Raw genomic sequence first — 115343 nt, 5'->3', positions numbered from 1 at the left:
TATGTGAAATATGCCTTCCAGTTCTCTCGATAAAAGCGTTATATAAGTCTTTACTTGTAATCTTTAACGTACTTTCAATACAACATTCCCTCGTAAGAAATTCTTTGATCGCTTCAGAATCTGAAATAGGTGCTTCTTCCTCAGATAATACCGGAGCTATCATTGAATCGAATAAATTTTTCATATGAACTGAAGCTTGATTTAAAAATTCTCTACGAAATCTTTCAAATTCTTGCTGGTTCATGGTTATAATCCTCCCTCAAATTTGAAATGATGGTGATGATAGTTATAATATATCATCACCATCATTTATTGTCAATTGTTAAACTTTAACTTTTAAATAAAAAGGGTAGCCTTAGACCTAAAGGGAACACTTTAGTCTTTGACCTCCCATACTTTTTTATTTGCTTATTAAGTTAACCTGCCATTATATGTTCAATAACAATTATTTCAAATATTAAAAAATTTTCATAACACATTAAAGGAGTTTTATGCTTGCTCATATATGAAGTCGAGCCCCTAAACTCTCTAAATGTGTATTTTGCAAATAAATAATATTTTTGGGTTGCAAAATACAGTCCCACTCAATCATTTCTTTTGCATCTAGTAATGTTATACCGTCTGGTAGCTCTTTGTTGGGGTCTGCTGATTCTATGTTGAAGTCCGCCTCTACCCAATCCTCGCCGTATTTCTTACCATCATTGTTTACTCCTAAGACTACTTCCTTATCCGTTGCTGTTTTAAATTTATCTACGTTTATTTTGCCATACTCTGCTGTACTTAAATATCCATGGAGGTCATTTTTAGCTAGGTGGGTACTTACCATTAGTAATATTCCTTCTGCCTTACTGATTGGCTCATCCCAACGAGATTCCTCTCCACTGAATAAACCTAACTTTTTAGCTACTACCATTGTCTTATATATTTCTTCTTGCATCCCTTTATCTGGGTTCTGCAACATTGTTGCTAAGGTGTATGACTGCCACCTATCCTTGGCTATTACCTCTTTTGAATCTTTATCTTTATACTTAAAGCCTAGTCTGAACGCTACATCTCCACCGTTCTTTGTATCTTTAAACGCTTTATCTCTATCATTTACTTTACTTAATTCATCTAGAAAGTGCTTGTTTACTACCATTAGATTGCCTCGGCACGTGAAATGCTCCCTGTGTAAGATGACTTGTCTAGGCTCTTGTTCGCTACGCTTAAAAAGCTATACTCATCCACCTCTTGTGCAAACTTACTGTATGTTATTTTTCCACCTACTGCATCCTCAAAAGTTTCATCTGGTCTTATTTCCTTGACGCCCTCTTCTGTTTTATATACTAGGGTATAAAATTCTTCCCTGCTTAATGACTGAGTAGCGTTAAATGAACTTGGGTTTTTAGCATCTGGCAACAGGTTATAGTAAGCATTAATTGTGCCTAGTACCCCATGCAATTCGTTATCACCAATATCTGCATACGCCTCACCTGCTAGTTTTGTTAACTTAGTTTTAATTCCTTCTGACTTAAAATATTTAGTTACGAATACTTTATTTCTTAATGCGTCCTCTAGTGTTGTATTTCCGTTTCTATCACCTGTTTCGTCAACATATAAACAGCCTGACTTTCCATTAACCCCATTTTCAGTTACTATATTAATGTTGAATAATTCATCTAGCCCCTGCCTAAATCCTTCATTAAACGTCTTTAATTGGTCTAATTTAATCCAGTCTATTTTCTTTTCTTGTTCCCCTTGTATCTTAACTTCATATGAAGGACTAGCCAGCTCAATCGTGATTGATTGACCTGCATCTATCATACTCATCATTTCCTTACTATCCATTACCGCACAGCCCGCTAGTTGGGATACTAGTACGATAGCGATTATCCCTGAAATCAACATCTTATGTACTATCTTTATTTTTCCTGACACATTTAATACCTCCTTTACTTAATTATTAAGCATGCTTTATGTAATTGCAAGGAATGAATTGTTAAATTTTGTTATTTATTTCTTCATACCTAAAGTTTAAAAAACCATTCCAAACAAACCTCACAAGATAATCTCAAAAGTATTACGCCTTTATTAAAATCTTAAACAAATAAAAAAACCTGGATAACTAGTATCCAGGTTTTTCTTATAATTTATAGTTAAGCAAACCGTAAGCTGGGTTATCGGACAATGAAAGTCCTAACCCTTACTTCCTTGTGCCCCAAACCCTAGGATAGATTTTAAAAGCTTATGTATCACTTCTGCTATAGTTATGATTTAGTGAATAAAACGTATATTTATGCAAGAGGTATATTATGAAAGACTTACGTAGAGTTATGGGTGAGTTTATGTCTTACCTAAGATTTGAAAGAAATTCCAGTATCGAGACTATTACAGCTTATAGAAGAGATATTAGCCAACTCATCGAATTTTTACAAAATGATGAAATACCTTTAAGAGCTGATGCTGTTTCGCAAAATGTTATAAGAGGTTTTCTTAATTATCTTGATAATAAGTACAACCTCGAGCCTGCCACAGTTGCAAGAAAAATTAATTGTTTTAGAAGCTTCTTTAATTTTTGCGTAGATCAAGATTATATTATGATGTCTCCTATGAGAAAAATTACTCCACCTAAGATTCCAAAAAGAATGCCTATATACCTTAAAAAAGGAGAATTAAATAAACTTTTATCAGCACCCGACCAGTTTAAAAACGAAGAACATTGGCTACGTGATAAAACAATGCTCTATCTATTTGCTTTTACAGGTATTCGCAGATCAGAGTTAATTGGTCTTCAATGGTCGGATATTGATTTTAAAAATAAGACATTAAAAGTATTTGGTAAAGGGCAAAAAGAAAGATTTCTTCCTTTAAAGGAAGACCTAATTGAAATTCTTTGGGACTATCTGCAAACTAGGCTGCCACTTGAGAACCAATATATCATAATTAATGGAACTGGAAATCAAATGGACAAATCAACACTTAGATTAATTTTTAAGAAATGGGTAGAACGTGCAAGTCTAAATGCTGAGCTAATTACTCCTCATAAACTCAGACATACTTTCGCTACAAGGTTACTTGAAGAGGGTGTAGACATTGTAACTATTCAGGAATTAATGGGACATGATGATACCGAGAGTACTTTAATTTATGCCCATACCAATCAAGATAGAAAAAAAGAAGCTGTAGATAAATTGTAATAAAAAATACTTTAGAGGGTAGTTTTTAACTGCCCTTTTATTTTTAATTAACAAATATATTTCGCATACTAAATCATGACTAAATAAGTTATATAATCACAAATATAAATAAATACCTTAACTTATATTTTGAGATTTTGACTTATAATACATACCCCTCTGACAAACTGAGGTAATAACATGATATTAATATTTAAAACAAGAATCTAGTCTCTTAGAAACCCTGCTTCTAACTATAATAATATTGTAAATCTTTTGATATTTAACCTCTTATTATTGTTTTTATTGTTAACCTACTATTTTCTTTTAATAATTTCTTTCAACTGCTCTATACTTAAATATTCCGACCCTTTTTTCTTATGTAACATTGCATGACAATTGGGACATACAGGAATTAAATCATTTTTATAATCTACTTTATATTCAGCATTAATTTCAGATAACGGCGTGACATGATGAACATGTATAAAACCTTCAGCAAAATCACCATACACTTTCCCAAAACTAAAACCACACACTATGCAATCGCTTCCATGATATTCAATGCACTTTTTTCTAGCTATACTACTTCTTTCATATCTACTAACTTTAACACTCACCCCTACACCTTCATATAAACCTTCTTCATTTGGAATTTCATCAGGAAAGGTTATATCTGTTAAATCTTTATGAAAATATTTTTCTATGTAACTTAGAATATCATCTTTCAATTTTATCGGTCCTTGAGGTGCAGCCTTTAACCCATTTTCTTTGAGTTTATTTAGCGTTAAATTTCCCCCTGCAGTTCTTTCTATTAACCTAATTCTACTATAAAGTCGTTTTTTCCATTTATAATATTCATCTTCATTAATCCAAAACTCTTTATCATCTGTAATATCTTTAAATTGAATATCTATTTTCTCCACAATGCACTTAAACTCAATTTTACTTAGAGGTCTAGTAGAGTATATGTAGATAATATCCCCTACTTCATAGTTTGCAGTTTGCCTCCAATCAACATATCCCATCTTTTCAAATGCATCTGAATGCCTATAAATTGAACCATTAGCCGAAATTAACCAATTCATTATATTCCTCCCCTATTATTAATTTTATTAAATACTCTAATCTTAACCACAGCAAGGGGACTAGTATAATAACTTGCCTTATTTAAATTTGACCTGGTCAAGCAGAATTGTAACACCTAAAGCTTCATTTAATGTTTCTATTGCTAGGTCAGTAGTCAAGTAATTTGTAGTTTTAGTAGCAGCAATACTACGATCATACAAATCAAGAATTAAACAATTATACCTTAAACTACCATTAAAAAGGTGTGTATAGGTGAAATCGGTACAGCATTTAATATTTTTCTTTTCTGCTGTAAAATCTTGCTTTAGTAGGTTTTCAAAAACTTTATGTGCTTTGCCTTTAATAGATAAGCGTTTTGGAATCATACAATAACCCAATTTACCGTCGTATCTATTATATGTTGTTTTAATAAGCCCTTTCAAGGAAGTCCTTTTAATTTCTTGTTTTAGGGAACTTTTTTTTAGATCATTATAGTAAGCGTTTGGATATATTTTAAAACGATTTAATAACCATCTAACCCCAAATTAATCTATATTTTTATCAATAAATATATAAATTAATTTTCTATTCCCTTGGCAAAAAATGCTGCTGCCTTATTTTAAAAGCTTCCTTTCCTCTATCTCTTCGACTATCTCTTAACAACTTTTACAATTCATATATCTATTTAAAATTACAAAAGCTACTAAAAATTATATGTTTACCTTAAAATAAGAACTTAAATTCTATCTTTAGCTACACATACACCATTTTTTACAATATAACACTCTACATAATGATCTCCTTCAAAACTGCTTTCTTCTATTAATCTATCAAATTGTTCTTCTTTAATTTTAAATATTTCACCTCGGATACAGTTATTTTCTATAGCTTTCTTTCCATTGTTTTTTACTTTCCAGTATACTTGAAACGGATAGGGAACTTTATTGATATCTAAATAAAATTCTAGTATTCGATTCAATGGAATTTTTTTGCCTTCATTTCTTAATGTCGATAATTTTATAATTTGTTTTATTTGTATATCTCCATTTTCTATTTCATAGTCTGCAACTTTACAATCTAGTTTAACTAAATACCTATCTTCAATTGGCATTATATTTTCAATAAATTCTTCCGTATCATCATACTCAGTTAAAGATATATTTAAAGATTTCATCAAGCTAACTGTTTCTGATAAAGAACATAATCTTTTTTCATTTTCTTCATCATAAGCCCAAAATTCATGTTTGAAAAATTCGTTCCAAGCTTCAATAGCCTCTTTAAAGGTACAATTGTTATCAAATAAAATATCTAACTTACTCAATCTATCCTTAAGTCTATTAGCTAAGTTATTCATCTTATCCCTGTCTGATTCCTTTAACAGTAAACTTTGTTCAAAATCTGTTGGATTATAAACTTCAATGTCATTCTCCAATCTATTTTTAATTTCTTTAATTGTGTAATAAAACATTTCATCAATTCTATCATAATCTAGAATCTTCTCATCACATAGTACTGATTGAATGAGTCCCCCTGGCATTTTCCAATCGCTTCTTGATTTACAAAACATCTTAGATAGTCTTACTGCTTGTCTTAATTTTTCGCCATGAATTTTTATTTCATCTTTAAACCAATTATTAATTGCCCTGGGATTTCTTGAATTCCATTTTTCTGCACCTGCATGTTCATAATTATAACTACCATCATCATTTTTGATTCTTTTGTATATTGCAAAGTCTATATGGTAATTATCTGAATATACTATTCTAACGCAATTTGTTAGTGCCTCTGGTGGAGTCTTGAAGTTATTACATTTTCTATCTACTATTACATTTTTAACACATCTATGACCTAAACCATTTAAATTAGTATCGTCAAATACTATTGCTACATCAATATCATAATCATTTTTTTCATTTTGTGTTACTGTAGACATAGCAACACTACCTTGCTCTAAAGTTTCAGCAACTTTATAGTTTGTATTATTTTTTGTGTTATATTCATCAAGACCATCCTTAAGCCTTTGTATATTTAATTTTTTCTTTTCTCTAAGGTTGTTTGTTTCTTCTTTTGGAAGAACAACTTCATTATAATAAAACTTTTTAAAATCTGATGATAAATCATACATAATTCCTATATTCTCCCTGTTTTTTATTAATTTTCCTTTATCTTTTTCTGTAACTATTATCCCAAAATTATATTTAGGTGTATTCCCAAATTTAAAATGATAACTCATTATTAATGGCAACCTGTTTCTGTTTAGACTTATTTTTCTACCTAATTCAATTGATAAACAACTTGGAATTGCCCCTACTAAGTGAACGATCTCTAAGTTTGGATATACTGTCTTTAAATTCTCTATATTATCTATTATTGATTTTACATAATCCTCCAATTGTTTTCTAAGCTCAATTACATTATCTTTTGGATTTTGTAATCCTATATTTAAGGTATCTTTTCCTCTGAACTGCACTAAATCTTCATCAGTTATATTTTTAGTTATAGATACTGCTACTACAATTTCTTTTGATTGTTTATTAGTATTTTGTGTAGTTATATTTAAATCTGGATAACTTATTTTTTTCTGATACCACTTCTTTAACCCCAATGAAGAATATTTACCTTTGTTACGGTTATATTCAAGATACTCATCGATTTCAGTAGCAGATAAATATGTACCTGCTAAAATAGTAAAAGGTATTGAAAACATTCCAGTAAAAGCTTTTTTGAAATCACCGCTTTGATTTATAAAATTTTTAGCTTTTTCTTCAATTTCTTCAACTATATATTTACACGAACTTTGAGTTATGTTATTTGCATCATTAAACATTCTTACTACATCTATTTGATGTTCTTTTAGCTTAAAATCAGATATATTCAGATCTTTAACAGTCTTTCTATCACTTATTAATCTTCTATCTTTGCTAAGGATATTAAGCACAAAGAATCTATCTTTAATATTTTTATTGTAATATATTCCTAATAAAATTAATATAAACCCACAGATTAAAGATATAAGGTTTACTTCACTTGAACTTACTGTATTCGTATTAGTTAAAAATTTTTCTCCGAAGTCAAATATTCTATCAGTTAAACTTGGAAATGAAGATGTAATTAATCCCAATCCAGTTCCAACCAACATTCCCCCTGTTGTTTGTTCTTTATTAACATTCTTAATTTTAAGAACTAAAAATGCCAATAATACACATAAAACTATGGTAATTATCACAACTGCGTAATAATTCATTAATACCTCCTGTATATTTAAAGATAAGATAAAAAGTAGCTTTTTTATTAACTTATACTGTTTTCTATTCTAGTCTCGATTTGAGACTACCTTTATGCTTTGCAACTAAATTATCTTTTATGATTAAATATCCTTACCTTTCCACTTCAAAGCAACCCTTTACAATATACTCTAATTTTCTTTTTCTTCACTCAACAATTTCATTTCCATATCTTCTAAAGCCCTAGTATAATCTTTCTCCGCCTTAGAAATATCATCTATATGTAATTTTTTATATTTTTTATATTCTTCTTTAGCCTTTAGTTCAGCTGTCTTTGCACTAATTTTTCCTGCATGGGTAAGAATCTCATATTTAGATAATTTCAAGAATCCATCCAATGTTTCAATCCAGTCGGACATATACATCGGAATTCTTCTCCGTGCCTGCATTTCCGCAAACTCAAGATAAGCAGAAACAACACTATTTAATGCAGATAATTCCTCTTTATTACAATAATTTTTTGCTACCATTGCATCAGCCTGCTTAGGTCTTTCTCCCTGAAAACTCAACATACCCATATATGGCTTTTCGGCATCTACGGAGTAAAAAATCTTTTCAGCTGCAGTTTGTCCATGTGCCGCCCAATGCATTTTATTCTGTACAGTCTTAAAAAACAGCATTGATGTTTCAGCTCTCGGATCATAGTCGACGCTTGTTGAGTAAATATCAAGCACTTTTCTCCAAAAAACCTTCTCAGATGAACGTATATCACGAATGCGTTCTAATAATTCATCAAAATAAATTCCGCCTCCATTGTTTTTTAAAAGATCATCATTCATAGCAAAGCCTTTTTTCATGTACTCTTTTAAGATATTGATTGCCCAAATTCTAAATTGAGTTCCTCGTAATGATTTCACACGATAACCTACAGAAATAATTACATCTAAGTTATAGTAGTCTACATTATATGTTTTTCCATCAGCAGCAGTTGTTGCATAATTTGCAACAACTGAATTTCTCACCAACTCTCCTTCATTAAATACGTTCTTGATATGACGAGAAATTGTAGATTTATCACGTTGAAAAAGTTCTGCCATTTGGTCAATGGAAAGCCAAACAGTATCTTTATCAAAAGTAGTTTCTATTTTAGTCAAACCATCCTCGGTTTGGTACATTAGAATTTCAGAATTCATATGCACACTCCTTGCCTATTTTCTTTTATTATACATGCTTCTATAAAATCTCTCTATGAAAATACTAAAATGTAAAAAAGACCGAGATTTGGATTATTGAATATACCAAAACTCAGCCTATTTTTTAACATTAAATTTTTCTATATACTATTAAAGTTACTTTCTAGAAAAAGATATAATTACTAAATCATTATACAGAGCTGATTATCCCTTATAAGTTCCTACATATTTTTGCACTGAATATCCTTAAAACTAATATTTCTAAGATACAGTCGTTAATGTTATTTTTTAAATGTATTGTCTTATATTCCAGAAAATAAATTTAAATCTAGTTGTTCATAATTATTTGAACTATCTTTAATATCCAAAATATATAAGTACTCCCTTGCCCTTGTATATGCAGTTAACTTTAATATTCTTAGTTTATCTTCAGATTTATTATGATGTAATGGAGGCGGAATTAACCATCCCTTTTCTTTATTTAGTAGAAGAACTTTTGCTCCTAGAGAAGCCTTTTGGACGTTCTGGAGGGGCTGGAGGCAATCCGATTCCATTTTCTTTTAGTAAATTTTCAATTTGTTCAATTTCATTTTACAATTAAGCTTTGAAAAATATTTGATAGATTTATAAACATTCCTTGTTAAAATTATCTAGTATATTATTATTGAAAAAAGATTATAATATACTTAATCATAACTATAGTAACAGAAGTAGAACATAACCTTCTTTACTAGGACATAATCACTTTAAACGTATTTATTAGCACTAAAAAAGGATCATAAATATTGTATAAATATTCATAATCCTTGCATAAAGGTAAGTGAGCAAACCGTAAGCCGGGTTCTGTCGTGGATGATCATCTATCTGGGATGCAAGTTACCAAGCACCTCGTGCGACCTACCCGGGAACAGAGCGGGCTACTCCATGCGTTCCCCTATTAGGTCTTGCTCCAAGTGGGGTTTACCTAGCCAGCTAGTCACCTAGCTGCTGGTGCGCTCTTACCGCACCGTTCCACCCTTACCTTCAAAAGAAGGCGGTTTATTTCTGTGGCACTATCCTTGAGGTCACCCTCACTGGCCGTTAGCCAGCACCCTGCCCTATGGAGCCCGGACTTTCCTCAAACACAGCCTTGCGGCTTATGCCTGCGATCATCTAGTTTACTCAATTTATTATTTAGTATTCTTGTCAGGTACAAAGTATATCATACTAAATCTTAGATAACAACTGGGTTATTTTTCTATACATCTAAAACAAGGATGCGCCGACAATTTTCACAATAGTGTACGGTGTCTTGACTATTAACTTCTCTTAAATGCAATATGGATATCCCTATTCTACATCCTGAGCAGGCGCCATTATTTATTTTTGCAATTCCTCGATTATCATAGTCCTTTTGAATTTGTCTATATTTTTCTAATAGCTCTGGGCCAATTTCCCTGCTTAATTTTTCTATTTCTTCTTCTAATTCTACTTTTCTTAAATTAAATTTTTCTTTATTTTCTCTAAATTGTTCTAGATTTTCTTGGTAATCTTTAATTAATGTCTTTAATTGCTTTCCATCTTTACGCATTCCTTTTTTTTCATTTTCTAGATTTTCCATGTAATTTAAAATTTCTTCTTCTACCTCTTTTATTTCTTGTTTATTTGTTTCAACATTTTCCTGCATTACTTCTAACTCACGGGCTTCATTACAGCTGCCGTCATAAAGTTTGTTTTCTTTAATATTTTTATTATTTAATAAATCCTGGAGATTTTTTTCTTTATTTTGGATGACTCCTTCTTTTTCTCTTAGTTCATCTTTGTTATGTTCGTAATTTTCTTTAAGGGGAGCAATTTTATTTTTCATTTCTGTTAAAACATTTACTAAATCTTCTTGTTTTAATTCTTTTTTTACCCGCGTTAGTTCTTGTTCTTTTTGTTGTAAATCCCACAGCATTTTTGTTTTCATTTTATTTCCCCCTTTAATTCTATACAATAAAAGGATAGGAGCATATAACTATACCCCTATCCTTAAATAAACTTAAATGGCTCTGTATTAATTTTTGATTCAATAATTTCAAGTTCTGAAAAACTATTTTGCAGATATGCTGCTACTTTTTTCACTACTGGTACTTCGGTTGCAAAATGCCCAGCATCAATTAAACATATTCCTAAATTTTCTGCATCTTGGGCTTCATGAAATTTAAGGTCTCCTGTTAAGAAGACATCTGCACCTATATTAATGGCATCGTTTATTAAGCTTGCCGCACTACCTCCACATAAAGATACCTTTTTAATTTTAGTATCTAAATTTCCTACATATCTTAAACTATCAATGTTTAAAGCAGCCTTGACTTGTTTGATAAATTCTAAAAGGCTAGTTTCTTGCGGTAATATTCCTACTCTACCTAAGCCTACATTTTGGTCAAATGTATTTACTTGGCTACTTTTATCTAAGACTTTTACATCTGTCAGTTCTAAGAGATCAGCTAAGATATCATTAACTCCCCCTGGGCATGAATCTAAATTAGTATGTGCACAGTATAAGTTAATTTCAGATTTAATTAACTTTGTAATTAATTTCCCTTGCGGATTGTCGAGAGTAATATTAGCTAAAGGATTAAACATCGGATTATGATGGGCTATGATTAAATCAATGCCTTTTTCTATTGCTTCATTTACGACATGGAGAGTCACATCTAATGTGACCAAAATTTTTTGCACATTAGAGTCTATGCTACCTAACATAAGTCCTACATTATCCCATTTTTCTGCATATTCTTTTGGTGCTAATTGTTCAAATTGTTTAATTACATCTTTAACTCTGCTGGCCATCCTAACACCCTCTTTACATTTTGCCATTTATTTTTTATATTATCTGCTCTCTCTTTAGCCTTTATATTAGTACTATTTGCTAATTGACTTAATATTCCCTTCTCACTTTCAAGCAAGCTATCTAATGATGGTATTAATAAAGGATGCTTTGTTTCGACTAATTTTGGTCCTAAAAAGTATAAAATATCATCATCTATTTCCATTTTACCTTGTTCTAAAGACATTATTTCATAATAAAATCCTTCTTCTTCTACTAATTGTTCTTCCACTATCTTCCAGCCATTTTCTGATGCCCATCTGCGTAGTGCTTCTGCACCCACATGAGGCTGTAAAATCATATGTTTTAAGCTTTTAACTACTTCTGGTTTTTCTTCTAAAATTGTTCTCATTGTGGATCCGCCCATACCTGCAATGATTACTGTATCTACTTCACCGGGGCTTAAGACGCTTAGTCCATCACCTAATCTTGCTGTAACCTTATCTTCTACAAGGTATGCTTTTACTTGCTCCTGCGCAAATTTTAAAGGTCCTTCATTTAAGTCAGCAGCAATTACCTTAGGTGAGATATTCTCTTTGGCTATATAACAAGCGATTAAGGCATGGTCTGTCCCGATGTCTGCCACCGTATTTCCCTTAGGAATTAACTTTACTATTTCCTCTAAACGTTTAGATAATTTAATCATTATTAGCCACCTCAGCTCTATCATTTACTAATATTATAACCCAATATTAGTAGCGACTCAAACTATAACTAAACAAAAGAGAATATCTAAAGCAGATAAAATATTAAGGACATAATTTTGTTCTTGAACCAAAAAAGCCAGTACGTTGCCAAAGGCAAAATACTGACTTTCTTAGAGTAAAGTTATAAAATTGTATCTTTGAGAGGCGATATATATGAGCTATGACGTTTGCAGCCAGACTATCATAGTGTAAAACGCCGTAGACCCTATGGCTTTGTATCCCCGTGTTTAACCGGGTTTTCCCTTGGCATTATTCATTTTATTGCTTGTGCTTTACTTCTCCGGAACCCGAAGCATATCACCCTGATGGATTAGAGCGAACCTGCTTTTGTTGTTCAGCCGTTCCAACTCAGTCAAGGTGCATCCCAGTGTGTGTGCAATGAGCCAGAAGCTATCACCCTTTTGCACGGTATAGGTCGTGTACTTCAAGTTTTTCGGTACATCCGCCGTCACGCCCTGCATGGTATCGCTAGAGATCACCAGTTCTACTAAACGTCCCATCACTGCCGAGACCTCGGCACGTGTGGCTGTACCTTGCGGGTCGAAAAGATTTCCGTGCTTTCCACTGATTACGCCTGCCATCTGTATCTGCTTAACGGCATCCTTGGCGTAGACACTGATTTTAGTGCTGTCCGCAAAGGTGTTTTCCCCATAGACTTTCGGCATTGTGAAACCAATGACTTTAGCATAGTTCTGTATAATAACTGCCATCTGCTCACGGGTAATAGACTGATCCGGGGCAAATGTTCCATTGCCGGTGCCGTTTATGATGCTGTTTTTTCTCGCCCATTCAATGTAGCCCATGTAGTAAGCATCGCTTTTCACATCGGTGAAATTACTCTTTTTGTAGCCACTCACATCGGCATTTGCTAGTCGTCCTAGCACCGTGACAAACATTCCTCTTGTCATGGCAGTATTCGGACTGAAAATGGTAGCGGAAGTGCCGCTGAACAATCCACGGCTTACCACAAACTCAATATCATCCTTTGCCCAGTGGTTTGCAATGTCCGTGAATACGGTGTCGGCCTGTTTATAGCCGATGCCGTAGGTGGAAAAATGATCGGTGCTGAAACGCAGGACTTTTTCCACACTATCATAGACTGAGTTTACGAGCCAGTGTACCTTGCCATTTTCGTCCACATAAACAGCCTGCACATTCCTGGCCTTTTCGTTTGCGCCTAGGGTGTACGGGATAGTTACCGATACGCTGCCTGCACCAAAGTTCTGTACCTGTTTGTCGTTGCCGTAGTTCACCTTAAGGTCGAATACCGGGCGGCTACCAATGGCTCTTTTTGCTTCCCCGGTTAGCTTACCACTGTCTACGCGGTTAGCAGTGATATTCATATCAGACTTTGCTTGACTGTTGATTTCCCGAACGGTCGCCAAATCCATGCCGACTCTGATGTTAGGATTATCCACCACCACAATGGTGTTGACGATTTTCTTTGCGATGATGGTATCTTGCACGTTCTTTGGCAGATTGACCGTTACACTAGAGCCGGCCTTGATGCCGGTGTCTACACGGAGAACCACCGTGATGCCATTTCGCTCAGTTCCATTTTTCTTGGCGTCCGCCAGTGCCTTATCAAAAGCATCTGTCACGGTTTTGTCAGTGATGCTCACCATTACATTACCCTTGCTGTCCACTGTGCCTGGAACCTTAATTTCCCCCTGTATAGGAGAATTAGGTTTATCTGGTGTAGGTAGTGTAACGATGACAGAACTACTGTTGTCATTCGAGGAGCTTCCGCCGCTGCTTCCGGAGCCGCCACCGTTTGAGTTTGTCTTCACACTTAATCCCGTACTTGACACCGAACTTTCCGTGTCGCTTGTTTCAGCCACTCGCTGGTAGAACGTATACGTTGTGCTTTCAGTCAGACTGCTAAACACATTGTCTGTTTGCCACGTCGTACCGTCTTTTGAGAACTCGTAAGATGCATTTGCTGTAAGCGTTACGTTGTTATGTGTCTTTGAAACTAGCGTAGGAGCTTCTGGGGCAGACGGAGCTACTTTTTTTAACACTTTCGCTGTTGCCGTACTTGTGATTGTGCCTGTTTCTACGCTTGAGCTGATCTCTAGTGTTATCGTCTTTCCTAGGTCTGATTCTGTTACTGTATAGCTTGGTTCTGTGCCGACTTGTGCTCCAGCTACTTTCCATACATAGCTTAGAGTACCTGTGTTGTTACCCCCAACAAGTGAACCGTTCAGTACTTCGCCAATTCTTGGTGATTCATTGCTTATTATTGCTGTGCCTGTTAGAGCGCCTGCCGGAGCGAGGCTGGTCGTCACACTTAATCCTGTGCTTGACGCAGATTTTTCCGTGTCGCTTGTTTCAGCCACTCGCTGGTAGAACGTATACGTTGTGCTTTCAGTCAGACTGCTAAACACATTGTCTGTTTGCCACGTCGTACCGTCTTTTGAGAACTCGTAAGATGCATTTGCTGTAAGCGTTACGTTGTTATGTGTCTTTGAAACTAGCGTAGGAGCTTCTGGGGCAGACGGAGCTACTTTTTTTAACACTTCCGCTGTTGCCGTACTTGTGATTGTGCCGGTTTCTACGCTTGAGCTGATCTCTAGGGTTATTGGCTTTCCTAGGTCTGATTCTGTTACTGTATAGCTTGGTTCTGTGCCAACAATCGTTCCAGCTGCTTTCCATACATAGCTTAGCGTACCGGTGTTGTTGTTACCAACAAGTGAACCGTTCAGTACTTCGCCAATTCTTGGTGATTCATTGCTTATTATTGCTGTACCAGCGAGATCCAAACCATGCTGAGCAACCACAAGTCCTGTACCAGTGACGTATATCCAATATGTTGTTTGTGTCGTCTTGTTTTTTTCTTCAAATAAATCAATACCATTATTTTTTACAGTAAAATAATCAGATCCCTCTTCACGCTCAAATCGAATAATATTATAATTGAAAATATTACCGTAAATTGTAGCACTCTTTATAATGAGCGTATTACCATCGGAAATGTATAATGAATTATTACCTCCTTTTTTATAAATACCGTTTCCAACTAGCTCCAAAGTACTTCCACTACAAGAATTTGCTATTTGGATTGCTTCGGGTTGTCCTCCACCTGAGAGGGTCTTTTCATTAGCATCCAAAATATAGTTACTATTTGAAGTATAAATTATTATAATCCCAGTGATGTTTTTTAGTAGCTTAATTTTAATTGTACCATTATTATCTGTCACCTCAGCAATCCCTGAACCTTTATCGTCAAATAATTTTTGTATTTTGCTTGCATTAGCATCTGTAATTTTAATTTCCTCAATGTTTACGTTCTCTTCTGCTAACATTACAGCTTTGCTTCCCTCTACTTCAACTGCAAGTTGCCCTACCGTCACAGTAATCTGTGGCAGTTCAGCACTAACTGTGTAGCCCTCAATTATTGGTGAAAATACATAAATACCCTCAGTTTCCTTGTCATATTCCGGAGAAGTCCATATCACCGGAATGTCGATTTCGATTTCCTCCGATGCGCTGCTATCAGTTATTGAAGCTGTCCGCACCACGGCTGTCAGTGTTTCTGGCAGCTCTAAATCCTCTATGGATGTGCCAAGGGATACCACTTTTTCTGTTTCCTCTAGCGGTGCAAAGCTGATAATTTCTCCACCCCCGCCAATGGTCGTATGTGTTTCTTCCGCCATTGCCGAAACCGGCACCATGGTAAGTACCATGCACAGCGCAAGAAACATACTTAGTATTTTTTTCATAGGGTCTGTTCCTCCTTAAATAAAGTTGGTTTTCCTTGTTCCAGAAGTGTCTGTAATCTTTTGATTTCTTCTTTGGTGGCAAAACGAATATCGTTTTTCTCACAGAAGGGGCATTCCTTTACCTCTCCTGCCCGGTAGAATAAAAGGCCACAGTCTTCGCATGTGTAAATCATGCTATCCCCTCATTTCCGCATGAATATTGCAATTTTCTTCAAATGCCAAGCAACTGCCGTTTCTTGGCGTCAAATTCCTGCTGGGAAATGATGCCGTCTTCCATGAGCGCCTTGTATTTTTTGATTTCCTCGATGGCATCAGCAGGGGGTGCTATAGTTTTATTTACCTGCTGTGCCGTACTAGATCCGCTGGACTGCTCTGGTGCACCCGGAAAGGCAACTGCCTTGAATGCAGCCACTAGCTTTTCAAGTTCCTCAATGCTTCTCTGATAAGAACGGAGGTAGTCGTTCACATCCGGGTGAGTATTATCAAATCGGGGTCCATCCATATCACATTTGATCACCGCCCAATAAGGATGGTCGAAATGTAACTCCACGTTGAACATACGAAAAGGCTCTGGTACATTAAAAGATTGTACTGGTGCCGACCCGTTTGCCTTGCCGTCATCTAGCTTGTCAAGTGCTCGGACCATTTGCCTATTCATCACAAACTGGCTGATTTGCGGAGCAATAGCCATGGCACAACCTGATACGGTGCTGGCATAACGTTGTATGCCAGCCGCCGAACCCTCAAACAGGAGCGCATTATCTTCTTTGATGGTAAATGATTTCAGTTGTTTGCCTTGTCACTCTCTACATCAATTTTGCCGTAACAAGTGTCACAGATGTATTCGCCCTCGATTTTCGATGGCAAAAACCATGAAATCTTACCGCCGCAGATGGGGCAAGGGGGTTTTTTAGAAAATAAGCCCATAATCAGTTCCTCCATTTATTTTAATCATCTCGTTCCACCGCCCGAACCGCCACCTATGGAGCCGCTGCCCCCGCCAAGGGAAGCAAATCCGCCCCCTCCTCCGCTTCGCTTTTCCTGTTCGTGCTGCTCTTCGGCTTTCTTCATATTGCTATAAAGCAAATAGTGATAGGAATAAGCAGTTGCCATGCTTTGGCTGTAATCGGACAATTCAGATAAGAGTGACGGATATAGCTCTTTCATTTGCTCCGCTACCTGATCGGCGATGCCAAACAGCATAGCATAAGACAGTAATTCCCGCCAAATCGGTATTTCCTTAACGCCCCGCTCGGCAACCAATGAAAAATCCATCAGATATCGCTTAAGGCCCATTAGCTGGCCTAGCTCCTGCTCACCGGATGGCGTCAAGTCGGTTAATTTGGCAGGAATATTCCAACGTTTCAGACATTGCTTTTGATTCAAATAGGATCTACCTGCACTATCATGCTTTTGAATATAGGCACGAAGTAGCGTATCCTTTTGATTCGCAAAGCGTTCCAGCTCCTTTGCCTGCAAAGTGCGATCTGAACCAGCTGCACCCTCTAATACCGTATAAAGGTACTCATCATACTCATTCATTTTGTCATGCTGGCTGCTCATGATCCGCAAGCTGACTGTTTCTCGTGTCTTGCCCATATATCCTACTTCCTGCGTTTCCACAGGGGATAGACAGCCCAGCTGGATTAGCCGAAGCATCCCTGTGGCAAGGATAGCACCATCCTCGCACATATCAAACATTCTCCCCAATGCATACGTAGCGCTCAGTATGCCATCGTTAGGAAGATCCCTATAATACCCGAACTTCTCTGCGAACCTTTGCCGTTTTTTCTCTGCGCTTTTCTTTTTTATCCTGCGAATCCAAATAATCAGCCCGATGGGAAGTCCGATAGAAAACAGTACCACAGTAAGTGCTGTAAATGTAGATACTTCTTCACCATTTGAGCCGATTTCATCGTAATCGCTACCCAAAAGGGCTTTTTCCCGCACTTCTTCAAAGCTCCCCGTCTCCTGCCGTGAGGGGGACAGGATTCCCTTATCCATGGCAAGCAGCACCGTTACATGGTTTTCCGTGGAGAGTGGGGTATCTGTACGAGCAACAATGCTTCCATTTTCAAACACTACCTCACCCGCGAAACCAAAACCCCATATAGAGGCAATGTCATCGGTAATAGGAGTTCCATCCGCAAGCTCAATTTTTACCGTCACATCAGTAGGGGTGGTATTCATTCCGTCATTGATGAATCGAAAATTTACACCGTCCCTGTCGCTGTAACCGCCTACCACATTATCTAACTTATATTCAATGGTATAGTGGTTTTGCCCATATCTGCTGATACCGAAGCTGATTTCATAACCGCTGTCTGTATTATGAATGCCGCATTTTCTTCCCTTTTGTTCAAAGCTCCAGTCAATGTTCCAATCCGACAAGGTATCATATTTGCCGTTTTGGTCGGAGACCGTAAGCTCACTGATGGTCAGATAATCTGGCGCATTCATGGGAATATAGATTTCTGTTCCTTCATCAAAGCGCCCTGACCAGCTCTGCCTAATGCGCATGGATCCATCCTCGTTAATGACAGCCTGAATATCCATGGTATTTACCTTATTTGCGGCATAAACGGGGAGAGAGAGGGAAAATAATAGGACAAGGGTTAAAATTAGATAGCTTACGCTTTTTCTCATAGAACACCTCATTTCATGCTAGGCATATCCGCCTTACCAGCCTGTTCCACAAGATACTCTCTTTGCTGAAAGCCCAACATTCCAGCAATCATGGAGATCGGGAACATTCGGATTTCACGGTTGAGCTTGGTCACGCTGTCGTTGTAAATCAGGCGACTGGTGCGCACCATGTTTTCAAAAGTTTCCACTGCGTCCATGGTTTTGATATACGTTTGGTTTGCCTTTAATTCAGGGTATTGCTCCGTTACCATGGCAATCCTGCCTAGGGCTTCGGATATCACTCCTTCCTGGCGTAACACATCATCTGGTGTAGATTTTGCCGTAATCACACTTCTTCTTGATTTGATTGTTTCAATCAGTGTTTCGCTTTCGTGCTTTGCGTAGGCCTTTGTCAAATCCAAAAGAGCTGTCAGTGCATCAAAACGACTTGACAGCTGCACCCCGATTTGACTCATGGAATTGCTGATATTTTCATCAAGCACGACCAGTTTGCGCTGTGTGGAAATTGTCCATAGAACAATGACCGCAACAATTACGGTGATTGCGATGAAAGTTGGCAGCATAATGTTTTCCCTCCTCTTTCTGTTTTTAGAAAACAAGGAGCCTTTCAGGCCCCCTGCCTGTGTTGATCCTGGGAAATCAAAGACATCCATTGGAATTTATTTGAAGTTAAATTACTCTACGCCCATGGCATCGAGTAGTGCTCCTAATTTTGCATCATAATCATTCAACAACTCTGCCACTGTATCCAGCTTTGCGCCATCATTTTCTGCACTTGCCTCATATAATGTTTGTTGATATAACGCAAGGGCCTTTACACATGCATTGAGCGCCGCCACCTCGTCATCATAATGGTTGGTTTCCCATGTTGTGTTTTGCACATCTTGAAGCATCCCAGCGGAATCTTCTGCCAATTTCCCGTATGCGTCCAGGAGTGCGCTTTCTTCTTTTTGACCACTTTTCACTTCTTCCAATAATGTGGCAAGTTCCTGCTGTCCGGTATAATTTTCAATAACGCGATCAAAAAACCCCTCAAGCTTTGCGTAATCCTCAACCGAAGCCCCTTGCTGATTCGCTGGTGATGTTTCTCCATCAGCCTCACCACCGCAGGCTACAAGGCTTAGGGTCATAACAAGTGCCATCATAAGTACCAATATTTTTTTCATTTCAAATCCTCCCTTTTCTTTTGCTTTGCTGTGCTGAAAGCATTCCATTGCATTAAATCTATCAAAATTTCCACGAAAAAACCGTCTGCTGCATGAAATATGATTTTTTCGACATGAATCATGGTTTTAGATATTAAAAAAGTTTTACGCCGATTTGATAATGTCTACTGTACTAGCCCCGTATAAGCCACGCCGGGCTGGATGACCGCCTTACTTACCGCATCATCCCAATAAATATTGAACTGCGATGCCGTGCCAGATATTTTCTGTGCAAACTCGCGCAGCTGAAGGTAGTTAGTATCGCCGGCAATCAACCGGGCATCTGAAAATGTAAAGACTTTGCCATTTAGCTTGAACTTCGTGTCGCTCTTTCGGATATTCGTTGTATTTTGGAGCTTAGTTTCGCTAATTACACTACTGTACGGCTTGCCGGGCTCAATTACGGCATACTGTCCATCCCAGCCCACATCAAACTGTGCAGCAGTTCCATTAAGCAGTGCTGCAATTGCACGCAGCTGCAAGTAATTAGTACCATTTATGGTGTACGCCGCCGTGACGGATACAGAATGGCTGTTCATCATAAAACTCGTCTTGCTTGGTGTGGCAGTTACAATACTCATGGACGGTGTCCCTGGTTTTACAACAGGAACTGGAGGGGTTACAGCCTTAGCCGGAACTTTATCCTTGCTCAAGACATTAAATGTAAACTCGGCATGAGAAGGAGCGTCCATTTTTGTATATTCCCACAATATAATAGGGGTTCCTACCTCAGCCTTTTGCCCGGAAACATTGAGTATCATGTTAGTGTTCGTGGACGGACGCAGGCTGAAATTATCGTGGTCTCCATAGTCTTTCTTTTCGGAGTAGCTGTTCCAAAGATAAGGGGTTTTTACTGCCTTTACCCGTACTCCATTTTTTATGGGGTCAGCTATTCCCAAATACCTTCCATCCCCCATCCTCAAGGTTATTTGCTTGTTCCCCATGTTTTGCACATAAAATTCATAAGTTCCCGGGATGCAGCTCATGACGTCAATTTCTGCACCACCATTTTTGTGTATGTTTATATTGCGTTTAAAGATCGTGTTTCTATGCCCGTCCCATGCGCTGGGTCTCACATCAAGCTGGTACCAGCCATCTGCGGGCGTTTTTGGAGCTCCGGGATCCACCCAGGATGTATCTGCATGAATAAACCGGAACTCCCCATGATTAGGAGCATCAGGAGAGCGGAAACTCGGACAAAGCCAACGATCTATATGTGTCCATAAAATAATAGGGGTTCCATCTGCGCTTTTCTGCCCAGATGCGTTCATAAAAATATCTTTATTCATCCGTGGGCGGAGGCTCCAAATATCCTTGTCGTTTTCGCTGTAAATGTCCCAACGAAACATAGGATCTTTGGATATACCCGCGTTTGGGTCACCCGCCACCGTCTTTACTCGTACTCCGTCTTTTATGGTACCTTCTATTCCTAAATACCTTCCATCCTGCGTTTCCAAGCCATATGCACCAGTTCCCCAGTAATGTACACGGAACTTTGTGTTTCCTTCTGGAGTGTTGGTTTTGTCGCGCAGTTCCGCTTTGCCATTCGCATCTAAATTAAGATAGTTGCCCATACACCGAAGATAGTACCAGCCTTCTTTGAGTTTAGCATTGTAGTTATTAGCTGCCATGGCCGTTGCCGGCAGTAGTGTCAGCATCATACACAGGGTGAGTAAGATACTCATAAATCGCTTTTTCATCATATTTTTGCTCCTTCTCAAGTTTTATTTCATATCTTCACCATACCATAAACTTCCTTTAAAAATCGTCTGCTGCATGAAACATGATTTTTTTGACATGAATCATAGTTTCGGAATTCAATTTTTATGGTAAAATTATCATAAAATTAGGATAATAGAGAAGTGGAGGAATATTTATGCTACAGGTTGCGGTTTGTGATGACAATATTGATGAGCTATCCAATATGGTACAGCTCATCAACTTATATAGAGCATCAAAAAACTTTAGCTGTGAATACGCCGTCTTTCCAAACGGATTTGAGTTGGTTTCGGCCTTAGAAAAAGGAAAACGGTTTGATATATACTGTCTGGATATTATTATGCCGGGCTTTATGGGTATTGATGTCGCAAAGGAAATCCGTGGTTTTGACAAAACCGCACCAATTTTATTCTTTACATCATCGCCCGAATTTGCTTTGGAGAGCTATTCAGTGAAAGCGATTAACTATGTACTAAAGCCAATCTCAAAAGAAAAACTGTTCTTCACCTTTGACGAAATGCTAGAGCAGATAAAAACACAAAAAGATGAGGATGCGATTATCGTAAAAAGTAATGAGGGCATTCAAAAAATACTAATCTCCAATTTGACTTTTGCTGAGGTTATCGGGAGAAATGTACTGTATCACCTGCGCTCCGGCAAGGTAATCGAATGTACAGAGTCTTTTTCCTCTGTCTGCGATAATCTTCTGAAATATGGCTGTTTTATCAAACCCCACCGCTCCTATCTTGTGAATATGCAGTATGTGGATACCATCAAAAATCATCAGGTGACCTTACAGACCCTTTCCTCTATCCCTGTTGCTCAGGGCAAGGCGCGAGAGATAAAGCAGCAATATCTGCATTATCAAATGGAGGAGGAATAAGCGGGTGGTAGAAACAGCTATTGAATTCTCTCGTTACTTTATTGCCCTGTTATTCGGTGTGGCGGTTGCGGTCAATTTCACAGGAATGGTACGTACACGGAAAAATTATCTGGCTCTTGGGTGCCTTACCATCATTTTATTTATTTTACAATTCGTCTGCCTGCAGCTTTGGGGCATGGGCATGACACTAAAAATATATCCGCTGCTTTCTCATTTGCCGGTTGCTGTTTTTATCGCCCTTTACTTAAAGCGGTCATGGCTTATTTCACTAACCAGTATGTTTGTCTCCTTCCTGTGCTGCCAGCCACCCCGTTGGATTGGTACTGTTGTAGGTGAAACTTTTAACAATGCTTCTATGAACCATATCGGTTATATTGTGACTGCATTTCTGATGTACTATTTTCTAGAAAAATATGCGGTTAACTCTATTCAGCATCTATTGGAACGCTCTGTTAAATCCTGCCTACTGTTTGGTGCCATGCCAGCCTTTTACTATCTATTCGACTATGCCGGCACTGTTTACACAGATTTTATGTATAGTGGGGCACGCACGGCTGTACAATTTATGCCCTTCGTGACATCGGCATTCTATTTGGTGTTTGTTCTCCTTTACTATGCCGAAACGCAAAAACAGGCTAGCATCCAAAGAGAACGGGATATGCTGGATACGCAGTTTAGGCAGGCGCAGACAGAGTTTGCTTCTCTGCGGCAGCTGCAGCAGAATGCTGCGGCCTATCGGCACGATATGCGCCACCATTTCGCTCTTTTGCAGGGGCTGGCAGCCAAGGGACACATAGAGGAACTCAAAGAGTATCTGCAGACTGCCCAGTCCGATATGGATGCCATAACGCCCATACGCTTTTGCGAAAATGAAACCGTCAATCTGATTTTGTCCGCATTTGCCACCAAAGCAAAACAATCAGGAATCCTGTTGACGGTAGAAGCAAGACTGCCTGACTCGCTTCCGTTTAGCGACACCGAGCTTTGCTCACTATTGTCAAATGCTTTGGAAAACGCCATACATGCCTGTGACAATATAGTAGACAGCAATGAACGCTATATCAAGCTGCGTGTGTATTCCAAAAATAATAAGCTGTGCATTGACATCCGCAACAGTTATCAGGTAGAACCGATATTCCATCATGGCTTGCCTGTATCTAAAGAACAGGGACACGGTTTTGGCACAAAAAGCATGGCACATATCGTGGAAAAACATGGAGGTGTATTCCAGTTTTCGGTCAAGGATGGCTGGTTTATATTTCAGGCAACTACATAATCTATTAATTAACCTTATTTTCCGCTATTTATATCAGTTCACATGAGTAGTTTAAGGGAACACCAAAAGATGTGCAAAAAAGGTAATCTGCAGACAGTAAAAACGCACTGTCTGCCGATATATGCCCACCATTAGCCACATTTCAAATGTTTCCCTATGGTAGTGTGCCTATACTTTAATTATGTAACTACTACGCTACTTTTTTATTTCATAATCTTCAGTAATGAAATTCCCCACATTAGATTTTCGCCAGTTTCTTTTTCTCTTATTTTAATAAAACTAAAAAATCCACTTAAAAACTTTTCCCATACCTTAGCATTTTGAACCTTTACCTCTTTAGACTGTTTTCTTATTTTAATACTATCATCTACTATTTCTTGTAATTCTTGTAAGACGTTTGCGAGTCTTCTTTGAATGTTATTATTATCAGACATAATCTCTCCTCCTATATTTCTTAAAGTACTATATCCTATTCAAGAGTAGGGTAGTCTGATACCAAAATTTTAGTTAAGTGCATTTATATACAAAAAAACCTATTGCAAATGCAATAGGTTTCTGTTTGGTGGGCGATGACAGGATCGAACTGCCGACCCCCTGCTTGTAAGGCAGGTGCTCTCCCAGCTGAGCTAATCGCCCAAAATGGTGACCCGTAGGGGATTCGAACCCCTGAGTGCTAGCGTGAAAGGCTAGTGAGTTCAGCCACTTCTCCAACGGGCCAATATGAAAATTTCAAATGGTGGGCCCACCTGGGTTCGAACCAGGGACCATCCGGTTATGAGCCGGATGCTCTACCACTGAGCTATAGGCCCTAAGTCGCAGTGGTTACCGCGACAAGATTCATTATACGTATTTCTAGTTAATAAGTCAACTATATTTTAAAATTATTTTAATCTAAATAATCTTTTAATTTACGGCTTCTACTAGGATGTCTTAGTTTTCTTAAAGCCTTGGCTTCAATTTGTCTAATTCTTTCTCTCGTAACCCCAAATTCTTGACCAACTTCCTCTAATGTCCTTGAACGTCCGTCATCTAAACCAAAACGTAGTCTTAATACCTTTTCTTCTCTTGGAGTTAAAGAATCTAATACACCTTCTAATTGTTCTCTTAAAAGAATGTATGATGCTGCTTCAGCTGGTGCTGGTGCGTCTTCATCTTCAATAAAATCACCAAGATGACTATCTTCTTCTTCACCAATTGGAGTCTCTAAAGAAACTGGTTCTTGAGCAATTTTCAGTATTTCTCTAACTCTTTCCACAGGTATTTCCATTTCTACTGAAATCTCTTCAGGAGTTGGTTCTCTACCAAGTTCTTGCAAAAGATGACGAGATATACGAATAAGTTTATTAATCGTTTCTACCATATGAACAGGTATCCGAATAGTACGTGCTTGGTCAGCGATAGCTCTAGTTATAGCTTGCCTGATCCACCAAGTTGCATAAGTACTAAACTTAAAACCTTTACGATAATCAAACTTTTCTACAGCTTTTATGAGGCCAAGATTACCTTCTTGAATTAAATCTAAAAACAACATACCGCGCCCTACATATCTTTTAGCTATACTAACAACTAGCCTTAAGTTTGCTTCACATAATTCCCTTTTAGCTGCTTCGTCTCCTTCTTCCATTAAAAGAGCAAGCTTTACTTCTTTTTCTGCGGTCAATAAAGGTACTCTACCAATTTCCTTTAAGTACATTCTTACTGGATCATCAATGCCAATACCTTCAGGGACAGATAAATCTAATTCGACCTCTTCTTCGTCTTCGTCATCTTCTTTATCTGTCGAGTCTTTATCTTCTTGTGCTTCTTCCTTACCTACTACTTCTATACCCATAGTCGAAAATTGTTCATAGATATCATCTATTTGGTCAGGATTTAATTCTACTCCTTGTAAAGCATCCATGATTTCCTTGTAAGTAAGACTTCCATTTTTTTTACCTTTTACAATAAGTTCTTTTACCGTTTCTACTTTCATTTCTTTGTTCATCTTTTTTATCACCCTCCTAGGGTATCAATAACTTTTTTCTCTTGCAAAATTGTATCTATATCAAAAAGAAGCTTGTTTAACTCATCTACATTTCCGTTTTTTTCAGCTTCTTGTAACTTAGTTTTTTTAGCATTATATTCTGTCTCTAAAAAAAGTAATCTTAAATTCTTTAGATAATCAAAAAATGCCTTTTTTATATTACTAGCTTTATTTTCTTGCATCATAATGTAGGCAAATAAATTACTATATTTATTTTCAGAGAAATTACTGCTGCTCACTTCGCCTGTTTCTAGATATAATTTGTAAATTTCTTGATAAAATTCTTGTAAGGTAGATGTAAAAAGTTTAGCTCCACCTACATTTTCGATTTCAGTAAACAACTTATTATTTTCAATAATTAATTTTAAGGTTAAGATTTCCACCTTATTAAAATGGTCATAGTTTATAGTCTTATTATCTCTCTGATTATCTTTAGTATCCCGAAAATTATAAGCTTTCTTTACTTCTTGATTAATTTTTTTTAATTCACTAATAATTGTTTCAGAAGGTAATCCTAATTTTTTACTAATTAAATCAATTGCTCCTTGCCGCAAAACAAAACTTTTCATTTTGAGCAAGTCTTCTGCTAGATCTTCAATAACTTTTAATTTTCCTTGGATCGCAATAATTTCATTATTTTCCATGGAATGGGTTAGTTTATATTCTATTAAACTTTGTCCATCTTTAATTAATAGTTCTAAACCATCTTTGCCTTCTTTTTGTAAATATTCATCCGGATCTAATCCCTTAGGTAAATTAATTACGCTCACATTGCATCCTAAATCAGATAAAACATCTAAACCTCTTAAACTAGCTTTAGAACCTGCAGCATCTGCATCGTAACAAATACCAAGATTATAGCTATAACGCATTAAAAGGTTTGCTTGATATTTGGTAAATGCTGTACCTAATGAAGCAACAGCATTTTTTACCCCATGCTGATAACAGGCTATAACATCCATATATCCCTCAACAATTAATGCCATATCCTTATCTCTAATATTATTTTTAGCTAGATTTATGCCATATAAATGATAACTTTTGTTAAATAGAGGTGTATCAGGTGAATTAAGATACTTAGGTTCACCTTGACCTAATATCCTAGCCCCAAAAGCCACTACCCCTCCCCTACTATCCCAAATAGGAAAAATCAATCTTCCTCTAAAGCGATCATAATACCCATTACCACTTTTACGCGGTGAGATTAATCCTAAATCTAAAAGTTCCTGAGGTTTAATGTCTTTTTTCATCATAAATTTCAAAAGACTATCCCATGAATCTATGGCATAACCAATTTTAAATTTATTAATTGTTTCAAGATTTATACCTCTTTTTTGTAAATATTCTCTGGCTAATTTTCCTTGCTTTGAATCAACCAATATTTTATGATAAAATCTAGAAGTAAGGTCATTGATTTTAAAAAGTCGTTCTCGCTTAGTTATTTTGTTCTTTTCACTAGCACTTATTTCTGTTTCAGGGATAGCGACTCCTGTTTTTTCTCCTAGTCTTTTTATGCTTTCTGGAAAGCTAATATTATCCATTTTCATTAAAAAGCTATACACATTTCCTCCGACACCACATCCAAAACAATGAAAGATTTGTTTCTCCGCTGAAACCGTGAAAGAAGGAGTTTTCTCATGATGAAATGGACATAATCCTTTAAAGTTCCTGCCTTCCTTTTTTAAAGGTATAAATTCTTTAATTACCTCTACAATATCAGCGCGGGCAGTAATTTCATCGATTATCTCCTGTGGTATATAACCTTTCATAAAAATCACCTTCATCCTACTATGTAACAAAATTCGCCATATTTTGCATTATTCCTGCTACTGATTTAAAGAAAACTTAAATAATGATATTTTTTTAACAACGAAGGATTTTTACTTTTTTATTTTTTATCCAAAAGTCCTGATAAAGCCATTCTAAACCTTTCCCGATCTACTTCAGTGAATGCCTTTGGACCTTTTGTCTTTCCTCCAGCTCTTCTGATTTTACTTGAAATATGCCTGTTTAATAATAAATTGTCAATATTTTCATTTGTATATGGTTTACCTGTATGATGCAGCACTTTACATTTCTTAGCTAAAGCAATAGAAGCTAACCCGTAATCCTGGGTAATGACAATATCATTTTCTTTAATTTTATTAATAATAGCCATATCAGCAGCTTGAGGAACATTATCAACAATAATACTTTCAACATTTTCAAGTGCCTTAGAATAATGACTAATACTACACACGATAACAACCTTTACCTTATACTTTTGTCCAAGATCAATAATAATGTCTTTTACAGGACAAGCATCAGCATCTACATAAATATTCATTTTTCCTCATTTCTCTACTAAAATTTAATTCTACGGATAACTATTATTCTCTATTACTTTAATATTTCCTGCTATAAAAAAATCTTCTTGGCAAAAGGTAAATTTTTGTATATAATGGATAAATATATTATATGCTAAAATTTACAAATTAAAACGTGTTTTTTTCCTTTTTCATACTATTTAGGCAAGTTTTTATTAAAATTACTCTAAAATATATTAATTTCACAAAAAAGAACGAGGTATCACTAACTCTTTAAATATAGTGACACAATAATTATCACTCATACCTGAGATATAATCAGCAACTCCTCTTTCGATTCCTTCTGTTTTTGCAATTGTTTGATAAAATAATGGTAACCTTTCTGGATTCTTTTTATAGTATTTAAATAAATGCTCTATAACATACATCGCACTTTCTCTTTCTTTAGAACAAACTTCTCCATTATAAATATGTTCGAACATAAATGTCCTAAGATCAATTAATGCTTTCTTAATTTTTGGACTGAGATTTATCTTCGGCTCTTTGCTATTTTCCAATTCATGAAATCCGTGCTTAATCGCATCTGTTACTAATGTGGTTATTCTTGCACTATGGCTTTCCCCTAAAATTTCTAATGGTTCTTTAGGTAAATCGCACTTTCGTAATATTCCACCTCTAATGCTATCATCAATATCATGTTGCACATAAGCAACCTTATCACTAAGTCTAACTACTTGTCCTTCAAGGGTCTCGGCTCTATTTATATCTTTATCAAATCCTCGATGATTTAACACACCATCAAGTACTTCTTTACTTAAATTAAGACCTCTTCCTTCACTTCTTTGCTCGACTTCAGTTAAAACTCTGACGCTATTTTCATTATGCCTAAATCCATCTGTCATAAGTTCATTTAATACTTCCTCCCCTGAGTGTGCAAATGGGGTATGTCCTACATCATGAGCTAGCGCTATTGCTTCAATTAAATCTTCATTTAGTCGCAATCCTTTTCCAATAGTTTTAGCAATTTGATTTACTTCTAAAGTATGAGTAAGTCTAGTGCGAAAGTGATCATTACCAGGAGAAATGTATACTTGCGTTTTATGTTTTAACCTGCGAAATGCTTTAGAATGAATTACCCTATCTCTATCTCTCATAAAACAAGTTCTAATGGGATCTTCAGGTTCAAAGATAGCCCTACCTTTAGATTTAATTGCTAATTTAGCAAATGAAGACAAATTTTCCTTTTCCCGTTGTTCTATATATTCTCTAATTTCCAAGGCTACACCTTCCTAAAATATTGAAGTCTCAAGTTTCTAATTCTCTTTATTATTTAAAAGTCCTGCTTTCTAGCTAGTCGCATTTCTAATTAAATATTTAAAACACAATGTTCTTGTAGTAGCTACTGTTTGCTCTGCTCATTCTTTAGCTAAATTCTCTTTAATGTCCCCAGAAGGTTTAAAATATTGTGGAGAAAGCTTAAAGGAATTCCTAACAGCTATTGGAAAGGCTAATGGTTCATTCTTTACTGTTCAGGGAGTTGATGTTCATATTGGTATCAGGCCTCCTATCGCAGGCTCTGTAGATGCCTTTATTGTAGTAGTAGAGCCAGGTCAAAGAAGTATTCAAACGGCGCACTCAATCGTCCCGCTTGCTAAAGATTTAGGGGTAACTAAAATTTTTGCTATTGCAAATAAAGTTCGTCCTAGTGCTGAAGGATTTTTTCAAAAAAATATAGACCTACCAATTTTAGCCGTGATACCTTTTACAGAAACCATTATCCAAGCTGACTTAAACGGAGAAACCGTGTGGGAAAATAATCCTGAACTTTTAAAACTAGGCAAACAAATATATCAAAACTTATGTAAAGAGCTCGGCTGTTAACAGCTGAGCTCTTTGTCTTGTTAGATTTTTTTATAATATTGTTCTTTGTGTATTTACTGTTGATAGGGCTACAACTGTCAAAATAGAAGGCTCATTTCTTTATCTATATTCTTTCAGCAATTTTTAGCCATGTTTCTTTGGTTAAATAACTTTCTTCTACTTGCTTTTCTAACTCCAAAAAGCGTTGGTAAGGCATACTAAATGAAAGGATATCTTTTTCTATAAATTTTCTTGCTGAAGGATCAGTTAGCCCGATAAAACACTTTTGCTCCTTCTCCTCAGATTGCGCTAGAGCATATAATACAGACTGATGACAGGCAGCGCCAAAGTCTATTTTGACGTTGTCTTGACTTGGTTTATCATAATTGGCAAACCACATCAGGGCAGAAAGTTGATCTGCATTGGCTAAGAAGATAATGATTTCTGGTTTTTCATCTCTGCGAAATACAGCAACGGGTTGGGTTTTAAGCTTAATAGCATCGGCAATCTTACTTTTCATACTAACACTCCTTAACGAATTGTATATTATCCTTATTATATGATTGCTCAAATAAATGCTCACCATATACAAAGAAATATATATAATTTATTTAACCCTATTGCTTAATTAAAGAAAATCTTTTATAATTATGCCTAGATACCCGATGTATAGATATTCTATGTATTATGGGAGGAGGTAAAACCAATGCAAATAAATAAGGAAATGCTAAAAGGCAGTACAGTAGTTTTAGTACTAAGCATGCTTAACCGTGAACCTATGTATGGTTATCAGATGATTAAAGAAATTGAAAAGGAATCCAATAGTATCTTTAGTTTTAAAGAAGGAACTCTTTATCCTATTCTCCACTCATTAGAGTCAAAAGATATGGTTGAATCCTACTGGTGCGGTGAAGAAGGCAGTAGACAAAGGAAATATTACCGTCTAACTACTAAAGGCAAATCTGAATTAAAAGAAAAACAACAAGAGTGGGTTACATTCCGTTCAACAGTTGATAAAATTTTAACGAGGGAGGTTTTTTCATGGATTTAAATCACAATAAAAATATCCAAGAATATATTCGTGAAATATGCTCACAAGTTAAGTTTCGTGATGTTCATCAAGATATAAAGCTAGAATTAGAAGATCATATCAGGGAAATTTCAGAACAATATCTAACACAAGGTTCTTCTGAAAAAGAAGCTATCAGGAAGGCCATTGCTCAAATGGGTGATGCTGACATTATCGGAAAACAACTGAATCAAGTTCATAGGAGAAAACCTGAATGGAGCATTTTATTATTTTCCTTTATCTTTATCAATATAGGATTATTAGCAATGTATTTTATCCAAAGACAAAGTTTACTTACATATGATATTCATATATTTCAAAATAGTTTGCTCTTTTCATTTATAAGTTTAATTACTTTTATATGTTTGTACTTTTTTGATTATAGAAAACTTGAAAAATATTCTAAACACATTTATCTAGGAGCTCTTTTAATTCTTGCCATTACAATTTTATATGGAATTCAATTAAATGGCAGTAGGAGTTGGTTAATTCTTGGTCCTTTTAGCATTAACTTTGTATCAGTTAGCCCCTTATTGTTTATAGTAGCCCTAGCAGGTATCTTTAATAAATGGGACTGGAATAATAAGCGTAAAATGTTGCAAGGTTTTATATTATCCGCATTACCACTAATTTTAATTTTAGCATCTCCTTCAATTTCAACGGGAGCTATATATGCCATAGCCTGTATGGTTGTCATGATTGTTTCAGGTGCAGATTTAAAAAAAATTATCTTAATATCAGGTGTATCAATGGTAATACTAATGCTCTCTATTATCACCAAACCTTATCAACTAACTAGACTACTTACATTTTTAAACCCTGAAGCTGATCCACTTGGAGGAGGTTATTTAAAGATTCAGTTAAGTAAAATAATTTCTGATTCAGGGATTTTTGGAAAAGGTTTTACATTTAATCCCCAATTAATACCTAATATCCATACAGATTTTGTTTTTGCCTTTATTACATATACATTTGGTTGGATAGCAAGTATTTTGCTTATTGCTTTTATTGTTATATTTCTAATACGTATTGCACGTATAGCCAGACAAGTAAAAATTAATTATGCCAAGTTATTAATAAGTGGTTTTGTTTCTATTCTCGCTGTTCAGTTTTTATGGAATGTATCTATGAATTTAGGGCTAGTACCGCTAAGTGCCATGGGGTTACCTTTTGTAAGTTATAGCGGTTCACAGCTTGTCATTAATGCAGCAACAATTGGTATTATCTCAAGCATTTATATGCGAAAAAATATTTCTAATGACTATAATGGACTAAAATCCGAATAACAAAGGAAGGGGATTATCTCTTAAACCACTAAAAGATAATCCCTTTCCTTTTTTTATTTTTGTTGAGGCTTTTTATGGCTTTAATACAGTTTGCCTCACCATACCCGATAATATTATTTTAACCCTTACTTCTTGACTATTCTGACTTGCTGAACAAAATATAAATAGTGTGGATTAATTTATAGCTATGTTAGACATGCATATTTATTTAAAGTTTTTCATTAGAGCTGTAAAGGCAACGGTTACGCCCTCTTTTTTTAGCACAATATAGAGCTTCATCAACCTGTTTTAAAACTTGCTCTGGTGATATTAACTCAGTCGGGTAAACGGTAACGATACCGAGGCTGGCCGTAACGCATTTAGCAATGTCGGATGCACAATGTGGAATAGCGAGCTCCTCAACTGCTTTTCGGATTCTTTCCCCCAAAGCTTTAGCTCCGTCTTCATCTGTCTCGGGCAATATAATAATAAACTCTTCCCCTCCATATCGCGCAACAATATCAGGTGCTCGGCTTATAATAGTTTTTAACGTAGTTGCAATCATTCGTAAACACTGATCCCCAGCTAAATGGCCATAGCTGTCATTGAATTTCTTAAAATAATCAATATCTAGCATGATTAGCGATAATGTAGATCCAGAGCGCCTTAACCTGAAAAATTCTGTTTTAAGAGTCTCATCAAAATATCTCCGGTTAGCTAATCCGGTCATACTGTCAGTAATCGAATTGAGTTGAGCTATATTTTTCTCTATTTCAAGTTGTTGAACCAGCTTTTGTATTTTTCGCTCGGCTAACTTGCGTTCTGTAATGTCACGAATAATAAATACCATTTTATCCGGGAGTCCATTTGCACTATAAACAAACCCACTATTCACCTCAATATCAAAGATACTTTGATCCTGACGCACTCCATGATATTCATTTGCTTTTAGATTGCCTCCTTGATACATTTGTTGGAGGTTAGATTTTGCTCTTTCAACATCCTCAGGTATAATGAAGTCGAGGAGCTGCATACCTATAAAATTATTAAAATCCGATTTGTATCCGAACATTTTCTTGGCTGCAGAAGAAATCATTAAGATGTTCCCCTCTAAATCCGTGATCGTGATATCATCCGGGGAGGCGTTGAGGATAGAACGATATTTCTCTTCGCTTTCTATAAGTGCCTCCTCAAATTGCTTTCTCTCGGTTATATCGCGAATCGCACTGATAATATGGGGTACAGAATGAATCATAATAATTCTGGCTGAGATCATTCCGGAAAATTGGCTATTATCTTTTCGTTGGAAAATAAATTCCCTATTTTCGCAAGTTACTTTATCATTCAGCTCTGTTATGAAAAGTTGTCGATCTGCAGGATTATGCCAAAAACTAATCGTTCGGATATAATCCCCAATGACCTCGGCTCTAGAATAACCGCTCAATACCGAAAATCCATCATTGACCTCAACAATGAAACCATCATTTAATCGCGTTATTAATTGGGCATCTGGGTTTGTGTTAAAAATCAATTGTAATTTTTCCTTTTCTAATTGATTATCACTATTTAGCCTCTGATTTACCATGATGATCAAGCCAAATGTCCATAAATTACTAATGATGATAGAAAGAATAGCTCCGATTATAAGAATTTCCTCTTGATCAGTATATGAGTGAATAGTAGGCAACATACTTACCCGAAAAGTACGAACTGTATAAAAACATCCATAAACAAAAAAAACAGCGGCGGTAAAATTCGCTGAACTAGAAATTAGCCTGTTTTTTTTGCAGAAAAGCTGGTAGGATATCATAAATGAAATAATAGCTATAGTAGCAGTTACGACAAATGTACGTGCGGAAATATCATTATTTATATACATGTAATAGTAATAAGATAGATTAAGGACAACAAAAATTGAAATTGGTATCCATTTGGTTACTTTTTTATTAAAAAACTGTTTAATTCCTATGTACAAAAAGATATGACCTAAAATTAGAAGTGGGTTTGCGATCCTTGCAAACATCTCAAGGGACTTTACGGTTACCATGGGCATAAAAATAAAACCTAGTGCCATTAAACTAGACCCCAGTAACCAATAGCCAATCCCACGGTAGGGTCTATTCACTCTATATTGAACAAAAAGAGCAATAACCTGAGTGCCCAATATTAAACTAAGAACAATAAAAAGGGTTAAAATATGGAATTTTATAACATTCCCTCCTTTCATATTCTATTTAATGTTTTTTACAGTTTCAATTATTATACAATATGTTTTGATAGTATGTCATTATTTACCGATTAGTACTTAACAATATATTTATTTACTAAATAATATATTTATATATTCAATATATTATAAAAAAAGGATACTGCCACTTAATATATTAAGTGGCAGTATCCTTTTTAGTATCTTTTTTGTAATTTTTAATGAATCCCACAAAGTCTTGATATATAAGAATTTACGTGTTTACCCTATACTATTTGATCTTACTTAGATTGATTGTTATTATTAACTGCTGCCTGAGCTGCAGCTAATCTTGCTATTGGAACTCTAAATGGTGAGCAGCTTACAAAATCTAAGCCTATAACATGAGAAAACTCAATTGAACTTGGTTCTCCTGCATGCTCTCCACAAATACCTATTGGTAGGTTTGGTTTAACTTCTCTAGCATTTTTCACTGCATACTTCAATAATTTCCCAACACCCTTTTGATCTAAAACAATAAATGGATTATGCTCTATAATTTTATAATCTAAGTATTCCTGCATGAATTTGCCTTCAGAATCATCTCTACTAAATCCTAAAACTGTTTGGGTAAGATCATTTGTCCCAAAGGTGAAAAACTCGGCATATTCTGCAATTTCATCTGCAGTTAAGCAAGCTCTTGGTAATTCAATCATCGTACCTACGTGATAGTCAAAATCTACGCCTGTTTCTTCTCTAACCGCTACTGCTACTTCATCTATTTCTGCTTTTAATAATCTTAATTCATCTGGTCCAATAATTAATGGAACCTCTACTTCTGGGATAATATTATATCCTTCTTTTTCAAGCTGAGCTGTTGCTTGGAATATTGCCCTAGCTTGCATACGATAAATTTCTGGGTAAGTAATTCCAAGGCGGCACCCTCTATGACCTAACATTGGATTATTTTCGCTTAAAGCTTTTACCTTTTTTAATAATTCTTCTTTTTCTTCAAGCAATTCAGCATCTCCATCGCTACATTTAAGCTTCGTAATATCAACTAATAAGCTTTCTGCATTAGGTAAGAATTCATGTAATGGAGGATCTAATAAACGCACAGTTACTGGTAATCCTTCCATAGCTTTTAAGATTCCATAAAAATCTTCTTGTTGGAAAGATAATAATTTTCTTAAAGATTTTTCTCTTTCTTCTATTGTTTCTGATAAGATCATTTCTTGTACGATTGGTAATCTTGCTTGATCCATAAACATATGCTCTGTACGGCAAAGTCCTATTCCTTGGGCTCCAAATTCTCTTGCTTTCTTAGCTTCTTCTGGACTATCAGCATTTGCTCTTACGCTTAATGTTTTTATTTCGTCAGCCCAGGTTAATATTCTTTGAAAACTTGGACTTAACTCAGGATCAATCATTGGTACTTGGCCTAAAATAATATTACCAGTAGTACCATCAATACTAATAATATCACCTTTTTTAAACTGATGCTTCCCTACAACCAATTTTTCATTTACCACATCAATCTCTAGAGCTTCACAGCCACATACACATGGCTTGCCAATACCACGAGCAACAACTGCAGCATGGCTAGTCATTCCACCACGACTTGTTAAAATACCACGGCTATAAACTACGCCATGAATATCATCTGGAGTGGTTTCTAGTCTAACTAAAATTGTATCTTTGCCTTCTTTTCCTAAATTTTCAGCATCATCTGCATTAAAGACAATTCTACCACTGCCTGCACCAGGAGAAGCTGGTAGCCCTTTAGCAATAACAATTAATTCAGCATTAGGATCTATGCTTCTGTGTAGTAATTGATCTAGCTGAGTTGGTTCTATCCTTAATAAAGCTTCTTCTTTAGTAATTAATTTTTCATCAACCATCTCTGCAGCTATTCTAATTGCAGCAGCAGTTGTCCTTTTTCCTGTACGTGTTTGTAACATATATAATTTTTCATTTTCAATTGTAAATTCGATATCTTGCATATCACGATAATGATTTTCTAAAAGATTAGCTATTTTTACAAATTGATCATATACAACTGGAGAATCTTCTTGTAAGTTAGTAATTGGATTTGGAGTTCTAATTCCTGCTACTACGTCCTCGCCTTGAGCATTCATTAAATACTCACCATATAATTTATTTTCTCCATTAGCTGGATTACGAGTAAAGGCTACCCCTGTTCCACTTTTTGCTCCCATATTACCAAATACCATAGACTGTACATTTACTGCTGTACCTAAAGCATCTGAAATATTGTTAATTTTTCTATAATAATCTGCTCTTGGATTATACCAAGAATCAAATACTGCTTGCACCGCCATAATTAATTGTTCTGTAGGATTTTGTGGAAATTCTTTTCCTGCAGATCTTTTTACTAAAACTTTATATTCCTTGATAATGTTTTGTAAATCTTCTGCACTTAGCTCATTATCATTTTTTACACCTGCTGTATCTTTTTGCTTTGCTAAAATAGTTTCAAATTCATAATGTTCTACTTCCATAACTACATCACTAAACATTTGAATAAAACGACGATAGCAATCATAAGCAAAACGTGGGTCGTTGACGCTTTTTGCAAGACCTTCAACTGTTTCATCATTTAAACCTAAGTTTAGGATAGTATCCATCATTCCTGGCATGGAAGCTACCGCTCCAGAACGAACTGAAACTAGTAAAGGATTGCTATTATCCCCAAATTTTTTCCCTGTAGCTTCTTCTACTGTTTCTAATTTATCCCATAAATCAGCTTCTAATGATTCAGGTAGTTTTTTCCCTAGCTCAAAATAATCTATACAAGCCTCTGTAGTAATCGTAAGTCCTGGAGGTACTGGAAGTCCAATATTAGTCATTTCAGCTAAATTAGCACCTTTACCACCCAGTAAATTTCTCATATCCTTAGAACCTTCTGCAAAAAGATAAACATATTTCTTATTTTTCAAATTGATCACCTCTATACATTATTTTCAATATTTTACTAGCAGTTTCTTCGATAGCTCTATTAGAAACATCTAGAACTGGACACCCTAACTTTTTCATTAGTTCTTCTGCATAATCTAGTTCATTTAAAATTCTTTCAATACTTGCATAATCAGCGCTTGACATTAAACCCATGGTTTTTAATCTTTCTGTCCTAATCTCATTTAACATATTAGGTCTGATTTTAAGGCCGATTATTTTGCCATGTGGTAATTTAAATAATTCTTCAGGAGGGCTTACCTCTGGTACTAACGGAATATTCGTAGCTTTAATGCGTTTATGAGCTAAATACATACATAATGGTGTTTTAGACGTTCTAGACACTCCTATTAAGACTATATCAGCATGCATTATTCCTCTAGGATCTTTACCATCATCATATTTTACGGCGAATTCTATAGCCTCTATTTTACGAAAATAATCATCATCCATTTTATGTACAAGTCCTGGCTCACCATGTGGCTGATGTCCTGTAACCTCTGAAATAACCTTCATCATAGGTCCTAACACATCTACTGTAGCAATATTTCTTTTTGCTGATTCTTGTTCTAATAGTTTTTTCAAACTTTCCACAACAAGTGTATAAGCAATAATGGTATTTGGAAAACGACTTACTTCTTCAATAATTTCTAATAAATGATCTTCCGTGGTCACATATGGAATACGTCTAAATTCCGTTGTTCCGCATTTAAATTGACTTACTGCTGCTCTAGCCACAAATTCAGCAGTTTCACCTAAAGAATCAGAAATTACATATACAATCGTATTATTAATAATCATTCTCCTCCTCGCTACCAAACTTTCCTAAACCAAAGTCTACAAAAGCTTTTGTAATATTAGTTTTTGAAAGGCGACCTACTACCTTATACTTTATAATCTTATCTTGCGTTATTTCTTTAACAACTGGCAGAGCATCTACTTCATGGCTGCAAATTTTCCTCCCAGCATGCCAAAGACCTTCTTCCATAGTGGTAGTAATAACATTAGGCATTCTAGTCATAATCACGCTTACAGGTACTTGATTTATATCCACCTTACCTAGTGTAGTTTTTAATAAATCTTTGCGAGAAACTATTCCTTCTAGGATTTCTCCCTCACTAACTACAAAAAGTGTGCCGACATCATTTACAAAAAGAGCTACAATTGCATCATAAATAACCGTATTCTCTGAAACAACAACTGGAACTGATAAAAAATCACGCACCCGAAGTTTCATTATTTTGTCTATGATTGTTTGATAAGGTTTTTTATTTACATAAAAGTATCCTACTCTAGGTCTCGCCTCTAGATGTCCTATTTGCACTAAAAAGGCTAAATCCGATCTTAGAGAGGCTCTAGTTAAATTTAACCTTTCGGCTATGCTATCCCCTGTAATTGGTTCTCCACCTTTGACAATTTCAAGAATTTCCTGTTGCCTTTTACTAATTTTTATCTTTATTCACCACCTGAAAAACTATACATCATAATTTATATTTTTGTTAATTAATATACACTATTGTAGCCTAAATCGTTCCTTTAGGGTATACTAATTTTTGATTTTTCTTATTTTTTTTCAGTAAATATTTTTTTTGCAATTTTTTTACCTGTAGGGGTTACGGCTAAGCCGCCTTTTGATGTTTCGCGCAAGGATTCAGGCAAGCATCTTCCTACCTCTCCCATCGTTACAATTACTTCATCTATTGGAATAACGCTTTTAATACCGGCTAAAGCCATATCAGCACAAGTCAGGGAAAGAGAGGCACCCAAAGCATTTCTTTTTGCACATGGCACTTCAACAAGCCCTGCTACGGGATCACAAATTAATCCTAAAATATTCTTTAAAACCATTGCGCAAGCATGACCAGCTTGTCTTGGAGATCCCCCGGATAATTCTACTACGCTAGCTGCAATCATGCCAGCTGCCGAACCACATTCAGCCTGACATCCACCCGCCGCTCCTGATACAGAAGCCTTTTGCGCAATAATAATCCCAAACCCCGAAGATGTAAATAAAGCATCTATTACCCTATCATCATCTACCCCTAGATGTTCTTGCATCGTTAATAATACTCCAGGAATTATTCCGCTAGAACCAGCAGTTGGAGCTGCCACTATTTTTCCCATCGATGCATTTACTTCTAAAACAGCGAGCGCTCTTGCTACTGCTAGGTTAACCAAATTACCCGATAAAGTTTTTTGCGTTAAACAATAATCATGCAGCCTTCTTCCTTCACCACCAATTAGTCCCCCCATGGACTTTTGAGGATTATTAATTCCTAAAATAATTGATTCCTTCATTATACCCCAGTTTGTGCGCATCTTTTCTTCAACTTCAGTAATTGATATTTCTTTTTTCTCTGCTTCCCATTCTTTTACTAACTGTCCGATACTAATTAGCCTTCTTTCACTTTCTATAATTAAATCTTCTATACTATTAAAATTCACCATTTTCACTCCTCGGATTAAACTGGTTGGACAAATCTGACATGACTAATAGGTTCTATTTTTAAAATTTCCTGCATAGCTTCATTGGGAATATATTCATCTGTTTCGACGACCATTGTTGCTGTCTTTCTTTTTTCTTTTCTAAACACTTCCATAAATGCAATATTGATATCATACCTTGCTAAGCATTCTGAAACCTTAGAAATAACACCTGGTATATCATTATGAAAAGTTATTAATGTAGGAAAGTCTCCTTTTATTCTTAAAGGATGTCCATTGATTTCAGTTATTTCAACACTACCCCCTCCTATAGAAGATCCAATAACCGTTAAATTTTCTCCTGCATGAGTAGTAATCATAAATTTCACTGTATTTGGATGAAAGCGTTCTTCTTTCTCTCCCGTAATAAACGAAAACCGCAATCCTTGTTCTTTAGCTAATGTAAACGAGCTTCTAATTCTTTCATCAAAAGTATCAAAGCCAAGTAAGCCACTGATTAAAGCTAAATCCGTGCCATGACCTTTATAAGTTTCCGCAAAGGAACCATAGAGCATAAGCTTTACTTCTTTAGGTAATTCTCCGGCAATTTCTCTTGCCATCCGTCCTAAGCGAACTGCACCTGCCGTATGAGAACTTGATGGACCCACCATTATAGGTCCAATAATATCAAAACATCCATATTCGCCCATATGTTTTTTCCTCCTTTTAATGTTGCTACAAGTATTATCCCCAATTCATCTTTATTTCTGCATCTTTACTGGTATAAAAAAACACTGTTTACATATTCTATGCAAAACAATTTATAATACTATCCACAGTATTATCCACAAGTATTAATCCTATTTATCCTCTATTTCACAAAGTTATCCCCACAATCCACAAAAAACACATTTTTTTCTGTGCACAACTTTCTCCACACAAAAAAAACCCGTAATACGAGGTTATACACAGTTTTATCCACATTATCCACAGGCGATGAATCCACAAAGTAATTAACCGTTAAAAGATGCCCCTTATTTTACTTATTATACCAAAAATTTACTTGAATGCATACTAATTTTTCAGTACCTGCAACCCCATACCATATCACGATGTTGTTGTCAAATAAAAGATTTTAATTTATTTGATATTTTGGTGTATACTTTTTAGAAATATTGAGTATAATTATATTAAGAATAAGAATTACTTATACAAGTGAAAGAACTTACAAGAACTAGCAAGGATAAATACTTACTCTCTAATAAATTAAGTTAGAGAATATTTACTAAAACTAAATCTACTATATAAATAAACAATATAGCTACTTCGGAATTATTCATTAAATCATATTCTCGATTGTCAAATATTTAACTACATTTGCAAGCACGTGATTGTTAAAAAATTAACATTATAATTAACCCTTAAGCGAAAAGGGAAAATAAAAGGAGGATATTGAAATGGAATTTATGCTTGGTTTAGTTTATGTAGCAACGGCTGCTACGTATATTGGTGTAGGAGTAATGGTTTATGGTTGGGTAAAACACGGTAGAAAAGAACACTCTGTAAGATAATTTTCTTCAGGTAACTAGTAGTTAAGTAAAGAAGTTATGAATCTACACATTTAGTCGATTATATCTGTATATGATTGTTAAAAATATAACATTAATTACCCTGAAATAGGGTTAAATATAAGGGGGATTTTAAAATGGAAATTATGTTAGGTTTAGTCTACGGAGCAACAGCTGTTACGTATGTAAGTGTTGGAGTATTAGTATATGGTTGGTTAAAACATAATAAAAACAAGCAATCAGTTAGATAATAAAATAAAAGGAGGATATTGAAATGAGTGTATTAATAGGAGTTGCATATTTAGCGGTAGTAAGTGCTTATGTTGGATTTAGAGTGGTTGTTTACGGAAAAGCAAAACATGAACAAAAACATTCTCTTCGCTAATTTGTCAGTGAATCGGTAAATACTTCGAAAACTTAGCGGATTAAATAATGTATATTGTCTGTACTTGATTGTCAAAAATTTAACATTATTAACCCTAATTAGGGTTAATTAAAAGGAGGATATTGAAATGAGTGTACTAATAGGAGTTGCATATTTAGCGGTAGTGAGTGCTTATGTTGGATTTAGAGTGGTTATTTACGGAAAGGCAAAACATGAACAAAAACATTCTCTTAGCTAAATAGTTGCCTGCATAATAACTGTAAATTATTATGCAGGCATAATAATTTATCCTAAAACTATATATTTACATATAAAAAACCTTTATTTATTTAAATAAAGGTTTTTTAATGTGCAATTTTAAATTAATCTTTGTTTAAATTCTCACTTCGCTTCTTTGACCTTTTGTATATGTAGAAATAGTTTTAAAACCCATCTCCCTGAGAGCATCTATCGCCTCTTTTATATGCATTCCTACATGCTTAGCTGTATGAGCATCAGAACCTACTGTAATAATGTTTCCACCTAGTTCATGATACCATTTTACAATTTCTAAGGTAGGCAAATAATCCCCCACTGCTTGTCTGATTCCTGAAGTATTAACTTCTATCCCTTTATCATTTTTAATAGTTTCTTTTAAGATTTCTCTAATCATCTCTTCATGGTCTTTGGCCATGAACTTTTTATAATTACTTGGCACATATCTTTTTAAAACGTCTATATGACCTAGGATATGAAAATCTCCCTTTTTTGCACTATTTAAAACTTCTGAAAAAAATTGCTCATATACTACTTCTTCTTTCCTACCTGTATAATCACTATGTAGCACGGTATCACCTAAGTAATGGACTGATCCTAGTAAAAAGTCAAAATCTTTATCCTTTAGCATTTCTTCATGCCTAGTTTTATAAAGATGGGGCTCTCCTAATTCCAGGCCTTTTTTGATTAATATTTTATCTCCATAAACTTCTCTACATTCTCCTATTTCCTTAGCATATTTTTCATAATTAAAATGTCCTAAACCTTCATCATAAGGATTTAGGTCAAAATGCTCTGTAAAAACGATTTCTTTTAATCCCATTTCAACTGCTCGTTCACAATGACCAAGCATGGTTTCGGTGCTATCAAAAGAATTATGTGTATGAACATGATAATCTACTAAATAATTAAACATTTTACCTCCTATTACACGCCAAATTTAAGATTAGGATTTGCATTTAAGTCAAGGTCTGCATATTCCTTACGAATGGCTTTATAATGAGCTGCCGCTCCAATCATGGCAGCATTATCTGTGCAAAATTCTATTTGAGGATATAAGACCTTAATTCCTTTTTCCTTTGCCTTTAGGGTCATTTCTTCTCTAAGAGCACTATTTGCGGAAACTCCACCTGCTAGTAAAATTGTATCTATTTCAGATTCTAAAGCGGCATTTATTGTCTTTGTTATTAAAACCTCGATAACCGCACTTTGAAAGCTTGCAGCTACGTTTTCCGTATTTATTTCAATATCTTTCATCTTGCACTGATTTAAATAATTTAATACAGCTGATTTTAACCCACTAAAACTAAAATCATAAGAACCTGCTTCTAGCCATGATCTTGGAAAATCTATCGCATCTTTACATCCTAGTTCAGCTCTCTTTTGAATCTCAGGTCCACCCGGATAAGCAAGTCCTAGGGAACGTGCTACTTTATCAAAAGCCTCTCCTGCTGCATCATCTCTAGTTTGACCGATAAATTCATACTTACCATGCTCTACTATTTTCACAATATTAGTATGGCCACCTGATACAATTAAACAAATTACTGGTAAATTTATCTCTTTATGTACTAAAAAGTTTGCATATACATGACCTTCAATATGATTAACTCCAATTAAAGGTTTATCCGAAGCAAAGGCAAGCGCTTTGGCACATGAAACACCTACTAACAAAGCACCTACTAAACCTGGCCCATAGGTGACAGCTATATGCGTTAAATCATCGAAATTTAAATTAGCTTTATTTAAGGCCTCTGATACTACTATATTCATCATTTCTAAATGCTTTCTTGAAGCCACCTCTGGTACTACTCCCCCAAATTTTTGATGCGTTGGTATTTGAGTAGAAACTACATTGGCTAATACTTCTTTTCCGTTTTTAATTATCGCTACTGCTGTTTCATCACAACTAGTTTCTATCGCTAAAATTATCGTATCTTTCATAGTTCACCTCAATTACACTAATTTTGCCCACATGATTAAAGCATCTTCTCTTGGATGAATATAATACCCTTTTCGAACTCCTTCAGTCTTAAATCCAAACTTTTCATAAAGTTTTATGGCAGCATTATTACTTGCCCTAACTTCTAAAGTCATACGGGTTGTATCTTTAGCTAATGCAATTTGGATTAAATTTAACATTAGTAATTCACCAAGTTTTTTCCCTCTATATTCTGGTAAAATAGCAATGTTAGTAATATGACCTTCATCTATAATTACCCATAAACCTCCATAGCCTACTAATTTACTTTCATCTTCAGCCAAGGCAACTACTAAATAATTTGCAAATTGATTATCATGTAGCTCACATTCAAAAGCATAAGCAGACCATGGAGAAGAAAAACAAGCCTTTTCAATCTCTACAATCTGCTCAATGTCATCAAAATCCATAGGCCTAATAATTACTTGGTTTTCTTCATCGCACATTGTTTTGCCTCCAAGGTAATTTCTGCTTCTGATTTACGTAAATAAAAAGGTTCTAGGGTGAAAAAGCTATCTTCTTTATTTTCTGAAAATCCCTTAGCACCTAAAATAGCTACACTCGAGCTCCGAGTTAATAAATTATTACTTGAAGCAAAACGAGCAAGACTTGGTATAGCCTGTTCAAGATAAGCGCGATACTCTGGTACTCCATCTCCTAAAAACATTACTTCACTACCATTTTCCAGGATTAACTTTACAAGTTTTTCAGGCGTTAGGGCTAAATATTCACTTATTCTCTTTAATTCATTATTTTGCATTTGATAAAGAGCTGTATATACTTCACTTTTACGTGCATTTAAAATAGGACAAATAATTCCACTATACCCAAATAAGTTATAGGCTAATGCATCCAAAGTTTTAATGCCCATAAGCTTTGTTCCTGTAACTTGTACTAAGCTTTTAGCGGTTACCATTCCAATTCGTAGTCCCGTAAAGGATCCAGGCCCTTTTGTGACGGCTATCCCCTCTATATCCTTTAAAGATAAATTTGCTTGTTCTAATGTACTTTTAATTAATGGTAAAAACTTCTCTGAATGAGTGTTTCCTGTGTTTAAAAAACTCTCAGCTAAAATTACCTCTTTTTCACTATCAAATATTGCTACCCCAGATACTATTGTAGAGCTATCTAATCCGAGTATAAGCATGTCCTGTCAACTCCTCAACTAGGTCCATATAATGACGACCCACTGGCTCAAAATCTATTTCTCGTCCATCTTCAATATTTGTAATATGTATTTTTAGATGTTCTTCAGGAAATAATTCTGGAATTAAATTGCCCCACTCGACAAAGGTTACTCCCTGACCGTAAAAATACTCTTCATATCCTATGTCTTCCATTTCGATAGGATCCTTGATACGATATACATCCATATGATAAAGAGGAATTCTTCCTTCTTCGTATTGTTGTATAATTGTAAAGGTTGGACTAGTTACTATATCTTCTATCCCTAAACCTTTTGCAATTCCTTGTACTAACAAGGTTTTTCCTGCACCTAAATCTCCAGTTAGAGAAATAATATCTCCTGGTGTTAAAAATGCAGCCATTCTCTTACCTATATATTCAGTTTCTTGTGGACTTTTAGTTACAATGGAAACCAATCTAAAACCTCCTCTAATTTAACCTGACTAAGTTGGCGTAAGTCTCCCACCTTTTTAGGTGACAGTCAAACGCCAACTAAGTCATGCATTTGCAGTTCTAAAATTTAGGTGGAGAGAAAGAATCTCCACCTGAATTCAGAACTTGCTTTAAGAGACTTACCTTTAGTATATCCTATTACAACTTTATAAAAACGGCAAGAAAAAAGGTAGCCTAAGCTACCTCTTTATATGATGCCTTCTCTTATAATTCCTTAATAAAAAAATCTCAGCCTTTGCACTTTTAATTAAAATCTTAACCTTTTTGTGCAAATACATTATCAACATAATTCATAAGATATTCAATATCAAAAGGTTTAATAATAAACTTATCCGCGCCACCTTTTTTAATAGCTTCAACAGTATATCCTTCACTATAAGCAGTCATCATAATTATATGAGTATTAGGATATAAATTTTTCATTTCATATAAAGCTTCGACACCATCTTTTACTGGCATTTTTACATCCATAATTACTAAGTCAGAATTGATTTCTTTTATTTTGTCTACCCCTTCTTGCCCGTTAGTAGCCGTTTCTACTGAAAATCCTCTATCTTTCAGGGCCATTGAAAGTAATGCTCTTACTCCTAATTGATCATCAACAACTAATACTTCACCCTTTTTAACCCCCATACTTATCCTCCATTAGTGTTTAATCATTTAAATAATTTCGAGGAATTTTCCTTTTTCCCTTTAAGAGATATTGACAAGTTTTCGGTTATTTTGTCATATTATGTCTTAAAGGAATTTTTTTCCTCTAATGTAGACACTTTGAGGCTTACTCATAATGTTAAGTGGATGGTTATTCCAGATAACTACATCTGCTTGTTTACCTACCTTTAAACTGCCTACCTTTTTATCTATTCCTAAAATACGTGCAGGATTTATGGTAATAGCTTTTAATGCTTCTTTTTCTAGCATACCTTCTCTTACTGCAAGAGCTGCACAAATATTTAAATATTGTATAGGGGTTTCAGGATGGTCTGTAGTTAAAGCTACTTCTATATTTTCCTTTGCTAAAATCCCTGGTGTTTTAAAACTACTTTCTCTTAGCTCTACTTTTGACCGATTACCTAAAGATGGTCCTACCACAACAGAGACATTTTCTTTTTTCAGTTCCTTAATAATTTTATGCCCTTCGGTTGCATGTTCAATGATTATCTTTAAATCAAACTCTTTAGCTACTCTTAAAGCCGCTAAAATATCATCAGCCCTATGTGCGTGGGCTCTTAAAGGGATTTCTTTATTTAAAACCTTAGCAATCGCTTCATTTTGTAAATCTCTTTCTTGATCCTCTTTATTTAAGTAATTAATACCTTCAATAAAAGTTTCTCTTAAAAGGGAAATCGAAGCCATCCTGGTATAAGGCATTTTCTTTTCTTCACCATATACACTTTTAGGGTTTTCGCCAAAAGCTATCTTTAATCCTGCTTCGCTATTAATAAGTTTATCAGCTAAAGTTTCTCCACCTGTTTTTAAAATACAAACTAAACCACCAATAACATTGGCACTTCCAGGTGCAACCATTACAGTTGTTACTCCTCCTGCTATTGCATCATCAAAACCTATATCATAAGGATTAACTCCGTCCATTGCCCTAAGCGCTGGGGTGATGGGGTCTGTTATTTCATTTACATCATCACCCTCTATTTGATAAATTTCCTCGATAATACCTATATGTGTATGTGCATCGATAAAACCTGGTAAAATATACTTCCCATTAACATCTAGGATTTCATAATTCTTTGGAATTTCTATATTTTCACCAATCGCTAATATTTCTCCATCTTTTATTAAAATTGTTCCTTTGTCATAATCTACATCTTCCATGGTGATGATTCTAGCATTTGTAAGAGCTAGCATGGTTCGATTACTCCTGCCATTCTTACAATTTCTAATCCTTTTTTCTCTAATCCTTTAATTACAAGGTTTATACCTAAAGAATCACTAGCCATATGACCTGCAACTAAAACATTACCAATATTTTGAGCTGTTACTGCTTCGATCACATCATCTGGAACGTGCATAACTACTAAAGTACCAATTCCTGCCTCAAAATAAGCTTTATAGACATCTTGCCCACCACTAGTTCCACCGGCCATCGTTACAAATACTTTCCCAGCATAACTATCATTTGAACCCACTCTTACTACTGGTCCTGCATAAGAGTTTTTATATTCAGGTATTTTATTTAGTAAATCAATTACATCACTAATTTTGCTTTTTGGATCTTTTAAGTTTTTATCAAAATAGTTTTGTAAATAATCTTCAACCATTAAGTCCGCAGGTGAATGAATACCAATAAAAGGCATGCCAAGAAGTTCTGCGGCCTTTTTTACTCGATCAAAATTAGTCACATGAGTTGACCTATCCACCTGACCTTTTCTTTTAGCTAAAGCCTTTTCAGCCTTATTAATCGGTACTCCTGCCTTTACCATTCTATCAATTTGATTATCCATTACTTTATAAAGATCAATTTTATTAGAACTTTGGGGATGATGAGTAATCACACAATCAAAGCCTAAATCTTTGGCAAGCATTAATTCTGCTACATCAATATCTACTCCAAAGGCTATTCTTTTAATATTATTACCAGGTACAATTACCCCGCTATCTGGTGGTGCTTCGGAAAGTCCTACTATCTTAAGGGCTGTATTAAATATTTGTTCAGTATTCATAATTATCCTCCAATTTATATTTAAATAGTCAATTTATCTTAATCAATATGTATTCATTTTATTCCAGTAACCGTATATCTTTCATGTCTATAGGCTAAACGATATCTCAAAGGCAAAGCTTTAACTTCTTCTTTATATACATCATTCATATCAATGCAAGAAACATCGGAAAATCCTATCTCTTTTAATATTTTTTCAATATCTAAAGGTTCCACATTGTTATATAACGGAAGTTTGTTTTTTAGATCTTTCTCATAATCTCCTGACCAAGGATTTTTTTGTTCTTGAATCGCAATTAACATTTTCCCTAAAAATGATATTGATTTTTGTCCTAGCCCAAAAGTAGACCAAGCTCCATTAATAATAATAATTTTACCACCTGGTTTAAGCACCCTTTTCCACTCTTTCAAAGCCTTTTCAGGATCTGGCAAAGTCCATAATAAATGTCTATTCATTACCACATCAAAAGTATTATCCTCATAGGACAAACTTTCTGCATCTCCGATTTCAAAAGATACCTTTTTACTTAGACCTTCACTTTTAACCTTTTTCTTACCTACTTCCATCATCTTTTCAGATAAATCTATTCCTAGACAAGTATGACCTAAGTTTGCCGCTAAAACTGCTAAAAAACCAGTGCCTGTACCTACATCTAATATATATTTTGAAGATCCTAATTCTCTTTTTAATAAATTAGACCAAGCACTTTTTTCTCCACTAGATTTAATCCCATGGGCATATTGTTCATCATAACTTAAAGAATACCCATCCCACAAGGTAACTATTTCTCCTTTTACATCTTTAATAGCATGATACCTCCTTAAAACTGATTAGCTAATTTTCTGATATCTTTACATCCTAAACTTAATCTTTTACTAGATAAACCTTTATCTTTTAATTTATCATTTGGCTTAAAGAATGGAATATATGATAATAAGAGTTTTGTATATGGATGGGTGCTTTCTTCTAATTTATCAGCAGGTATTACTTCCATAATTTTACCCTCGTAAATTACTGCTACCTTTTCACATAGATATCTTACTGCATTTAAATCATGTGAAATAAAAATATACGTGATTTTAAATTTTTCCTTTAAATCTACTAATAAATTCAATATTTGCGCTTGAAAAGAAACATCTAAACTAGCTAAGGGTTCATCTAAAATTATATACTTTGGTTTTAATATTAAAGCCCTAGCTAAGGCTATTCTTTGCCTTTGCCCTCCACTTAACTCATGAGGATAACTAGAAATAAATTTTTCATTAAGACCTACGTCTTTTAATATTTGTTTTATTTTTTCGTTTTTTTCTTCCTGGGATATTTTAAAATGATTATCTAATGGCTCTTTTAAAATATTTCTAACATTCATTCTTGGATTTAAAGAATCATAAGGATTTTGAAATACTAATTGCACATTTTTAGTAAATTCTTTAAATTGTTTTTTACTACATTTATTTATATCAATATTTTCAAAATATATTTTTCCTTCAGAAGGTTTTTCTATACTAACTAATAAACGGCTGAGCGTACTTTTTCCTGAACCACTTTCACCAATAATACCTAAGTTTTCTCCCTCGTTAATCTCTAAATCTATTCCATCTAGAGCTTTTATTGGAGTACTCTCTTTTAAAAAAGACCCTTTACCTTGATAATATTTTTTTAAAGTGCAAATTTTAATCATAATTTATCCCCTAACCTTTTGGGAAATTTTAAACAACGAACATATTTACCCTTTGATCCTAGAGTTAATTTAGGTTTATTCTCTAAACACTCATCACCTGCAAACTCGCACCTCTTAGCAAAAGAGCATCCACTAATCTTTTCATTCATCCTTGGTGGCTCACCCTTAATAACATTTAACTTTAAGTTTTTTTCACCCATATTCACGCTTCTAATTAAAGCTTTTGTATATGGATGAGAAGGGTCATATAATACATCTATCATTTCCCCATATTCTAAAGCCTCTCCTGCATACATCACTAAAATCCTATCGGCTGTATTAGCTACTATGCTTAAATCATGTGTTATTAAAATTATACTACAATTCTTTTCTTGTTTCATTTTTTTAAGAAGATTTAATACTCTAGCCTGATTTACCATATCTAAAGCGGTCGTAGGTTCATCGGCTATTAAAATTTGAGGCTCTAATACCATAACCATCGCAATATAAGCTCTTTGTCTCATTCCTCCACTTAATTCAAAGGAATAGGAGTTAAAAACTCGTAAGGGATCTAAAAAACCTACATATTCAAGCCATTCTAAGGAAATGTTTTTTCCTTCATTAAAGTTTTTAACTAAATTATGATTTAAAAGAGTTTCAACCATTTGTTTTCCAATTGTACATACAGGATCAAAGGCTATATTAGGATCTTGAAATATCATCCCTATTCTCTTTCCTCTTATCGTGCATCTTTCTTCGCTTGTTAAAGAAAAAATATTTTGTCCATTTATCATAACTATTCCATCTTTTAATATACCTGGTGCTTCAATTAATCCCAATAAACTTTTAGCTGTAACGCTTTTTCCGCTCCCACTTTCTCCAACAATGGCTAGTATTTCACCTTCATATAAAGAAAAGCTTAAGTTTCGCACAGCCTTATAAATTCCATGAGGGGTTGGAAAATCAATTGATAATTTATTAACATCTAAAACCTTTTCCATTATTTATCCCTCACTTTTTATTTTTGGATTTAACACTACTTGTAAATAATCTCCGATATAAATAATTGATAAAACTGTACTTATTATAGCAAGCCCTGGAAACAGGGTTATCCACCAAGATCCCCTCAAAATACTATTTTGCCCACCCATCAGCATATTACCCCAAGAAGGTTCATGAGGTGGTATTCCAAGACCTAAAAAACTTAAAGTAGTTTCACTCATAATAGCATGCCCTACACCTACTGTAGATACAACAATAATAGTTGGAAGTGCATGTGGAATTAAATGTTTTGTAATTATCCTCCACCATGGAGTTCCTAAGACCTTAGATACCTTTACAAAATCTCTTTCTTTTAATGAAAGTACTTCTGCTCTTACCATCCTTGCGGTCTGCATCCAACTGGTAAATCCAATTACTAATACTAAATTAGCTAGCCCTGCTCCTGTTATAGCTTGAATCACAATAACTAATATCATATTTGGAAGAGCTAAAATTGCATCTAATATTCTCATTAATACTGAATCTAGTATCCCACCTACATACCCACTTAATGCTCCATAAACAGTCCCAAAAGTAGTAGAGATGATTACAGATACTATGCCAACTACTACAGAAACCCTGCCTCCATAAATTAATCTAATTAAAATATCTCTACCTAAACTATCTGTGCCTAAAAGATGATTAGAATTAGGTGCTTGATAGATAGCAGATAAGTCTACAGCTATGGGATCAAATTTTATTAACATAGGTCCTATCGTTACAATTAAAATTATACTTCCTAATGATATTAAAGCTAATAATACTGCTTTAGGCATTTTTTTTAAATTACTGTAACTCATGAGGTTTTTACCTCCTTACCTAATTGACCAGCAGCAATTCTAGGGTCTAATAGCATACTTATAATATCTGCACATAAATTACCTATTACTACTAAAAATCCTGTAAAAAGAATAGTTCCCATAAGTAGACTATAGTCTTTTTGAATCGCAGCATTTACTGATAATTGTCCAAGCCCAGGCCAAGCAAAAACTTGCTCTATCACTACAGCACCACTTAGCATTATTGGAATAGTTGCTCCTAGATAATTTACAAATGGTAAAAGGGAATTTTTTAACACATGCTTATAAATAATAGTTTTTTCCTTTACACCACGCGCCTTTAAAGCTAAAACATAATCCATTTTCATTTGCTCCCACACCGAAGCTCTAATAAAACGAATATAATAGCCAATATGACTAAAAGCTAATACTACTGCAGGAAGTATGAGATGCTTTAATATATCACCCAGAGAAAAACTACTCCCAATAGTAGTCATCCCAGCTGAAGGAAGCCATTTTAAAAAAACACTAAAAATTAAAATTAACATAAGGGATAACCAAAACCCGGGCGTTGATACTAATACAAGCGAAATAATAGTTGCAATATGATCACCTACGGAATTTCGATGTAAACCAGTATAGATTCCTAAAAGGATTGAAATGATTAAAATAATTAAAGAAGCACTACCAGCTAACAACATTGTAGCTGGTAATCTTTCCATAATAGACTTTGAGACAGGTCTTCCACTTATATAAGAATTACCCCAGTCCCCTTTTAATACACCTTTTGCCCACTTAGCATATTGGATAGGGATAGGTTTATCTAATCCCATATTAGCTCTAATTCGTTCTTTATCTTCAGTGCGCATTTTTTGGATTGCAATAGGTCCATATAAGGCATCTACTGGATCTCCTGGGGCTACATGAATTAAAGTAAAAGCCATAATGCTTATAATAAATAAAACAATTGTACTTTGAATAAGTCTATTAATTAAATAATTTATCATCTTACTCTCCTTGAATGTCCCACTCCTCGATATTCCATAAGAATCCAGCTCCATGATGACCTAGCGTACGAGGTTTGATTCCTTCAACATTTTTATTTACTCCATATAATGCATCTAAATAACAAATAAAATTATAAGGAGGATCTTCTGCTAATACCTTTTGGAATTCTCCATAGTATTCTTTTCTTTTCTCTGTATCAGAAGTGGTACGCGCTAATTCTAACAAACGATCTATTTCACTATTTTTGTATGAACCTAAATTATTTAAACCTTTTCCGATTACTCCACTTGTAAATAATCTATAAGTATGATCATCTGGATCAAAAGGACTACCCCAACCTAATAAAAAGCTCTCTGTTTCATCAATTTTAATTACGCTCCAATCAAGCGGATCAGGTATAGCTTCAACACCTATTTTCTTAAAATCTGTCGCTAAAGAATTGGCTAAAGCTACCCTTACTGGGTCTGTAATTGGGCAAGTAAGTTTAAAACTAAATTTCTTACCATCCTTTTCTAAAATTCCATCACTACCTGGCTTCCATCCCGCTTCTTTTAATAAAGTTTGAGCTTTATCTAGATTATATTCATACTTTTCTACATCTGGGTTATTTGCCCAACTTACTTGTAAAGGTCCATAGGCCCTTGTGCCTTTTCCTAAAACTATTCCATCGATAATAGCTTGTCGGTCAACAGCATAATTAAGCGCTTTTCTTACTTTTACATCCTGCCATAAAGGCTCTTTCATGTTATACATCATACAACGATAATCTGCAGTAGGCATTTCATATAGCTTAATGTTTTCCATCGTTTTTATACGTTCTAATTGATCTGGTTCTAAATATGCTAAATCTATTTCACCTGTTTCAAGCTGTACTAATCTTACATTTGCATCAGGTAAAAATTTAAAAATCACCGTATCTAACTTAGCTCTCCCATTATAAAAATCCTCATTTGCTACTACTGTTAAATCACTACCTTGATTCCAAACTTTAAATCTAAAAGGTCCTGTACCAATAGGATTACTATTAAAGTCAGCATTATTGATATCTTTACCTTCTAGTAAATGCTTTGGAACAACGCCAATTGAAAGTTTTTCTAATAAAGGGGGAAAAGGTTTTTTAAGGATTACTTTTACCTTATGTTCATCTATAACTTCTACACTATTAACTTGTTCAAATTCTTCTTGTTTTGCTGTATTAGTATTTGGATCTATTACTTTATCTATGGTAAATTTTACATCCCCCGCCATAAATTTTTCTCCATCATGCCATTTAACATCATCTCTTAAAGTAAAAGTATATTCTAAACCATCTAGACTAATGTCCCATTTTTTAGCTAAATCAGGTACTACCTTATTATTTTCATCAAACTTGGTAAGTCCACTAAAAATCATTTCATCTACGGTGGTTTCTTCTAAAATAGGATTTATCTTTTCATATTCAAATTCAGCTCCATAAACTAATTTCTTAGTATCGTCAGTTTGCACCTTTTCTTGATTACTACACCCTGGTAATGCTAGCATTACTAAAAATACCGCAATAATTGAAATAACCTTTTTCACTCGTAACACTCCTTTTTCAAACTAAAAAAACCACAAAATAAACCTGAGTTCTCCAGGATTTACCTTCGTGGTTTTAATGTTTAATTTTATTTTGCTTATATTATTATTCTCTTCAGAGAAGTTTTCCATACTTTCATAGTATGAGCTATTAAGAGTTTATTCTCTCCCTAGCATGAAAATTCCTGTACTAAAAAATTATTTATCATAAGTAAAATTTATTGAGTTAATTTCATAGTTAAACCAATTCTACCTCTTTGGCTATCTACTTCTAAAACTTGTACTGTGATAATGTCTCCAACAGAAAGCACTTCCATAGGGTGCTTTACATATCTTTCTCCTAGCTGAGATATATGGACAAGTCCATCTTGTTTGACCCCGATATCAATAAACGCTCCAAAATCAACGACATTTCGGACAGTTCCTTGTAACTGCATCCCTGGTTTTAAATCTTCCATCGTTAAAACATCTGTTCTAAATAATGGTGGTGGTAATTCTTCTCTAGGATCTCTGCCAGGTCTTTGTAATTCTAGCACAATATCCCTGAGAGTCGGTTCTCCTACTTCTAAGGTTTCTGCCATTTCCTTAATATTAACCTTTTGTAATTCTTCTTTAATTTCTACTAATTTATCTCCTTGTAAATCATTTAAGGAATAGCCAAGTTTTTCAAGTAAATTAATCGCTACAGGATAAGATTCAGGATGTACGGGAGTTTTATCTAAAGGATTATTCCCCTCTGAAACTCTAATAAAACCTGCACATTGTTCAAATGCTTTTTTACCTAGTCTTGGCACCTCTAATATTTGATTACGATTAGTCAGCTTACCTTTTTCTTCACGATATTTAACAATTCCTTGCGCCGTACTTTTAGTTAAACCCGCTATGTACCCAAGTAAGGCACTCGAAGCGGTATTAATATCGACACCCACAGAGTTTACACAAGATTCAACTACCTGCTGCAGGGACTCATCTAATTTTTTTGGAGTAACATCATGTTGATATTGCCCTACCCCTACTGCCTTCGGCTCAATTTTTACTAGTTCTGCTAAAGGATCTTGTAATCTTCTTGCAATAGATACTGCACTACGTAAAGAAAGGTCATAATCTGGAAATTCTTCTTTAGCTATTTTCGAAGCTGAGTAAACACTAGCCCCTGCTTCTGAAACAATAATATACTGGGTATTTCGTTCGATTTGAGGTAAAACCTCAGAAACCATTAATTCTGTTTCTCTAGAAGCTGTCCCATTTCCAATTGCAACTATATCTACATTCCATTTATTAATTAAATTAGTAACAATATTTTTTGCTTCATCTAATTTATTTTGGGGAGGATGCGGATAAATTACTCCTACATCTAAAACTTTTCCTGTTTCATCCACAACCGCTACTTTACAGCCTGTTCTAAATCCAGGATCAAGAGCTAAAACTGTGTTTCCTTTAACCGGTGCTTGTAATAATAAACTATGTAAATTCTTTGAAAATACTTTAATAGCCTGTTCTTCTCCAATATTAGTTAATTCATTACGAATTTCTCTTTCAATAGCTGGCGCAATTAATCTTTTATTTCCATCTTTAATTGCCTTTTCTATAAATTCTTTTATTTCAGTAGTTGGTGTTTTTATGTATTTAAGTTCAATTTTCGCCACAATCTCTTCTTCTGGTTGACTAATTTTAATACTTAAAGCCTTATCCTTTTCGCCTCTATTCATGGCTAGGATACGATGCGGCGGAACCTTTTGCACAGGTTCTTCATATTCATAATACATTTCATACGGGGTAACATTATTTTTATCTACAGCCTTAGAAATAATAGTTCCTTTTTTCCAGACTAAATTACGGGCTATTTTTCTTAAATCAGCATCATCTGCTATCATTTCAGCTAGTATGTCACTTGCTCCGTTAAGAGCATCTTCTACTGTTTCAACCCCCAGTTCAGTATTAAGAAAAGGCTTAGCTAACATTTCTAGGCTATCAGTCTTTTCTTGCTCTAAAATCATTAAAGCTAAAGGCTCTAACCCTTTTTCTTTTGCCACGCTAGCTCTTGTTTTACGTTTCGGTCTAAAGGGTAAATATAAATCCTCGACCTCCTGTAAAACTTCTGATTTCTTAATAGCTGTCTCTAATTCTTTGGTTAATTTTCCTTGTTCGTCAATAGAATTTATAATTTCTTCTTTACGCTTTTCTAAATGGCGTAAATACGTCAATCTATCAAATAAATTACGTAGGACTACTTCGTCCATTTCCCCAGTAACTTCTTTACGATATCTAGCGATAAAAGGAATAGTGTTCCCTTCGTCTAATAAATTAACGGTCTTTTCGACCTTATCTTTAGGCAGGTTCAGTTCCTGCGATATCTTTTCTATGATTTGCATCAATTTTCTCCCTTCTTAAAATGTGTTTTTGCTGCATATATCGGATAATAAATTATCCGACTAAAATTATTCCTTATATTCACTGGCCTTTTGCACTAAGTTTTCAAATAAAACTATCGAGCTTTTTTCTCTATCCCAATAACATTCAGGATGCCACTGTACACCTATTATATTTCCATCTTCACTTATACTTTCAACCGCTTCAATTAAACCATCTTCAGCCCATGCACTTGCTTTTAGTAAACTTCCGGGTTCTTTTACGGCTTGATGATGAAAACTATTAACCTTTATCCTGTTTCTTCCTATAATACCATAAACTTTAGATTCTTGTTCAATTTTTATCTCGTGATAAGGATACCATTTTGGTGCTTTTTGACGGTGCTCTTGCCTAGTTATCTCTGAAATATCTTGATATATAGTGCCTCCTGCAGCGATAGAAATTACCTGCATTCCGCGACAAATTCCTAATACTGGTTTGTTGCCTCCTATAGCTTTTTTAGCTAAAAAAAGTTCAAATTGATCTCGATTTGGGGTAATTTCTCCTAAACCACGGAGTGGATTTTGTCCAAAAAAGCTTGGATCTACATCACTACCACCAGAAAAAATAATCCCATCAACCATATCATATATTTGTGGAATTAACCCTGTCATAACAGCAGGTAGGATTATCGGGGTACCGCCTGCATGCTCTATAGCATTAATATAATACTCTGATAAATAGAACTTATTTTCTTGATTCTTAAAACCTGCTGTTATTCCTATGATTGGCCTCAAAAATATTCCCCCTTATACTTTTAATATCAATTTTTATTCCTTTAGAGATTAAAGTATACTTCTTCTTTACAGAACAAAAAACAGGCTCATAAGCCTGCTTCAAATATTCTATGTATTATATGTCTACTAAACCTAAGCTTACCTCCAAGGCACTATCAACTTTATTTAGTAGACTTTCGTTTACTGTACAGATTTTATCTTTTAATCTTTTTTTATCAATTGTCCGCACTTGCTCTGTTAAAACAACTGAATCTTTCGACAGACCACTTTCTTCTGATGAAATTTCTACATGAGTAGGAAGTTTAGCCTTAATAATCTGGCTAGTGATAGCCGCTATTATAGTCGTAGGGCTATACTGATTACCTATATCATTTTGGATTACAAGGACAGGACGTATTCCACCCTGTTCTGACCCGACCACAGGACTAAGTTCAGCATAAAAAATGTCCCCACGCTTTACAGTTATCATTTCATCTACACCCCAAGTGCGTTCTCAAATAACATTTGCACTTCTTCTTCACTTGGGAGACCTTCTTGAGCTAAACTCAAATTAATACTGGCCATTTCTTGATAACCCTTACACATTTGCTCTCGTAAATATCTTTTCTTTTTTTCACCTATATATAGTTTCATCGCGTCTCTTATGAGCTCACTACGATTTCTTTTTTCCAAAATAACCATACCATCAACCTCTTCTAATAAACTATTAGGCAGTGATATCATTATTCTCTTCAAATCCGCCACGCAAGCACCCCCCGGTAAATGGTAACATTTTACATGTCGTTTCCATATACTTAACAACTTACATTATATCTATTTTTCACTAAGCGTGTCAACATTATCACCCTATTATAAAGGCTAATAACCCTGGTATTTTGTGGATTAAATATATTTACGAGGAATTCTAGGAGATAACATGCAAATGACCTCATGATTTATACTACCTAACATATCTGCAATTTCATCAATAGTAATTTGATTATTAATTCCTTTACCAATTAAAATTACTTCATCACCAACCTTTACATCCGGAATATCAGTGACATCAACCATACATTGATCCATACATATTCTTCCGATTACAGGGCATACCGTATCTTTTACTAGTACTTTTGCTTTTCCAGATAAGGCTCTTGTATATCCATCAGCATATCCTATAGGAACTGTTGCTACTATTATTTCCCTTTTTGCTGTAAAAATACCTCCATAACTAATTTTTGTCCCTTCTGGGAATTTAGCTACTCTAGAAATAGTAGCTTTTAATGTAAAAGGTGGCTTTAAATTAAGCTTATCTAAACTAATATCTTTAATAGGTGATAGTCCATACATAATTATTCCTGGTCTCACTAAATCTAAATGGCCCTCGGCAAAGTCCACAATAGCAGCACTATTAGCAGCATGCTTAATTGGAATTTTCTTATTTGCCATTTCTTCAATTTCCGTAGTAAAATCTAAAAACTTTTTTAACTGCATCCTTGAATATGTTTTATCTTGTTCATCAGCCATAGCAAAATGCGTATAAATTCCTTCTACATCTAAATATGGTAAATTTAAAATATTTGCTGCTGTTTTCAAATTCTCATTTTTTACTACAATTCCTAGTCTACCCATACCTGTATCAACTTTTAAATGAATTATTGCTTTTTGACTTAATCCTCGCGCAACATCATTTAAAACAATCACTTCATCTAAATCAAATAAAGTTAAAGTAATTTGTTCTTTGATTGCAATATGATAATCTTCCGGCCTAGTCCATCCTAAAACTAAGATAGGTGCTACTATCTCTTCATTGCGTAAGTGTACTGCTTCTTCTAGAGTCGCAACAGCAACTCGCTCAGCTCCACTTTCTAGACATGCCTTACTAACTTCAATATCCCCATGACCATATCCATTAGCCTTTACAATCGGCATAATTATTCTTTTGTCTCCTACTATTTTACGTATTTCTCGTACATTATGTTTTATAGCCTCAAGATCGATTTCGGCCCATACTGGTCGATTTGTTATCATTGGAATCATTTATCCATCAGCACCTCTTCTAAAATTATCGGAATAGCCTTTATGATGTCTCCTGCTTTGCTACTTATTTTCCCAACAGTTTCTGCTACATGTTCACCAGCTAATCCATGTAAATATACGGCTGAACAAATTGCTCTAGTTTCATCAGATTGTTGTCCTAACATCGCACCAATCATCCCAGCTAAAACATCCCCTGACCCAGCGGTTGCAAGAGAAGGGCTTCCGGTAGGATTAATCAGTACTTCTCCTTTAGGAGTTGCAATTACTGTTTTATTTCCTTTAAGAACGACCCATATCCCATAGTTTTCTGCTAGTTTTTTAGCTAACTCGATTCTGTTTTTTTGCACTTCTTGTGTAGAAATATCTAATAATCTAGCCATTTCACCTGGATGAGGAGTTAAGATAACAGGTGCCTTAATATTATCTAATATACTTATATCTCTTGCCAAAAGATTAATTCCATCAGCATCTATTACTATAGGTATGTCGATTTTTTCTAGTATATGTTTAAGAATACTCACATATTCTTCATTATTTCCAAAACCTGGTCCAATAACAATTACTGATTTTCCTTCTATACTGGCTAATATTTCTTCCTCTGCCTCACTATCTAAAATTCCTGGAACCATTTCTTTAAGAGGATATGTTATCATTTCTGGTAAACTAACTGCTAGATTTGTTTGAATACTTGCAGGTATTGCAGCTGAAACTAACCCTGCCCCCATTCTGAAAGCGCTTAAACAGGCAAGATGAACAGCTCCCATCATCCCTAGGCTGCCCCCTATAACTAAGAGATGTCCAAAGTTTCCTTTATGACAATTTTCATCTCGCTCAGGTATGTTATTCTTTATTTCATCTAGTTGCAAAATTCTTTTATCAATATTTAATGCTCTTACTAATTGACTTGGTATTCCAATATCTACAACCTTCACATCTCCTGCAAAGCTTGTTCCTGGATAGACAACTAGTCCTATTTTAGGAAGCGCAAAAGTTACCGTTAAATTAGCCTTTATACATTCTCGTGCGCGTCCTGTGTCTGCATTTAACCCCGAAGGTATATCTATAGCAACTTTTAAGCAATCTGTATCATTAATTATCTTAATTATTTTGCTTAAAAAGTCGGAAATTTCACCTTTAAAACCTGTACCAAAAAGACCATCTACTATTACATCAGTACTATATAATGATAGTCTTAAAAGATGCAGATTATTTTCATGCTCTAATTTATGAACCTTTATTGGTAATCTTTTTACTATATTATAATTTACTAAACTTGAATTTTTAAATTCTTTTTGACCAAATAAGAATATTTTTATATCTGCCCCTAAATTACATAAATGCCTAGCTACAACTAGACCATCTCCACCATTATTACCTTTTCCTAAAATAAGAGTAATCTTTTTATCTTTTAAATTTGTAAATCTTTTTTTAATTTCTTCTACTACCTTAAGTCCGGCATTTTCCATTAAAACGATTTCTGGAATACCCCATTCCTCAGTAGCTATTCTATCTATTTCTTGCATTTCTGCACTATTTACTACAAACATCCATTTTAGCTCCCTTCTAGGACAACCATCGCAGTAGCATAATCCTTCCCATGACTTAAACTTAAGTGAATATGGGTCACGCCTAATTCTTCGGCCTTCATTAGAGCATTACCCTTTAGATTAATGCTTGGCTTTCCTAGGTCATCTTTAACAACCTCTATATCAGTCCAATTATAATTTCTAAACCCAGTTCCTAAAGCCTTTGTCATCGCTTCCTTAGCTGCAAACCTAGCTGCAAAAGATTCAAAACTATTGCACTTTTGCTGACAATAATCTAATTCCCCACTAGTAAATAAACGTTCTGATAATCTTAAATTAGTTTGTAGAGCTTCTTTCATTCTATCTATTTCAATTATATCTGTTCCTATTCCTATTATCATTTTAACACCTCAATTATACTCCTATTTTTAACACAATAAAACTAGGTAGCAAAAAGAAAGCCAAAAAGGCTTTCAAATTTCAAAAATCATTTTATCAAGTAGATAATATCTTTGTTTAGTTTATTTCCTGGTTAATAATAGTGCTCATATGGCCTGCGATATTTTCTAACTCCTGATAATCATTTCCTTCAAGCATTACACGAATTAAAGGTTCAGTACCAGATGCTCTCACTAAAATTCTTCCTCTAGAACCTAGCTCTGTTTCATATTTATTAATAGCCCCTTTGATAGTAGGATTAACATCCCATCCAAGAGTGCTTTTCACTCTAACATTTACCAAAACTTGAGGTAATTTTGTCATTTGAACAGCTAATTCACTAAAAGGTTTTTTAGATTTGTTAATTACCTCGAGTAATTTAAGTGCTGATAAAACGCCATCACCTGTTGTATTATGATCCAAGAATATTAAATGTCCTGATTGTTCTCCACCTAAACTAGCATCTAATTCTTGCATTTTTTCTAAAACGTATCTATCTCCAACCTTTGTTTCAATTACTTCTACATCATGTTTTTCAAAGGCTTGTTTTAAGCCTAAATTACTCATAACTGTAACTACTATTTTATTTCCTTTTAATTTTCCTTCTTTTTTCATGTCTAGAGCACAAATTACTAAAATTTGATCTCCATCTACTAAATTACCTTTTTCATCTACTGCAAGCATCCGATCGGCATCTCCATCATGAGCTATTCCAATGTCAGCTCCATGCTTTAACACAGCTTCTTGTAAGTTTTCAGGATAAGTTGAACCACAATTTGCGTTAATATTCATGCCATCCGGACTACTATAAAGACTAATAACTTCAGCACCTAAGCTTTCTAAAAGCCTTGGAGTAATATTTGAAGCAGCACCGTTAGCACAGTCTACTACTATTTTTAATCCTGTTAAATCTACAGGTATTTCTGTTTTTAAAAAGTTTAAATATTGTTTCTCTCCATCATGGATATAATTAACTATCCCAACTTCACTTCCTTTAGGATTGGGAATTCCTTCAAGTCCACTTGCTATTAAGGCTTCAATTTCACTTTCTACCTCATCAGGCAATTTAAAACCTTCATGACTAAAAAATTTTATTCCATTGTCCTCTGCAGGATTATGCGATGCTGAAATCACTACACCCGACATGGCATCTAACTTTCTAGTTAAATAAGCTATGGCAGGGGTAGGCATTACACCTAACTTATAAACATCTATTCCAACAGAACATATCCCTGAAATTAATGCCGCTTCTAACATATCCCCAGATCTTCTTGTATCTTTACCAATTGTAATTGTTTTTTTATCTGTTTTGTTTTTCAGAACAAAAGCTGCTGCCCTACCTAATTCATAAGCTAATTGTGGGGTTAAATCAACATTTGCGCATCCTCTTACACCATCTGTACCAAATATTTTACTCATTTATTCTACCTCCTGTTGTTGGTCTTCTTTATTTTCTTCTTTTGTAATTTCTACTTTTATTTTACTAGGTTCAACTTTTAGCGTTTTTAGATTGGCTAGTGCTACACTTTGTACTTCAAGTTCATGCATTCCAACATTTAGACCAGCCACATCAATGACCAATTCTAAATCTTTTGCTGCCAACCCATTTAAAATTTCTTTATTTCCCTCAACAGTTATATTTCCAACTGCCGGACTTAACTTAATATTTTTATTTTTGTCTAGATTAAGAACTTTAATTTCTCTTTGAAGTGTCTTTACAGTTAAGTTATCTTCTACTTGAATCATTACCTTGACTTTAGCATTGTATACCAATGAGACGTTTGAAGGAAGTCTTAATCTTACTTCTTTTGTTGTATTTTCTTTGATTCCAGTTATGTTTATGGGTTCAGTTTGAATATAATTAATTGCTCCTAATTTATCATATTCCCCTACAATTTCAATCGTTTCAGGTTCAATAATAACCCTGCCTACTTTATATCCTGCTTGTGGATTTCCTTCTAACACAGGTTTGATCGGAATTAGTTTACTAGGCGTGTCCTTAATAATAGGCACGAATACTTCGACATTGCTAGGATTCATGATAAAAACTTCGGTACCGTAAGTTTTATCATTTTTATCCTTTACCTTAATAGGTAAATTTAAGACTAAATTATTCTTAGTATTATTCAAATTAACATCTACCCGTGCATCAACAATAGTATTAATCAGTTTTTTGGGACCCTTTAAGACAACATGAGAAGGTTTCACCGTTGGCTTAAAGCTAGAATAACCTTTCGCTGTATTTCCTAATAAGGACACCCTCACCGGTACCTGTTTTTCTGCCATTTTATCTATATTTACATTTACCTTACTTGGATTTACATCTACAATTTCTATCCCAATCGGAGCTCTTACATCAATTTTTAATTCTTGCTCTCCAATCTGGGCATCCTTAAGACCAATAATTGCACTAAAATCCCTCATGCTTAAATTATTAATTACCTTTTCATCACCCTTGATTTTTAGTTTAATTTCTTTAATTTCATTTGTCACTATGAGATCTTCGCTTAAATCCTCATAATTAATATCTACATTAATACTTTTTTGAATAGGGGGATTTTGGTCACCATTTATGTAAAACCATAATAATAAGGCAATTAAAATCGCAATAACCTTAGGTAACATATTTTGTTTGTTAATATTAATCATTTTCATAACCTCCACCACTGCTTCACTGATTTTTGCTGAGGTTTCGTTTTATTTATTAAAATTTCTTTTAAAGTTATTTCATCTAAATATCTTGTAAGTTTACCTTCTTCAGCTACGGAAATAACGCCCGTTTCTTCGGAAACAAAGACAACAAGTGCATCAGATACTTCAGTAACCCCTATCCCTGCTCTATGTCTAGTACCTAATTCTTTACTTAGATTACGATTTTCTGAAAGAGGAAGAAAACAACTAGCTGATAATATCTTATCATCGCGTATAATAACGGCCCCATCATGTAACGGAGTATTAGGGATAAAAATATTAGTTAATAATTCACCTGAAACCAAACCATCAATTCTAATTCCCGTTTCAACTAAGTCATTTAACCCTGTTTCTCTTTCAATAACAATTAAAGCACCTATTTTATTTTTAGCCATAACTTTGACAGAGCGGACAATTTCACTAATTAGCCTTTCTGCTTCTTCTTCAGCTACATAACCATTTGTCTTAGTGAAAATTCTGCCTCGTCCTAATTGTTCTAAAGCCCTTCTTAATTCAGGTTGAAAGACAATGGGTAGCGCTATTAATAGTCCTGTTTGTAATTTTTCTAAAATCCAGTTAATTGATTGTAATCCTAAAAATTTACTAATAATTGTAGCTACTAATAATACAACTAATCCTTTGAGGAGTTGTACAGCACGAGTACCTCTTAAAAGCATCATTAGTTTATAAATTACAAATGCTACAATAGTAATATCAAGTAAATTTATGGGGTTTAAAATTTTCAAAAATTGTCCAAACAACGGGGCACCCCTCTCTATATATAAATATTTATCTCTATCTATTTAAATACAAGCCTTTTTTCATTAGACTCACATATATTATAGCAAACTTTCCTCTGGAAAAAAGCATCTCTATTATATAAATTTAGGATAGTATATATTTATAAGTTTTTATTAATCATACATGTTATAATTATTTGAAAATATTATGCTATGAAAAGGAGAAAAGCATGAAGAAAGGAATTATTTTGGTTACATTGTTAAGTGTTCTTTCAGGTGTGTTTATTATTTGGCAATTCAAGTCTCAGTTTAATCAAAATCCTAATCCAGTCAATCAAAAAAATGAAGCCCTCGTAAGTTTCATTAATGATCTTGAGACCGATATCACAGAACAAGAAAATAAATTAAATGCCCTGCGTAAAAAATTAGATAATATTGAACAAACAACAACTGAAGAACAAAGCTATATATCAAAACTTCAAAAGGATTTGCATAAGTCAAAACTCGAAGCAGGATTATTGCCAGTTAATGGTGAAGGAATAGTAATAACAGTCGATGATAATAAGTCTGGCTTGAAATCTTCTCAAGATGATGATCCCAATCGTTATATTATTCACTATGAAAACATCCTTAATATAGTTAGTGAGCTAAAACTTGCAAACTGTGAAGCTATAAGTATCAATAATCAACGTCTTACCACAAAATCTGAAATTAGATGTGTAGGAAATGTTATATTAGTGAATACTACTAGACTTGCACCACCTTTTGAAATCAAAGCTATCGGCGATACTGATTTATTGAAAAGGTTATTACTTTCTGGTGAATATGATCTTTTAAAAGGACTTGGTTTTCCTGTAAACCACGAAATTCATAATCAAGAAAATCCTATATCAATCCCTGCTTATAATGGTGCTTTTCAATTTAATTATGTAAAAGAAGGTGAATAATTCATGTGGCTACCCTTACTAGGACTATTAATTGGTCTACTTATGGGTTCAGTTGTATCGGTACAGATTCCTCTTATTTATGCAAAATATATGTCAATAGCCATCTTAGCTTCATTAGACTCTGTTTTTGGTGGTATTAAAGGACTTTTAGGAGATACCTTTGACGGTGCAATCCTTATAACTGGATTTATTAGTAATACTATTTTAGCTGGATTTTTAGCTTATATTGGAGATCGTTTAGGTATAGATTTATATTTAGCTGCTGTTTTTGCTTTTGGGGTTCGACTATTTCAAAACCTTGCAACAATCCGCCATCATTTATTATATCGTACATTTAGTAAAACCAAAAAAGTTCAATAGAATTTAAAACTTAAAGGTGATAATTATGCTAAAAAAAGAATGGATTTTACCTTTAACTATAACTATGTTCCTCTTAGGCCTTTTATTATCTAATCAATTTCAAATTCAAACTAGAATAACTTCAGACTTAACAATGCAAAAGACTGAACATTTAATAGCTATGGTTAAGGATTTAAAGGACAAAAGAGATAGCTTAGATCAAGAAATCTATTCTATCGAAGAAAAGGTTAATGAAATTCAATACTCAGGGCTAGATACAGATAAAATTATCAGTAATTTAAAGTCCGAAAAACAAAAGTTACAAATAATTAATGGAGAATCATCTCTAACTGGGCCGGGCATTAAAATTGTAATCGAACAGGATTCTCCTATAATATATGTTGATATTATCCGAATTATTAATGAACTTTGGGCAGCTGGGGCAGAAGCAATCTCTATAAATGGTCATCGAGTTACTTTTGGAACTACGATTTTTTATAGTGAAAAAGACTTTAATACTTTTGTCACCGTAAATGATAGCCTAGTTACTTATCCACTCATTATTAATGCTATTGGTAATTCACAAACTTTAGAAAAGGGACTTACACTACCTGGAGGTATTATTGACAACTTAGCTTTATTTCATGCTTATCCTTATATTGTCCAAGAAGAAGAAATTTATGTTCCCGCTACCAAACAACAGCCTACTAAAAATCGGGCAAAAGAAACTAAGTTAGAAGAATAATTTAAACTTAAAATTATAATAGATTAAAGCACACATTATAATAAATCACAAAATGTACCTTATAAGGTAGAATTGATTGACAATCGTCTACTTTATAGGGTACATTTTATTTTTTTCTTTATTGAACTAAGTTATACTGAGTTGCAAGATTTTTGATAGAGCAACTATTTTTATATACTTTGGTTAATTTATGTTCATTTAATTCTTTTATTATTTTCAAATGAACCCATGTATCTGAAATATTAGCATTAGTAGTTAAATCTTTTATCTTATAAAGTTTATTTTGAGGAAAATTAAAGTTCTTACTCACCTTTGCTAAATTATTAGTAAACAAATTAATAATGCCACTTTTTCCATAAAAAATTATTTCAATCAGGCCATTCTCACAGTTAAAGTTGAACGTTGTCATATTTTTATTTGAATATGATTTACAGCAATTTTGCATACAAAATATATGCCATTTTGCAAAATACTCTTTAGGTATAATGTAACTTTCTTGAGACGTTAATTTTTTATCTTCATTGAAGTTTGCTTTTTCACTCATAAGACGATAAACTTTGCGCACGTCACAAACTGCCTTAGACACAAAGTAAAGGCAATCATTATTTATGCTCTTTTTAAGATAACAACATATTTCACTTAAATTTTGTAAATTATTAGAATAAACGATTAGTTCCTGATTAGTTAAGATAAATTCTCCATAAATATGTTGCAAAAAATTTATCCCCGTTTCTAAGGAATCTACATTTTTAAACCATTTATAACATATTTGATCTTCTAGCTCTCCCGTTATATGGATAAAATTGTTTTTCTGAAAAAATTCTTTAACCTTTTTATAATCATTGATTTGATAAATTTTTGTATACACAGGGTAGTTCAGTGGGTTTAAAGGATCCTCTGGATTAATGTCTATTATCTCTCCAATCTGTACATCTTCAATTAAATGTTGATCAGCTAATCTTACTATATTAAATTCCACGCCTATTTCTTTTAAATTGTCTTCTGAATCTGTCCCTACAATTTGTACTTCGTATCTTCTATATTTTCCATCTTCGGTAAAGTTTAAAATTTCAGACTTTAGCAAGGTATAATTCTGTAACATATGATTCCAGTTTTTCAGAAAGTGATCTCTTTCCCCATATGTTTTTTGTAATGAATTCGTAGCCAAATCATAAATTAAACTTAAGTCAAGATTTTTTAGGGCTAATAAATAAGCATTGATTACCCTTGGATAACTACGTAATTTTTCTTGTAATTTAAATAAGATTCTTTTGTTTTTTTCTTTTTCATAATCCTTCAAAACAAGTAAGTCTTTGTACTTTTTATACCCCTCTGGTAGTTTTTTTGCATAACGATTATTCTGCATATACGCATCCTGTAAGATTATTTTTGCATCGCTAACATCTAAAGGATAAAGTCCTTGTTTTTCCACAATAGAAATCAGCTCCTTTCTTGATAGTCCTGCATAGTGAAAGTATCCTTTTATACCTAAATGGTTAAACTTTAATTTGAAATAATGTGCATCATGTTCTCCATTTATCTTTTTAATTAAAAACATCAAGGTACAGTATCCTTTTAATCTAGTTGGAGAGATATAAGCCTGAATGTAATCAAATGGTAAGTGCTTGGTACTATCCTCATTTATTTTATGCCCTAATAAGGCAAATTTACGTAATACCCTTCGTGCAATTTCTTGCACTTCTCCAGTTTTTTCTTTAACCACCATATTAAAAAAAGTAATTAACTTTGGATTATTCATTAAAGCTAATTCCAATATAAAATCAGACTGTACATCAATATCTAATGTATTTAAAATTTCTAGGCATCCTGCGCTAGAGCCTCTCGCTTCAATTAAAATTATTAATTCATTGGCTAATTCACTAAATCCATGGTTAGAGATTATTCTTTCTTTAATCACGCTAGAACTTCCCTTCATGTCATATTTTAAACTCCGCAACTTTATTTTTCTTTACAAGGTATTCTTTTTTTCATTTATTTTCCCTGTTTTTTAATTCCGTAAAATTCCCTTATCTTTCGCCACCATCCACCTCCTTTTATTTACTAAAAATACATTTTGAGTAATTCATCCTCGGAATTTAACTATTTATTAATTTACATTTTAGATAAATCATTACTATTTTGTCGAAAAAAGACACTTTTAAGTATATTTTAAATTAATGTAATTATGTGTATACATCATGGGTTCGACATGTTTTTCTCGGGATATTGTACAACTTATGCCATTAATTACAAAATTATTCATGCTAAGTTGGGATTTTTTACGAAATTTGCATATCGTGTATAAAAGGGGTGGGTTTATGGATAATCTGCTTATTACAATTTATGTAATCATATTTACAGTTTTCTTGCTTATAGTAAAAACAAAGTTGCAATCATATTTATTGAAATCCGGGAAAAAATATATAGGAAAAAAAGAGGATAATCTCAGCTATCTTAGAGGATCTAGAAAGGATAATTAATAGCATTTTTCAAAAGATTTTAATCTAAGTTTTTAAATATGTAATTAATTCGTCTATATTTTTCTTACTAAATTTGATACTATTTCATTAACAACTATAGAAAGGTGGATTAATCATGCGTCCTAGTCAAATCATTTATCTTGTTTTAGTAGTGGGGTGGCTAATACTCCCACTGACAGTTCCTTATAAAATTATTTATCTTGGGTTTATAGCTATTTATCTTTCTATTCATAATCTTATGGGACTCCGTTCAGCTGAAAAGAATAATACCAAATCTAATAAACGAGAGTTTATGGTAAATAAGTTTGGTCCTACTTGGGGACGTAGAATGTATAATATTTTATTTATCCTAGCTCCTTTTGTAGCTGGTTTATATGTAATTGGCAATGGAATACTTATTTTATTTACATCTCCCTGATAAAAGTTCACAAAAAAAAAGGATGCCTATGCATCCTTTTTTACATCTTCTATCCATTTAGTTATTTCAGGTAATCCTTGACCTGTTTCTTTTGAAAATAACACTAGCTGCTGACTTGCTGGTAACTTCATTTTAACCTTAATTTCTTTAATATGTTTTTGCCATTGACCTCTTGAAATCTTATCTGCTTTTGTAGCTACTACTAATGTAGGCAATTTAAAATGTGTAAGCCAATCATACATCATGCAATCTTCACCTGTAGGCGGATGACGCACATCAATTATATGTATAACGCCTTGCAACACTTCTCTTTTAGATAAATAATCTTCTATAAATTCAGCCCACTTATTTCTTAATTCCTTAGACACTTTAGCAAATCCATATCCAGGTAAATCAACAAAATAAAATTCTTCGTTAATTTTATAATAATTTAAAGTTTGAGTCTTACCAGGTTGGCTACTTGTCCTAGCTAAATTTTTTCTATTTATTATTTTATTAATTAAAGAAGATTTGCCCACATTAGATCTTCCTGCTAATGCGATTTCTGGCAAGCCTTCTTCAGGATATTGTTTGGCACTTACTGCACTTATAATAAATTCTGCACTTTTAATAATCAATTTTACTCCTCCACTAATGCTTTCTCCAAAACTTCATCTAAATGTTCTGCTAAAACAAATTCTAATTGTTTTCTTACATTCATTGGGATATCTTCTAAATCCTTTTCATTTTCCTTAGGTATAATAATAATCTTGCTTCCAGCCCTATGAGCAGCTAGCACTTTTTCTTTTATCCCTCCAACTGGTAAAACTCTTCCTCTTAAAGTAATTTCACCTGTCATAGCAACATCTTTTTTAATTTTTTTCTTACTTAGTGCTGAAGCTAATGCTGTAGCCATCGTAATCCCTGCAGATGGTCCATCCTTAGGAATTGCTCCTTCAGGAACATGGATATGAATATCATATTTTTCGTGAAAATCAGTTTCTATTTTTAACTTTTCTGCAATACTTCTAATATAACTAAAACCTGCTTGTGCTGATTCCTTCATTACTTCTCCAAGCTTACCAGTTAAAAGGAGCTTACCTTTACCAGCTAGTAAGGATACCTCTATCTGCAGGATATCTCCTCCTACTTCTGTCCAGGCTAATCCTGTAGCTACCCCAACTTCATTATCCTTTTCAGTAGTCCCATAATGAAAACGTGGGATTCCTAAATATTTATTAAGGTTTTTAACGGTGACTTTAACCTTTTTATCCATATCTTTAACTATTACCTTTGCTACTTTGCGACAAATATTTGCAATCTCACGTTCTAAATTACGAACACCTGATTCACGTGTATAAGTTCTAACAATTTGAAGTAAAGTTTGTTTAGAAATATTACACATTTCATTATCTAAACCATGCTTTTCCAACTGTCTAGGTACAAGATATTTTTCAGCAATGTTTACCTTTTCTTCTTCAGTGTAACCCGGTATCCTGATAACTTCCATTCTATCTAATAACGGCCTAGGTATGTTATGTATAACATTTGCAGTAGTAATAAACATAACATCAGATAAATCAAAAGGAATTTCAATATAATGATCACTAAATGTTGTGTTTTGTTCAGGATCTAAAACTTCTAATAAAGCTGCTGATGGATCTCCTCTAAAATCCATGCTCATTTTATCTATTTCATCTAATAAAAATATAGGATTTTTAGTCCCAGCATTTTTCATGCCTTGAATAATTCTGCCTGGCATAGCCCCAACATATGTCCTTCTATGACCCCTTATTTCTGCTTCATCTCTAACCCCACCTAAGGAAATACGCACAAACTTCCTACCTAATGAGCGAGCCATAGACTTTGCTAAAGATGTTTTCCCTACCCCTGGTGGACCTACTAAACAAATTATTGGACCTTGAATTTTATTTACTAGTTTTCGTACAGCTAAAAATTCTAAAATCCTCTCCTTAGGATTTGCAAGACCATAATGATCTTCATTAAGTATCTCTTCTGCTTTATCAATATCTAAACTATCCTCTGTTATTTCATTCCAAGGTAAATCCAAAAATCCAATCCAAATAATTACGTACAACTGTGGCTTCAGCAACCATTGGAGGCATTTTTTCTAATTTAGTTACTTCTTTTAAAACCTTAGTCTCGACTTCTTCAGGTAAATTAGCTTCTTCTATTTTTTCTCTATACTCCTCAACTTCAGCGGTGCGATCATCTTTATCGCCTAATTCTTGATTAATAGCCTTTATTTGTTCTTTTAAATAATATTCCCGTTGAGTTTTATCCATTTGATTGCGCACACGTGCACTTATCTTGTTTTCTAATTCTAATATTTCTAACTCTTTAAGTAAATAGCCATAAATTATTTCTAAACGGTCTTTTAAATTAACAGCTTCCATAATCTTTTGTTTTTCTTCTATTTTTAATAACATATGAGAAGCTACTACATCAGCTAATCTTCCAGGTTCCTCTAAAGATATAACCCCCACTAAACTTTCTAGTGGTAATTGTTTACTTAGCTTTATGTATCTTTCAAAATGAAAAATTATACTCCTCACAATAGCTTCTATTTCTTCATCTTGTACTTCTTCGTCTATAAACTCTTTAATTTCTGCCTTTATATACCTTTCACTACCATCATCTATATATTGAGTAATTTCTCCCCTACCAATTCCTTCAACTAATACTCGTAGCGTCCCACCATGTAACTTAATCGTATGTTTTATTTCAGCTATCGTTCCTATTGAATAAATATCTTCTTCTTCAGGATCGTCAATAGCCGCTTCCTTTTGACTTGCTAAAAAGATATGTTTGTCCTTTATCATGGCTTCCTCTATAGCCTTTATTGACTTTTCTCTTCCCACATCTAGATTTATTACCATATATGGGAAGACCAATAAACCACGTAAAGGTAATAGTGGCAATTCTCTAATATATTTTTGGACCATTACTCCACCTCCAGGATAATCCATAGCTAATAATGCTATACAAAATTCATTTGTTTATATTCTACCTTAAAACAGTACTTCCTGCTAATAAATACTAATTTAAAAGAAGTTGATGAATTTTGTCGTTTCTTCTTAGAATATTTAGGAGATAAACTGATAGTTCATCTCCTTTAAACTTTAGCTTGATAATACAACATTTGTAGGATTATATACTTTGTTTATTGCTTCATTTTTAACTAATGCTAATTCCAAAACTTCCTCTAAAGTATCTACGGGAATTACTTTTACACCCTCAACCTTACTGAACATTTCCTGCCAGTTATCTTTAGGTATTATAACTACTTCTGCTCCTGCTTGTCTTGCTCCATCAACCTTAGCAATTACTCCACCAATCGGTTTTACACTTCCTCTTAAGGAAACTTCACCAGTCATGGCTACCTTGTTATCAATGGGGATATTCTTTATAGCAGAATAAATAGCCGTTGCTATTGCAATTCCTGCGGAAGGCCCGTCAGTTGGCACACCACCAGGGAAATTAACATGGATATCATAGCCACTAGTATCTATATCTAAAACTCTTCTTAAAACCGTTAACACGTTTTCCACAGAACTTTTGGCCATACTTTTTCTTCTGATTTTTTGACCGCCTACACCACTAAGTTCTTCTTCTTCTACTATGCCTGTCACAATTACTTTGCCTGCTACCTTGTTTTTTATAACACTTACTTCTATTTCATTTAACATTCCCATGTTTGATCCATAAACTGCAAGACCATTTACTAATCCTACTTGTGGTTTTGCTGCTATTTTTTTATCTGGTCTTGGAGAATATTGACCACTATTTACAACCCATTGAATATCTGCTTTAGTTATTACTTCTCGATTTTCACCTAAACCTAGTCCTACTGCAATTTGCACCATATTAACTGCTTCCCTGCCATTAGTGCAATAAGCTTTAATTACTTCTAAAGCATCCTCTTCTACTGTAAAGTTAACATTTTTAGCAGTATTTGTAGCAATTGTTGCTATTTCTTCTGGTAAAAGTCCTCTAAAGAATATTTCCAAACATCGAGATCTTATAGCTGCAGGAATTTCTCTTGGGCTTCTTGTAGTCGCAGCGACTAAGCGGAAATCTGCTGGAAGTCCATTTTGGAAAATATCATGAATATAACTAGGGATATTAGAATCCTCGGAACTATAGTAAGCACTTTCTAAAATAACCTTACGATCTTCTAAAACCTTTAATAATTTATTTATTTGAATAGGATGAAGTTCTCCAATTTCATCAATAAATAATATACCTCCATGCGCCTTTGTAACTGCTCCAGTTTTTGGCTGAGGTATTCCAGCCATACCCATAGCTCCTGCACCCTGATAAATTGGATCATGCACAGACCCAATCAAAGGATCAGCAATTCCTCGTTCATCAAAGCGAGCAGTAGCTCCATCTACCTCAATAAACTTAGCATTTTCTTTAAATGGTGATAACTTACTCTTTTTAGCTGCTTCTAACACTAAACGAGCTGCTGCCGTCTTACCTACACCTGGCGACCCATAGATAATAACATGTTGTGGGTTAGGACCACATAAAGCTGCTTGTAACGCCTTAACACCTTCACCTTGACCAATTATGTCAGTAAACTCTTTTGGCCTAGTTTTTGAGGTTAATGGCTCTGTTAGCTTAATTGATCTCATTTTCCTTAACTTTTCTAATTCTAGTCTTGATTCCTTCTGCACAGCTACTTTAGTTCCTTGTTGATTTTTTAAAAGATTCCAGAAATAAAGCCCAATAACAATAGCAAAAAATATTTGCACAAAACCTAAGATTCCACCCAAGCTTCCTCCAAGCATAAAAGTACCCCTTTCAAACTCATGATATAAACTACTACGTTTATTATGTTCCTTATATCTAGTTTTTATTAGGGTTTTTACCAATTAATTTAATAAATAAATTATAAGTGTTTTGGGAAAATTAAAATAAGTTAGTTTATTAAAATTAGTTGATAAAAATAAATTGGGGGTTTTCTTATGGCTAATAAAGGCGTTATGTCTGATCAATTAAAATATGAAATAGCTAAAGAACTCGGGGTTTATGATACTGTAAAAAATGATGGATGGGGAGATGTATCCTCCAGAAATTGTGGACTTATGGTTCAAAAAGCAATTGATATTGCAAACCGCTCTCTAAATCAACAAAATAACTAACTTAACATGAAAATACCCTATAGATAGATTTTTGCTTTTCATCTATTCTATAGGGTATCTTTTATTTTGCTTCAAGGTTTTTAGGCGCTTTCAATATCCTTGGATTCAGCTTTAATTAATTTTGGCTCTGCTTTATCCTCAATTACTTCTTTAGTAACAATTACTTTGCTAACATCATCCCTAGATGGAATTTCATACATTACATCCATGATAATATCTTCTACAATTGCCCTTAGACCCCTTGCACCTGTTTTCCTACTAAGTGCCTTAGCTGCTATACTCCGTAAAGCTTCTTCATCAAATTCTAGCCCAACCTTATCTATCTCAAAAAGTTTGATATATTGTTTTACCAAGGCATTTTTAGGCTCAGTAAGAATTTGAATTAGAGCTTCTTCATCTAAGGAATCTAAAGTTACAACTACTGGTATTCTTCCTACGAACTCAGGAATCAAACCAAAACCTAATAAATCTTCTGGTAAAATATTTTTTAATACTTCACCTATTTTAATTTCAGTTTTAGATTTAACATCAGCATTAAAACCCATTACCTTCTTATTGATTCTTTTTTGAATCAATTTATCTATTCCGTCAAATGCTCCACCACAAATAAATAAGATATTTGTCGTATCTAACTGTATAAATTCTTGATGAGGATGTTTACGTCCACCTTGAGGAGGTACACTTGCAACAGTACCTTCTAAAATTTTCAGTAAAGCTTGTTGTACTCCTTCACCAGAAACATCGCGTGTAATAGATGGATTTTCAGATTTTCTTGCTACTTTGTCAATTTCATCGATATAGATAATACCTCTTTCGGCTTTTTCAACGTCATAATCAGCTGCTTGAATTAATTTCAGCAGAATATTTTCAACGTCTTCACCTACATATCCAGCTTCAGTTAGTGATGTAGCATCAGCAATAGCAAAAGGTACATTTAAAATTTTAGCCAAGGTTTGAGCTAATAATGTTTTACCACTTCCTGTAGGACCTAGTAAACAAATATTACTCTTTTGTAATTCTACCTCTTCTATTTTCATGCCTAAATTAACTCTTTTGTAATGATTGTATACAGCTACTGAAAGAGCTTTTTTAGCATTATCTTGACCTATAACATACTGATCTAAAATTGACTTAATTTCTTTTGGTTTAGGGATATCACCAAGATCAAAGTTTGTCTCTTCGCTTAACTCTTCTTCAATGATCTCATTGCACAGTTCAATACATTCATCACAAATATAAACGCCAGGACCTGCAACAAGTTTTTTTACTTGATCTTGAACCTTACCACAAAAAGAACATTTTAATTGCCCTTTTTCATCACCAAACTTATGCATCATATCACCTCTCATTAGCCTTTTAGGACTTCAGGGAATTTCGTGTTAAAACCTCATCAACAATTCCATATTCTTTAGCAACTTCAGCAGTCATAAAGTTATCACGTTCAGTATCAGATGCGATCTTCTCTTTTGTTTGACCAGTTCTTTCAGCTAAGATCTCGTTTAACTTATCTTTCATTTCAAGAATTCGTTTAGCATGTATTTCGATGTCTGTAGCTTGACCCTGAGTACCACCAAGTGGTTGATGGATCATGATTTCACTATTAGGAAGAGCAAATCTTTTACCTTTTTCCCCTGCCGCTAATAAGAATGCCCCCATACTTGCAGCCATTCCAACGCAAATAGTTGAAACACTAGGTTTAATGTATTGCATGGTATCAAAAATAGCCATACCAGCAGTAATAGATCCTCCAGGGCTATTTATATAAACATGGATATCTTTATCAGGATCTTCTGCTTCTAAAAACAGTAATTGTGCAATCATTAGATTTGCTACATGATCATCAATTGCACTACCTATAAAGATAATTCTATCTTTTAACAGGCGCGAATAAATGTCATAAGCCCTTTCTCCTCTGTTAGTCTGTTCAACAACCATAGGAACTAACGTACTCATCCTAAAATCCTCCTTTATTAAAACTATTCAATTATGCAGCTGTCGATTACTAGGTCAGATGCTTTCTCAAGTAATAAGCTTTGTTTGAATGATTCTAATTGACCTTGCTTAGCTAAAACTTCTTTGATTTTTTCTAATTCTTCGTTATATGCCTTAGCTACTTTTTCTAATTCTGTTTCAACTACTTGTTCGTCAAGCTCAAGGTTTTCAGCTTTAATAATATACTCAAGCGCTAATCTTTCCTTAACAGCTTTTACAGCTTCTTCTTGATATTTTGTTCTAACGCTATCCATAGTATCCTTAGTAAATTCTAAGTACTTATCAAGTGTTAAGCCTTGAGAGCGTAAACGAAATTCAAAATCTTGAATTAAAGTGTCAACTTGTGACTCAATCATTGAATCTGGAATATCTGCTTTTAAGTTTTCAACTAGCTTGTTTACAACTTGTTCTCTTAAACCAGTTCTTGCTTTATTCTGTGCTAGTTCTTCTAATTTATTCTTTAAATCTTCTTTTAATTCCTGCAAAGTTTCAAACTCACTTACATCTTTTGCAAATTCATCGTCTAAATCAGCTAGTATAGTTCTTTTTACTGATTTTATTTTTACATCAAATGTTACAGGCTGTCCTGCTAAATCTTTTTGATGATATTCTGCCGGGAAAGTAACCTCGATAGTTTTTTCATCTCCTGTTTTCAGCCCTATTAATTGTTCTTCAAAACCTGGAATAAATTGTCCAGATCCAATTTCTAAAGAATGATCCGTTGCAGTACCACCTTCAAAAGGTACTCCATCCTTTTTACCTTCGAAGTCAATAAAGGTAAAATCTCCTTTTGCAATTGGCTCATCTTCAGCTAATGTTTCTAATTGAGAGTGACGTTGACGAATAAGCTCTAATTCTTTTTCAATTTCTTCTTCACTTACACTAGTATCTATCTTTTCTAATTTAAAGCCTTTATATTCATCTAATTTAACTTCTGGTTTAATATCATATGTAGCTGTAAAGATAAACGGTTTATCTTTTTCTAATTGAACTATATCAATTTCAGGTTTACCAACGGGTTTCATGTCCTCTTCTAAATCTTCAATCGCCTTACCATATGCCTTTGGCATAGCAAAATCTACTGCATCTTCAAATAAAACTTCTACCCCAAATTTTTGCTCAATAATTTTACGTGGAACTTTTCCTTTGCGGAATCCAGGTATATTAATTTGCTTTGCTACTTTTTCATAGGCAAACTTTAAACCTTCCTCAAAATCTTTTGCATCTACTTCAATATTTAATTCAACTTGATTTTTCTCTATTTTTTTACTACTCACGTTCATATTATGCTCCCCCTTAATTAAATAATATATGTAAATTTATAGAATTACCTTTTATACAATTATACCCTTATTTCCTTAAATACACACATATCTAATAATAAAACATAAAACAAAAATATTCAAATAAAAGTAATGTTTAAAGCAAAAAAAAGATGCGTACTTAAAAGCACGCATCTTTTTTTTTGGAGCGGAAGACGAGATTCGAACTCGCGACCCTCGCCTTGGCAAGGCGATGCTCTACCACTGAGCCACTTCCGCATTTTAAATATGGTGCGGGAGAAGGGACTTGAACCCCCACGGTGCGAACCGCCAGATCCTAAGTCTGGTGCGTCTGCCAATTCCGCCACTCCCGCATATTAAGTTGAAAAATGTTGAAATGTGTAAATGGTGAGCCATCCGCGACTCGAACGCGGGACACCCTGATTAAAAGTCAGGTGCTCTGCCAACTGAGCTAATGGCTCAAGATAATGGCTGGGGTAGCAGGATTCGAACCTACGAATGCGAGAGTCAAAGTCTCGTGCCTTACCGCTTGGCGATACCCCATTGTTAAATAACCACTAATCTGAAATCACTCTTAAATTGTGTCCATAAACCATTTATTTTATTCAAAATAAATGGGGTGGGTGATGGGTCTCGAACCCACGAATGCCGGAACCACAATCCGGTGCGTTAACCACTTCGCCACACCCACCTCAGAAATAGCGTGCCTGAAGGGATTCGAACCCCTGACCCTCGCATTAGAAGTGCGATGCTCTATCCAGCTGAGCTACAGGCACACATTTGGAGCGGGTGAAGGGAATCGGACCCTCGCGACTGGCTTGGAAGGCCAGGGCTCTACCACTGAGCTACACCCGCATGTCATAAAAGTTGTTAATGGTCGGGGCGGAGGGATTCGAACCCCCGGCCCCCTGGTCCCAAACCAGGTGCGCTACCAAACTGCGCTACGCCCCGACGACAATATTCATTGTATAACTTTTAATTTAGCTTGTCAACACTTTTTTTCTTGTCGTCTTTCAGCAGTTATTGCTGTTTATTGGCGACAAAAAGAATTATATCATCGTTAATTTAATAATGCAAGTGTTTTGCTAAATATTTTTTAATTTTATTTTTATTTCCTCCAAAGGATCTTGTCCTATCTCTATTAAACCATAGGTTACGCCCTGATTTCCTCTTGGAAATCCTATGCTCCCAGGATTCAAAATTTTAATATCTCCTTCTTTTACTACCAGTGGAATATGCGTATGACCGAAAATAATAATGTCGGCTCCTAATTCTAAACCTCTATAATATAAGTTCTGTAAACCCATTTTTACTTTATATTGATGCCCATGCACTAAAAATATTTTAATTTTTCCTTCACATATATTAATTAATTCTTCAGAATTTCCTTCATCTAAATAATCGCAATTACCCACTACATTTTTAACTTCAATATTGAATTCTTCTCCTAATTTCATCGCGTCTTGATAGTGATCGCCAGCATGAATCAGCAAATCAATATTGCCCATATCCTTAATAACCTTACGAGCTAAATCTAATGCTCGATGTGTATCACTAATAACCCCTATACGCATAACATTCTCTCCTATTATATAAAGTTAACCAAAAGAACTCGAATACCTTTTATCAGCATCCGAGACCTTTTTTACTCAGTAAAAATGTCCCTTAAATATTCAAGAGATTTTTCTACTGCCTTACCTCTATGACTAATTTTATTTTTTCTTGCATATTTAACTCAGCAAAGGTTTTATCTAACGAATCCACAAAAAATAAAGGATCATAACCAAAGCCACCTTCACCAACTAATTGTTCTAAAATATAACCTTCACAACTATCTTCTACTGTATATTCTTTACCATCTGGTAAAACTATCGCAATGCAGCATTTAAATCTAGCCGTTCTCTTTTCAGAAGGTACACCTTTTAACATTTCTAAAAGTTTTTCATTATTTCTTTCATCACTTTTAGGTTCACCTGCAAAACGTGCTGAGTAAACACCTGGCTCACCTTTTAAATAATCCACCTCTAAACCAGAGTCATCTGCTAAGCTTACCTGTCCACTTAATCTAGCTACTTCTCTTGCTTTTAGTAAAGCATTTTCCTTAAAAGTTGTTCCAGTTTCCTCGACCTCATTAATTTCTGGGAAATGTGACATAGGCAATACTTTTATCTTTAAGCTTTCTAACAATCTTTCAAATTCGCTAATTTTTCCTTTATTATTACTAGCTAAAACTAAGACCTTTTCCTTCATTACACAATGCTCCCTAAAATGCTTTTTTGAATTTCAATTAATTTATTTATTCCTTCTTCACCTAGCATAAGAATTTCATCTAGTTCTTCGCGATTAAATGGGTAACCTTCAGCTGTTCCTTGAATTTCGATGAATTTTCCTGAACCTGTCATTACTAAGTTTAAATCAACATCTGCTTCACAATCTTCAGAGTAGGCTAAATCTAATAGAATATTTTCCCCAACCTTACCAATACTTACTGCCGCTACATAATCTAAAATTGGGAAATTTTTTAAAATCCCTTTTTCAACAAGGCTTTGTAGAGCCTTTACTAAGGCAATAAAACCACCTGTAATAGCTGCTGTCCTCGTACCACCATCAGCTTGAATAACATCACAATCAATCCAAATTGTGCGCTCTCCTAATGCCTTTAAATCCACTACGGGTCTTAATGACCTACCAATAAGTCTTTGTATTTCTTGAGTCCTGCCTCCTATTTTCCCTTGAGTGGCCTCTCTTCTTGTCCTAACATCCGTTGCTCTAGGAAGCATTGAATATTCTGCAGTAATCCATCCTTTTTCTTGACCTTTTAGCCATCCTGGAATCTTTTCTTCAACTGTTGCATTACAAATTACCTTGGTATCTCCCATTTCAAATAATATTGATCCTTCAGGATACTTTATGTAATCTTGCTCAACTCTTACTTTTCGTAACTCATTTTCATTTCTGCCATCATCACGCATAGGTTTAGCCCTCCAGATAATCTTCTCATCCTCTATACTTTTTGTTATATTGTCATATAAAATACATAGATTTTTTAAACTCAGCTTATAACGTCACCTGATTTACCTTTTTAATATTATCTTGAATAAAATTTTGTGCATTTTTATAAAAACTATCTGGATCTCCACTCACCCAGTACTCATTATCTTTATTCGGGTGCAAATTTAATAAGTTTAACCTTTGTAAACTTGTTTTAGCCATCACTACTGTTTCTTGAGCAGGATCAATTATTTTTATATCTTTTCCTAGCACCTTTTTGATGCTTTTTTCTAAAAAAGGATAGTGAGTGCATCCTAAAATCAAGGTGTCTATTTCTTTTTCCATTAAAGGCGCTAAATATTCATATATAATTTTTTCTACCTCTTTGCCCTCAACGGTCCCTTGTTCTACTAAAGGTACAAATTTTGGACAAGCGCTTGTAAATACTTCTACATTAGGATTTTCAGCTAATAATAGTTTCTTATGTGCACCTGTCTTAATAGTTGCCTCTGTAGCTATAACCCCAATTTTTTGTTTTGTCGAATTTTTGATGGCTACATCTATGCTAGGATTAATCACATCCACAAAGGGTAAATTATATTTTTCCTTTAAAGATTCAAAAGAAAGCGAAGAACTGGTATTACAGGCGATAATAATCATCTTTACGCCTTGATTAATTAAAAAATCAGTTATTTGATTGCCAAAATGGATAAGTTCCGACTGGCTCCGCGGGCCGTAAGGGACATGAGCTGTATCTCCAAAATATATTATTTGTTCATTCGGTAATTTGCGAAAAATTTCCCGAGCAACACTTAGTCCCCCTACTCCCGAATCAAAAACTCCAATTGGTTTTTGGCTTCCCACTCTATTCATCTCCATCCAAAATATAAATTATGAGTATACTTATGTATCCTTTAGTTTAAACTATTAGTAGCAAATTTATGTTACCGTTTATAAACCGCAGTGCCACCTTTAGTTGCTCTAGCATCTAAGACAACCATGAAAGCCTTCTTATCCCAATTATCAATTATCTTTTGTAGCCTTGGCATTCTTTTTCTTAAAAGCATAATTTCTAAAATATAGCGTTCACCTTCTCGACCTTGACCAATAGTCACAGTTACACCAAATCCTTCTTCTCTAAGTTTATCGCTTAATTCTAAAGGATTTTCTAAAGTGATAACCTGAGCTGTAAGATAACCCATAGCTAATTTGTCTTCAATGGATATCCCTACTATATTACCTACAGAGAAACCTAAACAATAAACTATCAGATTCACGGGGTTATCTAAAGTCTGCATGACCTTATTTAAAGCTAAAATATAAACAAGCACTTCAAAAAAACCAATAGAGGCAGCTAAAGCTTTTTTCCCTTTAACAACCATTAACATCCGAGTAGTAGCTAAGCTCACATCTGTAACTCTTGCTACAAAAATAAATAGTAATCCTAAAAAAACATCCATTAGACTCACCCCTATATTATACAGATTTTCTAAACCTTTTGGTAAATTATGCTCAATAATTAATTGTATGTCAAACAAATAATTTTAGCTCAATTTCCTTTTTACTTTATAAAAAAATAAGTGCAAACACAAGGCACCATTAATTTGATGTCTTGCATTTACACTTTTATCGTACCAAATACACCCTGCAAAGCAGGATGCCAATTAATTATTTTTAAAAAATGTCTTTAAACCATTAAAAATTCCATCTGCCATTTTTTGCAGGAAGCCATCAGTATTAAATAATTTTTCTTCTTCAGGATTACTTAAAAACGCAGTTTCTACTAATACTGAAGGTACTTGGGTATTTCTTAATACTGAGAAATTAGCTTCTTTAACTCCTAAATTTTTTCTTCCAGCAGATTTAACAATTTCATTTTGAATATCTGTAGCTAATTCTTTACGGATATTCCTTTGATTATAAAGATTTGGCTTGCTATAAGGAGCATACATATAAACTGAGCTACCATTTGCTGCTCTATTTGTACTTGAATTAGCATGCACACTTACAAAGACATCTGCATTACTCTTATTTGCTATAGCTGCTCTACCTTCTAGGCTCAAATATTTACCATCTGAAGTGCGTGTCATAATTACATTTGCGCCTTCTTTAACTAATGAATCTCTGAGTTTTAAAGAAATCCCTAAAACAACATCCTTTTCCCTTAACTTAAGGTCACGACCTACAGCGCCTGGATCAGAAAATCCTCCTGTGCCAATAGTTCCATGTCCTGGGTCAAGAACAATTGTTTTTCCTTTTAAAGATCCATTTCCTAATCTACCTGCTAAAATTAAATATCCATCATTTTCAATAACATTGCAAATAGCACCACTTGCTAAATCCACCTCTAAACGAACTATATCACTAGAGATTTGTTTAGCTAGAACCTTGCGAATTGGTCCATAATTTACTGCTTGTTCTAATTCATTTGCAGAAGATAATTTTAATTCTGCCTTTGGTATATCAACATAAAGCTTACTTGTACCTACATTACTAGTAGTATATTCAAGATTACCTTTAGCTGATATTTGCACAATTGATTTTTCATTACTTGCATTTAACTTAATTTTATTAATTCCTTGAGCTTGTACCTTGGCAAAAGTAATATTAGCTTCTAGTTGACTACGTACATATGAGTCTGTAAAAGTAAATGGTTTATCAAAGCTAAGATAAATATAACTAGGTTCGATACTAATATCTTTTACGCCCCAAGTATTTATAGATTTCTTTGCTGATTTTACACCATTATTATTGACTTTAATTATTAAGTCAGTCTGATTAGTTGTTGTGCTTAATGTATAATCATTTTCGTTAACCCCTGATAAATTAATCTTAAGTCCATTATCAAGATTCGTTAAAACTAAATTCCTATTACCTATTGGCAACCTAAGTGTGTTTCCTGTAGGCGTTACTACAGAATGTGCTTCTTTTGTTAACCATCCTGCAATCCAACCTGATCTACCATCTGATAATTTAACATTTAACCATTCCCCTTGTTTTCCATAAACAGTTAAATTTTCACCTAGCTTAACTGATGTTAAAATTGCTGAGTTTGTATCTGAAGATTGTCTTATATTCACAATGCTTCCTGTTACAGATACAGCATATGGAGCAACGTTAACAATAGTCTTTGCAGGTGTTGGTGCTGGATTAGGAACTGGTTTTGGTACAGGTATTGGAGTTGGTACAGGTTTTGATGCTGGAACTGGCACAGGTACTGGTTTTGCATCCGGTACCGGTAGTGGCTTCTGAATATTAGTATTATTAACCGCTAACTTTTTGAGCAAATCCTGTGAGATCCAACCTACGGTATTATTAGATAATTTTACATTACACCAGCCATTTTGTTCAGAAATTATTGATACATTTTGACCCTTTACAACTTTAGTGATTACTGTATTTTGTGTACTAGGGCCTCCCCTAACATTAACAATACTACCGGTTATTTCTGCATCTTGCGCAAAAGCATAATTAGGTAATAATATTAACATCCACATTAGCAAACTGATGAAAATACTCTTTTTAAAACTAGACAATTTTTTACATTTCATCTCCTTTCATAGATTATACATTTTTCCCTGCAGTACCATACTTCTACCTATAATTTCATAATCCTTCAAGAAATTACTACCATAAAAGTAAAAAAACAGCCCTTTGAATTAAAAGGCTGCCATTTTTTTATATTATTTTCTTACAATACTCGGATTGGCCATTACAGCTTCCGTGAGATCTATCTGTCCTGCTAGGGTATTGATTTTCTTTCCTTCTACCCTAATTTCTACACGATCAACAGAGTCAAATTGACATAAAGTATTAACAATAGAATATACCGCTAATGTTTCTTTACCATCTCCATCTGATAAACCAGCAATTAAATCTCTGCTAAAATCAACTATACATAATTTGTCATCTTTAATATTGATATCTAGTAAATTAGTTCCTAAAGGTAGTGCAGATACTAATCCTTCTTCTAAACTTGGACCTTCCAATAAATTTTCTACCGTTTGTCTGCCTAATCCTTCTACCTTAGAAATTTCCTTTTCTACAGGCACTAAATTTTTCCCATCCGGTGTACTAAAATAAAGAAGAACCTTTTTAATTTCACCGATTTCTTCAGTTTTAACCGAATCATCCAAAGTTGGCGTCTCTACCACCAATTCACTCATTTCAGTGTCCTTTTCTTTTTCTTCTAAATTTACCCCATTTGCATCGTTAAAATCATCTTTTATTGCAGTTAGTTTTTCTAAAAGACCGCAACCTGCAACTCCAAACATAGTTACTGCTAGTAACATTATTAGTATTAAAATTTTTTTCTGCAATTTCTTTCCTCCCCTTCTACTAGGATATTCACTAAATAATATCCAAAGGTGAGGACAATTATTACTATTTTTTAAAATTAAACCTATTCTTTTATCTTGGCTGCTTTTTTCTCCTCATAACAATTAAAGAAATCGCACCTATTAGTAATGCAATACTCATAACCTGTGCAATCCGGAGAGGTCCTAACATTAGACTATCTGTTCTAAACCCTTCAACCATAAATCTTCCTAATGAATAAAAAATAAAATAACCTAATAATATCTCACCTTGTTTAATCCATGACTTTTTACGAGCCCATAAGAGAGCTAGAAAACCAATTAAATTCCAGATAGATTCATATAAAAAGGTCGGGTGGCGATAAGCCCCATCAATCATCATAGCCCAAGGAACCTTTGCTTTATCAACCACATAACCATAAGCTTCTTGATTAATAAAATTACCCCATCTTCCAATAGCTTGACCTAAAATCAAACTTGGGGCTACAATATCTCCTATTTGCCAAAAATTTAATTTTGAAATCCGCACCATGATATAACCAGCAATAAAAGCACCAATAATACCGCCATGAATAGCAAGCCCCCCGTGCCAAACAGCTGGAATCTCACTAGGAAACTGAGAATAATAATCCCATTTAAATATTACATAATACAGCCTTGCACCTATAAATCCAAATGGTATCGCAACTAATAAAACATTGAGAAATTTATCTTCATCAATGTTTTGACGTCTAATCTCCCGTAAAGCTAAAATAGTTCCTAGTAGGAGAGCCGTCGACATCAAAATTCCATACCACCTAATTTGTAAAGGCCCAATTTCCAGGGCAACTGGGTCAATCATACTTTCACTCCCTCATAATAATCTCTTTTTCAAGATTACCCTACCCTTTTTTCCTTGTCAAATTTCTTTTTGTGCAAAAACAAAAATTAACAAAAAAATTAAATTCTTAAGTAAATTTAAAAATATAAAAAGGACGACCCCAGCCGTCCTTAATTACAATCCAGTAATATCCTTAATTTTTCATCACATGTAAACGCTCTCGCCACCTAACACCTTTACACCTGCAGCATTTAAGACTTCTTCAGCTTTTTGAGTATCTTCTACTCTAAAAATCACATTAGCAAAATCTGACTTTTTAGTTAAAAACGCATACATATAATCAATATTAATGCCTTTTTCAGTTAATTTGTGTAAAGCCCCTGCTAATCCACCCGGCACATCAGGTACTTCTACAGCAATTACTTCAGTTTCAGACACTCTAAAACCTTTTTCATTAAGCACATTTTTTGCCTTATCAGGATCATTTACTATTAAACGTAATACCCCAAATTCTTCGGTATCAGCAATAGAAAGAGCTCTGATATTAAGATCGTTTTCACTTAAAATGTAAATAAGTTTTTCTAATCTTCCCTTTTCATTTTGCAAAAATACGGAAATTTGCTTAATCATAAATATTACCCCCTTATAATTTTCTATTATCAATTACTCTTACAGCTTTTCCTTCACTACGAGGAATAGCATTTGGTTCTACTAACTTTATTTTAGCAGATATTCCAAGAATAGAATTAACTTTTCCTGCAATAACCTTTTGTAATCTTTCTAGACCGCTAATTTGATCTGAAAACATTGCTTCAGAAACCTCTACTGCAATTTGTAATTCATCTAAATTTCCATTACGACTAACAATTAATTGATAATGAGGCTCTGTTTCTCCAATTTCTAATAAAATACTCTCTACTTGAGTTGGGAAAACATTTACCCCTCTAATTACTAACATATCATCAGTTCGACCCATCACTTTACCCATTCTTACATGTGTACGACCACAATTACAGACCTCTGCATTTAAAACAGATATATCTCTAGTACGATAGCGAATAATCGGAATTCCTTCTTTAGTTATTGTAGTGAAAACTAATTCTCCTTGTGTACCATATGGTAATACTTTTTCAGTCACTGGATCAATAATTTCCGGAATAAAATGATCTTCATAAATATGCATACCATCTTTTGCGTTACACTCACAAGCAACCCCTGGTCCCATTACTTCAGACAAACCATAAATATCTAAAGCTGTTATTCCTAATCTATTTTCAATTTCTGTACGCATATTTTCAGACCATGGTTCAGCACCAAAAATACCATTTTTAAGTTTTAATGATTTTGGATCAATGCCCATTTTTTCCATTGTTTCCGCTAAGTAAATAGCATAAGAAGGAGTACAGGTAAGTACTGTTGTGCCAAAGTCTTGCATTAACATAATTTGTTTACTTGTATTTCCACCTGAAATTGGTATAACAGAAGCGCCTAATCTTTCAACTCCATAATGTACCCCTAATCCTCCAGTAAAAAGCCCATATCCATAAGCATTTTGCACCACAGAGTCTCTTTTAACGCCTCCACAAGTAAGTGCCCTTGCCATGATTTCTGACCAGGTAGTTAAGTCTTTTCTAGTATACCCTACTACGGTTGGTTTACCCGTTGTACCTGAAGAAGCATGAAGTCTTACAATTTCAGAAATGGGTGTCGCAAACATTCCATATGGATAACTATCTCTAAGATCTGATTTCATTGTAAATGGAAGATTTTTTAAGTCATCTACACTTTTAATATCCCCTGGTTCTATACCCTTATCCTGGAAAGCATGGCGATAATGTGGTACATTAAAATACACTCTTTCTACTAAATTTACTAGACGTTCAGATTGGATTTCTTTTATTTCGTCTCTAGACATAGTTTCTATCTTTGGATTCCAATACAAAATTATCACCTCATTATATTAATATTAAAATATTTTCTACTTAAAACTAAAAAAATCCCCCATCCTCTAATAAAGGACGGGAGATATATCCGCGGTACCACCTTTGTTGGTTAATAAATAACCCACTTTAAAAGATACATAATTAGAATGACTAATTTTTATATCTTCTCCCTAATAACGGCGAGAGATTCCGGTCTCACTTACTATAAATTCAGTGGACGACTCCAGAGGGAACTTCATTTTAATACTTAGCTACTAGGATCCCAGCCTCCCTAGCTCTCTGTAAGCTTTTATTAAAATTACTTTTCTCTTTCACAGTCTTTTAATATTTCATTTAAGTATATGTATAAAAATCAGAATAGTCAAGATATTAATTTTTCTTAATAATTAAAAGTATTTTAACCCTAAATTTAACAATTATTTGTGATAATATGAGAAGTATAGGAAATACTAAATTTAAGTGAGGTGAGTGAAATCTGGAAACAGCAAATTCGTGATATTTTAATAATCTATATTGGAACTTTGATTTTTGCCTTTGGGGTTAACTATTTTATTATAGCTAACAATCTTGCCGAGGGTGGTTTTACAGGGATTGCTCTGATTTGTCATTACAAGCTTGGCTGGTCTTTAAGTAGTTTTATTTTTTGGGCAAATGTACCTTTACTGCTCTTAGCTTGGAAGTTATGGGGTTGGGAGTTTATTTCTAAAACAGTTTTAGGAGTTGTCTTTACTTCTTTAAATCTAGAATTAACTTCAGGTTGTCACTTGATTGTAGATGATTTATTACTAGCAGCTTTATTTGGTGGGGTGCTAACTGGAACAGGTATAGGACTTGTGCTCCGTTACGGAGGAACTACAGGTGGTTCGGATATCATTGGACGGGTCTTTAATAAGTTTTTTGGTCTAAAAATGGGTCGTTTTTATTTAATTTTTGATTTTATAGTTTTAAGTGCCGTTGGATTTTTCTTTGGTTTAACTGTAACATTGTATTCTCTAGTAATTATCTTTGTCTTTAGTAAAATAACTGATTATATTCTTGAAGGAATTGATTCGGCAAATCAAGTTTTGATATTTTCTTCTAAAAATGAATCAATTGGCGAAAAAATTAAAACAGAGTTACATAGAGGAATTACCTATATCGAAGGACAAGGTGGCTTTACCGGAACTAAAAATGATTTACTACTTTGTGTCGTGGGTAAATGGCAAATCTTTCGTTTAAAAAAATTAGTTAAAGAAATAGACCCAGGAGCATTTGTCATTGTGAGTGAAGTTTATGAAGCTTTGGGTGAAGGATTTAAGGATACCCAAAAAACAATATGATAAAATATAAAAAATATAAGGAACTGAGTATAGCATTTCTGACAAAGGACACTAATCTCTTCGTGTCCTTTGTTCAGTTTACTAAAGAAATTATTCATTCTTAATTTACTTATAATGTTCCCTTTATTTGTTTTGTCTTAAAATAAACCTTGCCATAAACTAACTAAAATTTCGACATAAAACTTCTGAGCTGTAAAATTCAAACAAATTGTCCGACTTGTCAATTATATTATGAATTTTTAGACTATTTATCGTAAAATAATCAAATTAACTTATATCAAAGGCAATGCGGAAATTCTTTGCAACAGCACGATAATATTTCTCTAAAATGCCACCCTTTTCAATAGTCTTCACTAATTTTATTAAATTTTGTTTTTCTAGCTCCTTAACATGATAATGCATTTTAGCAGAAGACTGATTTAGGGAATCAGCAATTTGCTTTACAGTAGCTTCTTTTTGGATAAGTATTTTTAATACTTTTACTCTTAATGGATCCGATACTGTTTTTATTTTTTCTAATTCACCAAGAATTAGGACATCTTCCATACAACAATTTGCTCCTTGCATTTTATCACCCCTCTGATATCTAACACACTTTATTATTTCACTTATTGTATAACAGAGTCAGGTATAAAGCAATAAAGTTTTTTTTATTATCCAAATATAAGCTATAGTATGAATTTTAAAAACTAACCAAAAAGGCCTAGTCTCTTTATTCAGACTCAGACCTTTCCTTTATTTTATAGAATAATTCCAATAAACTATCTCCTAAATACATGTTTTCTACTATTACATTATCCGCTATTTTTAAATCAGTTGGAGCAAAGTTCCAAATACCCTTCACCCCATTTTCCACCAAAACATCTGCTGCTATTTGTGCAGATTTTGCTGGGGTTACGATAATCCCAATATCAATATGTTCTTCTTGTAAAAACTGTGGTAATTCATCCATAGGTTTTATATATAAATCTCTAGCTGTTTGACCAATCTTTTTAGGATCGTTATCAAAAATACCCATTACCATAAATCCTCTTTGGATAAATCCTGGATAAGTTAAGATTGCTCTCCCTATATTACCTGCTCCTATTATGACACCTGTGTAATGATTAGTAATCCCTAAGATATCAGAGATTATTTTTAATAATTCGTCTACGCGATAACCATATCCCTGTTGACCAAATTCACCAAAATGACTTAAGTCTTGCCTTAATTGAGAAGATGTAATACCCATCATATGACTTAATTCCCGAGATGATATTCTTTCTACATGATTATTGTATAAAGAAAATAAAAAGCGATAATACATAGGTAATCTCTTTATCACTGCCCCCGATACCTTAGGAGCTTTAAAATAGCTTTTCATTAAAACATCACCTTTCTGTCCAAAGTTTCTTAAAATTCTGATATGTAACTATAAGTATATACTTTTTTTATTCTATAAGTATAGAAAAATAACCATAAAAAAAATCTATCCGATTGGATAGACTTTTTTAAATCAATATTTTTTATCTAAGATTTCAGCAGTATGACGTACCCTAACATTAGCATTATGTCTATTATCTAGTCCGCCTCTTAACTGCATCATACATCCTGGACAGTCAGTAACAATAAATTCTGCCTTACTCTCCTCGGCATTATCTAATTTACGCTTTAATATTTCTGTGGCTACCATAGGGAATTTCATATTGAACGATCCCCCAAAACCACAGCAACGATCAGCTTCATTCATTTCTACAAATTTAATATTATTAATAGATTTTAGGACTTTACGTGGTTCTTCTTTTACTCCTAGCTCTCTATTTAAATGACAAGAATCATGATAAGTTACTGTTACATCCTTTTTGCCATTTCCCTCTCTTTGAACATTTTCCCCTTTACCTTCATGTAAGTCATAAACGAGTTTTACAAGGTCATATGTTTTTTCTGATACGAAATCAGCTTTCGCCTTATATTCTGGCGAGTCTTTAAATAAATGACTCCATTCTTTTTTAAGCGCTAAAGTACAAGTAGGACAAGCACTAACAATATAATCAAACTCTTCTTTAGCAAAATTATCGATATTACTTTTTATATTAAGAGCTGTAACATCTTTTCTACCCATAAAGTAAGCAGGTATCCCACAACAAGTTTGCTCTGGGTACACAACTTCATAACCTTCTTTATTCAACACACTAACAACAGATTCCCCTATTTCTGGATAAGCATAATCTATAACACAGCCTCCGAAAAAGGCAATTTTACCTTTTTTATTTGGCACATCTTGATTAATCTTTTTAATTCTATCTCTAAAAGGTTTAGCTTTAATTGTAGGTAAACTACGCCAATCAGTTAAAGCACCAAATTGGAAAGGTAACTTCCTAATATATTTACTTCCCTCAATACCATCTTTTGCAAAGATTGCACTTCCCCAAGAAGCCCCTCGCAATCCAAAATCGAGAATATTTTTCCTAGGTAATACTCCACCTACAATCGTATTAGGAAGTAAAGGTAACTTAACGTCTTTTCTAATTCGATCACGCATTTCTAGCATTAAATTAGGAATAGGAATTTGTCCTGGGCAAACTTCTTTACACTTACCACAACCTATGCATAATTCTTGTGGCTGAGAAGCAACTGTATTACCATCCATAAACGCGGTTAATAAAGAACCTATTCCACCTGGATAAATATGGCCATAAACATGACCACTTAATAATTGATAAACAGGACAAACATTAATACAAGATCCACAGCGTATACATTGACCCATTTCCTTAAAATCAGGATCAGTTAGAAATTCTTTTCTTCCGTTATCTAAGAAAATAACATGTAGCTCTTTTGGAACGACCTCTGGTCCTACCTTATCCTTTAAAGTTTGAGTTGGGCCTGAAATCATAGTTAAATAAGCTGTTAAAGTTTGTCCGGTAGCACTTTTTGGCAGGGCTTTTGCAATAGGTGCTACATCCTTGAAATTATGAATTAATTTTTCATATCCAAAAATAACTACATGAACTGGAGGTAAAGTAGCAGTTAAACGAGCATTACCTTCATTAGTAAATAAACACATGGTACCTGTTTCAGCAACAGCAATATTACATCCAGATACACCTATATCAGCTTGGAGAAATTTACCCCTTAATTCTTCTCTGGCTAATCTAACCATATTTTTGATGTCAGGTTCTACCTTTTGTCCTAAAGCATCTGAAAAAATTTCAGCACATCTTTCCTTAGTCAAATGGATAGCTGGCATTACCATATGCGATGGTTTTTCACCTACTTGTTGTAAAATCCATTCGCCTAAATCCGTCTCTACCATTTCCATATACTGTGCCATATGATGGTTTAATTCTATTTCTTCAGTTGCCATTGATTTGGATTTTACACATATCTTTGCATTTCTTTGGTCAGCAATCCCTTTTAAAATTTCTACAACATCTTGTCCATTTTTAGCCCTATGAACATTAGCTCCACGTTCTTTTATTTTAGTCTCAAATTGATTAGCTAAATTTTCAAAATCATTGGCCGCATTTGCTTTTATAGTAGCAACTTCTTTTCTTAACTCTTCAAAATCAATATCACCATAAGCCTTTTCTCGTGATTTTGGATAGTCATTCCCAAAATTATAAAGCGCCCTACGTAAGTCTGGGTTATTTAAAGCTTTATTTATTTTATCTTTAAAAGGTTTATTTTTTGCCATTTCTAATCACTCCCTACTGATCGATTACTACAACGATTAACTTTCCAGGTCCATGTACTCCAATTGTTAATACTCTTTCAATATCACTAGTTTTACTTGGTCCGGTTACATAAGCGATAAAGTTTGATGGATTACCATTATAAGTTTTATTGATTACCTCTAGTGAGGATTGCAAAGTATCGACAATAGCCTTCTTCTGTAAAACAGCTATGTGAATCGGTGGTAAGGTAGAAACTAGTCTTTTTTGCACATCATCAGCATCCTGCACAATAGTCCCTAAATCTGCTATACCTAAATCAAACTCCGAAATACCAATTTGCGCCTTTTCTATAATATCTCGATCTATCTCTAAAGAAAAGTCCACCCCTGACTTTTTAGCCTTTTCCTGTATGTTTTGGATATTAACTAATTCCATACTTTTGACTGCGCATACAATTTTAGCTTTTTCTTCTGTAATTTCTTTTAAAATACTCGCTTCAGCTTCAGCTGCAGTTTTAACATTAATCACTTTTACCGTTAATGCTTCCGCCTTTTCTTTAAATTCTTGAAATAATTCCTCTGTTCCAGAATCTTTTGGAAGGCTTTTAGTCCAATCTACCTTTTTATCTAGCGTCATCTTCATTTTTTCACTTCCTTCTAAAGTTGTCGTTACGAACTTCGTTCTTAAATCAAAATATATTTAAACTTTTATTTTATATGCTTTGTGTATTTTTACTTATCTTTTATTATAACTAGCTAGTTATCGGAAAACAAGTTTCGACAAAGTACCTTTACTCTTTATCTTTCCCCTTTTTAGAAATATATTTCTAAATTACTACTATAATTAATGCTCAAAAAAAAAGTATTAAATCCTTTAGTTCGCTTATCCCAATGCTTCCGTTATGAAATATTGGACAGTAAACTAAAAAGGAAAAATACCTTTTTAATTTGCACAATCTTTTATTTAATTAGTATAAAACTATTTAATTATATGTATACAAAATGTTTGCGTATCTTTTGCTGATATTCTTGAAGATTATAAATTAAACTAGCTAAATCCATTTCATTAGCAATGATGTCTTTAAATTCATCATTGCTTACATCTTTTAATGATTCTAATCTTTTATAAACTTCTAATAAATTTTCATAAATTAACGGTGGGAAAAGCATGTTTTCATGTCTTAACGATTCAAACGCCTTATTACTTGTCTCTATATAACTATTAGCTTCTAAATTTTGCTGCAATTCATTAATTAACATCGAAAAGGCATTATGTTGATTTTTCCATCCATCTTTTAATAATTCATTTTTAACTAATACTAAGTTTCGATTAATCGCCCAGGTAATAACTAAAGCAATAAAAATTAAAGCTAAAAAAATAAGACTAGCAAAACCCATTATAGGTGTAGAAATTTTACCCACTAAAGAACCAAATAAAATTCCTATTGCTCCCGCCAAAAAAACTAAAATTAAAGGTATATACCATGAAGCTGTTTCATCAATATTTGTCCTACCCCTAACCCGTGCACTTCTCAATAGCAGCTCTCCTTTCACACTTTATGAATTTATCACAAATTACACCCATCTATTATGGTAATTGTTTAATGAATTGATACACATCATCTAAAGTTCCTACATAATCAGGCTTATAATTAGTATTTTTACGATCAATTAAGCAATCTTTTACTAAAAATGTTTTCATACCAAGTTCACTAGCTGCTAAATCCTCCTGTGCATCATTACCAATCATGATACAATCCTTAGGATTTACACTGAGTCTATCACAAACATCTTCAAAATAAGCAAGATTAGGCTTACAGGTATAAAAATCTTCATATGTAGTTACTAAATCCCACGGTAAATCCTTTATGCCAGCCCAATCCATTCTATGCAAGGTCGCCTGTCTTGGAAAAACAGGGTTAGTAGCAAGCGCTGTTTTATACCCTTTTTTCATAACCTCTTTTGTTATTTCTGAAGATAAAGCATTATACTCGGTGTATTTCTTTAGATTTGGAAATTCCTCTAAATAGAATTTTTCAAATAAAGGATACATTTCATCTATTCCCTTATTTAAAGCTGGTAAAAAGGTTTGCATGAACATTTCTTCATTAGTGATTTCACCCGTATTTTTAAGCATCGCATCTAAGGAAATGCCCATGTTTTTAATTAAACTCTTAGGGTCGACATAATCTTTACAATAATCTGCCAACGACTCGAAATAGTTTTTCACAAAATAATCCAAATCAAAAGGTAATAAAGTTCCATCTAAATCAAATAATACAGCTTTAAACATTTCTTCACCTCATCTACAAAACTAACAATATTATAGCATAAAAATCCTCTAACTAAACATAGCCCATAAAACTATTGAAATAAAAATTAGATAGAAAATTCCACTAAACATTAAAGATGAGGTTTTTAAAAATCTATTGCGTTTTAAGCTAATCAATAAAACTAGCGCAGATATTAAAACTAAAATCCCACTTAACAAAGAAATCCCATTTAGATCCCAAGGCGTAGTTAAAATTCCCAGAGCCGGAAGAAGCGAACTTTGAAAAACCATAGCTCCCGTAATATTCCCAATAGCCAAAGTATCTTTTTTCTGGCTAATCCATAAAACACTGTTAAACTTTTCTGGCAATTCAGTAGCTATAGGTGCAATTATTAAAGCTAATACTAAATAAGGAATTTTCATCTTCATAGCTAAAGTTTCTATTCCGCTCACAAAGTAATGAGCGCCTAAGATAATAGCCGTTAAAGCCACGAATATTTGTAGTAAAATCATTCTTAAACGTGGTTTTTCTGAAAAGTTACAATATAAGGCACGTAAATTATGCCCACCTAATCTATCACCTGATTTAAAAGTTCTCTTTACATAATATCCATATCCTAAAATTAATAAGATAGCAATAGCTTTTTTAATGTGCATAAAACCAATAAATGATGCACCCATTGCAAGACTATACATAATTATAAAAAAGATTATATCATTACTTACAACTTTGCAGTCTACATTTAAATAATATTTTTTATCTTTTCTCCAAAGAAACATTCTTGCCGAAAGCCCTGTGATAAAAAAGGCTAAAGTTCCTAACATAAAGGGAGCCCCTAAAATTGCGCCAATCCCAATATGAGAAGAAGATTCACTAGGGTTAAATAAAATGGCTACAACAGGAATCATAGACTCTGGTAAAGCTGTACCTACAGCGGAAAGTACTGAACCTACCGCCCCTTCAGAAAATTTCATTCTTACCCCTAACCATTCTATCCCATTAGTAAATAACTCTGCACCAATCAAAATAACTGTTAATCCTAATAAAAGTTCTAATAACACTATTTCGTCCTCCTTATAGCATCAGTCTATTTTCAATATATTACTAAATAGAAGGATACATGCAAAAAAAATCCCATCTGCTCTCTACAGATGGGAAAAAAAATTTATTTTAAAGTATTATCATGAAGTAATTCAGCATTTCTATCAATTGGGTCTTTAAGAGAAATATTACCTGCTAAGGTTTCTACTTCATTACCTTCAATTAAAAACTTGACCTTTTCTATGCCTGGTAATTCAGTTAAAGTATTTACTATTGAATAAACCACTAGGCTTTCATCCTTACTTCCAGATACTTTGCTTATGTCCTTTGATAAATCAACAGTTGCAATCCCTGTACTTCCAGCATATTCATAGTTTAAAACCTTAGTTCCTTCTGGAATTATACTTTTAAGGCCATTTTGTTTTTGGGGTCCTTTTAAAAGTTCAGCTAAAACTTCCGTTCCTTTTGTAGCATTAGGAAAACTACTAAATGATCTCGTTTCATTTTTTAAGTTTCCTTCTGTGCTAGCAAAGTATAAATTAATAATAGATTCTTGCTCACCTAAAACAGGCGAAACTGATACTTCTTCAATTACCTTGGTATAATCAGTACCATCAATAAAGACAATCTGCCGTGGAAGTGCATCGCCACTAACCTTGCCTAAAGCTGTAGGATATGTAACTACCTCTGCTTCTGGTTTACTAGTAGGTTCCTTTTTATTAACCTGTACATATAATTTGTCATCCTTAATGCCTGCTCGTTCTAATTTTACTTCATACCCATCACTTTGCTTTTCTCCTAAAGAAACAAATAAAAGGATTTCTCCTCCCATGTCAAAGGCTTGGTAAGTTTCTTTACTCTTTAATTCCTCTAGTTCCTTTAAGATAGGCTCAGGCATTTGAATAATTTCTTCTTTACTTACTGCTACCTCTGTTACTTGTGCATTACTAGCACATCCAACTGTTATAGCTGTTAAAACCAAAATTACAAATAATAATGTTTTTCTTTTCAAAATATACCCCTCCTTGTCCTATCTTATATATTCTACATAATACATATTTTCCCTTTTATGTATTTAACTTTATTTTTTTTTAGAGTTAACTTGTTTTGCTAGTTTTATTTTTAGCCTTTCTTTTTTCTTCCCTTTCCACCATATAAACACTTCCTTTAGGAGTTATATTAGCAAAAAATACGTTTTGTAAACCGTCTATATTTCGTTTAATAATTTCTTGCTGTAACCAATCCATATCTTTACCCAAGTGACCTAAAGCTTGATAATTTACTTCTCCATCATCAACTAATGTAGTAGGAATTCCTTCAAAATCCATATTCATTTTCATATCTTCAGGGCATAGTGCACGCTTTTCAGGCTTTAAAGAAACTGTTAACTGACCTGAGGTTTCTAAAATAGCATACTCAACATCAGCAACATTAAATACACTTTTTTCACGAAGTTGTGTCAGTAAGTCATCAATATTATACCTTGCGGACTTCATTTCTTTTTGTTTGATAATTCCATTGGATATCAATATATTTGGTTTACCATAAATAACCTTACGAAATAAATTATTTTTAAGACAAAGTAAGGATAAACTAATCTGAAAGGTAGCTAAAAGAGCAATAGGTATTAAGCCTCTTAATAAAGGGATATTTGGATCCTCCATAGGAATAGCGCCTAACTCTGCAATAGCAATTGCTACTACAAAATCAATCGCTGATAATTGACCAATTTCTCTTTTACCCATAATTCTCATAAATACTAAAAGTGTAAAATATATAATCAGAGTTCTTACAACTATAGTTAACATTGCTTTTCACCCCTTCCACTATTATTATGAGCAAAAATTTTAGACTTATACTTTACATATAAAAACTCCCCTTATAGTAGTCAGTTAAAATAATATAACTGTCTACTATAAAGGGAGCATATCGAATTATCTCGGATTTAATTTTCTTTAATTTGTCTTTAGATACTCTATTAAACCTTTTTTTATTGCTAGAGCCATTTTTTCTTGATATTTACTATCTACTAATAGCTTTTTATCTTCAGCATTTGTTAAAAAACCTACTTCTATCAGTACCCCTGGAACACTTGATTCCCTTAGTACATATAAATTACGAGGTATAACTGTGGATTTTAATTCTGGGTTTTTTAGCATTTTTTTATAAACTACTTCATCAATATTTTGGGCAATTTCTTCAGCAACATTTTTACTTTCAACTGATGTAGGATAATAAAATATAGTAACTCCCCGCTTATCAAGATTAAGAGGCTGGGCATCACTATGTATGCTAACAAAAACCTTGGCATTACTATTATTAATAATACTTTTTCTTCCATTTAAGTCCATTAAATATCTTGAAGCCGTTATTTCGCTTTTATCTTCTAAAGAGACATCACTATCTCTAGTCATTACCACATTAAATTTATCATCCTTTAACTCTTCATATAATTTCAAGGAAAAATCTAAGTTGATATTCTTTTCCATTTCTGTGCCATGAACAGCTCCTCCATCTATCCCACCATGCCCAGGATCTATTACGATTAAAGTATCCCTAGCATCGTTACTAAATGCTCTTAAAGCAGGATTTGAAAATCCTAGGAACATTATTAAAATTAAAAATATTGAAAAGGTTAATAATAACCTGAGATTGAGATTTATAACTATAAAAAAGCTTCTACGCATACGTTATACCTCCTTTAAAAATTTCTAACCTTATGAATATATTCAATATTACTTATTTCTTATTCCAAAAACTTATTTATCATATATAATTTAAGATAGTAAATTAAGAAGAGGTGTATTTATGAAAATTCAAACTATCGCGTATGCATTAATTTTAGTAGGTGTCATCGTTAAAACATCTGGTCTTTATTATTTATCTGTTAATAAAGAATTACCTCTCGAAAAAAGAAAAAAAATGTACTTAAAATTAAATTGGCCAGGTAATATACTGCTCTTTATTGGTATAATAATCATTGCCCTAGAACGTTATTATTAAGAAAAAATCCGGAAGCTATATTCCGGATTTTACCATTTTTATTTGTCTTTGCCAACCTTTAAGACTAAATTAGCCATAGTAGATTTTTCTTCATCATCTGCTACTTGCCACATTTCTTTAATTAACGCTTCTTCTGGTGAATCAGGCTTAACAAATTTAGCCATCATATTACCTATACTCACCATACCTTTAGACATCATTTCATCGGTAACACCATGTTTTTTACCATCCTTAATGACATCTTGTACTTCTTCTGGAAAATCATCTAAACCTAAACCTTTTTTATTGTTAAACAAAATTACTCACCTCCCATATGCTTATGATTCCCCGCTCTTTTAAAGCCTATACCTTAGTATTTTATGTAATTAAAAATTTCCCTAAAAAAATCCCTTAGAATAGAAGGTTACATGTGATAACGTCTACCCGAAGGGAAATTTTAAGATCTATTCAGTTGATTTTATTTTAATCTTTAATATCTTCTCTTAAGACCGTTGTTTTGCCTAAATAAATATGATTGGCCTGTTGATCCTGCGCTAAATTAACTAAAAGCATAACTCTAATACAAAAGGGAATCGCTCCTGGTACATCAATCTCCTGCGCGCACATTAAGGGAACATTTGTCCAGCCTAATTCTCTGGCTGCCTTAGCCGGGAAAGCAGCATTTAAATCAGGAGTAACGGTAAACAAAATATTGATAATAGCCTCTTTATCTAAATTGTTTTTTCTTTGATTTCCAGCAGTAATTTTTTCGTTGCTTCTAAAATTGCTTTGCTGGTATTTTCCGAAATATCAATCGCTCCACGTATTGATTTAACACTCATCTAACTAATCCCTCCTCATACACTTATTTTCCATCTTAAACCCATGATTACTCAGTTATTAAAAGTTAAACTTTTAACTATAAGTTTATTTACGCCCTAAATTTCTGGATTAACTCTTTGACTATTTCTATATTTACATTTTTTACGATTTCAACCTGTCCTAGACTCTGTGGTAAAATAAAAATCAATTTTTTATCCTTTATTTTCTTATCTAAAAATAAATTAGTATAAATTTGTTCGCGTGATATTTCTGAAGGAAAATCAATAGGCAGACCTACCTTAACCAATAAATTTTTAAGTTTTTGATATTCATTTATATTCCACATACCAATCTCTAGGGCAAGCTTTCCTGCCATAACCATCCCAATCGCTACTGCTTCCCCATGACGGTAATAATTATACCCGGTAGCACTTTCTAAGGCATGACCAAATGTATGTCCAAAATTCAAAATTGCCCGTAAATTTTCTTCGCGTTCATCTTTACTTACCACTTCAGCCTTTATCCTGCATGATCTACTAATTATTTTTTGAGCTAAATTTAAATTATCCTTAGTTAAATCTGTAGAATTTTCTTCTAAAAATTCATATAATTCTTTATCCCAAATCACACCATATTTAATTACCTCAGCTAAACCAGCCTTCCATTCTCGTTCCGGTAATGTATGTAAAACCTTCACATCAATCCAGACTTCTTTAGGTTGATAAAAAGATCCTATTAAATTTTTTCCAAGGGTATGATTTACGGCAACCTTTCCCCCGACACTACTATCTACAGTTGCTAAGAGAGTAGTTGGTATTTGAATAAAATCTATTCCTCTTTGATAAATACTTGCCACAAAACCCGCTAAATCACCAACTACGCCTCCACCTAAAGCGATTAATAAAGCGTCGCGATTAAAACGCGCTCTAATCATTTTACTTAATATTTGCTCCGCCATATGAAAAGTTTTATATTCTTCTCCTGTAGGAATAATTTCTGTAATAATATCGCACGAAGTAAGCTCATCTAATAATTCCTTACCATAATAGGTGAAAATTTCATCATTACTAACAATAATGATTTGACGACCTTCATATTTAGTAGCTAAATCTCTAGCCAGTTTAGGAATAATGTTTTCCCCTAGATAAATAGGATAACTTCGTTCCTGTAAATCAACCTTTATTTGCTCCACATATCTCACCTACTTACTTCGTTAATTTCAGCTAAATAATTTACATAGTTCTCATAATTACCCTCTATTTCTTGCAAATTATCACCTGCAAATTTTTCTAAAAAGCTATTAGCTATTTCCAGTGAAACTACACTTTGCGCCACAATAGCCGCAGCAGAAACAGCACAGCTATCTGATCTTTCTACTGATGCTTCGTATTGTTCCTTGGTAAAATAATCAACGCTTTTAAGTGGCTTATATAAAGTAGGAATTGGCTTCATTGCTGCCCGTAGAATGATCGGCTCTCCATTACTCATCCCACCTTCAATGCCCCCAGAATTATTAGTTTCATGATAAAAACCTTTTTCACCGGAAAAATAAATTTCATCATGAAGCTCAGAACCACTTAAATTGGCACTGTTAAAACCTGCACCTAGTTCAACCGCCTTAATTGCCTGAATACTCATAACAGCATAAGCAAGACGCGCATCTAATTTACGATCCCAATGCACATAACTGCCTAAACCCTTAGGGACATTTTTTGCTACTACTTCTACTATTCCCCCTAAGGAGTCGCCATTATTCTTCGCTTCATCAATAATCTTAATCATTTCACCAGTAGCCACTTCATCCGTACAATAAAGAGGTGTATTATATAATTCTTCGTTTAAATTTTCATAATTAACCTTTGCATCTACTGTCGCAATTTTCACAACGTGCCCAAAAACATCAATCTCAAAATGCTGTAAAATACATTCAGCAAGAGCTCCCACTGCTACTCTGATAGCGGTTTCTCTTGCACTTGCTCTTTCTAAAACATTACGCACATCTTTATGATTATATTTAATTGTTCCTGTTAAATCAGCGTGCCCTGGGCGAGGCTTAGTCACCTTTCTTTCCTCAATATGAGCGCCCTTAGCTGCTTGCATAATATTTTGCCAGTTTTCCCAGTCTTTATTTTCAATCATAAGGGTAATCGGACTACCCATAGATTTTCCATCACGAACACCTGCAATTATTTGTACTTTATCAGTTTCAATAGCCATACGTCCGCCCCTGCCATGGCCACCTTGACGTTTCTTTAATTGTTTATTTATGTATTCTTCACTTATCTCAAAACCAGCCGGAAATCCTTCCACAATAGCGACCAACGCCTTACCGTGCGACTCCCCACTTGTTAAATATCTGAGCACAAAATCACCTCCATTTAATACTTTAAAGATTATTATATTATCTACGCTAAAAGGCTCAAAAATGAAAAGAAAGAGCTCAAGCAATTGCAGAAAATCTTTACCGCCAGGGTATAATAAGTTCGCCACTAATTAGCTTTATATAATAAAATATCTTAAATTTGCTTAAATATCTTATATTTACTTAGATATCTAATATTTTTAAATATCTTAAGTTTTCTTAAATGTCTAATATTTTCTTAAAATCGACCTCTTCTTCAGGTATCCACATTTTAAAAGCGTATTCACCTTGATAAATTAGCATCCCTAAACCATTTAGCGTTTTAGCATTTTGCTGTTTTGCCAATTTTAAAAGTTTTGTTTCTTCAGGATTATAAATCAAATCAACTACTAAATGGTTACTAGAAAATAAGGTTGGATTAAGAGGAGGCATTTTATCCACATCTGGATGCATTCCTAAGGAAGTAGTATTAACGATTAAATTTGCTTGTTTAAATATATTATCTAACTTATCGTCATAATTATGCACGGTACAATTTACCCCTATTTTTTCCGTTATAATTTGGGCTATTTTTTCGCCTTTTTCTCTAGTACGATTTATGATGCAAACCTGGTCTACTCCTTCTAAGGCAAGGCTTACAGCTACTGCCCTTGCTGCTCCTCCCGCTCCTAAAACGATTACCTTTTTATTTTTCGGATCAAATCCTTCTTCTTTTAAGGACTTTAAAAAACCTTTGCCATCGGTATTTTCCCCGATATATCCACCTTTTGTTAAAACAATAGTATTAACTGCTCCCATTAATTCTGCTTCTTTACTAACTTCTTTTAAATACTGCATAATATTTTCTTTGTGGGGAATAGTAACATTAACACCAATAAATCCAAGTGCCCTTAGTCCTTCAATAGCTTGACCTAATTGTTCTTTTTCTACTTTTAAAGGAAGATAGGCATAATTTAAGCCTAATTTTTCATAAACGGTATTGTGCATAAAAGGAGAAAAACTATGCTCAATAGGATCTCCTAAAACGCCAATTAATTTTGTTTTTCCATTAATCACCATTATCACCTAATTTATTATCAGATTTATTACCATATTTACTAACACCTTATTTATTATCAGATTTATTACCATATTTACTAACACCTTATTTATTATTCCCTTAGTCTAGTTTACCTACAAGCATTTCAAAGAAGCCTGGGAAAGAGATATCTACACACTCTGAATCTTTAATAACAGTTGTTCCTTCGGCCATGATTCCAGCAACGGCTAAACTCATAGCAATTCGGTGGTCATGATAGCTTTCGACTAGTTTTCCAGTTAAACTACTGTTGCCCTCTATTCTTAAACCATCTGGTAATTCTTCTATTTTTGCACCTAGTTTTGTGAGTTCAGTTGCTATCGTGCTAAGTCTATTGCTTTCTTTTACTTTTAGTTCTTCAGCATCTCTAATTTCAGTGATGCCACTAGCAAAACAAGCTGCTACTGCTATCACAGGTATTTCATCTATTAAACGGGGAATAATATCTCCACCAAATTTTATTCCTTTTAAATTACTACTTTTAATTCTAATATTACCTACTTCCTCACCTGCTGAGGTCCAGGTTTCAGTTATTTCGAGATTCGCTCCCATTTGCTGCAACACATCAATTATGCCCGTACGGGTAGGATTAAGTCCTACTCCTTCTAATAAAAGATCAGCACTTGGATGAATTGCTCCTGCTACTAAAAAGAAAGCAGCGCTGGATATATCTCCTGGTACGTGGATATCTTGCGCCTGTAAATTAGGCATAGGTTTTATTCGTACTTTATTATCCACTTCATCTATTTCTGCACCAAAGCTTTTGAGCATTATTTCTGTGTGATTTCTTGATTTAGAGGGTTCGTTAACTTCTGTAATTCCTTCTGCATAGAGCCCAGCCAGTAAAATAGCTGACTTTACCTGCGCACTAGCCACGGGACTAGTAAAATTAATAGCTTTTAAATTTTGACCTTTAATTACCAAAGGAGCTAATTTGCCATTTTCTCTACCACTAATATCTGCCCCCATAAGTCTTAAAGGATCTGTTACTCTAGCCATTGGCCTTTTACGAATGGAATTATCACCTGTTAAAATAGAGAGAAAATTTTGTCCGGCTAAGATTCCTGAAATTAGTCTTAGCGTTGTACCTGAGTTTCCAACATCTAAAATATCTTGAGGCTCTGTTAAGCCCTTTAAACCTTTGCCCCAAATCTGGACTTCATCATTATTTTGCTCGATTTTTATACCTAGCTTTCGAAAGCATTTTATTGTACTTAAGCAATCTTCACCTTGCAAGAAACCTTTAACATTTGTTTTTCCCCATGCCAAAGCACCAAACATAATTGCTCTATGTGAGATTGATTTATCTCCTGGTACTTTGATTTTACCTGTTAATTTAGGTATTTTACTAACTTCTTTTTCCATTCTAATGCCCCCTAAATTCTAGCCCTAGCTAAGTAGCCTTCTTGATTCATTACTTTAACCGCTCTTTTAGCCTCATCTTCTGTTCTAAAGCCAAAGCGTAAGACTTCACCGCCACCTTCTCTAACCCGTAAAATTTCAATATCCATAATATTAATATTTTCTTGACCTAAAATATTTGCTAAACTTCCGATTTTTCCTGGTTCATCAGGTACCGTCACAACAACATCAAAAATTACAGGTAATAATCCTTTAGAACTTTGAGGAACTTCCTCACGCCATTTTTTAGCAGATGATAAATATTCTAATAAATTATTTTCGTTTTCATTGATTATTGCATTTTCTGCCTCATCTAAGGACTTTCTAAAAGTTTCTATTAAAGATAGTACCATCCCTTTATTCTCCATGAAAATATCTTTCCACATTAGAGGGTGACTATCAGCTATTCTAGTTACATCTCTAAACCCTCCAGCAGCTAGTTGAAAAAATCCAGATTTTTGGTTTTCTAAAGTACCCACCGTATTCATGAGTACAGCTGCAACTAAATGTGGTAAATGGCTAATAGCTGCTACCTTTTGATCATGCTCTGCAGCTTTTAAAAATAAAACTTTAGAACCTACCTTAGTAATTAAGGATACTAAACTATTTAATGCCTCTTTATTAGTATTACTTTCTTTTGCTAAAACATAAACTGCATTTTCTAGTAAGTATGGATCCGCTCCTAAAACTCCTTGTTTTTCTGATCCTGCCATAGGGTGGCCACCAATATAAAAAATATCATCAGGCAAACTTTTCTTTATGCCTTCGACTATATTTTGCTTAGTACTAGCCGTATCCGTTACAATAGCACCTTTTTTTAAAAAAGGAATAATCTCATTAATTACTTTAATTACAGAAGATGCCAATGTGGAAATAATCACCACATCAGCATCTTTCACACCTTTAGCAAGGCTTGTGCTTATATTATCAATAACTCCTAATTCTAGACCTTGATTAAGAGAATTTTTATCAAGATCTACACCTGTTATTATTATTTCTGGGCAAGTTCTTTTTAAAGCAAGGCCCCATGAGCCTCCAATTAAGCCAAGACCAATTATTGTTACTTTTTTAATATTCAATGTCTAAACCTCCCCGAGCTCCAAGCTTCTGCCAACTGCTGAAGCAACAACCTGTAATTCTTTCATTAATTCTTCGTATTTTTCAGGTTTTAGAGATTGAGGCCCATCAGAAAGGGCTTCACTTGGCTCTGGGTGCATTTCGACAATCAAACCATCAGCCCCACAAGCAATAGCTCCTTTAGACATTGCATTAACTAATTTCCATTTTCCTGTTCCATGACTAGGATCTACAATGATTGGTAAATGAGTTAATTGTTTAATAATTGGAACAGCCGATAAATCTAAGGTATTACGGGTAAAGGTTTCAAATGTTCTAATTCCACGTTCACAAAACATAACATTTTCATTGCCTTCAGCTAAAATATATTCACCAGCCATAATCCACTCTTCGATAGTTGCAGAAATTCCTCTTTTTAAAAGAACTGGTTTATTTGCTTTACCTACTGCTCTTAAAAGAGCAAAATTTTGCATATTTCTAGCTCCAACTTGGAGAATATCTACATATTTAGCCACTAATTCTACATCGCGAGGGTCAATGACTTCACTTACGATTAATAGTCCTGTTTGTTCACGAGCTTCAGCTAGGTATTTTAATCCTTCTTCTTCTAATCCTTGGAAAGAGTATGGAGAAGTACGAGGTTTAAAAGCTCCTCCCCTTAAAATACGAGCTCCACCTTTTTTAGCTAGCCTTGCAACTTCTAATAGTTGCTCTCTGCTTTCTACAGCACAAGGACCTGCCATAACCTGGATTTCCTTACCACCTATTTTAACATCACCAATGGTGATTACTGTATCTTCTTTTTTAAATTCCCTACTTGCTAATTTATATGGTGTTAAAACCGTCACTACTTTTTCCACACCTTCTAAAGCTTCAATAGCATTACAAGCTTCATGAGACTTTTCACCCACAGCTCCAATAATTGTTTTTTCTACGCCTTGGGATAAATGAATCGAAAATCCCCAACTCTGTAATTTTCCTTGAACACCTTTAATATTTTCTTCACTTGCATTTTTCTCCATAACAATAATCATTATAAAAACCTCCCTTTTTTAGAAGGTAGGGAGCTATAAAAAAAGGCACACCTAATAGGAGTGCCGTTATCACAGACTTAACCCTACCATACTACCATACTTCAATTTTTAGTTTTAAACCCCTATAAAAAACTATTCTTCTGTGCTACCATACTACTATTCTACGGATAATTCAGGCGACCTGAATTATTTTGAAATTATTTGAATTATATTACTACTTGCTCATTTTTGCAAGATATTTTTTCACCCTAGTCTTTTAGAGCAGGTCTTTCGGAGATTTTTTCTCCCGTATTATAATAAGTGCCATTTAAAACCGCGAGCATTTCGTCTTTTTGATTATATACTTCTGCTCTAGTTACAATGATTTTTCTGCCAAGCTTAAGTACTTCTCCTTTTGCTCTTATTACATCACCAGCTTTTCCAGATTTAATGTAATTAATCTGTGCATCTATCGTTACACAATCAGTATCCATGGTATTAATAGCCATTCCCATAACCGTATCTGCTAAAGAAAAAACTACTCCACCATGAACGATATTTAAGCTATTAAAATGTTTTTTTTGCACAGGAATTTCAATCTCTGCTTCGCCTTTACCTAAAGATGATACAAATAAATCCATATGGTCATAATATGCACATTCTTCCGTGGATTTAATTATATTATTAAAAAGTTCTGAGTTTATCCCTTTATTTTCTGGTTCTCTAAAAATTTGCATAAAGTACCTCCTCTGTTAAATCCTTTTTCCCTTAGTTCTTTATTTTTTATTTTTAAGTCTTTATTCTTTATTTCTTTATTTCTTTATTTCTTTATTCTTTATTTCTTTATTCTTTATTCTTTATTTCTTTATTTCCTTATTTTATATTTCTATATTTTTATATTTTCCTACTATTATATTGCTATAAATTATTTATTTAACCTTTTGCATGTTATCTTAACCTTTTTTAACGATTACGACCTCGGTATCATCTATAGCTTTTTGCACTAATGCTTCTATGTCTAAATACTTTTCAGCCTTTTCACAGGCTTCTCTTTTCGGCTTTGTCTTTGGTGCTTTAGGTAAAAATACTGTACAGCAGTCAATAAAAGGTCTAATAGAAATTTCATAAGTCCCTATTTTTTCAGACACATCTATGATTTCTCTTTTATCCATACACACTAAAGGTCTGATTACAGGCGTATTAATTACCCCCGTAATAGCATGCATACTTTCTACGGTTTGGCTGGCTACTTGTCCTAGGCTTTCTCCAGTTGCTAAAGCTAGCATACCTTGTTGCTCTGCTATTCTCTCTGAAATTCTCATCATAAATCTACGCATAATGGTAATCCATAAAGATTCAAAACATTTAGCACTAATAGCCTCTTGAATTTGCGTAAAAGGTACAATATGCACCTTAATCTTCCCAGAATACTCAGCTAAAACTCTTGCTAAGTCTAATACCTTTTCCTTTGCCTTTTCACTCGTATAGGGGTGACTATGGAAATATACAGCTTCTATTTCTAAACCTCTACGCATAGTCATCCAACCTGCTACCGGGCTATCAATTCCACCAGAAAGTAAAAGCATAGCCTTACCACCTGTACCAATAGGTAATCCGCCGATTCCATTTATCTTTTTACTATATACGTAAGCAGCTTCTTCCCTAACTTCAACCCATACTTCAGCTTTTGGATTATGCACATCTACCTTTAATCCTGGTGTATTTACTAAAATATAGTGTCCTACTTCTCTTTGCAGCTCAATAGAATCTAAAGGAAATAATTTAAACGATCTACGGGCATTAACCTTGAAATTTTCAGGCATTTCTCCTAAAGACTTAAATTCCTCTAGCGCAGCTTTATTAATTTCATCTAAATCTAAACCCACCTTGCGCACAGGGCTAAATGATAAAATCCCAAAAATAGTACCTAAAGCTTTATAAAAAATTTCTGGGTCTTGGCCGTTTATAACTACAAAAACACGACCTCTTTCTAATACAACTTTTGTTTCGTCATTACCAATTCCTTTGATTCTCATTTTAATGTTTTTTACTAATCTATGTAAAAAATCCTTTTGATTTTTACCCTTAAGGCCTATTTCTCCATATCTAATTAAAATATTATCGTACATAAAATCACCCTTTTTTCTTAGTATCACACATACTTAGCTATTTTATCACAAAATAATGCATATTGAACAATTTTTAAATATAAAAAGACCGGCACCAGTGAACTGTTGCCGGCCATACTTACATATTTACTTATTAATAATTTGCCCTTAAATAAATTACTCTTTCATCTCTAACTTCAATTTCAATACTCATACCCTTTTTAAGAGAATATAGACTATTCGTATATCCATTTACTTTAGTATCAGTATTACTATCTACTTTATACGCTTTTAAATTATTATTGGCATCTGCAATGACGATAATCCCATCTGCACCATAGTCTACTTCAAGTTTTCCAGTTACTTTTTCGATTAAATTACGAGATGGAACTGAGATTTCTGTAACCTTTTTATCTTTTAACTTTACTTCAATAGTATCGCCTGGTTTTATATCCCCTAATTTTGCATTACCATCACCAAAAATAACTTTTACATTTGTACTAAGGTAATGAGATACTAAATCTCCATTTGCATTTTCATAAGTAACAGCTTTATCATTTATACTTATTACTTTACCTTTACTTGCATCATCAAAATTACCATTAGTTACGGTGATTGTATCTAACATGCTACCTGTATAGGTAAATTCAACTTCATCACCTGACTTTAAGCTTTTGGCATCAACTTCTAATTTTGTACCTATTTTAATTGTTGTATTCTTATCAATAGAGTAAATTTTAATTCCATCTGAATTTTTAATTAAAACGCTACTTCCATCTTGAACGATATCATGAATTGTGCCCTTTTTAAAAGTAGTCGCTACTTTATTTGTAATCAGACTAAGTTCAACTAGCTCACCTTTATCTGTAAAATAAAGTTCTACCCTATCATCCGAACTTAAATCAGCTAATTTAATTTCTTTATTATTACTATCTACTAAACTAATTTTACTGTCTATGCTATATTTTTCGATATTACCATCATCCATTTTAACAAATATCACTTTTTCCTCAGCTTTAACAGATATAATGCTACCTTTTGTTTCAATTAATTTATCCTTATCTAATTCAGGCTTAGGCGTCGGTGTTGGATTAGTATTTGTTTCAAATTCACCTTTGTCTCTCATTTCTAAATATTCAATAGTATTTCCTCTAACAATTGTGTAAATCCAGTTTTCAACATTTATTTTTTTTCCTTCAATTATCTTGCCCTCTTTGTTATATAGATTGCTTTTTCCATCATAAACTAATGTATACTTTACACCTTTAGGAGTTACAATTGTAATATTATCTCCAATAATTTCTGTAACTTCACCAATTAATACATTAGGTGATGTGATTTCTAATAAATCTTCGGTTCTACTTAAAAAAGCAACCATTTGCGCTCTTGTTACAGCAGTATTAGGTGCAAAGGTATTATCCGTGTTTCCTCTAGCTAATCCTAATTTAACGGCCAATTTTACATAAGGGGCATATTCTTTAGAGATCTTTTTAGTATCTGTAAAACTTAAAGTATCATTTGTTGCAGTAGCTAACTCTGCAGCATTATCTTTATCTACCATTCTGATTAATAATCTCGTAATCCATTCTCTTGATGCTTTTTCTGTTCCTTTAAAATCATTTTCCTTGATAATTCCTTTATCTACAGCTGCTTTGGCTGCACCCTTAGCCCAGTCTGGAACAGTAAATGGAATGTAAGTTCCTTCAGATACATCAGTTTCTTTAAGTTCCATTAATCTAATAGCCATAATTACAGCTTCCATTTTTGTCACAGATTGATCTGGCTTAAATACAAAGTTCTTACCCTCTGCATAGCCATTAACTACTTGTCTTAATTGCATCTTTGTCACTACTTGTTTAGCCCAATGGTCACTTTTTACATCTGGAAATTCACCATATTTTGATGCCGCATATAGAGCACTTGGGGCTAAAATTGTTACCATGAACATTAAGACTATACCCCAGCAAATAGTTTTACTAAATCTTCTCATTATGTCTCCCCCTTCACATTTATACCTCTATTACCATTCGACACCAAAATAAAATTTCCTGCAACTAAACACCTTTCCTTCATTATAATAAGCACTTTTAATAATAGTTGAGTCAACAAAAAAACAGCCTACCTTAATTAGGTAAGCTGCTCTTTATTCCTTTATATTAGTTCCAAGGCCAGAACCATACACCAGCCTCTAATAATTTTGCATCATTATAACCATTACGTTTTAATACCATTTGTACTTCATTTGCTCTTGTACCAGTATCACAGCAGCAAATGATTTCTTTATCTTTTGGAATTTCATTCATTCTATCTCTAAAGTTGTCGAATGGGATATGAATGATATTTTCTCCCGGAACTGGTAACCTTTGACGTTCTAACTCAGTTCTTACATCAAGGAATACTGTACCTTCAGCATTTAATTTAGGTTCTGCTTCTTCAAAGCTAATTTTGTTCATAGTGCCGTCAATTAAGTTATTAAGAACGTTTCCAGCATGAATAATTACGTCTACTGCTTCACTAAATGGTGGAGCATATGCATAGTCAAAGTTTGCAACTTCACTAGCAGTACATCCAAGGCTAATTGCTACTACTAATTGGTTGATACGTCCATTAATATCTCCAGGTCCAATTAATTGTGCGCCTAATACTTTACGAGTATTTTTATCTGCAATTAATTTAATTAATACGTTAGATGAACCAGGGTAGAAGAAAGGCTTATCATGACCTGCAACAACTACAGAGATAGTATCATAACCTAAACTCTCTGCTTGTGGCTGGCTAAGACCAGTTCTTGCTACTGACCAATCAAATACTTTTGCAATACCAGTACCTACGATACCAGGGAATTTTTCTTTTCCACCAGTGATGTTTGTACCAATAATTCTACCATGTTTATTAGCTGTAGAACCAAGTGGAACATAAGCATTTTGTCCTGTTACTCTGTTAACACTAGCTACACAGTCTCCACCAGCATAAATATCTGGATCACTTGTTTGCATATATTCATTTACAATAATGCTTCTATCTACTTCTAAACCAGCTTCCTCGGCTAATTCAAGATTTGGTCTTACACCAATAGATACTAATAATAATTGTCCTTCAACGAATCCTTTTTCAGTTTCTACACCTTTTACTTTGCCTTCTTCGTCTAAAACTACTTCATTAATTTTAGCATCTGTATGAATTACCATGTCTTCGCTTTCTAAATATTTACGGAAAGAGATAGACATTTCTTTGTCTAATAGTCCTGGTAACACTCTATCTTGCATTTCTACGATTGTAACACTTGGTCCCCAGTTTACAATGTTTTCAGCAAACTCAAGTCCAATAAGACCCGCACCCATTACAATTACATTGTCTACATCGTTTTTTAAACAATAATCTTTAATTGCAAGGCCATCTTGAGGAGTTGTTAATTTAAATACTCCTTTACCTTCTACGCCAGGCATTTTAGGTGTTACAGGCTTAGCTCCAGTAGCTAAAACTAATTTATCATAAGGAATTTCTTTTACTTCGCCAGTTGCTAATTCTTTTACAATTACTTTTTTATTAGCACGATCAATTTTAGTAGCTTCATGACCAGGCATTACATTGATATCTTTAACTTCACTAAAATATTTTTGGTCACGTAATGTTCCATAAGCAGTAGTCATTAAATCTTCCATTTCTCCAACTGCTCCACCAATATAGTATGGAAGTCCACAAGCTCCGTATGATAAATATGTTCCTCTTTCAATTAAAGTTACCTTTGCATTTGAATTACATCTTTTTGCTCTTGCTGCTGCTTTAGGACCTACAGCAACTCCACCAATAACAACAATCTTTAACTCTTCCACTAAAGTCAACTCCTTCAATTTATCTGGTTATCTGAATAAATTAATAATACAATTAATACGCCTTCAAATTACCCTAATTCGTTTCATGTTTCACAAATTAAGGCATAAGGTTAAACTTATTAGTATATTTAGTTGTGTGTTTGATATTTTTTTCACATCTCGTACGTTTTTATTATAAGATATTATGTAACTTATTGTTACCATATTCTTAACTTTATTATATTAGAATTTGTTATGTTTGGCAACAGTTATTTTTATGAGTTTAATCTTTTTTAAAATCCATCCCAAGCGAACTCCTGTAGGGTCAATACTTATACTTAATATATATATTATCTATGTAAGTTTATGCAAAATATTTGCAATTTTATAAATTAATTATAAATATTGTTTATGATTTCTAGCATGTAACTATATTTCTTCCCTTTGAGGGAATTTTCAGAATATAGACATAATACCTCCAACTTGTGAAATAATTCTCTTACGCAGTATGCATACTCGTCCTTGCTCTACATACATATTAATTGATTGACTAACTATTTAAATATTTACTTATTTAGCCACTTATACACTAAATTACATATTTATCCACCAGATCACTTATAGATTCAGTCATTACTATTATCTATTACTGATACCTTTTCTAATTCTCAGAACCTATTACACTTATGAACGAATTTGTCAACCACTTAGAACCAATAAATTTTAATTATTGACAAGTTAATTTCTCTTAATATTATAAAAATTTTGAATTTGAAATAAAAAGTATGCTGCTATATAATTTAATAGTATAAGTTACTTAAACACTTTATTTTGCGTGTAATACATTCAGAATTATTTCAAATATTCTGAATAATTTATAATAATTAAAATTATCTTTAAAGGAGGATTTTAACAAATGGCAGAACCAGTTTTAGCCACCCAAGCTACTAATACAAATACGTACTGGGACTTTGCATCAAGAAAGCTTCATTCATTATTAGGGGTTATACCTTTAGGATTTTTCCTGGCAGAACACTTAATTGCAAACGCAACAGCAATGAAGGGTGAGGCAGCATTTAATGAGACTGTAAACTTTATCCAAGGATTACCTTTACTACTTTTCTTAGAAATCTTTTTTATTGCTCTTCCATTATTATTTCATGGTATCTATGGGGTTATCTTTGCTGTTCAATCTAAGAATAATGTGAAATTATACCCTACTCTTAGAAACTGGATGTTCTATTTTCAACGAATCACAGGTCTACTTACGGCAGCTTTTGTAATTTATCATGTTTATACCATTAGATTTGGTACTGATGATTTATCTATGTATGAAAGAATTACAACAGCTTTTAGTGACCCTATAATTTTAGGTATATATATAGTAGCTCTTTTATCTGCTTTATTTCACTTTATTAATGGACTATGGAACTTTGCGTTAAACTGGGGATTAGTTATCGGTTTAAATTCACAAAAATATTTCAGCTATGTAATGATTGCACTTTTCTTTGTTTCAGCTTACTTTGGATTACAAATGGCTTTTGCTTTTGTACACTAGAAAATTAAACCTTTAGGAGGTTATGAAATGTCAAAAAAAGAAATAATCGTTGTAGGCGGCGGGCTTGCTGGTCTTATGACAGTTATAAAGGCAGTAGAACAAGGATCAAATGTTTTACTTTTCTCAGTAGTTCCTGTTAAGCGTTCTCACTCTGTGTGCGCTCAAGGTGGAATTAATGGAGCAGTAAATACAAAGGGTGAAGGTGACTCCCCGTGGGAACATTTTGACGATACAGTTTATGGTGGAGACTTTTTAGCTAATCAAACACCTGTTAAAAATATGTGTGAAGCAGCTCCTGGAATTATCTATTTATTTGATAGAATGGGCGTGCCTTTTAATAGAACACCTGAAGGATTTTTAGATTTCCGTCGTTTTGGAGGAACTAAGCACTGTCGTACAGCTTTTGCTGGGGCAACTACAGGACAACAATTATTATACGCATTAGATGAACAAGTTCGTAAATATGAAGCTGAAGGTAAAGTTACTAAATATGAAGGCTGGGAGTACTTATCTCCTATCTTAAATGATAATGGATCTTGTGTGGGTATCGT

105 protein-coding genes, 11 tRNA genes, 1 other RNA gene, 3 pseudogenes, 1 riboswitch and 1 other annotated feature (2 of these 122 cut by a window edge) are annotated in these 115343 nt (G+C 33.8%); of the genes and pseudogenes, 15 read left to right on the top strand and 105 right to left on the bottom strand.

The features are described from left to right. The 3 genes from B8965_RS06655 to B8965_RS06645 form a co-directional block, all read right to left on the bottom strand. On the bottom strand, positions 1-244 hold the 5' portion of the coding sequence (locus tag B8965_RS06655) for a hypothetical protein (RefSeq protein WP_084053057.1). Its footprint begins 131 nt before the window's first position; the window shows 244 of its 375 coding nt (coding positions 1-244); it begins with the start codon at positions 242-244; its stop codon lies off the left edge, out of view. Between the two features lie 255 nt (positions 245-499). Continuing rightward, positions 500-1138: a hypothetical protein gene (locus B8965_RS06650; RefSeq protein WP_084053056.1), complete on the bottom strand. Its 639-nt coding sequence runs from the start codon at positions 1136-1138 to the stop codon at positions 500-502. Beyond that, positions 1138-1917: a hypothetical protein gene (locus B8965_RS06645; protein ID WP_084053055.1), complete on the bottom strand. Its 780-nt coding sequence runs from the start codon at positions 1915-1917 to the stop codon at positions 1138-1140. Before B8965_RS06645 ends, B8965_RS06650 begins: the two co-directional genes overlap by 1 nt. Positions 1918-2291: 374 nt before the next feature. Between B8965_RS06645 and B8965_RS06640 the strand changes: the two genes are divergently transcribed. Continuing rightward, complete coding sequence (locus B8965_RS06640) at positions 2292-3176, top strand: tyrosine-type recombinase/integrase (RefSeq protein WP_084053054.1); 885 nt, start codon at positions 2292-2294, stop codon at positions 3174-3176. A 296-nt stretch (positions 3177-3472) separates the two neighbouring features. On the opposite strand, the gene B8965_RS06635 is transcribed toward B8965_RS06640, so the two are convergent. From B8965_RS06635 to B8965_RS06570, 16 genes are all read right to left on the bottom strand, one after another. Further along, complete coding sequence (locus tag B8965_RS06635) at positions 3473-4243, bottom strand: HNH endonuclease (protein ID WP_084053053.1); 771 nt, start codon at positions 4241-4243, stop codon at positions 3473-3475. A 78-nt stretch (positions 4244-4321) separates the two neighbouring features. After that, complete coding sequence (locus B8965_RS06630; protein WP_084053052.1) at positions 4322-4609, bottom strand: hypothetical protein; 288 nt, start codon at positions 4607-4609, stop codon at positions 4322-4324. A gap of 350 nt (positions 4610-4959) precedes the next feature. Continuing rightward, on the bottom strand, positions 4960-7467 hold the full coding sequence (locus tag B8965_RS12300; RefSeq protein WP_143334237.1) for a nucleotide-binding domain-containing protein: 2508 nt from the start codon (positions 7465-7467) through the stop codon (positions 4960-4962). A 171-nt stretch (positions 7468-7638) separates the two neighbouring features. After that, the gene (locus B8965_RS06620; protein WP_084053051.1) at positions 7639-8640 is read right to left on the bottom strand and encodes a virulence RhuM family protein; all 1002 of its coding nucleotides are present in this window, start codon (positions 8638-8640) and stop codon (positions 7639-7641) included. 302 nt (positions 8641-8942) lie between these two features. Continuing rightward, a complete protein-coding gene (locus B8965_RS12595) occupies positions 8943-9194 on the bottom strand; it encodes a hypothetical protein (RefSeq protein ID WP_200805886.1) in 252 nt (83 codons plus the stop codon). A gap of 263 nt (positions 9195-9457) precedes the next feature. Continuing rightward, positions 9458-9804: RNase P RNA component class A (rnpB, locus tag B8965_RS06615), an RNA gene on the bottom strand. Positions 9805-9877: 73 nt separating this feature from the next. Next, positions 9878-10588, bottom strand: coding sequence for a zinc ribbon domain-containing protein (locus tag B8965_RS06610; protein WP_084053050.1), 711 nt, complete (start codon positions 10586-10588; stop codon positions 9878-9880). A gap of 62 nt (positions 10589-10650) precedes the next feature. Then, positions 10651-11481, bottom strand: a complete 831-nt coding sequence (locus B8965_RS06605; protein ID WP_084053049.1) for a Nif3-like dinuclear metal center hexameric protein — start codon at positions 11479-11481, stop codon at positions 10651-10653. After that, on the bottom strand, positions 11430-12137 hold the full coding sequence (locus B8965_RS06600) for a tRNA (adenine(22)-N(1))-methyltransferase (protein ID WP_159446292.1): 708 nt from the start codon (positions 12135-12137) through the stop codon (positions 11430-11432). The genes B8965_RS06605 and B8965_RS06600 overlap by 52 nt, the downstream gene beginning before the upstream one ends. Before the next feature lie 226 nt (positions 12138-12363). Further along, positions 12364-12450, bottom strand: a riboswitch (cyclic di-GMP riboswitch). A gap of 20 nt (positions 12451-12470) precedes the next feature. After that, positions 12471-15920, bottom strand: a complete 3450-nt coding sequence (locus B8965_RS06595) for an S-layer homology domain-containing protein (RefSeq protein ID WP_084053047.1) — start codon at positions 15918-15920, stop codon at positions 12471-12473. 211 nt (positions 15921-16131) lie between these two features. After that, entirely contained in the window at positions 16132-16611 is a 480-nt protein-coding gene (locus B8965_RS06590) for an SHOCT domain-containing protein (RefSeq protein ID WP_242941945.1), read from the bottom strand. A 92-nt stretch (positions 16612-16703) separates the two neighbouring features. Next, positions 16704-16847: a DUF4428 domain-containing protein gene (locus tag B8965_RS12780; RefSeq protein ID WP_242941944.1), complete on the bottom strand. Its 144-nt coding sequence runs from the start codon at positions 16845-16847 to the stop codon at positions 16704-16706. A gap of 24 nt (positions 16848-16871) precedes the next feature. Then, complete coding sequence (locus B8965_RS06585) at positions 16872-18566, bottom strand: DUF2207 family protein (protein ID WP_084053046.1); 1695 nt, start codon at positions 18564-18566, stop codon at positions 16872-16874. Between the two features lie 8 nt (positions 18567-18574). Continuing rightward, positions 18575-19219: a LemA family protein gene (locus tag B8965_RS06580; protein WP_423237165.1), complete on the bottom strand. Its 645-nt coding sequence runs from the start codon at positions 19217-19219 to the stop codon at positions 18575-18577. A 21-nt stretch (positions 19220-19240) separates the two neighbouring features. Next, positions 19241-19732 (bottom strand): hypothetical protein, encoded by a 492-nt coding sequence (locus B8965_RS06575; protein ID WP_084053044.1) that lies wholly within the window; start codon positions 19730-19732, stop codon positions 19241-19243. A 164-nt stretch (positions 19733-19896) separates the two neighbouring features. Continuing rightward, entirely contained in the window at positions 19897-21474 is a 1578-nt protein-coding gene (locus B8965_RS06570; protein ID WP_084053043.1) for an RICIN domain-containing protein, read from the bottom strand. A gap of 173 nt (positions 21475-21647) precedes the next feature. On the opposite strand from B8965_RS06570, the gene B8965_RS06565 reads away from it, so the two are divergent. Further along, entirely contained in the window at positions 21648-22373 is a 726-nt protein-coding gene (locus B8965_RS06565; RefSeq protein WP_084053042.1) for a LytR/AlgR family response regulator transcription factor, read from the top strand. A 4-nt stretch (positions 22374-22377) separates the two neighbouring features. After that, the gene (locus B8965_RS06560; protein WP_200805885.1) at positions 22378-23649 is read left to right on the top strand and encodes a sensor histidine kinase; all 1272 of its coding nucleotides are present in this window, start codon (positions 22378-22380) and stop codon (positions 23647-23649) included. 203 nt (positions 23650-23852) lie between these two features. On the opposite strand, the gene B8965_RS06555 is transcribed toward B8965_RS06560, so the two are convergent. The 8 genes from B8965_RS06555 to B8965_RS06520 all read right to left on the bottom strand — a co-directional run bounded on the left by B8965_RS06555 (position 23853) and on the right by B8965_RS06520 (position 29255). Continuing rightward, positions 23853-24083, bottom strand: coding sequence for a hypothetical protein (locus B8965_RS06555; protein ID WP_084053041.1), 231 nt, complete (start codon positions 24081-24083; stop codon positions 23853-23855). Positions 24084-24209: 126 nt separating this feature from the next. Continuing rightward, a tRNA-Val gene (locus B8965_RS06550) sits at positions 24210-24285 on the bottom strand. A gap of 4 nt (positions 24286-24289) precedes the next feature. Continuing rightward, positions 24290-24366 (bottom strand) — tRNA-Glu (locus B8965_RS06545). A 17-nt stretch (positions 24367-24383) separates the two neighbouring features. After that, positions 24384-24458 (bottom strand) — tRNA-Ile (locus B8965_RS06540). 77 nt (positions 24459-24535) lie between these two features. Continuing rightward, positions 24536-25633, bottom strand: a complete 1098-nt coding sequence (rpoD, locus tag B8965_RS06535; protein ID WP_084053040.1) for an RNA polymerase sigma factor RpoD — start codon at positions 25631-25633, stop codon at positions 24536-24538. A gap of 8 nt (positions 25634-25641) precedes the next feature. Further along, positions 25642-27441, bottom strand: a complete 1800-nt coding sequence (gene dnaG, locus B8965_RS06530) for a DNA primase (protein ID WP_159446291.1) — start codon at positions 27439-27441, stop codon at positions 25642-25644. A gap of 119 nt (positions 27442-27560) precedes the next feature. Continuing rightward, positions 27561-27998 (bottom strand): YaiI/YqxD family protein, encoded by a 438-nt coding sequence (locus B8965_RS06525; RefSeq protein ID WP_084053038.1) that lies wholly within the window; start codon positions 27996-27998, stop codon positions 27561-27563. 222 nt (positions 27999-28220) lie between these two features. After that, complete coding sequence (locus B8965_RS06520; protein WP_084053037.1) at positions 28221-29255, bottom strand: deoxyguanosinetriphosphate triphosphohydrolase; 1035 nt, start codon at positions 29253-29255, stop codon at positions 28221-28223. 163 nt (positions 29256-29418) lie between these two features. Here B8965_RS06520 and B8965_RS06515 point away from each other — a divergent pair, with 163 nt between their 5' ends. After that, the gene (locus B8965_RS06515) at positions 29419-29859 is read left to right on the top strand and encodes an ATP-binding protein (protein WP_084053036.1); all 441 of its coding nucleotides are present in this window, start codon (positions 29419-29421) and stop codon (positions 29857-29859) included. Positions 29860-29962: 103 nt separating this feature from the next. Here the strand turns inward: B8965_RS06515 and B8965_RS06510 are convergent. Continuing rightward, positions 29963-30295: pseudogene (locus B8965_RS06510) on the bottom strand (DUF169 domain-containing protein); the annotation flags it as partial. 249 nt (positions 30296-30544) lie between these two features. Between B8965_RS06510 and B8965_RS06505 the strand changes: the two are divergent. Next, complete coding sequence (locus tag B8965_RS06505) at positions 30545-30889, top strand: PadR family transcriptional regulator (RefSeq protein WP_084053035.1); 345 nt, start codon at positions 30545-30547, stop codon at positions 30887-30889. Beyond that, complete coding sequence (locus tag B8965_RS06500) at positions 30880-32193, top strand: FtsW/RodA/SpoVE family cell cycle protein (protein ID WP_084053034.1); 1314 nt, start codon at positions 30880-30882, stop codon at positions 32191-32193. Before B8965_RS06505 ends, B8965_RS06500 begins: the two co-directional genes overlap by 10 nt. A 208-nt stretch (positions 32194-32401) precedes the next feature. Here B8965_RS06500 and B8965_RS06495 read toward each other — a convergent pair whose 3' ends face one another. From B8965_RS06495 to cdaA, 30 genes are all read right to left on the bottom strand, one after another. Next, on the bottom strand, positions 32402-34399 hold the full coding sequence (locus B8965_RS06495) for a diguanylate cyclase domain-containing protein (protein ID WP_084053033.1): 1998 nt from the start codon (positions 34397-34399) through the stop codon (positions 32402-32404). A 260-nt stretch (positions 34400-34659) separates the two neighbouring features. Continuing rightward, the gene (gene ppdK, locus B8965_RS06490; RefSeq protein ID WP_084053032.1) at positions 34660-37317 is read right to left on the bottom strand and encodes a pyruvate, phosphate dikinase; all 2658 of its coding nucleotides are present in this window, start codon (positions 37315-37317) and stop codon (positions 34660-34662) included. Then, the gene (locus B8965_RS06485; protein ID WP_084053031.1) at positions 37307-38134 is read right to left on the bottom strand and encodes a pyruvate, water dikinase regulatory protein; all 828 of its coding nucleotides are present in this window, start codon (positions 38132-38134) and stop codon (positions 37307-37309) included. The genes ppdK and B8965_RS06485 overlap by 11 nt, the downstream gene beginning before the upstream one ends. Then, the gene (gene ccpN / locus B8965_RS06480; RefSeq protein ID WP_084053030.1) at positions 38124-38786 is read right to left on the bottom strand and encodes a transcriptional regulator CcpN; all 663 of its coding nucleotides are present in this window, start codon (positions 38784-38786) and stop codon (positions 38124-38126) included. The genes B8965_RS06485 and ccpN overlap by 11 nt, the downstream gene beginning before the upstream one ends. A gap of 110 nt (positions 38787-38896) precedes the next feature. Continuing rightward, complete coding sequence (gene sdaAA, locus B8965_RS06475) at positions 38897-39778, bottom strand: L-serine ammonia-lyase, iron-sulfur-dependent, subunit alpha (protein ID WP_341451579.1); 882 nt, start codon at positions 39776-39778, stop codon at positions 38897-38899. 17 nt (positions 39779-39795) lie between these two features. Then, complete coding sequence (sdaAB, locus tag B8965_RS06470; protein ID WP_084053028.1) at positions 39796-40467, bottom strand: L-serine ammonia-lyase, iron-sulfur-dependent subunit beta; 672 nt, start codon at positions 40465-40467, stop codon at positions 39796-39798. A 1616-nt stretch (positions 40468-42083) separates the two neighbouring features. After that, positions 42084-42881: a histidinol-phosphatase HisJ family protein gene (locus tag B8965_RS06465; RefSeq protein WP_084053027.1), complete on the bottom strand. Its 798-nt coding sequence runs from the start codon at positions 42879-42881 to the stop codon at positions 42084-42086. An 11-nt stretch (positions 42882-42892) separates the two neighbouring features. Further along, the gene (tsaD, locus tag B8965_RS06460; protein WP_084053026.1) at positions 42893-43909 is read right to left on the bottom strand and encodes a tRNA (adenosine(37)-N6)-threonylcarbamoyltransferase complex transferase subunit TsaD; all 1017 of its coding nucleotides are present in this window, start codon (positions 43907-43909) and stop codon (positions 42893-42895) included. Positions 43910-43921: 12 nt separating this feature from the next. After that, positions 43922-44392, bottom strand: coding sequence for a ribosomal protein S18-alanine N-acetyltransferase (gene rimI / locus B8965_RS06455; RefSeq protein ID WP_084053025.1), 471 nt, complete (start codon positions 44390-44392; stop codon positions 43922-43924). Continuing rightward, positions 44368-45093 carry a tRNA (adenosine(37)-N6)-threonylcarbamoyltransferase complex dimerization subunit type 1 TsaB gene (gene tsaB, locus B8965_RS06450; RefSeq protein ID WP_084053024.1) on the bottom strand — a complete coding sequence of 242 codons (726 nt, stop codon included), beginning with the start codon at positions 45091-45093 and terminating at the stop codon, positions 44368-44370. The genes rimI and tsaB overlap by 25 nt, the downstream gene beginning before the upstream one ends. Beyond that, positions 45071-45547, bottom strand: a complete 477-nt coding sequence (gene tsaE / locus B8965_RS06445; RefSeq protein ID WP_084053023.1) for a tRNA (adenosine(37)-N6)-threonylcarbamoyltransferase complex ATPase subunit type 1 TsaE — start codon at positions 45545-45547, stop codon at positions 45071-45073. Before tsaE ends, tsaB begins: the two co-directional genes overlap by 23 nt. A gap of 292 nt (positions 45548-45839) precedes the next feature. Beyond that, positions 45840-46217: a response regulator gene (locus B8965_RS06440; RefSeq protein WP_084053022.1), complete on the bottom strand. Its 378-nt coding sequence runs from the start codon at positions 46215-46217 to the stop codon at positions 45840-45842. Positions 46218-46322: 105 nt separating this feature from the next. Continuing rightward, positions 46323-47447 carry an amidohydrolase gene (locus B8965_RS06435; protein ID WP_084053021.1) on the bottom strand — a complete coding sequence of 375 codons (1125 nt, stop codon included), beginning with the start codon at positions 47445-47447 and terminating at the stop codon, positions 46323-46325. Further along, positions 47441-48262, bottom strand: coding sequence for a Nif3-like dinuclear metal center hexameric protein (locus B8965_RS06430; RefSeq protein ID WP_084053020.1), 822 nt, complete (start codon positions 48260-48262; stop codon positions 47441-47443). The genes B8965_RS06435 and B8965_RS06430 overlap by 7 nt, the downstream gene beginning before the upstream one ends. Before the next feature lie 53 nt (positions 48263-48315). Continuing rightward, the gene (locus B8965_RS06425; protein WP_242941943.1) at positions 48316-49038 is read right to left on the bottom strand and encodes a class I SAM-dependent methyltransferase; all 723 of its coding nucleotides are present in this window, start codon (positions 49036-49038) and stop codon (positions 48316-48318) included. A 44-nt stretch (positions 49039-49082) separates the two neighbouring features. Beyond that, on the bottom strand, positions 49083-49943 hold the full coding sequence (locus tag B8965_RS06420; RefSeq protein WP_084053018.1) for an ATP-binding cassette domain-containing protein: 861 nt from the start codon (positions 49941-49943) through the stop codon (positions 49083-49085). Then, positions 49940-50923 carry an ABC transporter ATP-binding protein gene (locus tag B8965_RS06415; protein WP_084053017.1) on the bottom strand — a complete coding sequence of 328 codons (984 nt, stop codon included), beginning with the start codon at positions 50921-50923 and terminating at the stop codon, positions 49940-49942. The genes B8965_RS06420 and B8965_RS06415 overlap by 4 nt, the downstream gene beginning before the upstream one ends. A 3-nt stretch (positions 50924-50926) precedes the next feature. Continuing rightward, the gene (locus B8965_RS06410) at positions 50927-51763 is read right to left on the bottom strand and encodes an ABC transporter permease (protein ID WP_242941942.1); all 837 of its coding nucleotides are present in this window, start codon (positions 51761-51763) and stop codon (positions 50927-50929) included. Next, positions 51760-52749 carry an ABC transporter permease gene (locus B8965_RS06405; RefSeq protein WP_084053016.1) on the bottom strand — a complete coding sequence of 330 codons (990 nt, stop codon included), beginning with the start codon at positions 52747-52749 and terminating at the stop codon, positions 51760-51762. The genes B8965_RS06410 and B8965_RS06405 overlap by 4 nt, the downstream gene beginning before the upstream one ends. Before the next feature lies 1 nt (position 52750). After that, positions 52751-54310 (bottom strand): ABC transporter substrate-binding protein, encoded by a 1560-nt coding sequence (locus B8965_RS06400; RefSeq protein WP_242941941.1) that lies wholly within the window; start codon positions 54308-54310, stop codon positions 52751-52753. Positions 54311-54525: 215 nt separating this feature from the next. Next, the gene (locus tag B8965_RS06395; protein ID WP_084053015.1) at positions 54526-56679 is read right to left on the bottom strand and encodes a Tex family protein; all 2154 of its coding nucleotides are present in this window, start codon (positions 56677-56679) and stop codon (positions 54526-54528) included. Positions 56680-56745: 66 nt separating this feature from the next. Then, positions 56746-57453, bottom strand: a complete 708-nt coding sequence (locus B8965_RS06390) for a gamma-glutamyl-gamma-aminobutyrate hydrolase family protein (protein WP_159446290.1) — start codon at positions 57451-57453, stop codon at positions 56746-56748. A 115-nt stretch (positions 57454-57568) separates the two neighbouring features. Continuing rightward, on the bottom strand, positions 57569-57919 hold the full coding sequence (locus tag B8965_RS06385) for a type II toxin-antitoxin system PemK/MazF family toxin (protein ID WP_084053072.1): 351 nt from the start codon (positions 57917-57919) through the stop codon (positions 57569-57571). A gap of 8 nt (positions 57920-57927) precedes the next feature. Then, positions 57928-58197, bottom strand: a complete 270-nt coding sequence (locus tag B8965_RS06380; RefSeq protein WP_084053013.1) for a CopG family ribbon-helix-helix protein — start codon at positions 58195-58197, stop codon at positions 57928-57930. A gap of 138 nt (positions 58198-58335) precedes the next feature. Then, the gene (alr, locus tag B8965_RS06375; RefSeq protein WP_084053071.1) at positions 58336-59463 is read right to left on the bottom strand and encodes an alanine racemase; all 1128 of its coding nucleotides are present in this window, start codon (positions 59461-59463) and stop codon (positions 58336-58338) included. Between the two features lie 5 nt (positions 59464-59468). After that, the gene (locus tag B8965_RS06370; RefSeq protein ID WP_084053012.1) at positions 59469-61019 is read right to left on the bottom strand and encodes an NAD(P)H-hydrate dehydratase; all 1551 of its coding nucleotides are present in this window, start codon (positions 61017-61019) and stop codon (positions 59469-59471) included. A gap of 5 nt (positions 61020-61024) precedes the next feature. Next, positions 61025-61399: a holo-ACP synthase gene (locus B8965_RS06365; RefSeq protein WP_084053011.1), complete on the bottom strand. Its 375-nt coding sequence runs from the start codon at positions 61397-61399 to the stop codon at positions 61025-61027. A gap of 115 nt (positions 61400-61514) precedes the next feature. Then, positions 61515-62855 (bottom strand): phosphoglucosamine mutase, encoded by a 1341-nt coding sequence (gene glmM, locus B8965_RS06360; RefSeq protein ID WP_084053010.1) that lies wholly within the window; start codon positions 62853-62855, stop codon positions 61515-61517. After that, positions 62856-64085, bottom strand: coding sequence for a CdaR family protein (locus B8965_RS06355; RefSeq protein WP_159446289.1), 1230 nt, complete (start codon positions 64083-64085; stop codon positions 62856-62858). 2 nt (positions 64086-64087) lie between these two features. Next, positions 64088-64888 carry a diadenylate cyclase CdaA gene (cdaA, locus tag B8965_RS06350; RefSeq protein ID WP_242941940.1) on the bottom strand — a complete coding sequence of 267 codons (801 nt, stop codon included), beginning with the start codon at positions 64886-64888 and terminating at the stop codon, positions 64088-64090. A gap of 209 nt (positions 64889-65097) precedes the next feature. On the opposite strand from cdaA, the gene B8965_RS06345 reads away from it, so the two are divergent. From B8965_RS06345 to B8965_RS06335, 3 genes are read left to right on the top strand one after another with little or no spacing between them, the layout of a single operon-like run. Beyond that, entirely contained in the window at positions 65098-65814 is a 717-nt protein-coding gene (locus B8965_RS06345) for a DUF881 domain-containing protein (RefSeq protein ID WP_084053008.1), read from the top strand. A gap of 3 nt (positions 65815-65817) precedes the next feature. Further along, on the top strand, positions 65818-66174 hold the full coding sequence (locus B8965_RS06340) for a small basic family protein (protein ID WP_084053007.1): 357 nt from the start codon (positions 65818-65820) through the stop codon (positions 66172-66174). 25 nt (positions 66175-66199) lie between these two features. After that, a complete protein-coding gene (locus tag B8965_RS06335) occupies positions 66200-66898 on the top strand; it encodes a DUF881 domain-containing protein (RefSeq protein WP_084053006.1) in 699 nt (232 codons plus the stop codon). A gap of 118 nt (positions 66899-67016) precedes the next feature. Here the strand turns inward: B8965_RS06335 and B8965_RS06330 are convergent, their stop codons facing one another. Then, positions 67017-68816, bottom strand: a complete 1800-nt coding sequence (locus B8965_RS06330; RefSeq protein ID WP_084053005.1) for a hypothetical protein — start codon at positions 68814-68816, stop codon at positions 67017-67019. Positions 68817-69493: 677 nt separating this feature from the next. Between B8965_RS06330 and B8965_RS06325 the strand changes: the two genes are divergently transcribed. After that, the gene (locus B8965_RS06325) at positions 69494-69796 is read left to right on the top strand and encodes a hypothetical protein (protein WP_084053004.1); all 303 of its coding nucleotides are present in this window, start codon (positions 69494-69496) and stop codon (positions 69794-69796) included. A 26-nt stretch (positions 69797-69822) separates the two neighbouring features. Here B8965_RS06325 and yihA read toward each other — a convergent pair whose 3' ends face one another. From yihA to lonB, 3 genes and pseudogenes are all read right to left on the bottom strand, one after another. Continuing rightward, a complete protein-coding gene (gene yihA / locus B8965_RS06320) occupies positions 69823-70413 on the bottom strand; it encodes a ribosome biogenesis GTP-binding protein YihA/YsxC (protein ID WP_084053003.1) in 591 nt (196 codons plus the stop codon). 2 nt (positions 70414-70415) lie between these two features. Beyond that, positions 70416-72741 (bottom strand): annotated as a pseudogene (lon, locus tag B8965_RS12295) (endopeptidase La). A gap of 177 nt (positions 72742-72918) precedes the next feature. Then, entirely contained in the window at positions 72919-74592 is a 1674-nt protein-coding gene (gene lonB / locus B8965_RS06305) for an ATP-dependent protease LonB (RefSeq protein ID WP_084053000.1), read from the bottom strand. A gap of 177 nt (positions 74593-74769) precedes the next feature. On the opposite strand from lonB, the gene B8965_RS06300 reads away from it, so the two are divergent. After that, positions 74770-74946 (top strand): small, acid-soluble spore protein, alpha/beta type, encoded by a 177-nt coding sequence (locus tag B8965_RS06300; RefSeq protein ID WP_084052999.1) that lies wholly within the window; start codon positions 74770-74772, stop codon positions 74944-74946. Positions 74947-75026: 80 nt separating this feature from the next. On the opposite strand, the gene clpX is transcribed toward B8965_RS06300, so the two are convergent. The 21 genes from clpX to B8965_RS06195 all read right to left on the bottom strand — a co-directional run bounded on the left by clpX (position 75027) and on the right by B8965_RS06195 (position 88293). Then, positions 75027-76280 (bottom strand): ATP-dependent protease ATP-binding subunit ClpX, encoded by a 1254-nt coding sequence (gene clpX / locus B8965_RS06295; protein WP_084052998.1) that lies wholly within the window; start codon positions 76278-76280, stop codon positions 75027-75029. Between the two features lie 22 nt (positions 76281-76302). Further along, entirely contained in the window at positions 76303-76899 is a 597-nt protein-coding gene (gene clpP / locus B8965_RS06290; protein ID WP_084052997.1) for an ATP-dependent Clp endopeptidase proteolytic subunit ClpP, read from the bottom strand. Positions 76900-76922: 23 nt separating this feature from the next. Continuing rightward, on the bottom strand, positions 76923-78221 hold the full coding sequence (gene tig / locus B8965_RS06285) for a trigger factor (protein WP_084052996.1): 1299 nt from the start codon (positions 78219-78221) through the stop codon (positions 76923-76925). Positions 78222-78404: 183 nt separating this feature from the next. Beyond that, positions 78405-78479, bottom strand: a tRNA-Gly gene (locus B8965_RS06280). Between the two features lie 10 nt (positions 78480-78489). Next, positions 78490-78574 (bottom strand) — tRNA-Leu (locus tag B8965_RS06275). Positions 78575-78606: 32 nt separating this feature from the next. Continuing rightward, positions 78607-78682, bottom strand: a tRNA-Lys gene (locus tag B8965_RS06270). Between the two features lie 7 nt (positions 78683-78689). Beyond that, a tRNA-Gln gene (locus B8965_RS06265) sits at positions 78690-78764 on the bottom strand. Between the two features lie 72 nt (positions 78765-78836). Then, positions 78837-78912, bottom strand: a tRNA-His gene (locus B8965_RS06260). An 11-nt stretch (positions 78913-78923) separates the two neighbouring features. Further along, positions 78924-78997, bottom strand: a tRNA-Arg gene (locus B8965_RS06255). A gap of 5 nt (positions 78998-79002) precedes the next feature. Then, positions 79003-79076 (bottom strand) — tRNA-Gly (locus tag B8965_RS06250). 19 nt (positions 79077-79095) lie between these two features. Beyond that, positions 79096-79172: transfer RNA gene (locus B8965_RS06245), tRNA-Pro, on the bottom strand. A 134-nt stretch (positions 79173-79306) separates the two neighbouring features. Further along, complete coding sequence (locus tag B8965_RS06240; RefSeq protein ID WP_084052995.1) at positions 79307-79795, bottom strand: YfcE family phosphodiesterase; 489 nt, start codon at positions 79793-79795, stop codon at positions 79307-79309. Between the two features lie 112 nt (positions 79796-79907). Next, positions 79908-80471 (bottom strand): XTP/dITP diphosphatase, encoded by a 564-nt coding sequence (locus B8965_RS06235; protein WP_341451578.1) that lies wholly within the window; start codon positions 80469-80471, stop codon positions 79908-79910. Continuing rightward, a complete protein-coding gene (gene rph, locus B8965_RS06230) occupies positions 80471-81193 on the bottom strand; it encodes a ribonuclease PH (RefSeq protein WP_084052994.1) in 723 nt (240 codons plus the stop codon). The genes B8965_RS06235 and rph overlap by 1 nt, the downstream gene beginning before the upstream one ends. 85 nt (positions 81194-81278) lie before the next feature. Next, positions 81279-82091 (bottom strand): glutamate racemase, encoded by an 813-nt coding sequence (gene murI, locus B8965_RS06225; protein WP_143334235.1) that lies wholly within the window; start codon positions 82089-82091, stop codon positions 81279-81281. A gap of 65 nt (positions 82092-82156) precedes the next feature. Beyond that, positions 82157-82672: a DUF2179 domain-containing protein gene (locus B8965_RS06220; protein WP_084052992.1), complete on the bottom strand. Its 516-nt coding sequence runs from the start codon at positions 82670-82672 to the stop codon at positions 82157-82159. A 204-nt stretch (positions 82673-82876) separates the two neighbouring features. Continuing rightward, positions 82877-84703, bottom strand: coding sequence for an N-acetylmuramoyl-L-alanine amidase (locus B8965_RS06215; protein WP_159446288.1), 1827 nt, complete (start codon positions 84701-84703; stop codon positions 82877-82879). A 192-nt stretch (positions 84704-84895) separates the two neighbouring features. Beyond that, positions 84896-85531: a GerMN domain-containing protein gene (locus tag B8965_RS06210; RefSeq protein ID WP_084052990.1), complete on the bottom strand. Its 636-nt coding sequence runs from the start codon at positions 85529-85531 to the stop codon at positions 84896-84898. 91 nt (positions 85532-85622) lie between these two features. Further along, positions 85623-86369 carry a prolipoprotein diacylglyceryl transferase gene (lgt, locus tag B8965_RS06205; protein ID WP_084052989.1) on the bottom strand — a complete coding sequence of 249 codons (747 nt, stop codon included), beginning with the start codon at positions 86367-86369 and terminating at the stop codon, positions 85623-85625. Positions 86370-86552: 183 nt separating this feature from the next. Next, positions 86553-86978: an ACT domain-containing protein gene (locus tag B8965_RS06200; RefSeq protein ID WP_084052988.1), complete on the bottom strand. Its 426-nt coding sequence runs from the start codon at positions 86976-86978 to the stop codon at positions 86553-86555. 13 nt (positions 86979-86991) lie between these two features. Continuing rightward, positions 86992-88293 carry a phenylacetate--CoA ligase family protein gene (locus B8965_RS06195; RefSeq protein ID WP_084053069.1) on the bottom strand — a complete coding sequence of 434 codons (1302 nt, stop codon included), beginning with the start codon at positions 88291-88293 and terminating at the stop codon, positions 86992-86994. 66 nt (positions 88294-88359) lie between these two features. Next, positions 88360-88615: a binding site (T-box leader), on the bottom strand. Between the two features lie 140 nt (positions 88616-88755). Between B8965_RS06195 and B8965_RS06190 the strand changes: the two genes are divergently transcribed. After that, a complete protein-coding gene (locus B8965_RS06190) occupies positions 88756-89610 on the top strand; it encodes a YitT family protein (protein ID WP_084052987.1) in 855 nt (284 codons plus the stop codon). Between the two features lie 267 nt (positions 89611-89877). Here the strand turns inward: B8965_RS06190 and B8965_RS06185 are convergent, their stop codons facing one another. The 10 genes from B8965_RS06185 to B8965_RS06140 form a co-directional block, all read right to left on the bottom strand. Continuing rightward, the gene (locus tag B8965_RS06185; RefSeq protein ID WP_084052986.1) at positions 89878-90177 is read right to left on the bottom strand and encodes an ArsR/SmtB family transcription factor; all 300 of its coding nucleotides are present in this window, start codon (positions 90175-90177) and stop codon (positions 89878-89880) included. 145 nt (positions 90178-90322) lie between these two features. Beyond that, positions 90323-90973, bottom strand: a complete 651-nt coding sequence (locus B8965_RS06180; RefSeq protein WP_084052985.1) for a redox-sensing transcriptional repressor Rex — start codon at positions 90971-90973, stop codon at positions 90323-90325. Positions 90974-91105: 132 nt separating this feature from the next. Then, positions 91106-93286 (bottom strand): L-lactate dehydrogenase (quinone) large subunit LdhH, encoded by a 2181-nt coding sequence (gene ldhH, locus B8965_RS06175; RefSeq protein WP_084052984.1) that lies wholly within the window; start codon positions 93284-93286, stop codon positions 91106-91108. A 13-nt stretch (positions 93287-93299) separates the two neighbouring features. Beyond that, positions 93300-93908 carry a LutC/YkgG family protein gene (locus tag B8965_RS06170; RefSeq protein WP_084052983.1) on the bottom strand — a complete coding sequence of 203 codons (609 nt, stop codon included), beginning with the start codon at positions 93906-93908 and terminating at the stop codon, positions 93300-93302. Positions 93909-94252: 344 nt separating this feature from the next. After that, positions 94253-94801, bottom strand: coding sequence for a hypothetical protein (locus B8965_RS06165; RefSeq protein ID WP_084052982.1), 549 nt, complete (start codon positions 94799-94801; stop codon positions 94253-94255). A 52-nt stretch (positions 94802-94853) separates the two neighbouring features. Then, positions 94854-95558, bottom strand: a complete 705-nt coding sequence (locus B8965_RS06160; RefSeq protein WP_084052981.1) for an HAD family hydrolase — start codon at positions 95556-95558, stop codon at positions 94854-94856. Between the two features lie 48 nt (positions 95559-95606). Continuing rightward, positions 95607-96599, bottom strand: coding sequence for a sodium:calcium antiporter (locus B8965_RS06155; protein ID WP_084052980.1), 993 nt, complete (start codon positions 96597-96599; stop codon positions 95607-95609). Positions 96600-96703: 104 nt separating this feature from the next. Continuing rightward, positions 96704-97591 carry a GerMN domain-containing protein gene (locus B8965_RS06150; RefSeq protein ID WP_084052979.1) on the bottom strand — a complete coding sequence of 296 codons (888 nt, stop codon included), beginning with the start codon at positions 97589-97591 and terminating at the stop codon, positions 96704-96706. A gap of 85 nt (positions 97592-97676) precedes the next feature. Continuing rightward, on the bottom strand, positions 97677-98387 hold the full coding sequence (locus tag B8965_RS06145; protein ID WP_084052978.1) for a DUF421 domain-containing protein: 711 nt from the start codon (positions 98385-98387) through the stop codon (positions 97677-97679). Positions 98388-98534: 147 nt separating this feature from the next. Further along, complete coding sequence (locus B8965_RS06140) at positions 98535-99266, bottom strand: N-acetylmuramoyl-L-alanine amidase family protein (protein ID WP_084052977.1); 732 nt, start codon at positions 99264-99266, stop codon at positions 98535-98537. Between the two features lie 121 nt (positions 99267-99387). Between B8965_RS06140 and B8965_RS06135 the strand changes: the two genes are divergently transcribed. After that, entirely contained in the window at positions 99388-99582 is a 195-nt protein-coding gene (locus tag B8965_RS06135; protein WP_084052976.1) for a hypothetical protein, read from the top strand. A 38-nt stretch (positions 99583-99620) separates the two neighbouring features. On the opposite strand, the gene B8965_RS06130 is transcribed toward B8965_RS06135, so the two are convergent. The 12 genes and pseudogenes from B8965_RS06130 to B8965_RS06070 form a co-directional block, all read right to left on the bottom strand. Next, entirely contained in the window at positions 99621-99878 is a 258-nt protein-coding gene (locus tag B8965_RS06130; RefSeq protein ID WP_159446287.1) for a DUF3243 family protein, read from the bottom strand. A gap of 166 nt (positions 99879-100044) precedes the next feature. Beyond that, positions 100045-100403 (bottom strand): annotated as a pseudogene (aroH, locus tag B8965_RS06125) (chorismate mutase). A gap of 89 nt (positions 100404-100492) precedes the next feature. Further along, positions 100493-101575 (bottom strand): 3-dehydroquinate synthase, encoded by a 1083-nt coding sequence (gene aroB / locus B8965_RS06120; protein ID WP_084052974.1) that lies wholly within the window; start codon positions 101573-101575, stop codon positions 100493-100495. A gap of 5 nt (positions 101576-101580) precedes the next feature. Beyond that, a complete protein-coding gene (gene aroC / locus B8965_RS06115) occupies positions 101581-102747 on the bottom strand; it encodes a chorismate synthase (protein WP_084052973.1) in 1167 nt (388 codons plus the stop codon). Positions 102748-102964: 217 nt separating this feature from the next. Beyond that, complete coding sequence (locus B8965_RS06110) at positions 102965-103804, bottom strand: shikimate dehydrogenase (protein ID WP_084052972.1); 840 nt, start codon at positions 103802-103804, stop codon at positions 102965-102967. Between the two features lie 100 nt (positions 103805-103904). Continuing rightward, positions 103905-105188 (bottom strand): 3-phosphoshikimate 1-carboxyvinyltransferase, encoded by a 1284-nt coding sequence (gene aroA, locus B8965_RS06105; RefSeq protein WP_084052971.1) that lies wholly within the window; start codon positions 105186-105188, stop codon positions 103905-103907. Positions 105189-105199: 11 nt separating this feature from the next. Further along, on the bottom strand, positions 105200-106303 hold the full coding sequence (locus tag B8965_RS06100; RefSeq protein WP_084052970.1) for a prephenate dehydrogenase: 1104 nt from the start codon (positions 106301-106303) through the stop codon (positions 105200-105202). A gap of 3 nt (positions 106304-106306) precedes the next feature. Next, complete coding sequence (aroF, locus tag B8965_RS06095; RefSeq protein WP_084052969.1) at positions 106307-107335, bottom strand: 3-deoxy-7-phosphoheptulonate synthase; 1029 nt, start codon at positions 107333-107335, stop codon at positions 106307-106309. A 248-nt stretch (positions 107336-107583) separates the two neighbouring features. Then, positions 107584-108051 (bottom strand): PaaI family thioesterase, encoded by a 468-nt coding sequence (locus B8965_RS06090; RefSeq protein WP_084052968.1) that lies wholly within the window; start codon positions 108049-108051, stop codon positions 107584-107586. A 216-nt stretch (positions 108052-108267) separates the two neighbouring features. After that, positions 108268-109443 carry a tRNA uracil 4-sulfurtransferase ThiI gene (gene thiI, locus B8965_RS06080; protein WP_084052966.1) on the bottom strand — a complete coding sequence of 392 codons (1176 nt, stop codon included), beginning with the start codon at positions 109441-109443 and terminating at the stop codon, positions 108268-108270. 133 nt (positions 109444-109576) lie between these two features. Then, positions 109577-111412 carry an S-layer homology domain-containing protein gene (locus B8965_RS06075; protein WP_084052965.1) on the bottom strand — a complete coding sequence of 612 codons (1836 nt, stop codon included), beginning with the start codon at positions 111410-111412 and terminating at the stop codon, positions 109577-109579. Between the two features lie 166 nt (positions 111413-111578). Continuing rightward, positions 111579-113255, bottom strand: a complete 1677-nt coding sequence (locus tag B8965_RS06070; RefSeq protein ID WP_159446286.1) for an FAD-dependent oxidoreductase — start codon at positions 113253-113255, stop codon at positions 111579-111581. 895 nt (positions 113256-114150) lie between these two features. Between B8965_RS06070 and B8965_RS06065 the strand changes: the two genes are divergently transcribed. Together B8965_RS06065 and sdhA are read left to right on the top strand one after the other, a co-directional pair. Beyond that, a complete protein-coding gene (locus tag B8965_RS06065) occupies positions 114151-114792 on the top strand; it encodes a succinate dehydrogenase/fumarate reductase transmembrane subunit (protein ID WP_084052963.1) in 642 nt (213 codons plus the stop codon). A gap of 27 nt (positions 114793-114819) precedes the next feature. After that, positions 114820-115343, top strand: the start of a protein-coding gene (gene sdhA, locus B8965_RS06060; RefSeq protein WP_084052962.1) for a succinate dehydrogenase flavoprotein subunit. It continues 1285 nt past the right edge of the window; 524 of the gene's 1809 nt are visible here — the first part of the coding sequence; it begins with the start codon at positions 114820-114822; its stop codon lies off the right edge, out of view.

It is taken from the genome of Desulfonispora thiosulfatigenes DSM 11270 (assembly GCF_900176035.1).
Classification (GTDB): Bacteria; Bacillota; Peptococcia; order Peptococcales; family Desulfonisporaceae; genus Desulfonispora; species Desulfonispora thiosulfatigenes.
This window is presented reverse-complemented; position numbering and strand designations above follow the sequence as displayed.

What these genes read in the sequence shown, in the direction of transcription:
- B8965_RS06650 (WP_084053056.1), bottom strand. Translation starts at nt 1,138, where the DNA reads ATGGTAGTAAACAAGCACTTTCTAGATGAATTAAGTAAAGTAAATGAT.
- B8965_RS06640 (WP_084053054.1), top strand. Translation starts at nt 2,292, where the DNA reads ATGAAAGACTTACGTAGAGTTATGGGTGAGTTTATGTCTTACCTAAGA.
- B8965_RS06635 (WP_084053053.1), bottom strand. Translation starts at nt 4,243, where the DNA reads ATGAATTGGTTAATTTCGGCTAATGGTTCAATTTATAGGCATTCAGAT.
- B8965_RS06630 (WP_084053052.1), bottom strand. Translation starts at nt 4,609, where the DNA reads ATGATTCCAAAACGCTTATCTATTAAAGGCAAAGCACATAAAGTTTTT.
- B8965_RS12300 (WP_143334237.1), bottom strand. Translation starts at nt 7,467, where the DNA reads ATGAATTATTACGCAGTTGTGATAATTACCATAGTTTTATGTGTATTA.
- B8965_RS06620 (WP_084053051.1), bottom strand. Translation starts at nt 8,640, where the DNA reads ATGAATTCTGAAATTCTAATGTACCAAACCGAGGATGGTTTGACTAAA.
- B8965_RS12595 (WP_200805886.1), bottom strand. Translation starts at nt 9,194, where the DNA reads ATGGAATCGGATTGCCTCCAGCCCCTCCAGAACGTCCAAAAGGCTTCT.
- B8965_RS06610 (WP_084053050.1), bottom strand. Translation starts at nt 10,588, where the DNA reads ATGAAAACAAAAATGCTGTGGGATTTACAACAAAAAGAACAAGAACTA.
- B8965_RS06605 (WP_084053049.1), bottom strand. Translation starts at nt 11,481, where the DNA reads ATGGCAAAATGTAAAGAGGGTGTTAGGATGGCCAGCAGAGTTAAAGAT.
- B8965_RS06600 (WP_159446292.1), bottom strand. Translation starts at nt 12,137, where the DNA reads ATGATTAAATTATCTAAACGTTTAGAGGAAATAGTAAAGTTAATTCCT.
- B8965_RS06595 (WP_084053047.1), bottom strand. Translation starts at nt 15,920, where the DNA reads ATGAAAAAAATACTAAGTATGTTTCTTGCGCTGTGCATGGTACTTACC.
- B8965_RS06590 (WP_242941945.1), bottom strand. Translation starts at nt 16,611, where the DNA reads ATGGCTATTGCTCCGCAAATCAGCCAGTTTGTGATGAATAGGCAAATG.
- B8965_RS12780 (WP_242941944.1), bottom strand. Translation starts at nt 16,847, where the DNA reads ATGGGCTTATTTTCTAAAAAACCCCCTTGCCCCATCTGCGGCGGTAAG.
- B8965_RS06585 (WP_084053046.1), bottom strand. Translation starts at nt 18,566, where the DNA reads ATGAGAAAAAGCGTAAGCTATCTAATTTTAACCCTTGTCCTATTATTT.
- B8965_RS06580 (WP_423237165.1), bottom strand. Translation starts at nt 19,219, where the DNA reads ATGGATGTCTTTGATTTCCCAGGATCAACACAGGCAGGGGGCCTGAAA.
- B8965_RS06575 (WP_084053044.1), bottom strand. Translation starts at nt 19,732, where the DNA reads ATGAAAAAAATATTGGTACTTATGATGGCACTTGTTATGACCCTAAGC.
- B8965_RS06570 (WP_084053043.1), bottom strand. Translation starts at nt 21,474, where the DNA reads ATGATGAAAAAGCGATTTATGAGTATCTTACTCACCCTGTGTATGATG.
- B8965_RS06565 (WP_084053042.1), top strand. Translation starts at nt 21,648, where the DNA reads ATGCTACAGGTTGCGGTTTGTGATGACAATATTGATGAGCTATCCAAT.
- B8965_RS06555 (WP_084053041.1), bottom strand. Translation starts at nt 24,083, where the DNA reads ATGTCTGATAATAATAACATTCAAAGAAGACTCGCAAACGTCTTACAA.
- rpoD (WP_084053040.1), bottom strand. Translation starts at nt 25,633, where the DNA reads ATGAACAAAGAAATGAAAGTAGAAACGGTAAAAGAACTTATTGTAAAA.
- dnaG (WP_159446291.1), bottom strand. Translation starts at nt 27,441, where the DNA reads ATGAAAGGTTATATACCACAGGAGATAATCGATGAAATTACTGCCCGC.
- B8965_RS06525 (WP_084053038.1), bottom strand. Translation starts at nt 27,998, where the DNA reads ATGAATATTTATGTAGATGCTGATGCTTGTCCTGTAAAAGACATTATT.
- B8965_RS06515 (WP_084053036.1), top strand. Translation starts at nt 29,419, where the DNA reads ATGTCCCCAGAAGGTTTAAAATATTGTGGAGAAAGCTTAAAGGAATTC.
- B8965_RS06505 (WP_084053035.1), top strand. Translation starts at nt 30,545, where the DNA reads ATGCAAATAAATAAGGAAATGCTAAAAGGCAGTACAGTAGTTTTAGTA.
- B8965_RS06500 (WP_084053034.1), top strand. Translation starts at nt 30,880, where the DNA reads ATGGATTTAAATCACAATAAAAATATCCAAGAATATATTCGTGAAATA.
- B8965_RS06495 (WP_084053033.1), bottom strand. Translation starts at nt 34,399, where the DNA reads ATGAAAGGAGGGAATGTTATAAAATTCCATATTTTAACCCTTTTTATT.
- B8965_RS06485 (WP_084053031.1), bottom strand. Translation starts at nt 38,134, where the DNA reads ATGATTATTAATAATACGATTGTATATGTAATTTCTGATTCTTTAGGT.
- sdaAB (WP_084053028.1), bottom strand. Translation starts at nt 40,467, where the DNA reads ATGGGCGAATATGGATGTTTTGATATTATTGGACCTATAATGGTGGGT.
- B8965_RS06465 (WP_084053027.1), bottom strand. Translation starts at nt 42,881, where the DNA reads ATGTTTAATTATTTAGTAGATTATCATGTTCATACACATAATTCTTTT.
- tsaD (WP_084053026.1), bottom strand. Translation starts at nt 43,909, where the DNA reads ATGAAAGATACGATAATTTTAGCGATAGAAACTAGTTGTGATGAAACA.
- rimI (WP_084053025.1), bottom strand. Translation starts at nt 44,392, where the DNA reads ATGTGCGATGAAGAAAACCAAGTAATTATTAGGCCTATGGATTTTGAT.
- tsaB (WP_084053024.1), bottom strand. Translation starts at nt 45,093, where the DNA reads ATGCTTATACTCGGATTAGATAGCTCTACAATAGTATCTGGGGTAGCA.
- B8965_RS06440 (WP_084053022.1), bottom strand. Translation starts at nt 46,217, where the DNA reads ATGGGGGTTAAAAAGGGTGAAGTATTAGTTGTTGATGATCAATTAGGA.
- B8965_RS06435 (WP_084053021.1), bottom strand. Translation starts at nt 47,447, where the DNA reads ATGCTAGCTCTTACAAATGCTAGAATCATCACCATGGAAGATGTAGAT.
- B8965_RS06430 (WP_084053020.1), bottom strand. Translation starts at nt 48,262, where the DNA reads ATGAATACTGAACAAATATTTAATACAGCCCTTAAGATAGTAGGACTT.
- B8965_RS06420 (WP_084053018.1), bottom strand. Translation starts at nt 49,943, where the DNA reads ATGATTAAAATTTGCACTTTAAAAAAATATTATCAAGGTAAAGGGTCT.
- B8965_RS06415 (WP_084053017.1), bottom strand. Translation starts at nt 50,923, where the DNA reads ATGGAAAAGGTTTTAGATGTTAATAAATTATCAATTGATTTTCCAACC.
- B8965_RS06410 (WP_242941942.1), bottom strand. Translation starts at nt 51,763, where the DNA reads ATGAGTTACAGTAATTTAAAAAAAATGCCTAAAGCAGTATTATTAGCT.
- B8965_RS06405 (WP_084053016.1), bottom strand. Translation starts at nt 52,749, where the DNA reads ATGATAAATTATTTAATTAATAGACTTATTCAAAGTACAATTGTTTTA.
- B8965_RS06395 (WP_084053015.1), bottom strand. Translation starts at nt 56,679, where the DNA reads ATGCAAATCATAGAAAAGATATCGCAGGAACTGAACCTGCCTAAAGAT.
- alr (WP_084053071.1), bottom strand. Translation starts at nt 59,463, where the DNA reads ATGATAACAAATCGACCAGTATGGGCCGAAATCGATCTTGAGGCTATA.
- B8965_RS06370 (WP_084053012.1), bottom strand. Translation starts at nt 61,019, where the DNA reads ATGTTTGTAGTAAATAGTGCAGAAATGCAAGAAATAGATAGAATAGCT.
- B8965_RS06365 (WP_084053011.1), bottom strand. Translation starts at nt 61,399, where the DNA reads ATGATAATAGGAATAGGAACAGATATAATTGAAATAGATAGAATGAAA.
- glmM (WP_084053010.1), bottom strand. Translation starts at nt 62,855, where the DNA reads ATGAGTAAAATATTTGGTACAGATGGTGTAAGAGGATGCGCAAATGTT.
- B8965_RS06355 (WP_159446289.1), bottom strand. Translation starts at nt 64,085, where the DNA reads ATGATTAATATTAACAAACAAAATATGTTACCTAAGGTTATTGCGATT.
- B8965_RS06345 (WP_084053008.1), top strand. Translation starts at nt 65,098, where the DNA reads ATGAAGAAAGGAATTATTTTGGTTACATTGTTAAGTGTTCTTTCAGGT.
- B8965_RS06340 (WP_084053007.1), top strand. Translation starts at nt 65,818, where the DNA reads ATGTGGCTACCCTTACTAGGACTATTAATTGGTCTACTTATGGGTTCA.
- B8965_RS06335 (WP_084053006.1), top strand. Translation starts at nt 66,200, where the DNA reads ATGCTAAAAAAAGAATGGATTTTACCTTTAACTATAACTATGTTCCTC.
- B8965_RS06325 (WP_084053004.1), top strand. Translation starts at nt 69,494, where the DNA reads ATGCGTCCTAGTCAAATCATTTATCTTGTTTTAGTAGTGGGGTGGCTA.
- lonB (WP_084053000.1), bottom strand. Translation starts at nt 74,592, where the DNA reads ATGCTTGGAGGAAGCTTGGGTGGAATCTTAGGTTTTGTGCAAATATTT.
- B8965_RS06300 (WP_084052999.1), top strand. Translation starts at nt 74,770, where the DNA reads ATGGCTAATAAAGGCGTTATGTCTGATCAATTAAAATATGAAATAGCT.
- clpX (WP_084052998.1), bottom strand. Translation starts at nt 76,280, where the DNA reads ATGCATAAGTTTGGTGATGAAAAAGGGCAATTAAAATGTTCTTTTTGT.
- clpP (WP_084052997.1), bottom strand. Translation starts at nt 76,899, where the DNA reads ATGAGTACGTTAGTTCCTATGGTTGTTGAACAGACTAACAGAGGAGAA.
- tig (WP_084052996.1), bottom strand. Translation starts at nt 78,221, where the DNA reads ATGAACGTGAGTAGTAAAAAAATAGAGAAAAATCAAGTTGAATTAAAT.
- B8965_RS06240 (WP_084052995.1), bottom strand. Translation starts at nt 79,795, where the DNA reads ATGCGTATAGGGGTTATTAGTGATACACATCGAGCATTAGATTTAGCT.
- B8965_RS06235 (WP_341451578.1), bottom strand. Translation starts at nt 80,471, where the DNA reads ATGAAGGAAAAGGTCTTAGTTTTAGCTAGTAATAATAAAGGAAAAATT.
- rph (WP_084052994.1), bottom strand. Translation starts at nt 81,193, where the DNA reads ATGCGTGATGATGGCAGAAATGAAAATGAGTTACGAAAAGTAAGAGTT.
- murI (WP_143334235.1), bottom strand. Translation starts at nt 82,091, where the DNA reads ATGGAGATGAATAGAGTGGGAAGCCAAAAACCAATTGGAGTTTTTGAT.
- B8965_RS06220 (WP_084052992.1), bottom strand. Translation starts at nt 82,672, where the DNA reads ATGGATGTTTTTTTAGGATTACTATTTATTTTTGTAGCAAGAGTTACA.
- B8965_RS06215 (WP_159446288.1), bottom strand. Translation starts at nt 84,703, where the DNA reads ATGTTAATATTATTACCTAATTATGCTTTTGCGCAAGATGCAGAAATA.
- lgt (WP_084052989.1), bottom strand. Translation starts at nt 86,369, where the DNA reads ATGATTGACCCAGTTGCCCTGGAAATTGGGCCTTTACAAATTAGGTGG.
- B8965_RS06200 (WP_084052988.1), bottom strand. Translation starts at nt 86,978, where the DNA reads ATGATTAAGCAAATTTCCGTATTTTTGCAAAATGAAAAGGGAAGATTA.
- B8965_RS06185 (WP_084052986.1), bottom strand. Translation starts at nt 90,177, where the DNA reads ATGCAAGGAGCAAATTGTTGTATGGAAGATGTCCTAATTCTTGGTGAA.
- B8965_RS06180 (WP_084052985.1), bottom strand. Translation starts at nt 90,973, where the DNA reads ATGAAAAGCTATTTTAAAGCTCCTAAGGTATCGGGGGCAGTGATAAAG.
- ldhH (WP_084052984.1), bottom strand. Translation starts at nt 93,286, where the DNA reads ATGGCAAAAAATAAACCTTTTAAAGATAAAATAAATAAAGCTTTAAAT.
- B8965_RS06170 (WP_084052983.1), bottom strand. Translation starts at nt 93,908, where the DNA reads ATGAAGATGACGCTAGATAAAAAGGTAGATTGGACTAAAAGCCTTCCA.
- B8965_RS06160 (WP_084052981.1), bottom strand. Translation starts at nt 95,558, where the DNA reads ATGTTTAAAGCTGTATTATTTGATTTAGATGGAACTTTATTACCTTTT.
- B8965_RS06145 (WP_084052978.1), bottom strand. Translation starts at nt 98,387, where the DNA reads ATGTTAACTATAGTTGTAAGAACTCTGATTATATATTTTACACTTTTA.
- B8965_RS06140 (WP_084052977.1), bottom strand. Translation starts at nt 99,266, where the DNA reads ATGCGTAGAAGCTTTTTTATAGTTATAAATCTCAATCTCAGGTTATTA.
- B8965_RS06135 (WP_084052976.1), top strand. Translation starts at nt 99,388, where the DNA reads ATGAAAATTCAAACTATCGCGTATGCATTAATTTTAGTAGGTGTCATC.
- B8965_RS06110 (WP_084052972.1), bottom strand. Translation starts at nt 103,804, where the DNA reads ATGGTGATTAATGGAAAAACAAAATTAATTGGCGTTTTAGGAGATCCT.
- aroA (WP_084052971.1), bottom strand. Translation starts at nt 105,188, where the DNA reads ATGGAAAAAGAAGTTAGTAAAATACCTAAATTAACAGGTAAAATCAAA.
- aroF (WP_084052969.1), bottom strand. Translation starts at nt 107,335, where the DNA reads ATGATTATTGTTATGGAGAAAAATGCAAGTGAAGAAAATATTAAAGGT.
- B8965_RS06090 (WP_084052968.1), bottom strand. Translation starts at nt 108,051, where the DNA reads ATGCAAATTTTTAGAGAACCAGAAAATAAAGGGATAAACTCAGAACTT.
- thiI (WP_084052966.1), bottom strand. Translation starts at nt 109,443, where the DNA reads ATGTACGATAATATTTTAATTAGATATGGAGAAATAGGCCTTAAGGGT.
- B8965_RS06075 (WP_084052965.1), bottom strand. Translation starts at nt 111,412, where the DNA reads ATGAGAAGATTTAGTAAAACTATTTGCTGGGGTATAGTCTTAATGTTC.
- B8965_RS06065 (WP_084052963.1), top strand. Translation starts at nt 114,151, where the DNA reads ATGGCAGAACCAGTTTTAGCCACCCAAGCTACTAATACAAATACGTAC.